Genomic DNA, 113,026 nt, shown 5'->3' on the forward strand with positions numbered 1-113,026 from the left:
GGCCACGAGGTCTCCGGTATGAAGTTCTTGCTTGGTCGCAGAACCAGATACCGGAGACCTCTTCAGTTATCGACCACCGCCACGCCGCAACTTCAGATCTCGGCGGGGCTTATGAAACACGCCTTAGTCGCGCGGCACCCCGGGCGGCTTCGGCGCGTCCAGGCCGAAGTGCAGGCCGGCCACCCGGATCGTGAAGCACACCGCGGCCGCCCACATCGCCACCGGCACCTCCAGCAGGCGGCGTACGTCGGCGGCGTCGGCCGCGACGACCAGGGCCGCCCCGGCCAGCGCGGGGATGGCGTACAGGCCGCTGCTGAGCACGCTGGGCAGCCGCCGCACGAGCACGTCGCGCAGGGTGCCGCCACCCACCCCGGTGACCGCACCCAGGATGATCGCCTGCACCGGGCCCATGCCCGACGCGAGCGCCTTGCCGGCGCCGGTGACCGCGAACAGGGCCAGCCCGGCGGCGTCCAGCACGTCGATCGACCTGCTGAACCGGTTGAGACCCCGGCCGAACAGGAAGGCGAGCAGGCCACCGGCGGCCGCCACCGTGAGGTAGCGCCAATCGGCGAACGCGGCCGGCGGTACGGCGCCCAGCAGCACGTCGCGCATGATGCCGCCGCCCACCGCCGTGACCATGCCGAGGGTGACGACGCCGACGAGGTCGACCCGGGCCACCCGCACGGCGGTCAGCGCGCCGTTCAGCGCGAAGGCGAAGGTCCCCACGAGATCGAGGAGGAGCAGCACCGGCACCGGGTCAGGTCGCCGGCGCCGTCCGGGACGACTTCACGCGGCTGGCGCCCACGATGATGTCGGCGCAGGCGTCCGGATCCAGGGTCGCGGTGTTGAGCACGAGGTCGTAGCGGGTCGGTTCGCGCGGATCCCAGCCGTACAGCCGGATCGACATGTCGGCGCGGACCGTGTCCTCGCGGCGCTGCCGCTTCGCCGCCCGCTCCGGGCTGATCCCGCCGGTACGGGCGGCCCGTGCCACGCGGTCGTCCACCGGCGCGTCGAGCCGTACGTGCAGCGCCCCCGGCCACGAGGCGAGGATCAGCGCCCCGTTGCGGCCCACGATCACCGCGCCGGCGCGGGCCGCCTCCAGGACCCAGCGGGTGTTGCTCAGCACCAGCTCGTGGTCGTCGCGCTGGGCCATCGCCACGGCCGGCCCCTCGAGGGCGGCGTACGAGCCACCCATGGCGGAGAAGACGCGGGACAGCAGGCCGTCGTCGTCCGGTTTCGGGAGGCCCTCCAGCTCCTCGGAGGAGAAGGCCTGGGCGTGGAACGTCACCCCGAGCGCCGCGGCGACCCGTGGGCCGACGTCCTGGGCGCCGGAGCCGTACGACTCGAAGATCGTTACGACGGGCGGGGACATGACACCTCCTCCGCGGGACGCATGAGTCCGGCCCCATCGTGCGCCGCGTGACCCCCGGCCGCAAGCGCGGCGCATACCAGCGGGCAACAGATGGCAATTCGTTGACCGCGATCTACCGTGACGCGCCCAATGGAGAGGACACTCGACCGCGAACTCATGGAGGCCCACCGTGCTTCGACCCCAGGACACCGCCACCCGTGAGCGCAAGCGCCTCGACGGCCTCTGGCGCTTCGCGCTCGACCCGGCCGGTGCGGGGCGCGCCGGGCGATGGTTCGCCGGCCCGCTGGCCGATGCCCGCGAGATGGCCGTGCCGGCCAGCTTCAACGACATCACCGCCGATCCCGCGGTGCGCGACTACTTCGGTGACGTGTGGTACCAGACCGAGGTACGGGTGCCACGCGGCTGGGACGGCCGGCGGATCGTGCTGCACTTCGAATCCGCCACGCACCGCGCCACGGTCTGGGTCGGCGACGCGGAGGTGGTCTCGCACGAGGGCGGCTACACGCCGTTCGCCGCGGACGTCACCGAGCACGTCGGCGCCGGAGAACTCGCCCGGATCACCGTGCTGGTCAACAACACGCTGAGCTTCCAGTCGATCCCGCCGGGGGTCATCGAGCAGACGCCGGCCGGGCCGCGGCAGCGCTATTGGCACGACTTCTTCAACTACGCCGGCATTCACCGGCCCGTCTGGCTCTACCAGACCCATCCGCTGCACCTCACCGACGTCACCGTCGTGACCGGACTGGACGGCGCCGACGGCATCGTCGAGTACGCGACCGAGGCCAGCGCCGCCGCCACGACCCGGGTGGTGTTGCGCGACGCGGCCGGCCGCACGGTGGCCGAGGGCTCCGGGGCGAGCGGGAAGCTGACCGTCCCCGGCGCGCACCGGTGGGCCCCCGGCGACGGCTACCTCTACGACCTGGAGGTGCAGCTCGCCGACGGGGACGGGTCCCTCGTGGACAGTTACCACCAGAGCGTGGGCATCCGTACGGTCAAGGTCAGCGGCAACCGGTTCCTGATCAACGGCGAGCCGTTCCACTTCACCGGGTTCGGCAAGCACGAGGACCTGCCGGTGATCGGCAAGGGGCACAACGACGCGTTCATGGTGCACGACTTCGAGCTGCTGCGCTGGATCGGCGCGAACTCGTTCCGGACGTCGCACTACCCGTACTCGGAGGAGGTCCTCGACGCCGCGGACCGGCACGGCATCGTGCTCATCGACGAGACGGCGGCCGTCGGCCTCAACATGGGCCTCGGCGGCGGGATCTTCGGCTCCCAGGGCTACACCACGTTCAGCCCCGACACGATCAACGACGCGTCCCGCGAGGTCCACGCCCAGGCGATCCGCGAGCTGGTGGCGCGGGACAAGAACCACCCGAGCGTCGTGCTCTGGTCGATCGCCAACGAGCCGGAGAGCGACACCGAGGGCGCCGAGAACTACTTCCGGCCGCTGTTCGACCTGACCCGGGAGCTGGACCCCAGCAGGCCGGTCGGCTTCGTCAACGTGATGCTCGCGCCGTACGGCAAGTGCCGGGTGTCGCAGTTCGCCGACGTCCTCATGCTCAACCGCTACTACGGCTGGTACGTCAACACCGGCGACCTACCCGCCGCCGAGCAGGCCTGGGAGGAGGAGCTGCGCGGCTGGGCGAGCGAGAACAAGCCCATCATCATCACCGAGTACGGCGCCGACACGTACCCCGGCCTGCACGCCTTCGGCAACCAGCCGTGGACCGAGGAGTACCAGGTCGAGTACCTGGACATGAACCACCGGGTCTTCGACCGGATCGACGCGGTCGTGGGCGAGCACGTCTGGAACTTCGCGGACTTCGCCACCACCTCCGGCGTGATGCGGGTGGGCGGCAACAAGAAGGGCGTGTTCACCCGGGACCGGCAACCCAAGGCCGCGGCCTTCGCCCTGCGACGCCGCTGGCGCAAGGACGTGTGAGCGCGGTGAGCGCCACGATCGCCGCGCCGGCCACGACCGCCCGCAAGCTGGGTGCCGCGCAGTTCCTCGGGTACGCCGCGGGCGACGCGGCGAACAACCTGGCGTTCTCGATGACGTCGTTCTTCCTGCTGATCTACTACACCGACGTGGTGGGGATCAGCGCCGCCGCCGCGGGCACGCTCTTCCTGGTCATCCGGATCTGGGACGGCTTCGCCGACGTTTTCGCCGGGCGGGTCGTGGACCGGACGATGACCCGGTGGGGCAAGTTCCGCCCGTTCTTCATCTTCGCCGGTCCGCCGGTGCTGCTGCTGAGCGTCGCCACGTTCACCGTGCCGGGATTGTTCGACAGTCACGGGGCCTCCCTGGTCGCGGCGTACGTCACGTACGGGCTGCTGGGGCTGGCGTACAGCCTGGTGAACATCCCGTACGGCTCGCTGGCCGCCGCCATGACGCAGCGCCCGGACGAGCGGGCCAAGCTGGCGAGCTTCCGGATGATCGGCACGGCCGTCACCACGATCATGCTGGCCTTCGTCGTCTCGCCGCAGATTCAGCAGTACCGCGGTGACCCGGACGGCTTCCAACGCTCGCTGCTGATCACCACGGCCGTCTTCACGGTCATCGGCTTCGCGCTGTACCTGTTCCTGTTCAGCACCGCCCGCGAGTCGGTGCAGCGCGACGTCGCGCAGGTCAGCGCCCGGCAGAGCTTCGGCACGCTGCGCGGCAACAAGCCGCTGATCATGCTCTGCCTGTCATCGCTGGCGTTCCTGACCGCGCTGTTCTCGCTGCAGACCGTGCAGGTGTACTACGCCCGCGACGTGCTGGGAAACGCCGAGCTGCTCACGGCACTGACCGTGCTCAGCGTGGGAGCCATCTTCATCGTGGCGCCGCTGACGCCCCGGATCGTCCGCGCGATCGGCAAGAAGCGGGCGTTCCTGTCCTTCGGCGCCGTCGGGCTGCTGGCCGGCGTGGGCATCTCGGTGTCACCGCCGGGCACGCCCTGGGTGTCGATGACGTTCTTCGGCATCATGGGCGTCTCCACGGCCGGCATCAACACGCTCATGTGGGCGCTGGAGGCCGACACCGTCGAGTACGGAGAGTGGCGCACCGGCGTGCGTACCGAGGGCATCACGTACGCCCTGTTCTCCTTCACCCGCAAACTCGGCCAGGCCGTCGGCGGGGCGGTGGCCGCCTTCGCGATCGCCCTCGGCGGCTATGTCGGCGGCTCCGCGACCCAGAGCCAGGGCGCGCTGGACGCCATCCGGTACGCGTCCGGGTTCATCCCGGTCGTGTTCATCGTGATCGGGATGCTGATCTTCTTCCGGTACCCGCTGACCGAGCGGACGTTCGCCGCGATGGTGGCCGAGACGCAGGCCCGCCGCCTGGCCGCCGCGGCCCGCCCGGCGCCCTGACCGCGGGTCACGCCTTGTCCGGAGGCTGCTGCAGGAACGGCGCGATCAGGTCCATGGGCAGCGGGAAGACGACGGTGGTCCGCTGGTCGCCGCCGATCTCGAGCAGCGTCTGCAGGTAGCGCAGCTGCAGCGCCGACGGGCTGGCGGACAGGATGTGGGAGGCGTCGTGCAGCGCCTGCGCGGCCTCGTGCTCGCCGGTGGCGTTGATGACCTTGGCCCGCCGCTCGCGTTCGGCCTCGGCCTGGCGGGCCATGGCGCGCTGCATCGCCTCGGGGATCTCGACGTCCTTGATCTCCACCGTGGTGACCTTGATGCCCCACGGCTCGGTCTGCTCGTCGACGATCTTGCGGATGCTCTCGTTGAGCTCCTCGCGCTCGGCGAGCAGCGTGTCGAGGTCGGCGTGCCCCAGGACGCTGCGCAGGGTGGTCTGCGCGATCTGCGAGGTGGCGACCGGGTAGGACTCGACCTCGACGATCGCCTTGACCGGATCGGTGACCCGGAAGTAGGCGACCGCGTTGACCCGGGCGGGCACGTTGTCGCGGGTGATCACCTCCTGCGGCGGGATGGTCAGCGTGATCGTGCGCAGCGGCACCCGTTCCATCCGGTCGATCAGCGGCAGCAGGAGCAGCGGCCCGGGACCGTGGGCGCCGCGCAGGCGGCCCAGCCGGAAGACGACCGCGCGCTCGTACTCGCGCAGCACCCGGAGACCGCACAGCAGCACCACCGCCACCGCCAGCACGGCCGCGCCGATCCAGTAGCCGGTCATGTCGGATCCTCCTCGCCGTCGTCCGTCCCCGCCTCGCGGGTGGAACGGTAGCCCCGTGCCGTCGGTTGCCGGTCGAAGCCCCACGCCGTGCCCGTACGCCGCCGCGACGGCGGCACCAGGTCCACGAGGACCGGTCCAGCGCTCCGGCCCGGGTTCTCCGCCGCCGGGTCCTCGGTGCCGCGGTGGCGCACGGTGGACACGTCCGGGAAGCCTGACGGCGTACGCCAGAAGTCGCGCGCCCAGCGCCACAGCAGCCAGCCGGTCAGCGCGCCGGCCGGGACGAGCACGGCCAGCTCCACCGGCCGGTGGAACGCCGCCAGGGCGGCCCCGACGAACGCCGCCGCGACCGCCGCCAGGGTGACGGACACCCCGCGGTGGAACCGGCCCGCCTCGGAGTGCGGCCAGCGGTCGATCGGCCGGACGATCTCGCGGCCGGTGTGCGAGCTGGTGCAGTCCGGCTTCGCCGGGCAGGCGTTGCACACCGTGGGCCGGGCCCGGTAGCGCACCACCCGGCGCTCCCGGTCCACCTCGTGCGGCCACAGCGTCTCGTCCCGCGGGCACACCCACAGGTCGTGGTCCGGCTGGTAGGTGAACCCGGCCGTGCGGTACCGGTCGGAGCGGACCGCGGCGTGCCGGGCCAGCCATTCCAGCCCGGCGGCGACCGCGACCATCAGCCCGGCGTACCCGGCGACGAGCAGGACCATCGGGTCCACGGCCGTCAGTCCCCCGCGCTGGTGGTGGACGACGCGCCGGAGGCCTCCCGCTGGCGGCCGTCCTCGCTCGGCACGGTGATGTCGGTGAACAGCATGTCCTCCGGCTCGTCCAGCGTGGTCCGGCGGCGCAGGCTGTGCCGTACCCCGAGGTAGCAGATCCACAGGAACGGCAGCGCTCCGCCCACGATGAACACCACGTCGCCCGGCAGCCGCAGCCACTCGAAGACGCTGTTGGTGGGGTTGGTGACGTACTCCAGCGTGCGGGCCGCGTGGTAGCCGGAGTCGACCGACTTGTACAGCTGCAGGATGCCCACCGGCAGCAGCGTGGCGAAGCACATCCACAGCAGACCGAGGTTGGCCGACCAGAACGAGATCTTCGCCAGCCGCTCCGGCCAGTGCTGCTCCGGGATGAGGTAGCGCAGGCAGAACAGGGCCAGGCCCATGGCGAGCATGCCGTACACGCCCATCATCGCCGCGTGTCCGTGGTTGGCGGTCAGCGCCGTACCGATCTCGTAGTACGACACCACCGGCAGGTTGATGAGGAAGCCGAAGATCCCGGCGCCGACGAAGTTCCAGAAGCCGACGGCGACGAGGAACATCACCGCCCACCGGTGCGGGAACGGCGTGGCCGACTTGCCCTCCTGGCGCGAGCCGAGCTGCAGGAAGCTCCACGCCTCCACGGTCAGGAAGGTGAGCGGGATGACCTCGGCGGCGGAGAAGAACGCGCCCAGGGCCATGTGCTCCGCCGGCTCGCCCGAGAAGTACAGGTGGTGCATGGTGCCGATGACGCCACCCGCGGAGTACAGCAGCACGTCGAGGTAGATGACGGTCAGCGCGACGCGCTCGCGGATGACGCCGAGCATCACGAAGATGTACGCCACCATGACGGTGGTGAACAGCTCCAGGAAGTCCTCGACCCACAGGTGGACCACCCAGAAGCGCCAGAAGTCCGCGTGGGTGAAGTTGTCACCGCTGTCGACGAGCAGGCCGACCGCGTAGAAGGCCGGGATCGCCAGGGCCGCGAGGAAGAACAGCCACGGCATGTTGCCCATGTGGTCGCGGGCCAGCCGGACCCGCAGACCCCGGAACAGGATCGCCGCCCAGATGAAGAGGCCGAGCGTGAGCAGCACCTGCCACGCCCGGGCCAGGTCGAGGTACTCGAAGCCCTGGCTCTGGAAGAACGAGCCGGGCGAGGAGAACACCCCGTGGATGCTCAGCCCCTCACCGATCAGGCTGCCGAACACCACCAGTGCCACCGCGCCCAGCAGCACGTAGGCCAGCACGTTCTGCCGCTTGGGCTCGCGGCCCGCGATGATCGGAGCCAGGAAGATGCCCGCGGCCAGGAACGCCGCCGACACCCAGAACAGCGCGAGCTGCAGGTGCCACGTCCGCACCAGGTTGTACGGCAGCAGCCGGGCCAGGTCGATGCCGAAGAAGCTGGTCACGTCGGCGCGGTAGTGCTCGCTCGCCGCCCCGAGCAGCGTCTGCACCAGGAAGAGCAGGCCGACGACGAGGAAGAACCAGGCGGTGGCCCGCTGCGCCGGGGTCAGCGTGACCGCGTCGGGGCTGCGGAACGACAGGGTGTCCGCCTGGCGGCCGCGCCAGCCCAGCCGGTCGCCCCAGCGGCCGAACACCGCGAACAGGGCCCCGATCCCGGCCAGCAACGCGATCAGCGACAGGACGCTCCACACCACCACGTTCGCCGTGGGCTTGTTGCCGACCAACGGCTCCGGCGGCCAGTTGTTGGTGTACGAGTAGTCCTTGCCCGGCCGTTCCGTCGACGCCGCCCACGCGGACCACGAGAAGAACGCCGTCAATTGCCGGATCTCGGCCGGATCGGTGATCGCCTTCGGCCGCAGGCCCTTGCTGGTGTCGTCGGCGCCGAAGAACTGCCCGTAGTAGGCGACGTTCTCGTCGAATGCGACGGCCTGTTCCGGGGTGACCGTCAATGTCCGCGTCGCCTCGTCGTACCGGTTCTCGCGGAAGTCCTGGATCACCCGCTGCGCGACGGTGTCCGACCCGCCGCCGCCGAGCTGGCGGGTCACGGATTCGGCCGCCCGGTGCAGGTAGTCGTCGGTGAAGTCGGGGCCCAGGTACGCGCCGTGGCCGAAGATGGAGCCGTACTCCATCAGGCCGTTGTGCAGGAAGACCTGCTGGCCGCGGCTGACCTCTGCCCCGGTGTACAGCACCCGGCCGTCGGCGCTCACGACCCGGTCCGGGATCGGCGGCTCCGCGGTGTAGGTGCGATAGGCCAGCAGGCCCATCACCGCGAATCCGAAGAGCATCACCAGGGCGACGGCCTGAATCCAGGCCTTGCTCACCAGCAAAGGACGACGACCCGTACCCCCGGGCCTTTCACGGACAGCGGTCACGACACCTCCAGAATGCGCGCGCTCGTCTCATGCAAGCACAACAAAGGACGGTGCCGCGCCGGTGAACCCGATCGAGTCCAGAATGTTTTCCAGACCTTCCCCCTGCCATCGGGACATAGTCACTGCTCGATTGGTTACCCGGAAGCGGTCCCGGGCTGCATGGTCCAGGCCGCGGTCCGGGTACGCCGGTGCTGCGCGGTGGACTCGCGCACGACGAGCCGGCACGGCAGGCTGACCGGCGCTTGCGAACGCGGCCGGGCGCCCCGCACGATCGCGAGCAGGTTGCCGACCGCCGTACGGCCCATCGCGCCCAGCGGCGCGGCGACCGTGGTCAGCGGCGGCGTCACCAGTTCCGCGGCGAAGATGTTGTCGAAGCCGATGACGCTGACGTCGCGCGGGATCCGTGCCCCCATCGCCGTCAGGGCCCGGATCGCGCCGATGGCCACGAGATCGTTGTAGGCGAGCACCGCCGAGGTACGTTGCGCCGCGAACCGCGCGGCGGCCCGGGCACCACCCGCGACCGTCGGCGGGAACGGCCCGATCCGGCGTACCTGCAGCTCGAGCTCCATCGCCGACTCGCGCAGCGACCGCCAGCGCATGCCGTCGGCCCAGGACGCCTCCGGGCCCGCCAGGTACGTGATGCGCCGGTGACCCAGCTCGGCCAGGTGCTCCACCGCCCGGCGCACCCCGCGAGGGTTGTCGGTGATCACGCACGGCACGTCGGCGACCGCCCGGTTGAGCACGATCAGCGGGCGCTGCTTCGCGGTCATCCGGATCGCCGAGTCGGACATGCGGGTGCTCGCCAGCACGATGCCCTCGACCGTCGCCGCGGCCCGGTCGAGGGCTCGTCGCTCGTGCGAGCCGGACTCCGTGGTGTCGGCGAGCAGGATGGTGTAGCCCGCCTCGGACGCGGCGACCTGGGCGCCGCGGATGATTTCGTTGTAGAACGGGTTGGTGATGTCCGAGATCGCCAGCGCGATCATCGAGGTGGGCCCGGCCGGCAGCGCCCGGGCCAGCGAGGTCGTGCGGTATCCCAGCTCGGCGGCGACCCGGCGGATGCGCTCGCCGGTCTCGAAGCTGACCCGCCCGGGCCGGGAGAAGGCACGGGACACGGTCGACGGCGCGACCCCCGCCGCCCGGGCGACGTCGTCGATCGTGGGTGGCCGGTCCACGCCGCACCTCCATCGCCGAGGCGGTCCAGCCCTGACGCTAATGAGTGACACCACGCCGGGCAACCGGATGGTGGCGGAGGGAGAGTGAGCGCGGACCGGCACGCCTGGATCGACGCGTCCGCCGGGGTCGCCGGCGACATGCTGCTCGGCGCGCTCCTCGACGCCGGCGCGGACCTCGGCGTGGTCCGGCGCGCCGTGGAGCTCGTGGTGCCGGGCGCCGTCCGGCTCGACGCGGCGCCCGTCACCCGGGCCGGGTTGCGCGCCCTCCACGTCCGGGTGGAGCCGCTGATCGACGACGTGCCGCGGCGTACGTGGGCGGACATCCGGGGCCTGCTCGCCGGTGCGGGGCTGCCGGAGCGGGTCCGCGAGCGGGCCACCGCGGTCTTCGCGCGGCTCGCCGGCGCCGAGGCGTCCGTGCATGGCATCGCGGTGGAGGACGTGCACTTCCACGAGGTGGGCGCCCTGGACTCGATCGCGGACGTGGTCGGGGTGTGCGCCGCCCTGGAGGACCTCGGCGTCGGCACCCTCAGCGCGGGTGAGGTCGCCGTCGGCTCCGGGCGGGTCCGGACCGCGCACGGCGAGCTGCCCGTACCGGTGCCCGCGGTGGTCCGGCTCGCCGTCGGCTGGCGCGTACGCTCCGGCGGTTCCGGCGAGCTCGCCACGCCGACGGGGATGGCGGTGATCCGCGCGCTCGCCGACACGTGCGAGGAGCTGCCGTCCTTGCGGGTGGAGGCGGTCGGCGCGGGTGCGGGGAGCCGGGACACGCCGGGCCGGGCCAACGTTGTCCGCGTCGTCCTGGGCGGCGCCACCGGCCACGGGACCGGCGAGCCGGCCGTGCTGCTCGAGGCCAACATCGACGACCTCGATCCCCGTCTGTGGCCGGGCGTCCTCGCCGGGCTCCTCGAGTGCGGCGCGGCCGACGCGTGGCTGGTGCCGATCGTCATGAAGAAGGGCCGCCCGGCGCACACCCTCAGCGTGCTGTGCCACCCAGATCGGGCCGGGGCGCTGCGCGACCGGATCTTCCGCGACACCAGCACGCTGGGCGTCCGCGAAGGCGTCCTGCGCAAGCACGCGCTGCCCCGCGCCTTCGTGGACGTCGCCGTGGACGGTGGCACGGTCGCCGTGAAGCTGGGCCACGACCGCGGCGTCATCACCCAGGTGATGCCCGAGTTCGACGATGTCGCGGCGCTCGCCCGCCGGCTGGGCCGGGCCGAGCGGGAGGTGCTCACGGCAGCGGTGGCGGCGGCCACGGCGGCGGGCCTCGTCACCGGCGCCGTGCTACCGGGAGACGCCCGGCCCGCGTGACCGACGGCAAGTCATGGCAAGCGATTGCCGCGCTTCGATGCCCACCCCGACGCTCGACGTCATGAAGCTCTCCGTGCGATCCATCATCGGCTACGGCGCCGGCGACGCCGCGAACAACCTCGCCTTCACCCTCGGCACCACGTTCCTGCTGCTCTACTACACCGACGTGGCCGGCCTGCCCGCCGCGGCCGTCGGCACCATGTTCCTCGTCGTCCGGCTGTGGGACGCCGTCGCCGACCTGTTCGCCGGGCGCGTCGTCGACCGCACCATGACCCGGCGGGGCAAGTTCCGCCCGTTCATCCTCTTCGGCGCGGTGCCGCTGCTGGTCATGAGCGTGCTGACGTTCGCCGTGCCGCGCGGCTGGTCCGGCGGCGCGCAGCTGCTCTACGCGTACCTGACGTATGCGGTTCTGGGGCTCGTCTACTCGCTGGTGAACGTGCCCTACGGCTCGCTGGCGAGCGCGATGACGCAGCTCTCGCGGGAAAGGGCGAAGCTGGCGACCGCCCGCGGCCTGGGCGCCGCCTCCGCCGGCCTGCTGCTGACCTTCATCATCGCGCCGCAGATCCAGGCCATCACCCGCGACAAGGCGCTGCCGCCCGCCGGCCGTGCGGACCAGCTGCAGTCGGTGTTCCTCACGACGACCGTCCTCTTCGTCGCCGTCGGGGCCGCCCTGTACCTCCTGACCTACCTGTGGTGCCGGGAGACCGTCGTCCGGGTCCAGCCGCGGGTGACCGTACGGGAGACCTTCCGGACCCTGCGCACCAACAAGCCGCTCGGCATCCTCTGCGGCTCCAGCTTCTTCTACCTGATCGGGCTGTTCGCCGTCGGCGGCGCCACCGCGTACTACGCGATCTACGTGCTGGGCGACGCCCGCTACATCATCTGGATGACGCTGGTGACGGTCGTGGTGCAGTTCGCCACCGCGCCGTTCATCCCCCGGCTGGTCGCCCGCTTCGGCAAGAAGAACCTGTACCAGTACTGCGGGCTGTTCACCGTGGCCGGCGGGGTGGCGCTGTTCCTCACGCCGGGCAGCATGCCCCTGCTGGCCCTGGCGTTCGTCGCGGTGAAGGGGTTCGGCGTCCAGCTGATCAACACGCTGATGTTCGCGCTCGAGGCCGACACCGTCGAGTACGGCGAGTGGCAGACCGGCCGGCGTACCGAGGGCGCCACGTACGCCATCTTCTCCTTCACCCGCAAGATCACCCAGTCGATCGGCGGCGCGCTGGGAGCCTTCGCGCTGGCGCTCGGCGGGTACGTCAGCACCCTGGGGCCGGGCGCCGTGCAGCCGGACAGCGCGATCATCGCCATCAAGGCCTCGCTGGGCCTCGTCCCGGCCGCCGCGGCGGTCCTGGCGATGCTGGTGTTCGTCCGCTACCCGCTGACCGAGAAGCGCTACAGCGCCATGGTGGCCGAGACCGACGCCCGCAAGAAGTCCCTGCTGGAGGCGCCGGTGGCGGCACGGATCCCGGTGCCGGCGACCGTGTGACGTCAGTCCGGGGCCTCCCCGGCCACGGGTGCGGCGATCTGGGCAGCGAGATGCCCGGCGCCGTACCCGTTGTCGATGTTGACCACCCCGATGCCGGGCGCGCACGCGTTGAGCATCGTCAGCAGGGCCGCGATGCCGTTCAGCCCGGTGCCGTAGCCGACGGAGGTGGGCAGCGCGACGACCGGCGCGGGAATGAGCCCGGCCACGACGCCGGGCAGCGCGCCGTCCATCCCGGCCGCCACCACGACGACGCGGGCGCGGCGCAGCAGCTCCAGCCGGGCGAGGATGCGGTGCAGGCCCGCGATCCCCACGTCCACCACGAGGTCGGTGGCCCGGCCCAGGTAGCGGGCGGTCAGCAGGGCCTCCCGGGCGACCGGCAGGTCGGAGGTGCCGGCGGCGACCACGACGACGAGCCCGCCGCTCGGCGCGGGCGGGCCGGGCGGCCAGGCCAGCATCCGGGCGGCCTCGTCGTGGTACGCGTCCGGCAGCTCCCGCAGCACCGCCCCGGCGTGCGCGGGCGCCGCCCGGGTGAAGAGGGTGACCACCCCGGGGCGCCGGCCGGCGTCGGCGGCGATGGCGGCCACCTGCTCCGGCGTCTTGCCCTCGCAGTAGACGGCTTCCGGATAGCCGCGCCGCTTCGCGCGCTCGTGGTCCGGCGTCGCGAACGCCGACAGATCCGGGTCAGCCATGCCGGCCGGTGACCAGCGGCAACGTGAAAGCGCCGGACTGGATCCCGGCGAGGTCCACGGCGGCGAAGCGGAACCCGGCCGCGGTCACCGCGTCGTGCACCGCCTCGCGCAGCGGGTCGGTCACCGCGCGGACCAGGTCGGCGGCGGGCAGCTCGATGCGGGCGACGTCGCCGTGGTGGCGTACCCGCAGGTCGGTGAAGCCCAGCCGGCGCAGCGACGCCTCGGCCTGTTCGATCTGCGCCATCTTCTCCGGGGTGACGGCGGAGAAGTGCGGGATCCGCGACGCCAGGCAGGGTGCGGCCGGTTTGTCGGCGCACGGCAGGGCGAAGGCGCGGGCGATGCGCCGGACGGCCGCCTTGTCGAGCCCCGCCTCGGCGAGGGGACGCAGCACCCGGTGCTCGGCCGCGGCGCGCGCACCCGGCCGGTCGGGGCGTACGGCGTCGTCGGCGTTCTCCCCGTACGCGACCGCGTCCAGCCCGTGCGCGGCGACGACCTCCGCGTCGATGCGCGTGAACAGCTCGTCGCGGCAGTGGAAGCACCGGTCCGGCCCGTTCGCCCGGTAGCCGTCGCGCTCGTCCTCGCGGGTGGCCACCTCGACCACCGGGACGCCGATGTGCCGGGCCACGTCGTGCGCGGCGGTGCGCTCGTCGGCCGCGAGGCTCGCCGAGACCCCGAGGATCGCGACCACCCGGTCCCGGCCGAGCGCCCGGGCCGCCAGCGCGAGCAGGACCGAGGAGTCGACCCCGCCGGAGAACGCCACGCCGAGGCGGCCCACGCCGGCGAGCATCTCCCCCACCACTGTCGCGACCCGATCCGCGTATTCGTCAGCCTTCAGTCCGGTCGTGGGTGGCGGCGGGGTGGTCGGATGGGCGTCGGTCATGGATGTCTCCCGAGGGTGTGCTGGCACTAGCATGACCTCATGGGACGGCGTCCCACCATCTACGACGTCGCGCGCGAGGCCGGCGTGGCGGCGTCCACCGTGTCCCGGGCCTATGCCCGCCCCGGCCGGGTCAACACCGGCACGGCCCGCCGGATCTTCGACGCGGCCGAACGGCTCGGCTACCGCTCCGACCGCCTCGACGGCCGGCACCCCGGCGGCCGCTCCCCGAGCCAGGCGATCGCGCTGGTCATCGCGGACGTCACCAACCCGTTCTACGGCGAGATCATCAAGGGCGCGTACGAGGCCGCCCGCCGGGCCGGCTACCAGCTCGTCCTCTCGCACACCAACGAGTCGCCGGAGGAGGAGCGCCGCACGATCGAGCGCGAGCTGGCCCACGTGGACGGGGTGGTGATCGCGAGCTCCCGGATGAGCGACTCGGCGCTGCGGACGATGGCCAAGCAGCGGCCGGTCGTGCTGCTCAACCGGATCCTGCCGGAGGCCAGCTGCCTGGTCAACGACAACGCGCGCGGGATCCGGCGGGCCACCGAGCACCTCGGCGCCCTCGGCCACGTGCGGATCCTCTACGTGGCGGGCCCCGAGAACAGCTGGTCCGACGGTACGCGCTGGCGGGCGCTGCGCGAGGCCGCGGCGGAGCTCGACCTGGACGTACGCCGCATCGGCCCGTACGAGCCCACCGTGCTGGCCGGGCTGGGCGCCGCCCGCCGGGTCGCGCGCGCCGACGCCACGGCGGTACTGGCGTACAACGATGCGCTGGCCATCGGCGTGATGAAGGGGCTGCGCAAGCTGGGCGTGGCCGTGCCGGAGGAGTTCAGCGTGGTGGGCTTCGACAACATCCTGCTGGACGAGCTGGTCGAGCCCGCGCTGACCACGGTCGCGGCGCCGCTGTACCGGATGGGGCTGACCGGGGTGCACACCTGCATCGCCCTGGCCCAGGGCGCACCGATGACCAGTACGCCGCTGGTGCTGCCGGTCCGGCTCGTCGTCCGCAGGTCCACCGCCCGGTGCCGGGCGGCGGCCTGACGCACCGGTCACAGCGTCGCCCGGGCCCACTCGTACGAGAGCCGGTGCGACTCCCGCTTGGTCGCCACGCTGGGCTCGTCCACCTCGATCATGAAATCGCCGTCGTAGCCGGCCGGGATCGCCGCGAGCACCGCGCCGAAGTCGATGACGCCCCGGCCGGGCTCGGCCCACAGCCGCTTGGTGCGCTGCACCTCGTGGTAGCTCAGGCCCGCGCGGCTCTCCGGCGCCAGGTAGTCGGCGTAGCAGTCCTTGAGGTGGATGCCCCCCAGGCGGCCGGCGTAGCGCCGGATGAACCCGGCCGGCTCGATCCCGGCCCAGCGCAGGTGCCCGGTGTCCGGGCCGAACCCGATGACGTCCGGGCCGAGGTCGTCGAGGAGCCGGACGATCTCCGCCTCGGTCTCGAACACCCCGCCGACGTGCGAGTGGTGCAGCGGCCGCAGGCCCTCGGCGGCCAGCACCCGGCACACCGTGCCGCAGGCATCGATCGCGCGGGTCAACCGGCCTTCGTCGTAGCCGGCTCCGACGGCCGGTTGCGCCATCCGGGCGGGCAGGGACATCGAGGAGATCATCGTACGGTCGAGCCCGAGCGCGGTCTGCTCCCCGGCGAACCGCTTCGCCCGCTCCACCTCCTGTCCCAGGTCGACGGTCTCGTCGAACGGCGAGCTGAACAGGCTCAGCGCGGGTGCGAGGCCGTACCCGGCGATCCAGGCGGCGTACTCCGCGGCGGTCATGCCCTCGGGCACGTCGGCCTTGACCGCGGTGAAGCCGATCTCCTGGAAGTCGCGGAACGCCTCCTCGAACACCTCCTTCGTCTTGCCGGCGGTGCTCCAGTACGGGATCGGATTGGCCGCTATGCGGTTCATGAGAGCCGCACCGGACGGCCGGTACGCGCGGACTCGTACGCGCCGGTGATCACCGCGATGGACCGGCGATTCGTCTCCAGGTCCACCCGGATCTCCTCGGTGCCGTCCAGGGCCGCCAGGAAGTTGAGGTACTGCAGCCGGTGCGCGTCCGACAGCGTGCCGGGATTGGCGCCCGCGGTGGGTACCGCGCCGGCGGCCTCCCGGCTGTCGCCGAGGAACACCAGCTGGTCGTCGTCGATGACCGCCGAGCCGCGGTCGCCGTGCACCTGTAGGCGGGCGCTGAGCCCCGGGTACGCCGACGTGGTCGCGTGCAGCACGCCCAGCGCCCCGCTCTCGAAGCGCACCACGCCGGCCGCGACGTCCTCCACCTCGATCCGCTCGTGCGCCAGCGTTCCCGTGTACGCGAACACCTCGACGGGCCGGCCCAGCGCGGCGATCAACAGGTCCACCGTGTGCACGCCCTGGTTCATGAGCGCGCCGCCTCCGTCCAGCTCCCAGGTGCCGCGCCAGTCGCCGGAGTCGTAGTAGTCCTGCGTACGCCACCAGTCGATGGACGCGATGCCGGAGGTGACCCGGCCCAGCTCGCCACGGGCGATGGCGGTCAGCGTGGCCTCCGTGGACGGGTCGAACCGGTGCTGCGAGACCACCGTGACGAGCGTGCCCGCCCGCTGTCGCGCCGCGATGATCTCGTCGGTGCGCGCGACCGTGATCTCGGCGGGCTTCTCCACGATGACGTGCTTGCCGGCGTCGAGGGCCTCGATCGCCACCTCACCGTGCCGGCCGGTCGGCGTGCAGACCACCACCACGTCGACGTCCTCGGCGGCCAGGGCCTCGGTCAGCGACCCGTACGGGCGCCCGCCCCGCTCGGCGGCGAGCTGCTCGGCCCGGTCCTTCTCCACATCGGCGACGGCGACCAGCTCCAGCCGGTCGGCGAGCTGGCTCATCACCAGCCCGTGGTGTCGGCCGATCACTCCGGCTCCCACCAGGGCGAATGTCGGTGTGCTCACGCGTACTCGATCCCCTCGGTGCGCAGAAGGTCGGTGAAGGCCCGCCAGGCCCGCCGGAACTGCTCCGGCCCCGAGAAACCGCCGGTGGCGTGCCCGGCGGCCAGGTGCGGTTCGAGGGAGAAGAACCCGTCGAACCCGTCGTGGTGCAGCGCGCGCATCGTCTCGGCGAGCTCGCCGTCGCCCTCGCCGGCGGGCACGACCGTGCCGTCCGCGGCCCGCGCGTCCTTGATCTGCACGTATGCGAGGTGCGGCCGCAGGATCTCGTAGCCCTCGGCGTACGGCCGGACGCCGACCTGGACGAAGTTCGCCGCGTCCCACGCCAGCCGCAGGTGCGGCGAGCCCACCGATCGCACGATGTCGAGGCAGCGGGCCGGCACGTCGCCGTAGATCTCCTTCTCGTTCTCGTGCAGCAGGACCAGATCGGCCTCCTCGGCGACCCGGGCCAGCTCCCGCATCCGGTCGATCACCTCGTCGCGGTGCGCGGCCGGGTCGGTGCCGGGCCGCAGGAAGAACGAGAAGATCCGCACGTACGGGGCGTCGAAGAAGTGCGCGACCTCGGCGGCGTGCCGCATCCGCGCCAGGTGCGGCCCGAAGTCGTCGTCGATGAAGATCTTCCCGATCGGTGAGCCGATGCTGGACACCTCGAGGTCGTGCCCGGCCAGCGTGGCCTTCATCGTGTCGAGCCGCTCGCTGTCCAGGTCGAGGATGTTGACGTCCCACGCGCTGCGCAGCTCTACGTAGCGCAGGCCGAGACCGGCGGCCACCCGGCACTGCTCGGTGAAGTCGGGCGAGATCTCGTCCACGAAGCCGGAGAGAGTCCACATGTCAGCGTCCTTCCGCCAGGTCGTACACCTGCTGGATCAGCCGCAGGGACCGGGCGCCCTCGTGCGGTGAGATCCAGAACGGGTCGGGGCCGGGCAGCGCCCGGTAGAAATCGGCGATGAGCAGCTCGTGCGAGGCACCCCAGTAACCGCGTCCCCCGGGCCCGGCCGCCGGTTCGGCGACCGTCTCGACGCGGCCGTCCGCATGGTGGACGGTCAGGTCGCCGCGGATGAGCAGCACCGCCCGGGCGGTCACGATCTCGATGGTGACCGGTGAGTCGGCGGCGTTGGCCACGGTCGCGAGCACCACGCTGCGCGCGCCGCCGGCATGGTCCAGGATCATGCTCGCGGTGTCCTCCACGTCGATGTCGTCGTGGGCGTACCGGCCGGTGTGGCCGCGGACCCGGACGACGTCGCCGAGCAGCCACTGCATCAGGTCCAGCGTGTGGATCGCCTGGTTGATGAGAACTCCCCCGCCGCTGCGGGCCCGGATGCCGCGCCACGGCCGGGCCCGGTAGTACGCCGGGTCGCGGTGCCACAGCACGGTCGCCGAGCCACCCCGGACCGCGCCGAGCTCGCCGGAGGCCAGCAGCTCGCGGACCGCCCGGCTGGTGGCGTTGTAGCGGTTCTGCAGGCAGATGCCGGCCTTGACGCCCGGGTTCCGGTGGGCCGCGGCGATGAGCCGGTCTGCCTCGGCGACCGTGTGCGCGACCGGCTTCTCCACCAGCACGGCGACGCCCGCGTCGAGGCAGTCGATCGCCACCGGCGTGTGCCGGTCGTGCGGGGTGCACACGTGCACGACGTCCGGGCGTACGGCCGCCAGCAGCTCCCGGTGGTCGTGGAACGCCGGGACGCCGTACCGCTCGGCGGCCTCGGCGGCCCGGCCCGGATCGGTGTCGCAGACGCCGACGAGCTCGGCGCCGTCGAGCTTGGCGACGGCCTGCAGGTGCACGACGGACACGTCGCCGCACCCGACGACCGCGGCCCGGGTCACTTGACGCCGCCCGCGGTGAGGCCGCCGACCAGGTAGCGCTGGAACACCAGGTAGAGCAGCACCACCGGGGCCGCGGAGATCAGTGCGGCGGCCATCACCTGCGAGTACACCGGCAGCGCCCCGCCCTCCTGGGTGGCACCGAACGCGGACAGTGCCACCGCCGCCGTGTGCGTCTCGGGCCGGGTCAGCACCGAGGCGAACAACACGTCGTTCCAGCCCAGCAGGAACGCGAAGATGCCGGAGACGACGATCGCCGGAAGGCTCAGCGGGACGATGATGCGGAACAGGATGCGCAGCGTGGAGGCGCCGTCCATCCGGCCGGCCTCCTCCAGCTCGCGCGGCAGGCCGCGCAGGTAGGTGACCATCACCCAGGTGGAGAACGGCAACGCGAAGGTCAGGTACGCGAGGAACAGCCCCCACCGCGTGCCGACCACCGTGACACCGAGGTAGTTCCCGGCCGAGGAGAACAGCACGAACACCGGCAGCAGCATCAGCGTGCCGGGGACGCTCTGCAGCCCGACCAGCCCGCGCAGGATCGTGAGCCGCCCGAGGAACGTGTAGCGGACCAGCACGTACGCGGTCATCGTCCCGAGCAGCGCCGAGGCGACCGCCACGAGCGCACACACCACGATGCTGTTGAGCAGGCCGGTCGCCAGGTCGGCGGTGGTCCAGATGCGGCTGTAGCTGTCGAGCGAGAACGCGCCGGGCCAGAACTCGCCGGAGGCCACGCCGAGGTCGGTGTTCAGCGAGGCCAGCACGATGTAGAGGGTCGGCACCAGCACCATCGCGCAGAGGCTCACGGTGACGCCGGCCAGCAGCGGGCGGGGCAGCAGCCGGTGGGCTTCGCCGGACGCGGTCATGTCCGGTCTCCGTCCTCGTGCACGTCCAGCCGGAGCGCACGCAGATAGGCGAACAGGGGGATGGCGACGAGCAGCAGCGACACGATCGCCATCGCCGCGCTGAGCCCGAAGCGCAGGCCCTGGAAGCTGGTCACGTAAACGATCATCGGCATCACGTTGACGTCGTCCGGGGCGGGCGCCCCGAACAGCACGTACGGCAGGGTGAAGTTGTTGATGTGGTTGAGCGTGGCGAGCAGGCACGCCAGCAGTACCGGCCCGCGCAGGTACGGCAGCACCACCCGGGTCAGCTTGGGCCACCAGTCGGCGCCGTCGATCGCGGAGGCCTCGTACACCTCGTGGTCGACGCTCTGCAGCCCGGCCAGCGCCATCAGGTAGATGAACGGCCAGGCCGCCCAGATCTCCACCAGCACCAGCGTCCAGTACGACTTCGGCCCGCTCAGCCACAGCCCGCCGGCCACGCCCGCCTTCGCCAGCACGGTGTTGACGATGCCGTCGGGCTGCAGCATGGTGCGCCACACTGTGGCCACGACGAACGACGGCAGCACGTACGGGATCAGGAACACCGCGCGGACCAGCGCACGGCCCCGGTAGGCGTTCTGGGTGGCGACGGCAGCGGCGATGCCGAACGGCACGGTGGCGGCGGTGGCGATCACCGCGAACGAGACGCTGATCCAGATCGAGTGCGGCAGCCCGGAGCCGAACGCCTCGGTGAAGTTGCTCAGCCCGATGAACGGCGCGTCCAGCCACCGCCGCAGCGTGTACTGGTCGAGGTCGATGAGCGAGATGTAGAGGGCGAGCAGCAGCGGGATCACGATGATCAGCGTCATCAGCACCCCGCCGGGAGCCAGCAGCCACAGCGGGCGCTGGCGTGCGCTCACGCCGCGGCGGCGCCGCCCGGTTGCCGTGCTGTCGTCGGTCATGTCCCGGCTTCCTACTTCGCCCGGTCCAGCGCCGACTGCGCGGCCTTCTGCGCGTCCGCGAGCCGGCCGTCCAGCTGCGCGTCGCCGACCGAGCCCTTCGCCAGGTCGGGGATCGACTGCACCACCACGTTGGTCATGGCGAGCTGGATGTCCGCCCACGCGCCGGTGAACGGGGTCGCCACCGACTTCTGCGCGGCCTGGGCCACCGGTACGAGCTTCTGATCGGACTGCAGGCTCGTCAGCGCCGCGGCGTTGGCGGGCAGGCTGCCGACCGCCTTGTAGTAGTCGAGCTGGGCGTCCTGCTCGGTGATCAGCTTGACGAACTGGAATGCCAGGTCCTGGTTCTTGGAGTAGTCGGCGACCAGCAGGTTGTCGCCGGAGAGGATGCTCGCGGCCTCCACGCCGTTCGCCGGCCGGGCGGTGGCGCCGGGCGGCACGGTGGGCAGCAGCGCGAACGACCACTTGCCCTTGACCTTCCCGCCGTCGAGCGCCTTGGCGGCCGTCGTGGAGGTCAGCGCCATGTAGCCCGTCTTGCCCTCGGCGAAGGCCGCGATGGCCTGCGCGTTGGTCCAGCCGATCGCCGCGGGGTCCACCACCTTGTCGGTGGTCAGCCACCCGAAGTACGTCTGGTACGCCTGCTTGACGACCGGGTCCTGAATCCGGGCCGTCCTGCCGTCCACGAGCGGGTTGCCCGCCTGCACCGACATGCCCCAGACGAATTTCCACGGGTCGAAGTTGTCCTTGTACGCGACCGCGAGGCCGTGCTGGTCGCCCTTGGTCAGCTGCTTGGCGTGCTGGCGCAACTCGTCCCAGGTGGTCGCGGGCTTGCTGATGCCGGCCGCCTTGAGCAGCTCGGTGTTGTACACCATGACGAACGGGCGGCTCACGAACGGGATGCCGACCTGGTTCTGCTCGTCGGGCCCGGAGATGCCCAGTGTCGCCGGTACGAACCGGTCCCTGCCGCCGGCCTTCTGCCACCGCTCGTCGTCGAGCTTCACGAACGCGCCGGTGGAGTACGCCGTCGGGGTGAGGGTGGTGCCGACCGCGTACACGTCGGGACCGGTGCCGGAGACGACCGAGGTCTGGATCTTCGTGAGCTCGTCGTTCGCGGTGGCGAACTCCTCGAACTTGACGCTCGCCCCGGTCTGGGCCTTGAACTTGTCGCTGATCGACGCCTGCCAGGCCCGGAACTCCTGCGGGTACTGCGTGTTGGCGCCGATCAGCACGTTGAGGGTCTTGCCGCCGCCACCGCCGCCCTCGTCGCCGTCACCGCAGGCGGCGAGCCCGGCGGTCAGCGTCAAAGCTCCGGCGAGCGCCACGACCGCGCGCATCCTTCTCCGACTCATCGTCTTCTCCCTCGGTGTGGCCCCGCAGTGCCCGGCGTTACGAGCAGGCTTCGCCTCCGCCGCCGGCCAAATCAACGAGTTGCCACTTGTTGCCTTCCGTGCGGGGCAACAAGTGGCAACCGCTTGCCGGGCACCGGCCCGTACCGGACGCTGGAGCTCATGGCCTCCCTGACGGTGCACCCCGACCGGTTGCTGCCCGCCGAACCCGGCGTGCGCGACATCGCCCGCCGGCTGTACGGCGCGGTGCGGGACCTGCCGATCATCTCGCCGCACGGGCACGTCGATCCCCGCCTGCTGCTGGACGACCGCCCGTTCGCCGACCCCGCCTCCCTGCTGATCCAGCCCGACCACTACGTGACCCGCCTGCTGCACGCCGGCGGCGTCGGCCTGGACGTGCTCGGCGTGGGCGAGGGGCCGCTGAGCGAGGACCGGTCCCGGGCGGCCTGGCGGGCCCTGTGCGCCCACTGGCACCTGCTGCGCGGCACCCCGGTGCGGTACTGGTTCGACAGCGAGCTCGCCGACATCTTCGGCGTCACCGAGCGGCCGGACGCCGACAACGCCGACCGGCTGTACGACCGGATCGCCGAGCAGCTGCAGCAGCCGAGCCACCGGCCGCGCGCCCTGCTGCGCCGCTTCGGGATCGAGTTCATGGCCACCACCGACGACCCGGCCGACGACCTGTCCGCCCACGAGGCGCTGCGCGCGGACCCGGACGTGGGAACGACCGTGGCGCCGACGTTCCGGCCCGACCGCTACCTCGAGCCCGGCCGGCCGGACTGGCCCGGGCTCGTCAAGGGCCTCGGCGGCGACACCGGCGACTACGAGGGCTATATCGCCGCGCTGGAGGAGCGCCGGCGGTACTTCATCGCCCACGGCGCGGTCTCCACCGACCACGGCCACCTCGACGCGGGCACCGAACCCCTCGAACGCCACGACGCCGAGCGCATCTACCGGGCCGCGCTGGCCGGGCAGGCCACCGCCGCGGAGGCGACCGCGTTCCGGCGGCACATGATCTTCGAGATGGCCCGGATGGCATGCGACGACGGGCTCGTGATGACCCTGCACCCGGGCGTGCACCGCAACCACCACCCGCCCACCGGGCACCGGTACGGCCCGGACACCGGCCACGACATCCCGGTGGCGGTCGAGTACACCCGGGCCCTGCAGCCGCTGCTGGAGCGCTTCGGCACCCACCCCGGCTTCCACCTCGTGCTGTTCACCGTCGACCCGGACGTGCTCAGCCGGGAGATCGCGCCGCTGGCCGGCTTCTACCCCGCCGTGTACGCCGGCGCGCCCTGGTGGTTCCTCGACAACCCCTCGGAGATCCGCCGCTTCCAGCAGGGCGTCACCGAGACCGCAGGGTTCAGCCGCCTGTCCGGGTTCATCGACGACACCCGCGCCTTCTGCTCGATCCCGGCGCGCCACGACATGTCCCGCCGCCTCGACGCCGGCTTCCTCGCCGACCTCGTGGCCGCGCACCGCCTCGACGAGGACGAGGCCCTGGACACGATCACCACCCTGGTCGTCGACCAGCCGCGGGCGGTGTTCAAGCTGTGAGGCCCGTACGGATCGTCCACCTCGGACTCGGCGGCTTCTTCCGCGCCCACCAGGCCTGGTACACCGGCGCCGCGCCGGACGCCGAGGAGTGGGGCATCGCCGCCTTCACCGGCCGCTCCCGCGAACTCGCCGACCAGCTCAACACGCAGGACGGGCGGTACACGCTCATCGTGCGGGGCCCGGAGCACGACGAGATGGCGGTGCAGCGGGCCGTCGTCGCGGCCCACCCCGGCACCGACCTCACCGCCTGGCTCGACTACCTGGCCCGTCCGCAGGTCGCCGTCGTCACGCTGACCGTCACGGAGGCGGCGTACCGGCGCAACCCCGACGGCGGGATCGACCTGGACCACCCGGACGTCCGCGCCGACCTGGCGGCTCTCCGGGAGGGCGGCGGCCTGCGCACGGTCCCCGGCCGCCTGGTCGCCGGCCTCGCCACCCGGCGGGCCGCCGGCGCCGGACCGCTCGCCGTGGTCTCGTGCGACAACCTGCCCGGCAACGGCGAGGTCACCCGGCGGGTCGTCGCCGGCCTGGCCGCGGAGGCGGACCCGGAGCTGGCCGGTTGGATCGCCGACCACGTGTCGTTCGTGACCACCATGGTGGACCGGATCACCCCGCGCACCACCGCCGACGACGTCCGGGCCGTCGCCGAACGGACCGGCTGGGCGGACGCCGCCCCGGTCGTCACCGAGCCGTTCACCGAATGGGTGCTCAGCGGCGAGTTCCCGGCCGGCCGGCCCGCTTGGGACGGCGCCGGCGCGCGCTTCGTCGACGACGTCCACCCGCACGAGACGCGCAAGCTGCTGCTGCTCAACGGCGGGCACAGCCTGCTGGCGTACGCGGGGAGCGCCCGCGGCCACGAGACCATCGCCGAGGCGGTCGCGGACCCGGTCTGCCGCGGCTGGCTGGAGCAGTGGTGGGACGAGGCGTCGCACCAGGTGCCGCTGCCGGCCGCCGAGGTGGACGCGTACCGGGAGGCCCTTCTGGACCGGTTCGCCAACCCGCGGATCCGGCACACCCTCGCGCAGATCGCGGCGGACGGCTCGCAGAAGCTGCCGATCCGGGTGCTCCCGGTGCTGCGCGCGGAACGGGCCGCCGGGCGCATGCCCGCAGGGGCCGTCCGCATCCTGGCCGCATGGATCGCCCACCTGCGCGGCGCCGGCGCCCCGGTCAAGGACGCGGGCGCGGGACCGTACACCGAACGCGCCGGGTCGGTGCGCGACGTGGTCGCGCTGCTCGCCCCGGACCTGGCCGACGACGAGGCCCTCATCGCCGCGACCGGCCGCGAGCTCTAGGGTCCAGCCAGGCACGGCCGCACGGCCCCGTCGAGCAGGCCGGGTCCCGTGCAGCGCCGCCAGACCTTCGCCGGGTCCTGGCGCAGGAGTCCTCCTTGTTGATCGTAAGTCTGGGCCGTGAGGTCGAAGACGAATGCCTGCCGGTACCGCTGCCACGGTGCGGGACTGTCGTCGACGCCGGCCGGCCCGGTCCGGTGGTGCCGCCCATCGGCCCAGCCGGAGGTACGGAAGTGCCGCCCGTCGGCACGGGTGACCACCGTCCTGGTGAGCTCGCCGTCGGCCACGACGTCGAGGACGAGGTCCCACACCACGGCGCTCTCCAGCGCCTCGGCCCGTACGTCCAGAGTCTCCGACTCGTTCGGGCCGAGATTGAGGTGATGATCGGCGAAATAACCGGCGGCGGGTTGCGCCTGATCGAGCCGGAGGTCGACCCGCACGGTGTCGTCCGCGCCCTGCGGGGGGACGTACACCACCGTCGTCGCCGGTATCGACCGGCGCTCGATGACGTGGGCCCGCAACGCGACCACCTCCACCGGGCGGTTGTGGGCCGCCAGCACCACGCGGACCTCGGTCGCCGCCACGTTGTAGCCGCCCTCCCGGGTCGCCCAGGCGTCCAGGCGCTCGGTGTCCACACTGTTCGTGCTCCGCGCCTGCTCCGGCGACCCGTACGCGTGGTACAGCGACGCCGCGGCGCCGGCGGGCAGGGCATGATCGAAGACCCACTGGTCACCGGGCGGGAACGAGACCTGCGCCGCGCCGGCGGCCGACCGTGGCGCCCGGGTCGGGAGCACGTCGGCCGATGGGGACGCCGACACCCGCGCGGACGGCGAAGGCGACCGGTGACGGGTGAACGCGGGAGACGGTTCCGGCCGAGGCACCGACACCGTGGTGACGGTGAGCGCGTCAGTGGCGCGGTCCGAGACCACGGTCCACAGCCCGGTCCCGGCCGCGGTGAGGAAAGCCACGGCAACATACGTCGTCGCGCGTTTGTACCAAGCTTCCGCCGAGGTCGCCGGTGTGCCGCCGGCGGAAAACCGGATCCGCCTGGGATGCGTCTAGCTACCCGTAGGGGACGCCTCAGGAGGATGCCATGGGAAAACCCGATAGCCGCAGTGGTGGCCCGGCGACAAAGCTGAGCACATGCTGAACGCCGCGAACGCCTTCGTCCACTGGCTGACCACCCTGAACGAGACCGCCGTTCTGCTGTTCACGTTCCTGTCCAGCGCCGTCGAGATGACGTTCCTGCTGGGTCTGCTCATCCCCGGCGAGTCGGTGGTCATGCTGGCCGGCGCGCTGCCCGGCGGCCCGGCCGGCTTCGCCCTGGTGGTCACGGTCGGCACGGCGGGCGCCCTGAGCGGTCAGATCCTCGGGTACGCGGTGGGCCGCGCGTTCGGCCCGCGGCTGCGGGGAACCCGGCTGGGCCGCCGCATCGGCGCCGAGCGGTTCGACCGGGCGGAGACGTACCTGAGCACCCACGGCGGTCCGGCGCTGGCCGCCGTACGGTTCGTCGCCGTGATCCACGCCGTGGTGCCGATCGTCGCCGGCACGGTACGGATGCCGTTCCGCCGGTTCCTGGGCTGGTCGGCCCTGGGCACGACGGTGTGGGTCGGCGCGTTCGCCGGCGTCGGCGCGGCCACCGCGGGCGCGGGCTCCTCCGGCGGGGTCGCGCTGCTGCTGACCGCGGTCGGGGCGACCTGCCTGGGCGCGGTCCCCTTCGCCGCCAAGCTGGCGCGGCGCGCGTTCACGGGCCGCCGGCCGGTCACTGTTCCCCGGGTGCACGCGCCGCGCCGCCCGGCGGTCCTCGCCCAGCACTGACCGGACCTCCCTGGGGGAAAACCCCCAGGCGAAGACTGCCGTCAGCCGGATCCCCGCCGCCCCGCCGCGTGCATAGCGTCATCTTCCGTCAGCACAACGACGGAAGGAGTACGGGTGATCGAGGCCCGGAATCTCACGAGACGGTACGGACGCACGGTCGCGGTCGACGCGCTCAGCTTCGAGGTTCGGCCCGGCAGCGTCACCGGCTTCCTCGGCCCCAACGGGTCGGGCAAGTCCACCACGATGCGGCTGATCCTCGGGCTGGACCGGCCCCACGCCGGCGAGGCGCGGATCGGCGGCCGCCGCTACCGGGAGCTGCGCTGGCCGTTGCGCGAGGTCGGCGCGCTGCTCGAGGCTAAAGCGTTCCACCCGGGCCGCAGCGCCCGCAGTCACCTGGCCGCGCTGGCCACCGCCAACGCGATCCCGCGGGCCCGGGTCGACGAGGTGCTCGAGCAGGTCGGCCTGGCCGGCGCGGCGGGGCGCCGGGCCGGCACGTTCTCCCTCGGCATGGGGCAGCGCCTCGGCGTCGCCGCCGCGCTGCTCGGCGACCCGGCCGTGCTGCTGCTCGACGAGCCGGTCAACGGGCTGGATCCCGAAGGGGTCCGCTGGATCCGCGAGCTGCTGCGGTCCCTCGCCGCGCAGGGCCGTACGGTGTTCGTGTCCAGCCACCTGATCGCCGAGATGGCACTGACCGCCGAGCGGCTGGTGGTGATCGGCCGGGGGCGGCTGCTCGCGGACACGACGGTCGCCGAGCTGTCGGCCGGGTCGGGGTCGCTGGAGGACGCGTTCTTCCGGCTCACCGGCGCGACGGCCGACTACCGGGCGAACCCGGCGGCGGAGGCGGCGTCATGACCGCGCCGAGCGGCCGGTACGGCCTCGCCCAGGCGGTCCGGATGGAGTGGATCAAGCTGCGGAGTCTGCGCTCGACCTGGTGGACGCTGCTCGTCACGGCCGCCGGGACCGTCGGCATCGGCGTCGCCGTGGGCCTGAACACGCGCGACGCGTCCGGGGACGTGACCAACAACGCGCTCGCCGGGGTCGTACCCGGCCTGCTGCTGACGGGGGTGCTCGGCGTGCTGAGCATGACCGGCGAGTACAGCTCGGGGACGATCCGGGCCACGCTGGCCGCCATCCCGCGCCGTCCGCTGGTCCTCCTCGCGAAGGCCGTGGTGTTCGGTTTCGTGACGCTGCTCGTCGGGGAGGCCGCGTCGTTCACCGCGTTCCTCGCCGTACGGGCCACGCTGCGCCACGGCGTCGCGGCGCCCGCACTGGGTGATCCCGGGGTGCTCCGGGCGGTCGCGGTGACGGGAGCGGGCTTCTGCCTGATCGGGCTGCTCGGTCTGGGCCTGGGCGCCATCGTCCGGCACAGTGCCGCCGCCGTCGGCGTGCTGGTCGCCGGGGTGTACGTGGGCGCGCAGGCCTTCGGCATCCTCGCGCACGGCGTGGCGGCGTACATGCCGATCCTGATCGTGGAGAACTCGCTGAGCACGACCCGGCCGGTGACCTGTGGCACCGGTGCGGCGTCCTGTCCGGACTTCCTGTCCGCTGGGGCCGGCCTCGGCGTCCTCGCCCTGTACGCCGCGCTCGCCCTGGTGGCCGGCGGATGGTTGCTGGCCCGGCGGGACGCGTGAGGAGCACAGCGGAGGGAGGAGGATGGCCGGATGAGCATTGCGGTGATCACGCCGGCGGTGGCGATCTCGGCGCCGTTCACCCGCCGGCAGGGACGCGAGCTGCTGTTCTGCCTGGCCGGGCTGCCCTTCGCCGTGCTCAGCCCGGTGGTGCTCGTGGTCGGTGCCGTGGACCTGAGCTGGTACGCGACCCGTGGCGGGCGCGGCAGCGTCTCCCCCGCCGACGTGGCGGTCGCCGTGGCCGGCGTGGGACTGCTCGCCGTGCTCCTGGTGTCCACCGGGGCTGCGCGGCGGCTGGGGTCGCTGCAGCGCGGGATCGCCACCCGGCTGCTCGGCGTACGGATCCCGGGCCCGCGCGACGGTGGCGGGTGGCGCGTGATGGCGTACCAACTGGTCAAGCTGCCGATCGGGCTGCTCGAGGCGTACGCCGTGTTCTTCTGGGTCGGCGGGCTGGTCAACCTCAGCTACCCGCTGGTGTGGGGCGGGTTCCGCAACCATCCGCCGGGTGCCGAGCTGAGCCCGCTGCCGGTGTACACGCCGTTCGGGTTGTTCGGCGAGGGCACGTTCCGCGTCGCGACCCTGCCCGGCACCTTCGCGGCGGCCGCGGCGGGCGCGGCGATGCTGCTGGCGGCCCCGTGGGTCACCCGGGCGGTCACGGCGGCCGACGTCCGGCTGATCCGGGGGCTGCTCGGCCCCGGCCGGCTGGCCCAGCGGGTGCACGACCTGGAGCTGAGCCGGGCGCTGGCGGTGGACGACTCCGCCGCGCGGCTGCGGCGGCTCGAACGCGACCTGCACGACGGCGCCCAGATCCACCTGGCCACCCTCGCCCTGCACCTCGGCATGGCCCGGGAGAAGCTCGGCGACCGCGGCGAGGTGCCGGACGCCGCGGCCGCCCGCGAGCTGGTCGATGCCGCATTGCGGGGCGCCAAGGACGCGCTGGCGGAGTTGCGCAACCTGGCCCGCGGCATCCACCCGCCGGTGCTCGACAACGGGCTGGCTGACGCGCTCGCCTCGCTGGCCGCCGACCGCGCGATCCCGGTCGAGCTGGACGTCAGCATCCCGGTCCGGCCCACCCCCGCGATCGAGAGCATCGCGTACTTCTGCGCCGCCGAGCTGATGGCCAACGCGGCCAAGCACAGCTCCGCCGGCAGGCTGGCCGTACGGGCCGCGGGGCGGCGGGACGTGCTGCTGCTCAGCGTCGCCGACGACGGTACGGGCGGCGCCGACCCGGCCCGCGGCACCGGCCTGTCCGGGCTCGCGCAGCGGGTGGCCGTGGTGGACGGCCGGCTCACGATCGACAGCCCGCCCGGCGGCCCGACGAGGATCGCGGTCGAGCTGCCGCTGCGCGCATGACGCTACGGGTGGTGATCGCCGAGGACGCGGCACTGTTCCGCGCGGGGCTCACCCGGCTGATCGAGGACCACGGCCACCGGGTGTGTGCCGCGGTCGGCGACGGAGACGCCCTGCTGGCCGCGGTCGCCGAGCACCGGCCCGACGTCGTGGTGGCCGACATCCGGATGCCGCCGACGCACACCGACGAGGGGCTGCGCGCGGCGCTGGAGATCCGCCGCCGCTGCCCGGGCACCGGCGTGCTGATGCTGTCGCAGTACATCGAGACCAGGTACACGGTCCGGCTGCTGGAGGGCAACGCGGCGGGCGCCGGATACCTGCTGAAGGAACGGGTCGCCGACGTGGCCGAGTTTCTCGGCGCGCTGCAGCGGGTCGCCGCGGGTGGCACGGCACTCGACCCCGAGGTCGTCGGCCACCTCCTGCGCGCCGGGCGCCGCGCCGACAGCCTGGCGGCGCTCACCGCACGCGAACGCGAGGTGCTCACGCTGATGGCGGAGGGCCGGTCGAACGCCGGCATCGCCGACGCGCTCGTGGTGACCGGCGGCACGGTGGAGAAGCACGTGGCGAGCATCTTCGACAAGTTGGGGCTGCCCCCGGACGAGGGCGACAACCGCCGCGTCCTCGCGGTCCTGCGCCACCTCGGTGGCCGGGTCACCTGAGCGGCGCCTCGCGCGCACCGTCGCACGTGGTGTGCGAACGGGGAGGTCCCGGGCCGAGCAGACTCGGCCGGATTGCAGCGCCTTCCCCGTCGTAGACGAAAGGTCACGGTCGGCATGAACGGCCCGTACCTCGTGGTGGACAGTCCCCGGATCAGCTGCGTCACCGAGCCGGCCCAGGTGGTGACGCAGGTGGTGGTGCGCGGGCGCTGGGACGACCGGCTCCGCCAGGAGACGGCGCGGGTGATGCGGGCCTGCGTGGCGGAAGCCCCAGCGCTGCTGCTGATCGATCTGGTGGGCCTGACGGACCCGGCCGGGGATTCGGCGTCCACGTGGCGGACGGTGGCACAGTACGCCGCGGAGGCCGGTCCGCCGATTAGCGTGGTGGTCTGTGCGGCGGGCCCGGCGGTGCGGCAGCGGATGTCCGGCCTGAGCGGAGAGCACGCGGTGGAGCTGGCCGACACCGTCGACGCGGCGCTGGCCGCCCGGCCGGCTCTGGACGGCGGGGTGCACCCCCAGCACATGGGTCTGCCGGCGCATCCCGGCGCGAGCGCGCTGGCACGCACGATGGTCACTGACGCCTGCCAGGCCTTCCGGGTGGCGCATCTGGTGCACCCGGCCCGCCTGATCGTGTCCGAGCTGGTCGCCAACGCGGTGCAACACACCGGCACGGACATGGACGTACGGGTCTCGTTGCGCGGCGCGCTGCTGCACCTGGCCGTCCAGGACCGCAGCCGCCACCTCCCGCAGATGCTCGACATCGATCCCCGCGACCGCGAACCGCTGCAGGCGCAGGGGTGGGGGCTCAGGATGGTGGCCGCCACGGCCGCCGCGTGGGGTGCTGTGCCGTGCCTGGACGGCAAAGTGGTGTGGGCGACCCTGGGCACCGCGGCGGCGGTGGCGTCATGACGTCGTTCACCGACGACGGGAGCCGGCTGCACGCCGCGGTGCACTGCGACGGTGACCACACGGTGGTCACCCTCACCGGTGAACTCGACCGGGTCAGCGGGCCGCCCCTCGTGCGGTTGCTCGACCTCGCCCTGGACGGCAGCTCCGGCCACCTGGACCTGCGGCTGGCGCAGCTCGGCTTCATCGACATCGGCGGGGTGCGGATCCTTCTTCAGGTTCGCATGGTCGCCGAGGACCGGGGTGTGAAGCTGACCCTCCACGACCCGCAGCCGCACGTGCGGTGGCTGATCGACACCATGGGCGGGGCCGGCCCGCTGCTGGGCGACAGCACCCCCGCCCCCGCCCCGGCGGCGGTGACCCGGCCCTGGGACCCGCCGCCCGCCCTGGCCGGCCCGGCGGAGAAGGCGGCGCCGGATCCACGCGACGAGCGGGACCGCCGAGCCGACGAACGGGACGACCGGGCCGCCGATCGGGACCGGCTCGCCGACGAACGGGACCGGCTCGCCGACGAGCGTCAGCGATGCGTGCGCGAGCACCAGCGGTGGGAGGACATCCGCGAGGACCTGGCGGACACCCGCGAGGCCGATCTCGAACGGCGCGAGCGGGAACAGTGACCGCCGCTAGGTTCCCGGGCTCACGCCGAGGTCCCGGTGCAGGAAGCCGGCGGCGGCGTCCGCGGCCTGGCTGACGTACGGCTCCCGGTCGTAGAGGTCGATGTGCTGCTTCGCGTCGAGCCACCGGATCTCCTTCGGACCGGTCGCGCCGGCGTGCACCGCGGCCGCGAGCTCGGGCGCGCAGTAGGCGTCCGTCCGGCCGTGGACGACCAGCAGCGGCGTGGCGGTGAGCAGCGGCGCCGCGCTCAGGGCGTCGAAGGTCATGAGGGCGTGCAGCGAGCCGTACGTGACCCGGTTCTCCCAGTGCTCCGCCGCCGAGCGCTCGGTGCCGTAGTAGGCGTACGGTTCGTCGCCGCCCATCGCCGCGGGCGCGCCACCCGGGGCGACCGCCGGAAGCTCCTCGTCGTAGCGCTCGAGGAACGACGCCAGGGCCGCGCGGTAGCCGCCGGGGTCGGCCGCGCTGAACCGTGCCGGGCTGTTGTACGCGCCCGCGATCCCGACGACCGCGCCGAGCCGGGGATCGGCCGCTGCCGCCCGGACCGCGTAACCGCCGCCGAGGCAGATGCCCACGATCCCGACCCGCGCGGGGTCCACGGCCGGATGGGCGGCGAGCAGGCTCACCGCCGCCCGGAGGTCGGCGAGCTTGCCCTGGCTGTCCTCGTGCGCCCGGCGCCCGCCGCTCTCGCCGAAACCGCGGTGGTCGAACGCGAGCGTGGTGATGCCCCGGTCCCGCAGGCGGGCGGCGTACACCCCGGCGACCTGCTCCTTGACGCCGGTGAACGGCCCGGTGAGGACGACCGCCGGGGCCCCGTCCGCGGCTACCGCCAGGTCGCCGGCCAGCGGGATGCCGTCGGCGGTGAAGGTGACGTGTTCGGTGGACATGCCGGCCCCGTTCGTTCGGTGACTATCGTGGGCCCGACGGTAGGTCGCGTGGCGGCCCGGTGACAGAAGGCACTTGCAGGTGCCGTACCCGGCAGGCGGCGCCGCTGAGGTGGGGGTGTTCGTGTCGCTGGTGATTCCCGACGTGCTCGAGGCGAGCTGCGCGACGCGGCAGGCGCTGGAACGGCTCGCCTCGAAGTGGCGCGTCCTGCTGATCTATGCGCTGCTCGCCGGGCCGCAACGGCACGCCGAGCTGCGCCGCCGGGTCGCGGGGATCAGCCAGAAGGTGCTGACCGAGACGCTGCGGGACATGGAACGCGACGGGCTGGTGCAGCGGCGGGTGCTCAAGGAGACGCCGCCGCAGCACGTCGAGTACGCGCTCACCGCGCTCGGCAGGACCCTGCAGGAGCCGCTGGCCGCCATCTGCGCCTGGGCGGCGCAGCACGACGGCGGGGCCTCGATCGACCCGCTCTGAGCGCCGCCCACCTGGCGGTTTATGCTCCGCGGGTTCGTTCGGGGAAAGGACCACCGTGTACGACCAGCAGCAGACGCCGTACCAGCAGCCGGGGACGACGGCCATCGCGGTCACCGCCAAGTACTGGTGGGCGACGTTCATGTTCGCCCTCTTCAAGCCGTACCTGGCGATCAACGGGCGCCCGGTCCCGGCCGGCTGGGGACGGACCGTCGTGCCGGTGCCGCCCGGGCAGTACCAGGTCCACGTGCACGTGCCGTACCTGATTCCCCCGCGGGTCGGCACCGCCGAGACGGTCGTCGCCGTGCACCCCGGCCAGGTGGTCGAGCTGGAGTACCGGGCGCCAGCGATCGGGTTCGTCGACGGGGCGATCGGGCCGGCCCCGCAGAAGCACCGGGCCATGCCCGCCGCCATCGCGCTGATGGTGGTGCCGCTGGTGCTGCTGCTCTGCGTGTGCGGCGGGTTCGGCATCGCCGCGGTGGTCGGTGGCAGCGACGGCCCCGACCGGCCGATCGCGCGGCCCACCGCCGTACGGCCGGTGCCGACGCTGCCGCGCACCTTCGATCCGGATCCCACCGTCCCGACGCCCGGTGCGGGGAAGCCGGTGCTGCGCTCGATGCCGGCGAAGACCCTGATCGGGCCGAGCTTCACCGCCTCGGACGCCACGTACACGATGGCCTTCACCGGGTGGCCGTTCGCGTTCCGTACGCCGAAGACCTGGGGTTGCCTCGCCGGCCGGGTCGACCTGCCGCAGGCGAAGGCGTGGGTCTGCATCGACGAGGGCAACCCGGGCAACGGGCAGAAGGTGCAGATCATGCTGCGGCCGTGCCCGGACCCGTGCGGCACGGTCGAGCGCAGCCGGCTGAGCACCGAGTGGTTCGACCCGGGAGCCAAGGCCCGCCCGTACGACGAGCGCACCTCCTACGTCGAGACGGCCCTCAACGCGAACGGCCGGTACACGCTCGACATGAGCCACTTCTTCCCGGGCGGCCCGAGCGGCACGCAGACGTGGCAGGTCGGCATCGGCGCGTTCACACCGCCGGAGAAGAAGGCGGACATCCACAAGATCTTCAACGACGTCCTGACCCAGGCCGGTTAGCCGGTCAGGAGAGCCGGACGTCGCGGCGGGTGGTGGCCGCCGCGCCCAGCAGCGAGAGCAGGACGCCGAGCCCCACGAGGGCGGCCAGGGCGCCGGCGGCCGGGTCGGGGCCGGCGACGTCCGGCACGTGGCGGAAGAAGCCCAGGTCCTGGATCCGCTGCGGGATCTCCAGCAGGGGTCCGAACAGCGCGAGCAGGGCGCTGGCGGCCAGCGGCAACCAGGCCAGCGCGGACAGGCGCGGGCTGAGGCCGATCAGCAGCGCGACGCAGCCCGCCGTCGCGACGGCCGCCGGCCACTGCCCGATCGCGTACGCGAAGGCCCGCGTCCCGACATCCTCCCCGTCGATGACCGCCGGGGTGACGAGGGCGCCGAGGGCCCCGGTCGCGACCAGGATCACGGCGCACCCGGCGGCCGTGACGGCGGTCTGCGCGGCCAGCGGCGCCCAGCGGCGTACGCCCGTGGTGAGCACCAGGTCGGTCAGCCCGGCCCCCTCCCACCGGCGGCTCGCCAGCACCGACAGCACCGCGTACGCGCACACCACGATGCCGACGACGGTGTCGCTGTACGCCAGGTACGCGGCCACCGGGTCGCCCGTGCCGAGCTGGGAGCCGAGGAACCCGCCCAGGTCCCCGCCGCGGCTCTGCTCCACGGTCCCCGAGCCCATCGAGGCGAACAGGGTCCCGACGGCCGCGACCGCCACGGTCCAGGCGAGCAGCGACGACCGGCCGAGACGCGCCGACAGGCCCAGCGGCGTACGCGTGTGCAGCCGGCTGTCCGCGGTGTCGCGCCGGCGGAGGAACCCGGCGCCGTACTCGCGCCGGCGGCCCAGCACCTCGGCCAGGGCGCCCAGCAGGATCACCGCCAGCGCGGGCGGCACGGCGGCGGCCCAGTGGTCGCCCGAGAAGGGTTCGATCGTCGCGCGCAGGCCCAGCGGGGTGAGCCGGTTCAGCGCCCCGGTTCCGGAGACGTCGGCGGCGGCCCGTACGGCGAACGCCGCGCCGACCACCGCCAGCCCGAGCATCCGCGCGTGCCCGGCCGTCGCCGCGATCTGGGCCAGCACGGCGGTGCCGGCGCTGAGCACGAGGAACGTGAGGGCGATCGTCGTCCCGAACGCGGCCGCGCCGGACCAGGTGACGCCGTCGACTCCCCCGGTGTGCAGACCGGCCGCCGCGCCGCAGCCGAGCCCGAGCAGGACGGCGGCGCCGGCCAGCACGGTCATCGCGCTGTGCAGCGGCCGCCGCTGCGGTAAACCGGAACCGCGGAGCAGCTCGAGCGTCCCGTCGTCCTCGGGTGCGCGGGTCAGCGAGACGGTCACCAGCACCGCCATGACGGCGACGAGGATGGTCACGATCGCCCCGGCCTCCCAGGCGTACATCTGCGCGGGCGTACCCGGGTCGGGGAGCTGTCCGTACAGGACGGTGGTGGCGCGGTCGGCGCGGGCGAGCTCCGCGGCGGCGCGGCGCTGCTGGTCGGTGGCGTACGTGTTCTGGTAGGCCGACACCGTCGCGAAGCAGATCCCCACGAGCAGCAGCAGCCACGCGCCGAGCGTCCACCGGAGCCGGCGCAGCATCAGACGGGTGAGGCTCATCGGGGCACCACCGCGTAGTGCCGCAGGAACAGGTCCTCCAGGTTGGCCGGGGCGCAGGTGATGTCGTCGGCCTCGGCGGCGGCCAGCACGCCCAGCGCGGCGGGTACGAGGGCGCGGGGCGTGCTGACGCTGAGCGTGCCGTCGTCCGCGCGCACGTCGAGTCCCAGGTCGCGCAGGCGCTCGGCGACGAGGACGGCCCGGTCGGCGGCGGGCCGCGCGGTGACGGTCGACGCGGCGAGGTGGCGCAGGTCGGCCAGGCGTCCCGCCTCGACCAGCCGGCCGTCCTTGATGATGGTGACCTCGTCGCACACCTTCTCGACCTCGGCCAGGATGTGGCTGGACAGCAGGACCGTACGCCCGTCCGCGGTGGCCTCGCGGACGCAGCGCTGGAACATCTCCTCCATCAGCGGGTCCAGCCCGGATGTCGGCTCGTCGAGGACGAGCAGGTCGGTCGGGGCGGCGAAGGCGGCGATCAGGGCGACCTTCTGCCGGTTGCCCTTCGAGTACGTCCGCACCCGCCGGCGGGTGTCGAGGGCGAACTCGGCGGTGAGGCGCCGCTCGGCCGCGGTGTCCCGGGCGCCCCGGAGCCCGGCGAGCGCGTCGAGCATCTCCTGGCCGGTCAGGTCGGGCCAGAGCGCCACCTCCCCGGGCACGTACGAGGTGCGCCTCGTGATCTCGGCGGCGTGCGTGGCCGGGTCGAGGCCGAGCACGCGGACCCGCCCGCCGCCGGCCCGGCCCAGCCCGAGCAGCACCCGGATCGTGGTCGACTTGCCGGCGCCGTTCGGGCCGAGGAAGCCGTGCACGGTGCCGGGCGCGACGTGCAGGTCGAGGCCGTCCACGGCCACGAACGTGCCGTACCGCTTCACCAGCCCGCCGACCTCGATGGCGTCCGTGGTCATTCCGTCCTGCCCTTCTCGAAGGCGGTCAGCAACGCGTCCGCGATGGCCCGGTCGAGCCGGCGGTGCCGCGGGGCGGACAGCCGCAGGTAGAGGTCGGCGGCGCGGCGGGCGACGTCGAGGTCCAGGGTTCTGGCCACCCGGGGGAAGTCCGCCCCGAGCTGGCGGGTGACGCGCTCGACGACCTCCGCGGCGGCCCGCTCGATCTCCCGGTCGCCGAGGGGTTCGTCGCCCTCGTACCGGTGGGCGATCGTGCGGAACGACTCCAGGCTCCGGGCCAGCCCGGCCTCGGTGAGGCCCTCGTAGAGCACGGTGGACTCGGCCGGGATGTCGCCGCGGTAGTACGCGAGCTCCATGAAGTCGCGTTCGCGGCGGATCACGCGCCGCGCCTTCTCGTCGCCGGCGCGCGCCTCCATGTCCTCGTAGAAGCGCGCGACGGCCGGCGGCACCAGGGAGAGCCGGCCGTCGTGCTCGACCACTGCCGCCAGCCGGGCCATCCGGTCCCGCTGCTCGCGCAGCTCCTCGAGCTTCTCGTCGAGCGCCGCGATGCCCGCCCGCAGGTCGGTGAGCACCTCGTCCGCGTCCGCGGCCTCCGCACGGCGGCCGGGCCCGGCCCGCCCCCCGATCATCGTGGCGACCGTGGCGAGCGGGATGCCGGCCTCGGCCAGCCAGCGCACCCGCGCGAGCCGGGCCAGATGCGTCAGGTCGTAGTCGCGCGCGCCGTCCCGCCGCTCGGGCACGTTCAGCAGCCCGATCTGGTGGTAGAAGCGGATGGTCCGTACGGTGCAGCCGGTCAGCTCCGCCAGCTCCTTGATGCGCACGGGTCCAGTCTCGGCTGTGACGTAACGTCACAGTCAAGGGCGAGCGGCGGCTTTGGCAGGATGGCCGCATGACTTCCGTCCAGGACCGGTTCCGCGCGCTGCACGACTCCGGCACGTTCGTCATGCCGAACCCGTGGGACGCCGGCTCGGCGCGGCTGCTCGAGCACCTCGGCTTCCCCGCGCTCGCCACCACCTCGTCGGGCCTGGCGGCGAGCCTGGGCCGGCTCGACCAGCAGGCCACCCGGGAGGAGCTCGTCGCGCACGTCGCCGCGCTCACCTCGGCGGTGGCCGTGCCGGTGAGCGTCGACGCGGAATGGTGCTTCGCCGGCACCCCGGAGGGCATCGCGGAGACCGTGGACCTGCTGGCCGTGGCCGGCGCGGCGGGCATCTCCATCGAGGACTACGACCCGGCCGCCGCCCGGGTGGTGCCCGGCGAGCTCGGTGCCGAACGGGTCGCCGCGGCGGCGCGGGCCTGCCGGCGGCACGGCATCGTGCTCACCGCCCGGGCCGAGAACCACCTGTACGGGCACGACGACCTCGACGACACGATCCGGCGGCTGGTCGCGTACCGGGAGGCGGGGGCGGACGTCGTCTATGCGCCGGGGCTGCGCTCGCCGGACGCCATCGGGCGCCTCGTCCGGTCGGTGGCCGCCCCGGTCAACGTGCTCGCCGTGGCCGGTGCGCCGAGCGTCCCCGAGCTGGCGGAGCTGGGCGTGCGGCGGGTGTCGACGGGCGGGGCGCTGGCGTGGGCGGCGTACGGCGCGCTGCGCGACGCCGCCCGGGAGCTGCTGACCGCGGGCACCACCACGTTCCGGGAGCGAGGGCTCACCGGCGACGAGGTGGCCGCCGCCTTCAGCTGAGGCCCGGGGCGGGGCCGCCGGTCAGCGCGGTCAGGGCGGCGTGGACGTGCCCGCGGGCCTCCTCGAGGGCGCACCGGGCCCGTTCCGCCCCGGCCTGCCCGAGCAGCATCACCACGGCCACCCGCGCGTCGCCCTGCGCGTCTCGCAGCGCGCCGCGGCACCGGGCCGGGTCGGCGCCCGTCGCGTCGGCCAGGATCCGCAGCTGCCGGTCGCGGAGCTTGTCGTTGCTGGGCAGCATGTCCGTCATCAGGTTCGAGTACGTGCGCCCGAGCCGCACCATCGTGGCGGTGGAGAACGCGTTGAGCACGAGCTTCTGGGCCGTGCCCGCCTTCATCCGGGTCGAGCCGGTCACCACCTCCGGGCCGGTGTCGGGGGCGACGTGCAGGTCCGCGTACCGGGCGAGCGGCGCCGCGGGGTTGGCCGACACCAGCACGGTGTGCGCGCCCCGGGACCGCGCCGAGGCCAGGGCGCCACGGACGTACGGCGTCCGCCCGCTCGCCGTCACCCCGACCACCACGTCTCCCGCGGTGACCCCGGCCATCGCCGCCGCACCCGCCTGCTCGTCGTCCTCGGCGCCCTCGGAGGCATCGGTGAGCGCGGCCGCTCCCCCGGCGAGGTGCGCGACCAGCCGTCCCGGCTCGAGCCCGAACGTGGGCCCGAGCTCCGCCGCATCGAGCACGGCCAGGCGCCCCGACGTGCCCGCGCCGACATAGTGGACCCGGCAGCCGCCCGCCAGCGCCTCGACGGCGAGGTCCACGGCGGCGGCGAGCACGGGCAGGACGCCGGTCACCGCGCCGGGCACCGTACGGTCCTCGTCGTTGATCACGCGCAGCAGTTTCAGGCTGGACATCCGGTCGATCGCCGCGGTCCGCGGATTGCGCTGCTCGGTCCGGCTCAGCGGCGCCTCCCCGCCCGTCCTCACGCGCGCCCCCGGGCGGAGTCCACCCGCCGGCACCGGACGGCCTCGTACGTCACCTCGAGCGCGCGCCGCGTCTGCGGGTACGTCCGCTGGGCCACGCCGACGAACACGCAGTCGATGACCGTCAGCTGGGCGAGCCGGCTGGCCATCGCGCCGGAGCGGAACGTCGTCTCCCGCGCCGCCGTGGTGAGCACGTGGTGGGCGATCCGGGTGATCGGTGACTTGGGGAAGTTGGTCAGCGCGACCAGCCGGGCACCGTGCCGGCCCGCCTCGGCGAACGCCTCCACGGTGTCGGCGGTCGCGCCGGTGTGCGAGATCCCGAACGCCACGTCCCGCTCGTCGAGCAGCGCCGCGCTGGTGAGCGCCACGTGCAGGTCGCTCCACGCGTACGAGATCCGGCCGATCCGGTGCAGTTTGTGCTGGAAGTCCGCGGCGACGAAGGCGCTGGCGCCGACGCCGTAGATGTCCACCCGCCGGGCGTGCGCGACGAGGTCCACGACCTGCTCGAGGACGGCGATGTCGATCTGCAGCGCGGTGTCCTCGACGGCCCGGGCGTCCGCGAAGGCGATCTTCTTGACCACCTGGGCCAGCTCGTCCGTCTCGCTGATGTCGCTGTCGATCAGCTCGCGGCCGGTGGTCGCCGCGCCGGCCGCCCGGCCCGCCTCGGCGGCGAGGGTGAGCCGCAGCTCGGAGTAGCCGGCGAAACCCATCGCGCGGCAGAACCGGATCACCGTGGTCTCCGAGGCGTGGGCGCGCCGGGCGAGGTCGGTGATGGTGAGCCCGGCGGCGGTCGCTGCCTCGTCGATGATCACGCGGGCGACCCGCTGCTCGGCCGGGGACAGCGAGGGGAGCAGGCCGCGGGCCCGCACGGTCGTGGGTGAGCCGCCGGCCGCCCGCTGCGCGGTCGGCGCCGGCGTGCGCCTGGTGCCTGTCATGGAGCGGGGTGTCCTTCGGGGGATGGGGGTACGGTCACCGGACTATGGGCCGGGGTCTGGTGGTGGGGGTGGACGCGGGGGCCACGTCGACCCGATGTGTGGTCGCGACGCCGGACGGCGTGGTGGTCGGCCGGGGTGCGGCCGGCGGCGCCAACGTCAACAGCAGCGGCGGCGACGCGGCCGGGGCGCTCGCAGCGGCGCTGCGAACGGCGCTGTCCACCGTGGATCCGGCGGAGATCCGGACCGGGGTGTTCGGCGGCGCGGGCGCGGCCGGCGCGGGACGCGAGGCGTTCCGCACGGCGGCGGCGCGGGCCTGGGCGGCGGTGGGTGCGGGCGGCGAGGTCGTGACGGTGACCGACCTGGAGGTCGCTTTCGTGGCGGGCACCCCCGAACCCGGCGGTGTACTGCTGCTCTCCGGCACCGGGGCGCTCGCGGCCGCCTTCTCCGGTGGCACGCTGAGCCGCCGCTGCGACGGCTACGGGTGGCTGCTCGGCGACGAGGGCTCGGCGGTCTGGATCGGGCTGCGGGCGATGCGGGCGGCCGTGGCGGCTGTGGACGGGCGCGGCGAACCGACCGCGCTGCTGGCGGCGGCCTGCCGGTGGGCGGACGTGGACCGGCCCGCCGGGGACGACCTCGCGCAGCACCTGGTCGCAGCGGGTTTCGCCCGGCCACCGGCGGCGCTGGGCGGCCTGGCACCGGCGGTGAGCGCCGCCGCGGACGCCGGCGACGCCGTGGCGCAGCGGATCTGCGCCGCCGCGGCCGCGAAGCTGCTGCACACCTTCGACACCGTCGGGCCGTACGCCGGGGACGTGGTGCTGGCCGGCTCGGTGCTGCTCTCCCCCGGCCCGGTCGCCCGGCTCGTGCGGGCCGGCGTCGGGGAGCGGACCGGTACGCCACCCCGCGAGGCGCTCGACGGCGCGGGCGGCGCGGCGGTGCTCGCCCTGGCCCGGCTCACCGGGGACCGGGTGCCGGCCGCCGTGCACGCCCGGCTGACCGGTCACGATCGGCGCCGGCGCCGGAGCGGCTGACGACGCTCCCCCGTCGCCGTCGGCAGTCCGCTCCGGCGGGTCCGGCTCACCGCGTCCGCCACGTCAGCCCGTGGCCGAACGGGTACAGCTCCCGCGACGGGTCACCGGCCACCGGGATCGCGACCGGCAGCCGGCCCCGCGGCGGGAGCTCACCGAGCAGCACCCGGGCCAGCGACTGCATGGCCACGCCCGTGAAGCTGTACGTGGCCAGGTACGTGCTGACCCCCGGCAGGTACGCGATGTCGTACGGGTCCCGCACGGCGACCACCACGACGGGGCGGCCGGTGGCGATCAGGGCCCGCACGAGCGCCTGCTGGCGGGCGCCCGGATCGACGGTCGCGGTCTCCCACGCCCGCGACGTGAGCACCACGGTCACCTCGTGCCGGCCCGCCGCGGCGACCGCCTCGGCGATCTGGGCGTCGGTGGGCAGGCCGGTGACGAGCGCCGACGCGCTGACCCCCCGAGCGGCCAGCGAGTCGGCGAGGACCGGCACGGTGCGCTGGGTGCTCGAGCTCCAGCCGGTGACCAGGACGGACTTGACGCCTCGCAGGGGCAGCAGACCCGCGTCGTTGCGGATCGCCGTGACCGTACGGTCGGTGACGTCGCCGGCCACCCGCAGGTGCGCGGGACTGCCGACGGCGCGCTCGGCGGCGGCCGGGTCGAGGGGCGTCCACGACAGCAGGCCACGCTTGTGCTTGAGGGTCAGGATGCGGCGTACGGACTGGTCGATGCGCTCCTCGGTGAGCTCCCCGGAGGCGACGGCGCCGAGCACCGCGTTCACCGCCACGTCCAGGTTGGGCGGCATCAGCAGCATGTCGGCGCCGGCTTTGAGGGCGAGCACGGGCACGCGGTCGTCGCCGTACTTCTCGCGGACGCCGGCCATCTCGAGGGAGTCGGTCACGACCACGCCGCGGTAGCCGAGCTCGCCGCGCAGCAGGCCGGTGATGATGGGCGCGGACAGCGTGGCGGGGTCGCCGGACGGGTCGAGCGCGGGGACCACGATGTGCGCGGTCATCACGGCGTCGACGCCCGCGGCGACGGCGGCCCGGAACGGCGGGGCGTCGATGCGCGACCACTGCTCGCGGGTGTGCGTGATGACGGGCAGCCCGGTGTGGCTGTCGGTGCTCGTGTCGCCGTGGCCGGGGAAGTGCTTGGCGGCCGCGGACGTGTTCGAGCCGCGCTGGAACCCCTCGATCTGGGCGGTGGTGAGGGCGGCGGCCAGCGCGGGGTCGCTGCCGAAGGACCGTACGCCGATGACGGGGTTGGCGGGGTTGACGTTGACGTCGGCGACCGGGGCCCAGGCCTGGCCGATGCCGACCGCGCCCAGTTCGGCGCCGGTGACCCGGCCGGCGCGGTACGCGTCGCGCGCCGAGCGCCCGGCGCCCAGCGCCATGCCGCCGGGGAACTGCGTGGCGGGCGCCGGCATCCGGGACACGACGCCGTGTTCCTGGTCGGTGGAGATCATCACCGGGATGCGGGCGCCGCTGCCGGTCGCCGCCGCCTGCAGCCCGTTGGCGAGCGTGACGAGCTGGCGCGGCGACTGCAGGCTGTTCGTCCAGGTGAAGTAGATGACGCCGCCGAGGTGGTATTTGGCGACGACCTCGGCCGGGGTGTCCACTCCGTAGAGGGAGCGGTTGGCGGCTGCGTCCGTGGTGGACGGCGCGGTGGCGTCCGAGCCGTACGCGTACGCGGTGAACAGCTGCCCGACCTTCTCCGGCAGCGTCATGCCGGCCAGCAGGCGATCCACCTCGGACGACGCGGGGCCCGCGGCGGCCGGACCGTCCGGGATCGCCGTCCCGGACGCGGTCAGGACCAACGCGACGAACGAGGCGATCGGACGCATCCGCATGACGACCGAACGTACTCGCGTGCTCCGGCGTTGGCAATTAGTTTCACGACACTTGAATGTGCCGAAGGAAACCTTCATCCTACGGGGCGACCCATGGACATAAGTTGATATTCCTCGAGGCAGGGGTACGCCATGGCACAGACGATCAGCCGGCGCCGTCTGCTGCACGGCGCGGCCGCCCTCGGTGCCCTCGCCGGCACGGGCGCCCTCACCGGCTGCGCGCTGGGCGGCGACAGCGACGACGACGACGGCGGGAACAGGGGCGCGGCGGACGCCCCGCTGGAGGTCGTCATCTTCAACGGCGGCTTCGGTGAGGAGTACGCCAAGGCCCACGAGGCGCTGTACCGGGAACGGCACCCGGGGGCGCAGATCAAGCACTCGGCCACCCAGCAGATCGCCGAGACGCTGCAGCCGCGGTTCGTGGCCGGCACCCCGCCGGACGTGCTGGACAACTCCGGCGGCAACCAGATCGACTTCAACGCGCTGGTCTCCCAGGGGGCGCTGGCCGACCTCGGCGAGCTGCTCGCGGCGCCGAGCCTCGACGACCCGAAGGTGGCCGTCCGGGACACGCTGCTGCCGGGCATCGTCGACGCCGGATCGTACGACGGCAGGTTCCTCGCGCTGAACTACGCGTACTCGGCGTTCGGGACGTGGTATTCGGAGAAGCTCTTCGCCGACCGCGGCTGGCAGTACCCGACCACCTGGGACGGCATGATCGCGCTGTGCCGGCAGATCAAGGCGGCCGGCATCGCGCCCTGGACCTACCCCGGCGTGCACGCCCGCTACATGAGCTGGCCGATCCTGGCGTCCGCGGCGAAGCTCGGCGGCGTGGAGGTGCTCAAGGCGATCGACAACCTGGAACCGGGCGCGTGGCGTCACGACGCGGTCCGCACGGCCGTGGACGCCTACCGGCAGCTGGCGGTCGACGGGTACGTGCAGGCCGGCGCCGAGGGCATGGACCACATCCAGGCCCAGACGGAGTGGTGCCGTGGCCACGCCGCCCTCATCTTCTGCGGCTCGTGGCTGGAGAACGAGCAGAAGGCCGTCACCCCGCCGGACTTCCGGATGACCGTCGCGCCCACGCCCAGCCTCACCACCGGCGACAAGCTGCCGTACGCGGCGTTCCGGGGCGCCGGCAGCGAGTCGTTCGTGGTGCCCGCCAAGGCGAAGAACCTCCGCGGCGGCCTCGAGTACCTGCGCGTCATGCTGTCCCGCGAGGGCGCCGCCGGCTTCACCCGTACGGCCGGCAGCCTCAGCTGCGTCGCCGGGGCGAGCGCCGGCCTCGACCTGGCGCCCGGCCTCACCTCGGTCACCCGGATGATGACCGCCCCCGGGGCGCAGACCTTCACCTGGCTGTACCCGTCGTACTACCGCAAGCTCGAACGCACCTTCGTCAACGCCGCCACGGCCGACCTGTTCGCCCGGCGCATCGACGCGGCCGGGTGGGTGGACCGGTGCCAGAAGGCGGCCGACGACATCGCGAAGGACCCGTCGATCAAGAAGTACAAGCGGGCCTGACGGTGCGTGGCAAGCGGCTGTTCGTCGCCACGTTCCTCGGACCGCCGCTGCTGCTGTACGGCGTCTTCGTGCTGTCGCCGTACGCGCAGGCCTTTCCCATCGCGGCCACCGACTGGCGCGGCCTCACCCCGCAGTACGACTTCGTGGGCCTGGCCAACGTCCGCCGGCTGGCCGGCGACGGCCTGTTCTGGAACGCGCTGGGGCACAACGCACTGCTGCTCCTGCTGCTGCCGCCGGCGACGATCCTGCTCGGCCTGTTCCTGGCCTCCATGCTCAGCGTCGGCGGCCGCCGGGACCGCGCCGGCGTGCACGGCGTCCGCGGCGCCGCCCTCTACCGGATCGTCTACTTCTTCCCGCAGGTGCTGTCCGTGGCCGTCATCGGCGTGCTGTGGAAGCAGATCTACGCGCCGACCAGCGGTCTGCTCAACGGTGTGCTGCGCGCCGTGGGACTGGATGCGCTGGCCCGGCCGTGGCTCGGCGACCCGCGGTTCTCGTTCTGGTGCGTCGCGCTCGTGCTGCTGTGGAGCAACGCCGGCTTCTACGTCGTGCTGTTCGGCGCGGCGATGCAAGCCATCCCCCGCGACATCTACGAGGCGGCACTGCTGGACGGCGCCACCCGCGCCACCACGCTGTTCCGGGTCACCGTCCCGCTGCTGTGGGACACCGTCCAGGTCGCGTGGGTCTACCTCGCGATCGTGGCGATCGACGCCTTCGCCGTCGTGCAGATCATCACCGACGGCGGCCCCGGCTTCTCCTCCGACGTCGCGGGGCTGCGGCTCTACAAGACCGCCTTCGCCGACGCCCAATTCGGGTACGCGTCCACGATGGGCGTCGCGATGTTCTTCCTGACGCTGTCGGTCGCGGCGCTGTTCCTGCGCGTCACCCGCCGCGACCGGCCGGAGACGTAGATGACCGTCCCGCCCCGCCCCGGGCGCGTGATCCCCGTGCTGTCCCACGGCTTCCTGGCCGGATGGGCGCTGCTCACCACGCTGCCGCTGCTGTGGGCGGTGCTGAGCTCGTTCAAGACCGACAACGAGATCCTCACCGACCCGTGGGGCCTGCCGTCCCGCCCCCGCCCCGAGAACTGGGCCCGGGCCTGGGACGACGCCCACATCGGCCGCTACTTCCTCAACAGCGCGATCGTCGTGACGGGAGCCCTGACCCTGACGATGATCCTCGGCGCGATGGCCGCGTACGTCCTGGCCCGCTACCGGTTCCCGGGCCGCCGCATCGTCCACCTCGCGTTCACCGGCGGCATGATGTTCCCCGTCTTCCTCGCGCTCGTGCCGCTGTTCTTCGTCGTACGCGACCTGGGCCTGCTGGGCACGCTCCCGGGGCTGATCCTCGTGTACGCCGCGTACTCGCTGCCCTTCACGGTCTTCTTCCTGACGGCCTTCTTCCGTACGCTGCCCGCCACGGTCGCCGAAGCCGCGATGGTGGACGGCTGCGGCGACTACCGCCTGTTCTTCCGCGTGATGCTGCCGATGGCCCGGCCCGGGCTGGTCAGCGTCGCCATCTTCACGTTCCTGTTCCAATGGAACCAGTACGTCCTGCCGATCGTGCTCATGCAGGGCGAGGGCGCGGAACGGCGCTGGGTACTGGCCCAGGGGCTCACCGCGCTCGCCGTCAATGAGGGCTACCGCGGGGACTACAGCGGCCTGTTCGCCGGCATGACGATCGCGATGCTGCCGGTGCTGCTCGGGTACGTGGCGTTCCACCGGCAGGTGCAGAGCGGCCTGGCGGCGGGGAATCTGCACTAAGCACCTCCCCGCCCCCGCGGGGTCTTGCCCGTTGCCTGCCCTGGTTCCGAAGCCCGCAGAGTGCGGGCTGGACTGCTACGGCCTGTTGAACCTGCGCCGGTTTCCGCAGATGTGTTCGGGCTCGTTGCAAACGGTGACCCTGATGTTGTTGATTCCACCCGGCCTGTCGGTATCGCCGATGGTGAATCCGAAGTGGAGGCCGGCATACGTTGTGGCCGTGCGGTGCTCCGTGGGGCCGACCTTCGTGTCGTTGGCGAATGCCTCGAAGTAGACCGTGACGTGGCCGTCAAAATCTCCCTCGTACACGTCGCCGCTGACATAGGTCGTGCGGTTGTACCAGGTGAAGCTGCCCTCGGAGAATCCATCCATGGCACCGCTCCAGCCATAGGCACTGAACGATGTGACAGCGGCGGCTTGGGCGGCAACCGGGGGCAGCACCGTTGCGAGGGTGGCAAGTGCGGCGCCGATGGCCGTACGCCGGAGGAACCGGGCATGCTGCATAGCAGTCTCCTATGTGGTCGGGACGGGCGCCGCGAACCTAGCATGATCCGTTTCATCCCGCGTGCCCGTTGAGGTGCAGGATCAGGCTGGTCCGGAGGCCGGCGCCGTCGCGGTCAAGAACGCGGCGGGCCGTGCGGGTCGGGACCAGGCCGGCGGGTCGACGATCATCTGGGCGCCCTGCCCCCTGGTCCGCCCGCCGGTCCTCCGGGCGGCGGTATACCGAAGATTGAACCCAGCGCCCCGCAAACCCCGTCCGCGGCCGGATGTGCCGCAGGCCGCGCCGTTCGCAGAATGAGCGGGTGTCCACCTCCCGCACCGACGTGTTCCCCGGCGACCCCGGCATCCGCCTGATGGTCGCCGCCGCGTTCCTGCGCGCCGACGACGACGAGGCGCTCGGCACGAACCACCTGCTGATCGCCCTGACCAACCTCGACGCCACCCGCGGCCCGCTCGCGGCGGCCGGCCTCACCCGCACGGTCGCGCTCACCGTCAACGACAGGCTGCTCGGCCGCTGGACCTCCGCGGACCTGACCGGCGTGGGCCCGGCCGGCGTGGGCCCGGCCGGCGTGGGCCCGACCGGCGCGGGCCCGACCGGCGCGGGCCCGACCGGCGCGGGCCCGACCGGCCCGCACGACATTGTGATCGCGGACGGTGGCACCCCCGTACGCTTCACCCCGGCAGCGGCGGAAGCCCTGCACCGTGCGGCCACCGTGCGGACGGTCTGCACCCCCGCCGACGTCCTGCTCGCCCTCCTCGAGGACCCGGGCAACCGCGCGACGGAACTGCTGGCGACCTGCGGCATCCCGGCCGCGGACCTGTACGCGGACCTCGCCGCGGGCCGGACCCCGGCCGTGCGCGACGACGTGGACCCGGCGCTGCGCCAGGTCCGGGACAGGCTGATCGGCCGGTCCGCCTTCCGCTCACCGGGCTGGCGGCGGCCGATGACGGCATTCGCGATCGCCGTACGGATCAATTACGGTCGCCACCCCCTGCAATGGATCAGGCTGGAGGCGGCGGAACAGGCCCACAGCACGCCGTCGGGACCGGGCGGGCCGGACAGCGCGGACCTCCTGCTCGCCGTGGCCGCCACGTACGAGGTCGCGCAGCGGCTGCCTTACCTCGTCGACCCCGACGACCCCCGCTTGCGGGGCGCGGCGTCGCTCCAGGCCGCCGGGGTGACCTACGAACGGCTCCGGGCCGCCCGGCCGGATGATCGCGGAGACGCCGCCCGGCCGGATGATCGCGGGAACGCCGCCGGGCCGGATGATCGCGGAGACCCCGTCGGGGAACGGCTGTCGCGCCGGATGCTCGCGGTGCGGTATCCGGACACGCTCGCCCTGGTCCACGATCTCCTGGCCGTCCCGCCGCCGTCGCGGGCTGCCCAGCTGCTCACCGCCGCCGGCTTCGATGTCGCCGCACTGCGGCGCGCGCTCGGCTGACCGCGGGCCGCGCGTATCGCCGCCCGACCCTCACCGCCTTGCGGCACGCGCTTGACTGACCGCGGCGCCGCGCTCAGCGCCGACGCCCGGACCCTCACCGCCATGCCGAGCGCTCAGCTGATCGTGGCGGTTTCGGCGGGGCTTCTCGGGGGTGCCATCGCTCGGGCGCTGGCTGCCACGAACACGGCCAGGACGACCGGGATCCACAGCGCCGACGGCAGCCCGGCCACGGTCGCCGCCGCACCGATCAGAATCGGTCCGAGCAGGAAGCCGACGTACCCGATGCTGACCACCGTGGACAGCGCCCGGCCGGCGCGCCTGGGGTCCAGGTTGCCCGCAGCCGAGTAGACCTGCGGGGCGATGCCGGACAGGCCCGCGCCGAGCAGCCCGAACCCGGCCATCCCGGCGACCGGGTGGTGGATCAGCAGGGCCACGCCGAGCCCGGCGGCCGCCAGGCCGCCGCTGAGCCGTACCAGCGTGACGGGGCCGAAAGCGAGCACCAGCCGGTCGCCGAAGACCCGGCCCACCGTCATCATGATCGAGAAAGCGGCGAACCCGTACGCGGCGGAGCCGGCGCTCGCCCCCAGGTCGTCCCGCAGGTACACGGCGCTCCAGTCGGCCGCGGCCCCCTCCCCCACCAGGGCGCACAGCACGAGAACGCCCAGGAAGATCAGCAGCCCCGACCGGCGCGCCGGCTCGTCCCCACCCGGCGTCGCGTCGGCCGCCTCCGGGCCGTACTCGCTGGAGAGCACCCACAGCGAGGCCCACACCGCCAGTGCCAGTACTCCGGCCCCGACAGTGAGGAACGTGACGCCGACTCCGGCCCCGCCGTGTGCGAACAGGCTCCCGGCAACGGCCCCCAGGAACCCGCCGACGCTGTAGATGGCATGGAACGACGACATGATCGGCCGTCCCCACGCCCGCTGCACCTCGATGGCGTTGGCGTTCATCGCGATGTTGAGCGTCCCGTGCGCCGCACCGAACAGGAACAACGCTGCGCAGAGCGTTCCCAGCCCGCCGCTGAACCCGGGCGGCACCAGCAGCAGCCCTTCGAGCACCGCCGCCGGAACCATGACCCGCGAACTGCCGAACCGGTCGGTGAGCCGCCCGAGCACCGCCATCCCGAGGATGCACCCGGCCGCGAACGACAGCAACGCGTAGCTGAGCCGGCCGTCGCTGAGCCCGAGGTTGTGCTTCACGGCCGGGATACGCGCCGTCCACACGCCGAGCGCCGTACCGAACAGCAGGAACGTCACCGACGTGGCGACCCGGCCGCGACGGATCCGGTCATTCATGGCGCCCCCGTTCCACGATCGACCACGGCACCGTATCGCGGCCCGGAACCCGAGGCCATGACCTGCGACGGTTCCGGAACCGGCCTCATCCCCGCGGCCGCCGAGCTCGCGATGACGCCGACCTCACGCACGCGGCGAAACGAGGCAAACCACACGCAGGCCCGCGCCGACCGGCCACGCAAGGCAACGCCGCGTCCGAGCACCCGACCGGCCACGGCCGGAAACGCCGTGCCCAGTGCACCGGCCACGCCCCGCGACCGCCGCGGCTGTCGGTCACGTTCGGTCGGCGGCGTGGAGCCATTCGCGGACGGTGAGGATCGCGTCGGCGAAGGCGGCGGGGGCCTCCTGCGGCAGGTTGTGGCCCACCTCGACCGCCCGGTGCTCGTGGCGGGCCGTGAACATCTCCGCGTGGTCGGCTGTGCCGCCCGGCTTCAGCGGGTCTTGGGTGCCGTCCAGCGTCACCGCCGGGACCGTGATGGGTGGCCGGCCCGCCAGTCGTTTCTCCAAGTCCTCGTAGGCCGGGTCGCCGGACGCCAGCCCGAAGGAATGCCGGTACGCATGCACGACCACGTCCACGAAGTCAGGATTGTCGAACGACGCAGCCGAGCGCGCGAACGTCGCCTCGTCCGGGCGCCAGCTCGGGGACCATTGCCGCCAGAGCATGCGGCACAGGTCGCGACGGCTCGCGGCGAGGCATTCACGGCCGCGTTCGGTTTGGAAGAGGTGCTGGTACCAGATGACGTGTTCGAGCGCCGGATCGTGGGCGTGCCGGAGGCGGTCGATGTCGAGGATGTCGTAGCTCGCCATCGAGACCAGGCCGGCGATGCGTTCGGGCCACAGCGCCGTCGCGACGCACGAGGCGAGCCCGCCCCAGTCGTAGCCGGCGACGATCGCGGTCTCCCACCGCAGGGCGTCGAGCAGCGCCACGAGGTCGGAGCCGAGCGCGGCCTGCTGACCGCTGCGCGCGGTGCCGGCGGACCGGAAGCGCGTCGGGCCGAACCCGCGCAGGTACGGCCGGACGACCCGGGCCCCGCGCGCCGTCAGCCGTGGCACCACCTCGTCGTAGGCGTGCACGTCATACGGGAAGCCGTGGGAGAGCAGCACGGGCCAGCCGTCGCCCGGACCGTCGTCCAGGTAGCCGACGGTGAGCACTCCGGCGTCGATCGTCTTCACCAAGGGATCACCTCACGGACGTCGGCGGACATCGGAATGGGCGAGACGCAGTGCGTCGACGCCGGGGTCGGAGCCGGGCGGCCGGACCCGGTCGAGCTCGCGCCACGCCTCCTCGAGGGCGGTCTCCAGCGCCCGGTGCTGGCGCTGCAGGTCCGCCCGGAGCGTCTCGATCCGCCGCAACCACCCGGCCGCGGACCCGCCGGCCGCCGAACCGGAACCGCTCGGCCCACCGGACCCACCCGGCGAAGAAGAAGCGGAGCCTGCCGGCAAAGCAGAAACCGGGCCACTCAGGAGAGGAGAGGCGGACGCGGCCGGCCCATCCGAAGCGGGCGCGGCAGATGAGGAAGAAGAAGGGGATGCGGCAGGCAAGGAAGGAGCGGGCGCGGCCGGCGAAGCGGAAGCGCCTCCGGCCGAGCCGGATGAGGCGGTAGCACCCAGCGCGGCGTCGACCGGCACGATGGCCGCCACCGGCCGCCCGCCCTCGGTCACGATCGTGCTCTGCCGGGTCAGGTTCGCCAGCCGCGCCAGCTGTACGAACCGCGTGCGGGCCTCCAGCAGCGACAACTCCAGTCGCGGCCGGGGAATCGGGGCAGCGGGCTCAGCCATGCCGTCATGATGCCCCCGGGGTACGACACTTTCCGGGAGCCCGGTCAGTGCACCAGCTTCAGCCCCACGACCCCGCCCACGATCATGGCCAGGAACAGCAGTTTCAGGGCCGAGACCGGCTCCTGCCCGGTGCTCATCGCGTACCCGATGGTCAGGACCGCGCCGATGCCCACCCAGACCGCGTAGGCCGTGCCGACCGGCAGGTCGCGCATCGCGTACGCCAGGCCGGCCATGCTCGCGACCAGCGCGACGGCGAACACGACGGACGGGACGAGCCGGCTGAATCCCTGGGACCGGTCGAGCGCGGCCGCCCAGACCGCCTCGAGCATGCCGGAGAGGACCAGGACGAGCCAGGACATGACGACCTCCGCGGGCCGTCTTGTCGCTCGCCGGGTACGGCACCCCTCGTCCGGGAGCCCGTGAGCACGGACTCGGGATCCAGCATGCCACGGTTCAGCGGCCGGCCAGGGAACGCAGGGAGGCGTCGAGCGTGGCGAAGACCACGTCCGAGCCGCCCTTCCACTGGGGCACCGGGTCGGGCTGGCCGGGCGCCGGGGACCACAGCCACCAGATGGTCTGCCAGGGGTCGAGCATTCTGCCGAGCGTGCACTCGCCGTAGAACGGGGTCGGTTCGGTGATCGTCGTGGCGCCGCTGCCGGCCGCGCGGTGCAGGACCTCGGCGACGTCGCGGACCCAGACCTGGAGCAGGGCCGGGCGGGCCGGCCAGCCGTCGAGGCGGTCGGCGACCATCAGGTCCACCGAGCCGAGCCGTAGCTGGGCATGGATGAGCTTGCCGTCCGGCATGGGGGTACGGGCCTCGGCCGTTTCGGGTACGCCGAAGACGTCACTGACGAAGGTCACGAAGCCGGCGGCGTCGTCCACGATGACGAACGGGTTCAGCGCCGCACCGCCACCGGGCACGGACTGCTCTGGAAGCAGGGTCATGCCCCCGAGCGTGGCAGCCGTTGCGGTCAGTTCCCGGCCGTATTCGGGGCGACGGAGGCGAAGGAGACGAAGCGGCCGCCGGCGCTGATCCGGTGGCCTGACCGAGGACGGCCGCGGCAGGCCGTGTCATCGAAGGCGTGGCCCGACGATGCCGCGCGCGGGCGAACGGGAGGCGAACGTACGGCGATGCCCACGCCGATCTCCGGTCCCAGGGCGGGCGTGCCGGCGGGGGAAGCCGGCACGCCCTGCAATGCTGGGGGTCCCTTATCGGGTACGGCTGCCCGCCTTCGCGAGGCCACGGCTGAGCAGGTAGCCGATCGTGAGCAGGGTGATGTACCACCACGCCTTGTCCGCGGCGAAGTAGTCGGCGCCGTTGTTCGCCGCGCCGTCGCCGACCGTCTGCGAGGCGATCAGCACACCGGCCACCGCGGCGAGGTAGACGAACAGCTCGGTGGTTTTCCAGGACGGCTTGGTCTCGTCCCCGTGGTGGTGCAGGTCGCGGTGGTCGCGTGCGGTGTCACGGAACCCGGTGTCGTACGCGGAGGCGGAGGTCGAGTGCGTGGCGGTCATGATGATCTCCTTGGCTGTCGTCCCAGTTCGGCCGGCCGGACCGTCTTGTCGCGTTCAGTGCCCGCCGGTGATCACGGATATCCCGGATCGGCACCGGTTCCACACGATGAGGTGAACCGGCGTCCCCGGCCGTGACGGCGAGCCTGATCGCGGCACGCCGTACCCGTCGGCGAAGATCATGGGATGCTTCTGAGCGAGGATTTCGACACGTCCGTGCTGACCGACCGGCAGCGAGAGATCCTCGGGGTCATCCGGGACTGGGCGGTGCGGTACGGCTACTCACCGTCCACCCGCGACATCGCCGACGCGATCGGCCTGGCCTCCACCTCGTCGGTGAGCCGGCACCTGCGCGCCCTGGAGGAGTACGGCTTCCTGCGCCGCGGGCGCAGCGTGACCAGGCCGGTCGACGTGCGCATGTTCCTCGAGACCGAGGCCCGCGAGGTGCGGGACCCGGCGACCGTGGGCGTGCCGCTGCTGGGCGCCATCGCCGCGGGCAGCCCCATCCTGGCGGAGGAGACGGCCGAGGAGACGCTGACGCTGCCGCGCGACCTGGTCGGGCGGGGAACCCTGTTCTGCCTCCGGGTGCAGGGCGATTCCATGATCGACGCGGCGATCTGCGACGGGGACATCGTCGTCGTCCGGCAGCAGCCGGAGGCGTACAACGGTGACATCGTGGCGGCGATGATCGACGACGAGGCGACGGTCAAGGTGTTCCGGCGCCGCGGCGGGCACGTGCTGCTCGAGCCGCGCAACCCGGCGTACGAACCGATCGACGGTGACCGGGCCACGATCCTTGGCCGCGTCGTGTCGGTGCTGCGCCGCACCTGACCGGGTCCGCGGCTCAGTCGGCCAGCGCGAGGGCCAGCCGCCCGGTACGGGACTTCTTCGCCTCGTACATCGCCGCGTCGGCCCGGGCGATCAGCGTGTCCGCGCAGGTCTCGCCGCCCGCCCAGGCGACACCGATGCTGGCCTGCGGCAGGAGCCGCTCCCCGGCGACCTCCAGGCCGCCGGTGACCAGCGCCGCGACCAGGCCCTGGCCGATGTGCCGGGCCTCGGCCGCGCCCGGCACGTCCGGGCAGATCACCACGAACTCGTCGCCGCCGAAGCGCCCCACCACGTCGCCGTCGCGGACCGCGCCGCGCAGCCGGGACGCCACGTGGGTGAGGAGGCGGTCCCCGGTCGCGTGCCCGTACGCGTCGTTGACCTGCTTGAACTTGTTGAGGTCGATGAAGATCACGGCGGTGCCACGGGTACGGCCGGGGTCGTCGAGCGCCTCCTGCAGCGCGGTGAGGGTGGAGGCGCGGTTGCGGCAGCTTGTGAGCGCGTCGTACGTGGCACGCTGCTTGAGCTCGTCGCGCAGCCGGACGTCGTCCGTGACGTCGGTGATGCAGATGATCGCGCCGGTGACCTCGCCGTCCGGGCCGTTCAGGGCGCGCAGGCCGGCGCGGACCCGGCGCAGGCCCCGCTGCTCGCTGCGGTAGCCGTACTCGGCGTCGACGTCGCGGCCCTCGCGCAGCACGGCGTCGATCGCGGCGTCGATGGCCGGCCGGTCGCCGGGCAGGATGCGGTCCAGCAGCGGGCCGTCGAGCAGCTCGCCGGCGCCCGCGCCGATGGCCCGGGCGGCCCGCTCGTTCTGGTACGCGATCCGCCGGTCGGTGCCGATCTGCACGATGCCCATCGGGATGGTCTCGGTGAGCCGCCGCATCAGCTGCTCGCCCGCGCGCAGGGCCTCCTGGGCGGCCATCTCGTCGGAGATGTCGAGCATCTCGGCCATCACCTCGCCGACGCCGGGGGCGGTGAACTGGTTGTGGTTGGTGACCTCGAACCAGACCACGGACCCGTCGCGGTGCAGGTGGCGCAGGCGCACCCGGCGGGCCTCGCCGCTCGGGGAGGCGAGCATGTCCATCCAGCTGGCGATGGCGCGTACCCGATCGTCGGGGTGCACGAGGTCGACCGCGCGCGTGCCGATCAGCTCGTCGGCGCTCCAGCCGAGCACGCGGACGATCTCCGGGTCGGCGCCGAGGATCACGGCGTTCGAGTTCTTCCGTACGGTGACCAGCCGCGGCTTGATCGCCTGGTGTTCCAGCGGCAGGTGCGCGGGGTGCCCGTCCAGGCCGGTGAGCAGCACCATCGGTACGCCGTACCGGTGGCTCAGGTCGATCATCTGCAGCTCCACCAGCTGATCCGGGGCGGAGAGCGCGTGCACCCGGCACTGCGCGAGGCCACGGCCGAGGAAGGTGTGCCAGGCGTCGATGACCACGGGGTGGTCGTCGGGGACGACCAGGTCGAGCGCGGAGCGCGGGCCGGTGACCGGGCGCAGGCGTCCGGGGTCGAAGGAGGCGGGCAGGTCCGCGAAGAGACCGGCCGGGCTCACCGCCAGGACGAAGGCGTCGGGGTGGCGCGCCACCGTGGCCGCGAACGCCGCGTCGCGCTCCGCCTCGTCGATCTTCGCGTCCGTCATGTCGACCCGATCGGCCACCGGCTCGCGAAGTGAAGAAAAGTTCCGTAGTTGACACTGTCATTGTGACAGTGTCAGTATTGCGGCGTGTGGACGATGGACGAGCTTCTCGAGCGGGTACGCGGCGCGCTGGCCGCCGAATACCCCGGCGCGCCCAACGGCCGGGTCCGCGACGTTCCCGACCGCCGGGCCGTGCGGTGGTACACGACCACCGGACTGGTCGACCGGCCGGCGGCGATGCGCGGGCGCACCGCGCTCTACGGCAGGCGGCATCTCCTGCAGCTCGTCGCGCTCAAGCGCCGGCAGGCCCAGGGCCATTCGCTGGCCGCCATCCAGGCCGAGCTCGCCGGCGCCCCCGACGAGGAGTTGGCCACGGTCGCGCGGGTCCCGCAGGAGCTGCTGGCCACCGAGCCGCCCGGGCCACAGCCGCCCGCACGGCCCCGGTTCTGGACCACCGCGCCCGCACCGGCGGCTGCCCCGCCCGGCGATCGGCCCACCGCCTCGCCGGCCCCGGAGGTCGGGGCGGTCGCGCTGGGCGGCGGGGCGATCCTGATCCTTCCCGTACGCCCGTCAGCCGACGACCGCGCCGCCGTCGCCGCCGCGGCACAACCGCTGCTGAGCCTGCTCGCCGCCCGGGGTCTGCTGGACGCCGGCCCCGGACCGCACACCGATGATGGGAGCCCCTCATGACCCTGTCCGTCACCCCGATGGAGCCGGCGGAGCTCGGCCGCATCCGGATCCTGCCCGACGCCGGCATGGGCGCCCTGCACACCGACCGCGGCAACCTGCCCCTGGACCGGCTCGACGTCCGTACCCGGATCAGCGGGCTCGTCGCCCGGACCACCGTGACGACCGAGTTCGTCAACGCGCACGACACGGCGCTGGAGGCCACGTACGTCTTCCCGCTGCCCGACCGGGCCGCCGTCACCGCGATGACCATGACCGCGGCCGGGCGTACGGTCGAGGCCGAGCTGCAGGAACGCGCGGCGGCCCGGGAGGCGTACGACCGCGCGATCGAGGCCGGTCAGCGGGCGTCCATCGCCGAGGAGGAACGTCCCGACGTCTTCACCATGCGGGTGGGCAACATCCCGCCCGGTGAGCGCGTGGTCGTCGAGCTCACCCTCGCGGGGCCGCTGCCGTGGGAGGACGGCGCGGCGACGTTCCGGTTCCCGCTGGTGGTCGCGCCCCGCTACATCCCGGGTACGCCGCTGCCCGACGCGCCCGCCGGCGACGGGCAGGCCCGCGACACCGACGCCGTACCCGACGCCTCCCGGATCACTCCCCCGGTGCTGCTGCCCGGGTTCCCGAACCCGCTGCGGCTGTCCATCGGCGTCGACATCGACCCCGCCGGGCTCCCCCTGGACGGCGTCCGCTCCAGCCTGCACACGGTCACCAGCCGTGAGGGGCACGTGGAGATCGCCCCGGGCGAGCGGGCCGACCGTGACTTCGTGCTGCGCCTGCCGTACGCGGGCGACGGCTCGGGCGCGGTGGTCGTGCCGGACCCGGGCACCGACGGCGCCGAGGGGACGTACCAGCTGGTCGTGGTGCCGCCGGAACCGCGTGAGGGCCCGGCCCGCCCCAAGGACGTCGTGCTGCTGCTGGACCGCTCGGGCAGCATGGGCGGCTGGAAGATGGTCGCCGCCCGGCGCGCGGCCGCCCGGGTCGTGGACACGCTCACCACGGCCGACCGGTTCGCCGTGCTGACCTTCGACCACCAGATCGACCACCCGGCCGAGCTGGGCGAGGGGCTGTCCGAGGCGACGGACCGGCACCGCTTCCGTGCGGTCGAGCACCTGGCCCGCGCCGACGCCCGCGGCGGCACCGAGCTGCTCGCGCCGCTGCGGCAGGGGCTGTCACTGCTCGCCGGCTCCTCCGCGGGCGGCGACGACGACCGCGACCGGGTGCTCGTGCTCGTCACCGACGGCCAGGTGGGCAACGAGGACCAGATCCTCGCCGAGGTCACCTCGCTGATCGGTCCCACCCGCCTGCACACGGTCGGCATCGACCGGGCGGTCAACGCCGGCTTCCTGGGCCGGCTGGCCGCGCTCGGCGCCGGGCGGTGCGAGCTGGTGGAGAGCGAGGACCGCCTGGACGAGGCGATGGAGCAGATCCACCGCCGCATCGGCGCGCCGCTGGTCACCGACGTGACCGTGGGCGGCGTCGAGCCCGGCCGGCCACAGTCGATCTTCCCCGGCGTGCCGCTCGTGGTGTTCGGCCGCTGGACCGGCACGGCGCCTGCCTCGCTCACCGTGCGGGGGCGTACCCGCGACGACGCCGAGTTCACCCTCGACGTGCCGGTCGAGCGGCAGGACGAGCCGGCGGTCACCGCGCAGTGGGCGCGGGCCCGGCTGCGCGAGCTCGAGGACCGGTACGCGGCCGGCGACCACACTCTCGAACAGGAGATCGTCGCCACGTCCCTCAAGTACGGGGTGCTGTGCCGGTTCACCGCGTTCGTGGCGGTGGACAGCCGCGTGGTCAACGAGGGCGGGCAGCGCCGGCGCGTGACCCAGCCCGTCGAGTCGCCGTCCGGGTGGGACATGTTCGGTTCGGCCCAGCCTCCGCAGTTCCTCGCCGCCGGGGCTGCCCCGATGGCACCGCCGGCCGCTGGTGCCCCGTCGTTCGCGCCGTCCTTCGCCCCGGCACGGGCCCAGGCGCGTACCGGTCCGCAGCCGTTCGCGGCCGTACCGTCCGGGATGATGCCGCGCGGCAGCAACCGCAAGATGGCCGCGCCGACCAGCTCCGGACTGACCATGAAGGACCTGGCCGCGCTGGTGGCGGTCGAGGCGCGCCGGCTGCGCGACGCCGAGGGCCGGCCGGCCGCCGAGCGCCGCGACCTGCTCGCCGACCTGGCCACCCGGCTCGCCGCCGTGCTGGAGGGCCTGCCGGCACAGGAGGTGAAGCCGCTGCTCGAGCTCGTGGCGCGGCTGCGCGAGCCCGGCGACCTCGCGGCGCAGTGGTCGGACGCCCGGCAGGTCCTCGAGGCGTTCGGTCCGGCGGCTCCGGAACGCAAGCCCTTCTGGAAGCGCTGACCCTTTCCGGAAGTGCTGATCCTTTCGTGGGCCGCGGGTTCAGAAGGGCCCGTGGCCCACGGGCGGCCGCTGCTTCGGGGCGCCCTCAGCGGGCAGGCCGTGCGCGACGATCTCCGCCTTCGTGGCGGTGGCCAGGTCGAGCCCGGCCGCCGCGTCCGTGACGTCGTCGAGCGGCGCGGTGAACGGCTGCTCGGCGCGGCACACCGTACCGGCGGCGGGCAGGGTCTTCGCCAGCAGATAGCGGTCCATCGCCGCGGTCACGCACGGCGAGGTCCCGTACGCGGTGTGCCCGAAGTTGTCGCTGCTGAGCAGGCGGGCGTCGGCGAGCAGCCGGGACGAGCTCACCGCCTGCGAGTAGTTCGTGGCCGGGTCCCAGTAGCTGCCGACCACCAGGACGGTGTTGCGCGTCGGCCGGTTGAACGGGCCGGACCAGGCGTCCTCGTCGCGTACCGTCCAGATGTCCCCGGCGCAGGGCGCGCTCGCCCAGGCCCACGCGCGGCCGAAGTACGGCGCGCGCCTGTCCGCCTTCGCGACCTTCGCCGGCCAGGACGCCGTGTGCGCGGGGTGCCGGCCGTCGGTGCACATGACCGAGGCGTACGCGTCGATCGAGTTGTCGTACGGGAATCCCCGCCCGGCCCGCCCGAGAAGCGACGACGGTGTCGACGTCAGGGTCCACAGTTCGCTCGCCATGGCGGTCACCCGTTCCGCGGCGTCGTCGCCGTACAGGGCGCCGAGCACCTCGCCGATGAAGGTCGCGTACGTGATCCGCGTGCCCTCGACGGTGACCGGCTTCGCCTTCAGGCGGCGTACCAGAATCCCGAAACGCTGCACCGGATCGCCCGCGGCGAACGCGCACCGGGTCTCGCCGGCCCGATCGCACAGGGTGAGGATCCGCTGCAGGGCCCGCTCCGCGCCCTCGGCCGAGTGCAGCCGCTCGTCCTGGATGACGTGCCGGGTCCGCGCCGAACCGGCCCACGACCGCGGGTTGATCACGCCGTCGACCGCGACGACCCGGAACCGGTCCGGGAACATGGCCGCGTAGTACTGCCCCAGCGCGGTGCCGTAGCTGAACCCGAGGTAGCTGAGCCTCCGGTCCCCCACGGCCCGGCGCATCACATCCATGTCACGAGCGACCTCGGCCGTCGACATCGCCCCGGCCAGGGAACGTCCGGTGGTCGAGCACCCGGCCGCCAGCTTCCGCGCGCTCCGCAGGTACGCGGCGGTCTCCCGGGCACCGACCGGGAACGCGACGTTCATGCCCCTCAGCGCGGCGGCCTGCCGGCCCGGGTCGGCGAAGCAGGCGACCGCGTCGCTGGCGCCGATCCCCCGCGGGTCCATGCCGACGATGTCGAAGCGGCGCAGCAGCTCGTCGCTGAGCACCATCGGCGACATGAGCGCGAACGAGGTGGCGGACGCGCCGGGCCCGCCCGGGTTCACGAACAGGCTGCCGATCCGGTTCTGCCGGTCCGTGGCCCGCACCCGCAGCAGGGCGACGGTGGTCTGGGCGCCGTACGGGTCGTCGTAGTCGAGCGGGAGGCGGGCCGTGGCGCACTGGGCCCAGCCGTAGCAGGCGTACCAGCGGAGCTTCGGCGTCGCCACGCGACCGACCCGGCGGGCCTCGACGGCGCTGGTCGTGGCGGACCGGCGCGCGGCAGCGGTCGCCGTCGCCCTGCCGGTCGCGGTCCCGGTGCCGGTCGCGGTCCCACTGCCGGTCGCGGCCCCGCCGCCGGTCGCGGCCCCGCCGCCGGTCGCGGCCCCGCCGCCGGTCGCGGCCCCGCCGCCGGTCGCGGCCCCGCCGCCGGTCGCGGTGTCGGTCGACGCGGGGATCGCGGCGGTTGCGGTGCCGGCCGAGGCGGGGATCGCGGCGGTTGCGGCGAGCACCAGGCCGGTGATGCCGGCAGCGAGCAGACGCAGGGGAAGCGGCATGAGAGAGCCTTCCGAGGGCAGGTGCCCCACAAGTCGGCAATTCGGACGCCCGCCCAAGGACCGCCCGCCACCGCTCCCCGTTTGCTACCCCTGATCACGACGCCGCCGGCCCGGCCCGCGGGGACCGCGCCGCACGCCGCCACGCCGCGCGACCGGCCGAGCGGGACCCGCCGCGCGACCGGCCGAGCGGGACCCGCCGCGCGACCGGCCGAGCGGGACCGCGCCGCCAACCCGCCGCGCGAGACCGCGCCGCCCGACCGGCCGAGCGGGAGCGGCGCCGGGACGGAACTCGATCTTGACCGTTCGGGCGTTGAATGCGGAGGCCGACGGCGGGGTACCGTGCCGGGGGATCATCGTCGGGCACGGGGCAGTTGGGCGGGAATGGCGGACACGGACGACAGCGCGCGGCAGGCTCCCGGGGAGGGCGAGCCGCTGCTGGTCCGTCCGTACATCCTCGGCGGGACCGCGGCGCCGGCCCCGCGCACTTCGGCGGAGACCTGGCCGGAGACGGCCGCCGAGCCACCCCCGTCCACGGATCTGCCCGCCGACCCCGGTTCACCCGCGCCGGCCGAGCCCGCCGTTCCCCCGAGGCGCCGCCGACTCGCGATGGTCGTGGCGGCTGTCGCTCTGCTGCTGGTCGCCGTGGCGGCGTTCGGCGTGTACTCGGCGCTGCGGCCGGGCTCCGGCGCCACCCCGCAGGCGATCGTCGACGTGAGCCTGCCGCCGTACGGGACGTCGGCTGCCACTGCGCCCGCGGCGAGCAGCCCGCCGGCCCGTGGGGAGGCGCCCGCTCCGCCGGCCCTGCGTACGTCGGCCCCCACCACCAGCAGCAGCGCGGCGCCGCCTCCCAGCAGCGCCGCGACCACCCCGTCATCGCGGTCGGCGACCTCCGCGCCGGCCGGTTTCGCGCCGGCCCCGCGCGCGTCGAGCCCGGCGGCGACCCTCTCCCCCGCGCCCGCCAGCGCCCGCACCGGCACGGTCACCGGCGCCGGCGGGCTCTGCCTCGACCTCAACGGCGCCATCCCGGTCGACGACAACCACATCCAGGTGTACGAGTGCAACCGTACGGCCGCCCAGCTGTGGACCCTCGCCGCCGACGGCACGCTGCGTGTCATGGGCATGTGCGCGCAGGTCGTACCGGATGCCGGCGTGCACATCACCGGGTGCGACGGCCGCCGGGCGGCGCAGTGGCGGGCCGGACCGAACCAGTCCCTGGTCAACCTGGCGACCGGCGGCTGCCTCACCGACCCCGCGGACGGCTCCCGCCCGGGCGCCTGGTCCCGGGTCACCGGCTGTACGGGCGCGACCGGTCAGCGCTGGCGTCTCCCCTGACCGCCCGCGAGCGGTCCCGGACAGGGCATGGCCGCGGAGCGCGGTCGCAGCGTCCCGGACCACTCGGTTGATCTACCGCGGCGGGTCGGGCGCGTGCCTCGAAGGGTGGGACTGCGACCGGGCTGCTTCCGGGTCGTCCGGCGGCAACGCCAGATACGCCGGCCGCAGGAGCTCGGTGAGCGACACCCCGCCGTACCGCAGCGGCGGCGTGTCGAGCTGGTCGAGCAGCAGGTCGGGCCGGGCCACCGGTGGGGGCGGCGGCGGTGCTGCGGGCGTACCCGTGCCCCAGAAGTCGTCGATGTCGCCGAGGGCCGCCGAACGGTGCTCGGGCGGCACCTCGGCCGCGGGGGGTTCGTGCGCCGCGGCCCCGCGGAGCTGGCTGAGGCGGGTGAGCAGCTCGTCCCGGCCGCGGCCGCGCCAGGCGAACACGCCGAACGGGTCCGTCTCGAACGAGTCGGCGAGCGCGTAGCAGGTCGCCGCGAGGTGGGCGCAGGGCATCGGCCAGCGTTCGCAGGTGCAGTCCATCGCGACCTCGTCGAGGCCGAGCGGCAGCAGCGTGAGGCCGGCGCGGCGGAAGACCTCCTCGATGTCGCCGGGCATGCGGCCGGCGAGCAGGTCCGCGACGTAGCGGGCCTGGGCGGCGAGGTCGTCCTCGACCCGGGACCATTCGGCCGCGCCGAACGCCCGGACCGCGATGCGGGACCGGAACGCGTGGGTGTCGTCGGGGCCGCGGACGTGCGCGGTGACCAGGCTGCTGGAGATCGACAGGCTGCGGACGTGCCCGGCCCGGGCGTCGCGGCGGCCCCGGGCGAAGGTGGGTGCCATGCGCAGCGCCTCGAACATCGCCACGAACGGGGTGGAGAACCGGTCAGTCACCGACGGCCTCCGGGTCCAGCCGGGTCAGGTCGCGCAGCTCGTCGGTGCTCAGCGTGGTGAGCCAGCCCTCGCCGTTGCCGACGACCCGTTCGGCGAGCACGCCCTTGTCCGCGATGAGCCGGTCGATGCGTTCCTCGAGGGTGCCAAGGCAGACCAGCGTGTGCACGCTGACGTCGCGGTGCTGGCCGATGCGGAACGCCCGGTCGGTGGCCTGCGCCTCGGTCGCCGGGTTCCACCACCGGTCGACGTGCACGACGTGACTGGCGGCGGTGAGGTTGAGCCCGGTGCCCCCGGCCTTGAGCGACAGGACGAAGATGCCGGGCCGCTTGTCGCCCTGGAACGCGGCCACCATCTCGTCGCGGGCGCCGCGCGGCGTGCCGCCGTGCAGATACCGCACCGGTACGCCGAACCGCGCGGCCAGGTGCGGCACCAGCACCGACCCGAACCGCGTGAACTGGGTGAAGCACAACGCGCTCTCCCCGCCGGCCAGCGCGGCGTCGAGGATCTCCTCCAGCCGTTCCAGCTTCCCGGAGCGCCCGGGCAGCGGTGACCCGTCGCCGAGCAGCTGGGCGGGATGGTTGCAGACCTGTTTGAGCTTGGTCATGCCGGCCAGCACGATGCCCTTGCGGCGGGTCTCGGTGGTCTCCTTCAGCCGGTCCATCATGTCGTCGAGCACGGCCCGGTACAGCGTGGCCTGCTCGGCGGTGAGCCCGCACAGGTGCCGCACGTGACGCTTGTCGGGCAGGTCGCTGATCACGGCCGGGTCGGCCTTCACCCGTCGCAGCAGGAACGGCCGGGTGGCGTGGCGCAGCCGGGCGGCGGCGTCCTCGTCGGCGTACCGCTCGATCGGCACCGCGTACCGGTTGCGGAAGGTGTGGGCGCTGCCCAGCAGCCCCGGGTTGAGGAAGTCCAGGATGGACCACAGCTCGGCCAGCCGGTTCTCCACCGGTGTGCCGGTGAGCGCGAACCGGTTCCGCGCGGGGAACCGCCGCACCGCCCGCGCCGCCCCGCTAGCGCTGTTCTTGATGTGCTGCGCCTCGTCCAGCACCACCCGGTCCCACTGCACGGCGGCGAGCGCGTCGGCATCCCGCGTCGCCGTCGCATACGTGGTCAGCACGACATCCGCGCCGTCGGCGAGCCCGGCCGGGTCGGGCCGGTCGGCGCCGTGCAGCACCCGCACCCGCAGCGCCGGCGCGAACCGGGCGGCCTCCCGCTGCCAGTTCCCCAGCACCGACAGCGGGCAGACCAGCAGCGTCGGACCGGCCCGCCGGTGCAGCAGCAACGCGAGCAGCTGCACGGTCTTGCCCAGACCCATGTCGTCGGCCAGGCAGGCGCCCAGGCCCAGGCCGTCGAGGAAGGCCAGCCAGGAGAAACCCCTTTTCTGGTACGGCCGCAGCACGCCGAGCAGGTCCACGGGTGGCTCCCGCAGTTCCAGCCGCTCCCCCAGCCGCCCGGACAGCAGGTCGGCGACCCACCCACGGCCCCGGACCTCGGCGATCGGCAGGGGCATCTCCTCGGGCGGAAGCAGCCGTACCAGCCGCAACGCGTCCCCCGCGGTCATCGTGCCGCCGCCCCGCCGGAGAAACTCCAGACCCGCCCGCAGCCGCTCGGGGTCGAGATGCACCCAGCGCCCCCGCATCCGTACCAGCGGCACCTTCACCCGCGCCAGCACGGCCAGCTCGTCCTCGGTGAGCACCCGCCCACCCAGCGACAACCCCCAGTTGTACGCCACGATGGTGTTCAGATCGGCGGCCTCGTCCCGCAGCACCGGCGCGGCAGCCTCGGCACTGCGCACCTCGAGGGCGAGCCCGAGCCGCTGCGGCTCGCGCCACCAGGCGGGCAGCAGGACGCCGTACCCGGCCTGCTCCAGCAGCGCGGCGTGGCTGAGGAACCGGTGCGCCCCCTCGGTGTCCAGCACGATCTCGGCGGGCCGGGCCACCCGGAGCGCGGCCTCGAGCTCCCCGAACAACCGGGCGGCCCGCCCCAGCCCGGCAATGAGCCGCTCCTGCGGCCGATGCGTCCACCGCCGCAGCGGAGCGGCCGCGTCCCGCCAGACGTCGGCGGCGGAGACGAGCAGGCTGGGCTCGTCCAAGGGCTGCAGGAAGAACTCGAGCAACCAGGCATCCTGCGGCTCGCCGGCGGTGTCGAGGGCGGAGCCGCCGGCCGGCCCCGGCGCGGTGGTGGCGTCGGGCTCGTCGGGCTCGAGCTCGTGCAGGTGGCTGAGCCGGAACACGACCCGCACGGCGGTGCCGCTCGTGGCGTCGGCATGCCAGGCGTCGAGGGCCTCGGCCAGCACGTCGAGCTCACCGGGCCGCCCGTCGAACTCCCCCGGCCGACCGTCGACGTCGGCGCCGCGGGCGGGGGCCGGGGCCGGGCCGTCGGCGGTGAGGGCGGTCAGCCAGGGCGCCCCGCCGAGGGCGACGCCGGACTCGGCCAGCCGCGTGCGGACCAGGCCGTCGACCAGGTGGTGCAGCGCCGCGTGGAGGGTGTCCGCGGCCGGCAGGCCGTCGACCTCGCCGGGCCGCGCGCGCTCCGCCCGGCAGGCCGGGGGCATCCGGGCCAGCAGATCCGCGTGCCGGGTGCCGTCAGGACCGCTGAGGACCGGCCGCCAGACGGCACGCGGGCGCCGCCCGTCGGTGAGGACCGCGGGCAGCACCCGCCCCCGCGCGACCAGGTCGGCCGCGAACGCGCAGAGCTCGGCCAGGTAGAGCAGTGAGGGCGCCGCGCGGGCCCCCCATTCGTCGGCGAGGTCGGCGGTCACCCACGGCACCACGACGGCCGGAACCACCCACGGCCGGAGCTTGGGAGTGCCCCGGCGCGGCGGCAGTCCCAGGGCCGGCGACGGGAGCGGTCCGGCCGAGGTCGAGGGCAGCAGCAGCGTGGAGGGCCGCGGCTCCCCACCCGGCGCGAAGGCGAACGGATGCGCCCCCCGACCGGCCGGGGAAGGCTGGTCCGTCTCGCCCCACAACGCGAGCCCTCCATCGCGGGCGATGAAGCCGTGCAGGACCGTCATCCGAGCTGCCAGGTGATGTCGGGCGGCCGGACCCGGGCGCACCGCGGGCCGCCGTCGGCGCCGGTCAGGCCGAGGCGTGCGACGAGCGGGCCGGCGCCCTCGTACGCGGAGCGGAGCAGCTCCGTCGGGACGTCACCGAAGAGCAGCTTGGCGCGCCGGAACATGGCGAACGTGTCGCCGTCGACGGCCCCCCAGCTCAGGTAGAGGAAGCGGGCTCCGGGGCGGCCGTGCACGTACGGGCCGCCGACGTCGAGCAGGCCGTCGACCTCGCGGGCGGCCACCTCGAACTCCCACGTCGCGTGGGGCGCGTCGGCGGGATGGCGGTCGACGACCTCGGCCCGGCGCTGGACGCCGACGTGCACGTTGCCGCGCCGCAGGTCGTCGGCCTCGGCCCCGCCCCGCCGCCCGGGCAGGTCGCTGCCCTCGATCCGGATGTGCACGCCTGAACTCTAGGCCGACCCCCCCGACAATTCCGCCGCTCCCCGAGGCCCGCCACCCGAACCGGCCGGCCCCGGGGACAAGACGGAAACACCGCCCGGGCGCGACGGGAACCGGACCGCGGCCGGGCGGTTCAGGCGTTGTCGCGCAGCCACGCGTCGATGAGCCCGCCGAAATGCCCCAGGAACCGCTCGTGCTCGTGCGGCGGGTACATCGCCCGGACCGTCTCGGTGAGCAGCGACCGGAACTCCGGCGACCCGATCCACCCGTGGACCATCTCGTCGATGTGGGACATGTGCTTCTCGCAGAACTCGTCGTACTTCTCCGTCTCGAAGTAGTCGTCGGCGAGCGCACGGTAGAGCCGCAGCTTCTCCTCGTACGGCAGGGACGCGTCGTCGCCGATGGCGAAGTACGCGGCCGTGTCCATGTCGAGGCGGGGTTTGCGGTCCGTCACCACGCAGAAGACCGTCCAGCGCAGCAGCGCCGCCATCGCCCAGGGGAAGTAGTAGTGCAGGGAGGTCACCGCCACGTCCGGGCAGGCGTTGGCGTAGTCGATGGGGTACACGTCGTCGCCCTTGACCAGCGACTCGCAGGAGTTGAACTCCCAGCGGAAGAACGCGTTGACCAGGCGGGAGATGGTGACCACCTCGTCGCCGACGCGTTCGCCGAGGAAGTCGTGGTCGACGGCGTAGCGCTCGTGCATGGGCAGGTCGGGGCGGAACTTCATGACCATCGTCTCCGGGCCGATGGTCAGCGAGCGGGCGAAGACGTCGTAGTCCTCGACCGACGCCTGCAGGTGCATGAGCCGCTCGCCGGAGGCGTCGTACGCCGCGTGCAGCTCCGCCGGGTTGCGGATCTTGGAGACGCCGACCCAGGCCCCGCCGTCGTACGGCTTCATGAACATCGGGTACCCGACGCTCTCGGCCAGTGCCTCCAGGTCGAACGGCTGGTTGTAGCGCGCGGAGGTGTACGCGTACCGCGAGTTGTCCAGGGGGTTCTTGAACGGCACCAGCACCGTCTCGGGCACCTTGAGGCCGAGCCGGATCATCGCGCAGTACGCGGCGTGCTTCTCCATCGACTGGAACGTGAACGGGCTGTTCAGCAGGTACACGTCGTCCATCAGCGCGGCCTTCTTCAGCCATTCGCGCGGGTGGTAGTACCAGTACGCGAGCCGGTCGATGACCAGGTCGTGCTGGGGCCTGGCGCGCAGGTTGAAGGGTTCGATGGTGACCCGGACGCTGCGGGTGCGGTGGCTGCGGCCGGCGTCGTCGGTGATCACGCCGACGCGGCGCAGCAGGGCCTCGTACGCCCGCGGCCAGTCGTCCTCGGTTCCGAGCAGAAGTCCGATGGTGTGCTCGACGTCGGCCATGGGCGCCTCCTCTTAGTTGAACACCTTCTGCAGCAGCGCGGTCAGATGCGGGTCGAGCGCGTCCCGCCAGGCGGTCCAGTTGTGGGCGTCGGGCACCTCGGCGAAGTCGACCGCATACCCCTGATCCGTCAGTGCACGCGCCATCTCCCGGTTGTTGGCGAGGTTCTCCTCCACGGTGCCGCATGTCATGGCGATCGGCACGGCGGGGCCTTCGCGGTCGCGGACGACGCGGCCGGTGAAGCGGACGATGCGCAGGTAGCGGCGGAATCCGGATTCCTGGCGGTCGTGCCGGGGCCGGAAGAAGCTGCCGGAGTGCAGGAGCAGCCCGGCGAAGGCCTCCGGGTGGCGCCGCTGGGCGTGCAGCATCGCCAGCGCGCCGAGGCTGGCGCCGGCGCCGACGACCGGCCGGTCGGTGCCCAGCTCCGCGGCGAGCGCCGGGAGCACGTCGTGGGCGAGCGCCCGGGCGTACGCGGGATTGGCCGAATACCACTCGAGTCGGTCCCCGGCGGGCAGCAGCACCAGGTGGTACGGCGGCACGCGCCCCGCCTCGATCATCGCGGCGGTGTAGTGGCCGAGTTCGCCGTACCGATGGAAGTCGGGCCCGTCGTGCGCGACCAGGACCCGGTCGGTGGGCGTGGCCGGCGACCAGATCCGGGCGGCCAGCTCGCCGTGCACGGCGGGCAGCGGCAGGTAGAGGTCGCGCCACTGGCCGCCGGCGGCGGGCAGGTGCACCCATTCCGGCTCGGCGTAGCCGGGGCAGCACAGCACCGAGTGGTCGCCGGTCTCGCTGCTGCCGTCGGGGTGCCCCAGGGCGAGCCGGTATTCGATGCGGTGCGCGGGCGGCCGGGGCAGGAGCAGCTCCCAGCTGCGGGTGTCCTCGCGGTAGCTCAGGTCACCGTGGACGACGCCGGACTCCAGCCGTACGGAGGTCAGCCGGTGGTCGGGATCGCGCAGCCGGAAGCAGACCTCGGTGGCCCCGCACCACGACCCGGCCGACGGTTCCATGACGGAACCCTAACCGCTCAGGGGGTGTACGTCTGCGGGCCCGGGGAGGCGGCCGGGAGGCCGAACATGTCGGCGAGGCCGGTGACGCGCAACTGGCGGTGCACGAACTCGCTGGGGTTGCGCAGCACGAAGCGGGTGCCGGTCTCGCGGGCCGCGTTGTAGCCGGCGACCAGCGCGCCGACGCCCATGGAGTCCATGAACGTGACGAAGGTGAGGTCGACGATCATCGTCAGGGGCCGGTCGCTGTGCAGCGTGCTGACCAGCGCCTGGCGCAGCGCGTCGACGGTGGCCGCGTCGAGCGTGCCGCGCACGTCGACCACGATGGCGCCGTCCGCCTGGCGCCGGGTGGTCATCACGGCCTCGCCCATGCCTACCGCCTGTAGAAGATCGCTGCCCGTCGGCCTCACGGTACAACGCCGCGGGCCCACCTCGCAGGCTGGTGCACCAAAGCCGGCCCGGGGCGGACAGGCGGTACGCCGGCGATCACCCATCGCGACGCCGGTTCGGCAACCGCAGCGACCAAGTTCGCCAGATAACGCAGATCATCTTGCGGGCCGGCGCGGGTGAAAGCGACTGTGACGGTGGTCGACATGAGGGGGGCGGGTCATGGCAACCAGTTCCAGCCGGAGACCGGGGGTCTTCGCCATCAGGGACGTGCGGTCGCTCATCACCGAGACCGCCGAGGAGGGCCACGGCCTGAAGAAGGCGGTCGGCCCGCTGCAACTGACCGCCATGGGCGTCGGCGCGATCATCGGCACCGGTATCTTCGTCGTCATCGGCGAGGGCGCCGGGGTGGCCGGCCCGGCGGTGATCCTGTCGTTCGTGCTGGCCGCCGTGGCGTGCGCGTTCTCCGCGCTGTCCTACGCCGAACTGGCGTCGTCGATCCCGGTCTCGGGCAGCGCCTACACCTACACGTACGCCACCCTCGGCGAGATCGTCGCGTGGATCATCGGGTGGGACCTGATCCTCGAGTACGGCGTCTCGGTGGCCGCGATCGCGGTCGGCTGGGGCGGCAACCTCAACGCGTTCCTCGACGCGGCGTTCGGCTACACGCTGCCGGACGCGATCGCGAAGTCGCCCGAGGACGGCGGGGTCTTCAACCTGCCCGCGGTCTTCATCGTCCTGGCGATCACGCTGCTGCTGTGCCGCGGCGTCACCGAAAGCGCCCGGGTCAACCTCGTCATGGTGGCCGTGAAGCTCACCGTCCTGCTGTTCTTCATCGTGGTGGCGTTCATCAACTTCGGCACCGGCAACTTCCAGCCGTTCGCCCCGGACGGCATTGACGGGGTGACCGCCGCGGCGGCGATCATCTTCTTCGCGTACATCGGGTTCGACGCGGTCTCCACCGGCAGCGAGGAGGCGCGGAACCCGGCGAAGGACCTGCCGAAGGCCATCATCGGGTCGCTGCTGATCTGCACGCTCTTCTACGTGCTCACGGCGGTCGGCGCGATCGGCGTCGCCAGCCCGCAGCAGCTGGAGAGCAGCGACGCCCCGCTCGCCGCCGCCCTGGACCAGGGCGCCGGCATCGGCTGGGCCGCGGCGATTCTCGCGCTGGGGGCGGTCGTCGCCATCACCAGCGTCGTCCTGGTCATCATGTACGGCCAGACGCGCATCTTCTTCGCCATGTGCCGCGACGGCCTGCTCCCCCAGCGCCTCGCCGCGGTCAACCAGCGGTACGGCACCCCGGCCCGGCTCACCATCATCCTGGGCGTGCTCATCGCGATCCTGGCGGCGCTCGTGCCGCTCTCCGAGATCGTCAAGCTGGTCAACATCGGCACCCTGTTCGCGTTCGTGCTGGTGAACATCGGTGTGATCATCCTGCGCCGGACCCGGCCGGAGATGCCGCGGCCGTACCGGGTGCCGTGGTCGCCGGTGCTGCCGATCCTCGGCGTGGCCTTCGCGATCTACCTGATGGCGGACCTGCCGCTGGCGACGTGGATCCGGTTCGTGGTCTGGCTGGCCGTCGGCATGGCCATCTACTTCCTGTACGGCTACCGCAACTCCCGCGTGCGGCGGGAGAACGCGACCGGGACGCCGAGCTGGGCGCGCGAGGACGGTGAGCAGCCGTGACGCCGCCGGTGGTCGTGGGCGTGGACGGCAGCGAGTCGGGTCACGACGCCCTGGTGCTGGGCCAATGGGCGGCGTCGGTGCTCGGCGCGCCGCTGGTCGTCGCGGTGGTGCACCCCGCGCCCTCCGCGCTGGGTTCGGGGCGGGTGGACGCGGAATGGGTGGCCGACCGGCACCGGGCTGCCGAGGCGGTGCTCGACGACGCCCGGTCGGTGCTGACCGGGGACGGCGAGGTGGAGTACCGCCTGGTGGCGTCCACGTCGGCGGCGCACGGCCTGCACGACCTCGCCGAGGAGCTGGGCGCGGAGACCATCGTGGTCGGTTCCGGCCGCTCCGGGCCACGGCACCGGCTGTTCGCGGGCAGCACCGCCGACCGGCTGCTGGCGGGCAGCATGTGCCCGGTCGCGGTGGCCCCGTCGGGCATGGACGTCGCGCCGGGCACCCTGGGCCGCATCGGCGTCGCGTACGTCGACACCCCGGACGGCCGGGCGGCGCTGGAGACGGCGGCCCGGCTCGCCGCCCGGACGGGCACCGCGCTGCGGCTGTACACGGTGGTGGCGGACGCCGACGCGACGCTGCCGTTCCTCGTCGGCCAGGACGCCGAGCACGCCTTCCTCGACACCGCGCGGGAGACGTACGAGCAGGCGCTGTCGCGGGCGGCCGGCGCGGTCAAGGACGCCGACGCGGACTGGGAGATCCTCACCGGCGACGTCGTCGACCAGCTGAGCGAGCTGACCGACGTGGACGTGCTGTTCTGCGGCTCCCGCGGCTACGGCCCGGCGCGCCGGGTGCTGCTGGGCGGCGTCTCGGCCCGGCTGGTGCGCCGGGCCCGCCGCCCGGTGATCGTGGTGCCCCGCAGCGGCTGAGCTCCCGGCCGTGATCAGCTCGGTTCGCGACTGAGCGCTCCCACCTCGCGGACCGCCTCCGCGACGGCCCGGAAGTCCTTCTTGAGGATCGCGCCGTGGTTGCTGGGGACCTTCGCCGCGACCTGCACGCGGGGATTCCGGGCGGTCACCACGTCGAGGCCGGCCCGGATCCGTTCCTGCTCGTCGCCGCGGCTGCCGAACGACGTCCCGGACGCGACGACGTACCGCGTCGGGACGGTGAGGCCCTCCAGCACCGGGCCGAGTTCCCGTTCGCGGGAGAGCCGGCCGAGTTCGATGTTGCTGTCCGCCTGCTGCTCGGCGCTCATCCTGGGCGCCAGGCCGGTGGGGCGCAGCAGCGGCAGGAACCAGCGCATCCGCCGGAACAGCTTGCGGATCCGCTGCTCCATGGCCTCGTCGAGCCAGTCGGACGGGTACGCGCCGTCGACCAGCACCGCGCCCAGCGTCCGCTCCGGGTTCCGGCTCGCCCAGTGCGCCGCGACGACGGCCCCGTACGACCAGCCGACCAGCACCGCCCGCTCCACGTGCCGGGCGGTGAGGACGGCGTCGACGTCCCGGACGGCCGCCGCGAAGGAGTAGTCGGCCGAGCGCTGCGACCGGCCGCGGGCCCGCTCGTCGTACGTGAGGTGCCGCCACCCCGGCCCGAGGTCGGCGATGACCCGCCGCCAGTAGCCCTGGGTGGCGAACTGTCCGTTGAGGTAGACGACCGGGACGCCCGGACCGCCGGTGTCGGTGACGGCCAGTGCCGTGTCCTCGACCGGCAGCATGCCCCGCCACGGTGTTCCGCTGTTCTCGCTCATCTGCCCGCCTCTTCCCGGTACGTTTCCGATATGGGAAACGCTACGTTGCGTTCGATGACCGGACAACAACGAGAATGCTCTTGTCCCGCATTTCAGCAGCTAGCATGGTCTATTTTGTTGCACCGCCCTGCGGCCTAATGCAACGACCGTGGTGGACTGCGTTGCAATGGTATGGGGCTGAACGCTATGGTGGGCCATCAGCCGGCTCCACCGAGGGGGACCGCCGTGCCGGGAGGCAGACTCACCCAGCAGGAACGCCACCAGATCGCGCTCGGCCTGGCTGACGACCTGCCGTACGCCGAGATCGCCCGGCGCCTGCACCGTCCGACCTCGACGGTCACCCGGGAGGTGATGCGCAACGGCGGCCCCCTGACCTACCGGGCCGACCTGGCGCACCGGGCGACCGAGCGGCGTGCCCACCGGCGTGGGCCCGCGGCGTCCGGCGGCACGCGCCCGGGCCCCGAGCCGCACGGACGCGACGCCGCCGCCGTGACCGGCTACGAGGAGGTGTTCACCACCGCGCTCGTCGCCTCGGGCCTGGCGCGGATGCCGGCCCGCGTGCTCACCAGCCTGTTCCTCACCGACGCCGGCAGCCTCACCGCCGCACAGCTGGCTCGGCGACTTCAGGTCAGCCCGGCGTCCATCTCCAAGGCGATCGCGTTCCTGGAGAGCCAGAGCCTCGTCCGCCGCGAACGCGACGAGCGCCGCCGGGACCGGTACGTCGTCGACAACGAGCTGTTCTACCAGGCGACGATCGCCAGCGCCCGGTCCAACGACCAGCTCGCGGCGATCGCCCGCCGGGGCGTGACGGTCCTCGGCCCGAACACGCCCGCCGCCACCCGTATGGAGAACATCGCCCGCTTCCTGGACTTCATGAGCGAGAGCATCACGCGCGCCGCCGATCAGGCCCGGGAGCTGCTGCACCCGGGGACGGCCCGGTAGTGCCGGCCGGCGGTCAGGCGCGGTGCCGGCCGCCGGGCAGGTCGTGGTACGTCTCGTCCTCGAACGGCATCATCGCCACGTCGGTCGGGGCCTCGGCGGCGCGCTCGTCCCACGGTGACACCGCGTTCGGCCGTGGGGTGCGGGGGCCGAGGTCCATCAGCGGGACGTAGACGCGGGCGTCCACGGCCTCGGCCAGCAGCAGCGCCGCGACCAGCGCCGTCGGGCGTTCGGCGGGGTCGCGGTCGAGGCAGCGGGAGCAAAGGTCGAGGACCTCCGGGGCGAGGCCGGGGATCTCGGGCAGCGGGTCGGGGTGGTCGTAGCGCTGGGCGTGCACGAGGGCCGTACCCGACTCGGCGCGCCAGGGCAGGCGTCCGGACAGGCAGTGGTAAAGCAGCACGCCGAGCGAGTACATGTCGGACGCCGGGGTCGCGGGGAGCCCTTCGAACCGTTCCGGTGCGACGTAGGCGGGCGTACCCATGACCGGCCCGTCGGGGTCGGGGTCGTGGCTGCCGGCGGCGGCCGCGATGCCGAAGTCCAGCACCTTCGCCCCGGAGGGCGTCAGCATGATGTTGGCCGGCTTGATGTCGCGGTGCACGACCTGCTCGGCGTGCGCGGCGGCCAGGGCGGCCGCGACCTCGGCGCAGACGCGTACGGCGATGCGCCAGTCGAGCCGGCCGGCGGTGAGGTGCTCGCTGAGCGTCTGCCCGTTCACCAGCTCCATGACGATGTAGGGGACCTCGCGCCCAGGCGAGGGTGAGGTGCCGAAGTCGTGCACGCCGGCGACGTTGGGGTGCGCGAGCCGTGCCGCGGACCGGGCCTCGGTGCGCACGAGCTCGACGCTGCTGTCACCGAGCGTCCCCTCGAGCGCGGGAGCCATGATCTTCACAGCGACCGGGCGGTCCAGCACACGGTCGTGGCCGCGCCACACCTCCGACATGCCGCCGATCCCGATGCGCTGCACGAGCTGGTACCGCCCGCCCAGTGTCCGCATCGGTCCATCCCCCAGTCGTTGCTCGCCGATCGCCCGCCCGCTCCCGGTTCCACGGTCGGTACCCCGGCCTCCGGCAGCCAAAACGCGTCGATCGGGTAACGCGGCGGCTCAGCGCCGTACGGTCAGCAGGATGCGGTCGTCGATCCCCTCGCCCGTGGCGACCATGTGCGAGGCCAGCGCGCCGGCGCGGGCCTGCGGGGTGTCGACACCGCCCAGCGCGGTGGCCTGCGCGGCCACGGACGCGACGATGCCGGGGAAGTGCATGTACACCGCGTAGTTCTCCGGTGACCCCAAGTACGGGAATGGGCCCGAGCCGGCCAGCGCCCGCATCGGCACGCCGAGCAGCTGGAAATTGCGGTACGCCGAGCGGTCCAGCATGGACGTCGAGTGTTCGACGCCCGCCTGCGCCCCGCCGAGCAGGTACGTGCGGTAGAGCAGGCTGCTCACCTCGAGCGCCGATCCACGCCCGCGGTACTCGGGCAGCACGGCGGCGACCGCACAGTCCCAGATGCGGCCGGAGCCGAGCCCGTGCGCCGCGACGATGCCGGCCGTGTCGACGCCGATGTGGCGGGGCGCGTCGTCGACCGTCTTGCTGCGGCCGTCGATGATCCGGGCGGCGCCGGCCGGGACCGCCCGTTCCCGGTCGATCACGAGGACGAAGAGGCTGTCGCGCTCGTACGGGCCGTACTCGGCGGTCATCACGGCCTCGTCGTTGCCGAACGCCGCCTCGAACACGGTCCGTTCGACGTGCCGGGCGACGTCGGCGAGCGGGTCACCGTCCGCGACGAACACGGCGAGGAAGCGGCCCTCCCGGGGCAGCCGGTCCGCGGGGAGGTCGCCGAGGAAACCGGCGACGGCCCGGGCGGCGGCGTCGGGGGCGAGGTCGTAGCGGGCCACGCTCAGAACTCCTTGGCCACGAGCTCGGTGGTACGGAAGTACTCGCGGGTGAAATCGAGGACGGCCTGCGGGTCGAACGGCTTGCAGGTGTAGATGTCCACGCTGAAGAAGGACAGCGGGCGCTCCCACGAGTAGAAGTGGGCGCCCGAGGTCTCCCAGTGGATCCAGCCGGCCCAGCCGTACAGCTCGCTCACGTGCGTGACCGGCTCGATGAGCGTGATCATGTCCGTCACGACGGAGAGCCGGCTCAGGTAGTCCTTGATGTGCTCGTCGGTGATGACGAACGTCGGGTACCCCTCGACGACCATGCGCTGGCGGGTGATGGCCGGGGCCAGGTCCTTGAAGTCCAGCATCGGGAGCCTTTCGACACGGTGAGTCAGTAGCGGTCTGCCCCAAATGTAGCTATTGCTAACTGAGCGTCAAGGCGACCGTTTCGCGAGTATCCCTGCCGGCGCCCCAATCACCGCACTGGACGCAGGAGTTCGGATGAGAGGCCTGAAAGGGTGCTGAAATCACTGCGTGTGGCCTGAGTCACCCTACGGAGCGTGCTGATCTGATTCATCACAGAGAGTCAGGAAGCGGCTCCGGAGAACAAACATGGCGGAGCTCGTCCTTGTGGGACGGGCCCCGCCATGGGCGGTCACTCGCTCTGCATCGCCGATTGTGCGGGCGGCACGGAGGACCGGGCGTTCTGCGGTCGACGCTAGGGGAAGTCGATCACCGTACGGTGGCCGGGGGCCGGTCAGGTGACCGTTCTCACCCGCCGGCCGCCACGCGCCAGGGTCAATACGCGAGCTCCGTACGCAGGTTATGGGCGCCGTCCTCCCGGGTGGCCTCGTAGTAGAGCCGGCGCCGGCCGTCCGGCAGGTCGACAAGGCTCAGGTAGCGCAGGCCGTACGGCGCGTGCGGGCTGCCCAGCGGCTCACCCTCCTCCGCGATGAGCTCACCGAAGCTGCCGTCCGGCAGGCGCACGCCCCGGGCCACGCCGGTGCGCTCTTCCCAGTTCTCCCCCGCGGTGGCACGCCCGTCGTACGCCGCCAGGATGGTGTCGCCCTCGACGGAGACCGAGGAGACGCGCACGCCCCGGGCGTCCCAGGAACCGGGGCGGCCGGCGAGCGCGGTGCCGCGCCAGGTCCAGTGGACGCCGTCGGGACTGGTCGCGTACTCGGTCGTCATCCGGTCGGCGTCGTCCCAGGACTCCAGCGGGTGCACCGAGGCCCACAGGTGCCAGCCGTACTCGTCGTGGTGCAGGACCGGGTCCTTCACGCCGGCGGTCTCGTCGCCGGCGAGCACCGTACGGGCAGGCGCGGTGGCGAGCCCTTCGGGGGTGTCGGCCTCGAGCAGGTCGACGCGCCAGTGCTTGGTGCCGGGGGTGGCCGCGCTGACGTAGAGGCGCCAGCGGCCCTCGGGCGTGCGGACCAGCGCGGGCCGCTCCAGCGACTCGGCGCCGAACCGGTCCTTGTCCACGGTGGCCACGACGGTGAAGGTGACGCCGTCCTGCGAGCGGGCCACGACGTTGGAGATGCCGCGGCCCTCACCGATCGGGAGCCGCAGGCGGTAGGCGAGGTAGATGTCACCGTCGGCGACGATTGAGGAGGGCGCGCCGGCCCATGCTCCCGGTTCGTCACCGGGCGGCTCGACCACCACCGCCGATTCCTCCCAGCGTGGCAGCGGCAGCGTCTGAGTTCCGATGGACAAGGCGGCTCCGTTTCGTGGCGACGGCGGCACAGCGAAGAGTATCCGCCTAAGTTTGCTACATCTATGGGTGGGATAGGGATTAGGACGCCTTGGCGTGTCGGTCGACCGACAGCCAGTCGTCGTAGCGCTCCCCTGTCACGTCCTGCAGCAGGGCGATGTCGTCGGCGAAGAGCGGCAGCAGCTCGGCCCGCTCGGCGGGGGTCGTGACCGGCCGGGCGCCCCGCTTGCGGTGCAGCAGGGTCAGCAGCGGGCCCCGAGCGGCGAGGCGCAACGGTACGGGGAACCGGTGCCCGAACGTGCCACCCGTACGCAGCAGCCCGCGGAGCACCGCGTTGACCGGGGTGTCCTCCACGACGTGGCGGTTCACGTTCTCCCGGGGGATGCTGCCGACCACGCCGGTCCGGACCCCGAGGAAGTCGCAGACCCGGTCGAGGGTGGCCGCGGGCGCGTCCTTCAGCTCCCGGTAGCGCAGCAGCAGCACCTGCTCGCGGGGGAACACCTTGTAGAGGTGCTGCACCTGGCGCCCGTACAGGCCGAGGCTCGTGTAGTGCCAGAAGTCGGCCCAGCCGGCCGCCTTGCGCTGCTCCTCGGCGCGGCAGGCGGTGAGGAAGTCGCCCTCCGGCTCGAGCCCCGCGTTCCACAGGTGCGTCCAGTTGGAGTGGGCCCGGTCCACGGGGTCGCGCAACAGCAGGATGATGCGGACGTCCGGGACGAGCTCGTGGATGCGCTCGTGGGTGCCGGGGTCGTACAGGTAGAACGGGGTGGCCTCGCCCCGCAGCGTGCCCGGCGGCGCGGGATCGAAGAGCGCCTCGTAGTCGGCGCGGCGCCACACGTGTTCCTGGTAGGTCTGGACGTCGCCCGGCCCGCCCGTGGCGGGCGGGCGGCCGTCGGTGAGGAAGAACTTGGGCTCCTTGACCGTGGGCAGGAACAGCCCGGGATGCCGGACCAGCGCGGCGTGCAGCGCGGTGGTCCCGGCCTTGGGCACGCCGGCGATCAGGAAGTCGGGGAGCGGCATGGGGTCCTCCTCGTGCGGTGCCGGGACGCCCGCGCACCGGCGCGGCGCCTCGCGAAGTGGAACTTAGCCTACAGATTTAGTAGGTCTTCGCGACCCGTGGTCCACCCTGCGGACACCCCTGTACCCGTCGGCGGGCGCCTGCACACCGCGACCGGCCCGAGGAAAACGCCTGCTCAGCGCCGGCGGCGCCACCAGGCACGCCGCCGGAAGCGTGCGCAGACCTCCGGGCCGCACAGCGCGCACTCCGTGCCGCCGCGGTAGTGCTCATGAGCCTGGCGGTCATGGCCGCAGACACACACCGCTTCCCCCGTCGCCACCGGATCACCCACCGTGCCGGTGACCTGCGGGGCGGCGGGAAGGCCGGCGGTTCGTCATGCCGCTCAGCGTAGGCATCGACCCGCCGGCACGCCGCCGCCACGCCGAAACAACCATCCTGCAACCCGTCCATCACGCTGCGTAAAACTACGCTGAGTGAGCTGGATCACTGCGATAAGTCGGACATCTCGAATTTCACCGAATTCGTGTCGCCGACCATTCCGAACCGCCGCAATGCGTCTCCTCGACCATTCTCCACCCGCGCATGCCTTACTGTCCGTTACTAGCTGTGACGGGTGGGGCGGATGGTCGATCTTGTTGCCCGAGTGCATAGTCCCTGTTCATACGTCTGGCCGTGGTTCACCGCACGGATATCGGCACCCTGGCCCTTCGGTTAGTTGACGCTACGTAGCGTGTTGCTAGATTTGTCGGCAGTAGCGAGCGACCCGCGTTTCTGCCCCCGGAAATCGACGATGCCAGTCGCCTCCGCCACCCTGAAGGGACCGACATGCAGCATTCCGCGACCCCCGGCCACACGCCGCGTAACGGCGGTTCGTCACCGAAAGTAAGCGTCGTGATCCCGACCCTCAACGAGGAGCGGAACCTGCCGCACGTGTTCGCCAAGCTCCCGGACGGGATCGACGAGGTGATCGTGGTGGACGGCGGCTCGGTGGACCGCACCGTCGAGGTGGCCCGGTCGCTGCGCCCGGACGTGGTGATCGTGCAGCAGACGCGTACGGGCAAGGGCAACGCGCTGGCCTGCGGCTTCGCGGCCTGCACGGGCGACATCATCGTGATGATCGACGCCGACGGCTCGACCGACCCGGCCGAGATCCCGCTCTTCGTCTCCCAGCTCGCGGGCGGCGCCGACTTCGTCAAGGGCTCGCGGTTCTCCCACGGCGGCCACAGCCACGACATCACCAAGCTGCGCAAGCTCGGCAACGACGGGCTCAACCTGGTGGTCAACGTGCTGTTCGGCACGCAGTTCACCGACCTCTGCTACGGCTACAACGCCTTCTGGCGCCGGGTCGTGCCGGTCCTCGACCTGCCGGACACCACGCTGCCGCGCCCGACCGACGGCTCCAAGCTGTGGGGCGACGGGTTCGAGATCGAGACGATGATCAACATCCGGGCCGCCGCGGACGGCATGCGCGTCGGCGAGGTCGGCAGCATCGAGCACGCCCGCATCCACGGGCAGAGCAACCTCAACACGTTCCGCGACGGGTTCCGCGTACTGCGCACCATCTTCAGCGAGTACGGCCGGATGCGCCGCCGGCGCCGCAACCCCGCCGGGCCGGCCGGCGTGATCGTCCACCAGCACCCGGCCGCCGGCGCCGCGCCGGTGCACGCGCTGAACAAGATCGTGAACCGCGCGCCGGCCGCCGCCGTGGCCCCCGGCACGGACCCCCGCCAGCACGTCGCCCACCTCAACCGCGGCCTGCGCCGCGAGGAGCCCGGCGCCCGGCGCACCGACGACATCAAGGCGCTGCGGGCCCGCACCGTCGGCGAGGACTGACACCGCCCGGCCGGCCCCTCCCGAGTGCCGGCCCCGCCCGTACGGCCCCCCTCGCCGTCCACCCCCGCCCCAGGAGCACCCCCGTGGAACCCACCCCCCGTCCCGCCGTCAGCATCGTCATCCCGACCCACACCGAGCAGCGCTGGGCGTCGCTCGTGCGGACCGTCGCCGCGGCCCGGTCGCAGGCCTACACGCCGGCCGAGATCGTCGTCGTGGTCGACCACAACCCCGCGCTGTACCGGCGGGCCCGCCGTGACCTCGGCGGCGTGACCGTCCTGGAGAACCTGTACGACCAGGGCGTCTCCGGCAACCGCAACACCGGCGCCTTCCACACCTCCACGTCATTGATCGCGTTCCTCGACGACGACGTGGTGATGGGACCGGACTGGCTGGGCAGCGTGGTCGCACCGTTCGCCGACCCGCGCGTGGTCGGCGCCGGCGGCGGCATCGCGCCGGCGTGGGAGGGCCCCGAGCCGCGGTGGATGCCCGAGGAGTTCCTGTGGGCCGTCGGCGGTTCGTACGCCGGCCTGCCCACCACCACCAGCCGGGTCCGCAACGTGTGGTCGGCCGGGATGGTCGTGCGTCGCGACACGTTCCTCGCGGTCGGCGGGTTCCGCACCGGCTTCGGCAAGCTCGGCAGCCAGAACCGCCCCGAGGACACCGAGCTGTGCCTGCGGATGAGCGCCCTGGGCGGCGGCCACTGGATGTACGTCCCCGAGGCCGTCATCCGCCACGAGGTGCCCCGGATCCGCTCCACCTTCGGCTGGTTCCTGCGGCGCTGCTACGCCGAGGGCCGCGGCAAGGTCGCGATGGCCGGCCTGCTCGACGGCTCCGAGAGCCTGGGCTCCGAGCGCGACTACCTGCGCTCGCTGCCGCGGGCGGTGGTCCGCAACCTCGCCGCCGCCGGCCGTGGCCGGGGCCTGCAGCACGCCCTCAAGGCCGGCGGGGTGCTCGCCGGCGTCGCCGCCGCCGGATGGGGCGGCGTCGTGGAGACCCTGGCGGCCCGGCGCTCGGAGCGCCGCCTCGAGACGGCGGGAGCGACCCGATGACGAACGGAGTGCACGTGAACGGCAAGGTGTGGGAACCGGCCGCACGGGCCGACGAGCTGATCACCGCCCCGGCCTTCGAGCCCAGCGGTGACGTGCTGCCCGCCACCGTGCTCGACGTCGACCTCGGCGACCCGCTGCCGGCGGTGGCCGCCGTCGCCCCGGACGGCCGGCGCGTGCAGCAGGCCTGGGTGCTCGTCCGCCTGTTCACCGAGCCGCTGGGCACCGTGCTGACCGGCGTACCGGAGCAGGGTCTGCGCCCCGCGGACCTGGCGGCGGCCATCGAGGCCGAGCTGGGCGACGCGCTGGCGCCGCGCCTGATCGACCTGGGGCTGGCCGGACTGCCGATCGACGGGATCACGCCCGCGGCCGAGCCGGCGTTCCTGGCCCGCCGCCGCGAGGTGCTCGCCGACGCCCCGCCGATCACCGTGGTGATCTGCACCCGGGAGCGGCCCGGCGCGCTGGCCCGCTGCCTCGACAGCCTGCTCGCGCAGGACTACCCGGACTTCCGCGTGCTCGTGGTGGACAACGCCCCCGCGACCGACGCGACCGCCGAGGTGGTTCGCTCGGCGGGCCGCCGCGGCCCGGTCACCTACCTGATGGAACCCAAGGGCGGCCTGTCCTTCGCCCGCAACGCGGCGGTCGCCGCCGCGCCCGGCGAGATCCTCGCCTGGATCGACGACGACGAGTACGCCGACCCGAACTGGCTCGCCGAGATCGCCCGCGCGCTGGCCGACCACCCGGAGGCCGACGTGGTCTCCGGCGTGATCGTCCCGGCCGAGCTGGAGACGCAGGCGCAGCTGTGGTTCGAGCAGTTCGGCGGGCACAGCAAGGGCCGCGGCTTCCGGCCGGACGTGTTCAGCCCGGCCACCGCGCACCGGCAGAGCCCGCTGTACCCGCTGCCACCGTTCGGCACCGGCGCCAACATGACGTTCCGTCCCGGTGTCATCGAGCGGATCGGCGGCTGGGACACCGCGCTGGGCGCCGGCACCCCGGCCATGGGCTCCGAGGACACCCTCGCGTTCACCCAGGTGCTGGTCGGCGGCGGCACGATCGTCTACCAGCCCACCGCGGTGACGCACCACTACCACCGGCGCGACTTCGAGGGCCTGCACAAGCAGATGGTCGGGTACGGCGCCGGGCTGACCGCCGCGTACACGAGCCTGCTGATGAAGCGCCCCGGGCTGCTCTGGCCGCTGCTGCGGCTGGCGCCGGGCGCGCTCCGCGACCTCACCAGCAAGGACAGCCTGCGGGTGTCGACCCTGCGCGAGGACTTCCCCCGGGAGCTGCTGACCGCCAACCGGCGCGGCATGCTGGCGGGACCGCGCGCGTACCTGAAAGGCCGTCGCGCCGCCCGCGCGAAGGTCCGGAGCGGCCGCTGATCGTGCTGACTCCGCCGTTCACCGGACAGCCGCCCGCGCACGGGGCATTCTCGGTGCATATGTGGCTGAAGGTGAGCATCCGGCGCGCCGCCCGTCCAGGGGCGGCCGCCGGATGCTGACCGTGCCCGACCCCCGGCCCGACGAGCCGGCCGGGCGACCCGCCGTACCCATGACCTCGATCCAGCAGTACGAGGCCCCGAGCGAGGCCGCCGAGCCCGCCGGTGCCCCCGACGACGCCGCGGAGGCCGAACCGATGGCTGAGCAGCGCGCGGCCGAGCCGGCGCAGGCCCCCGACGACGCCGGCGCGCGGCCCACGGCCGGCCCGGACCCCCGGCCGGCCACCGGCCCTGACGCCCGGCCGACCGGCGGCTCGGCCGCCCAGCCGGCCACCGGCCCGGACGGCCGGCCGACTACCGGCGCGGACACGCGCACAGCGGCCGGCCCGGACAAGCGCACGGCGGCCGGCCCGGACGCGCGGCCGGCGCGGGCTGTCGCGCGGGTTCGCCCCGCCACGCCCGCCGGCGCGGATGCCAAGGCCGCAGCCGACGTCCAGACGACGTCCGGCGTCCCGCCGAAGCCGATCCCCGGCCCCGCGCCGACGGCCGAGGCCGTGGATAAAACGGACGCCGAGGAACAAAAAGACGTGAAGTCTCGACCTCAGGTAGAGGGTGAGGACGACGAGTCTCAGCCTGAGGTCGAGGGTGAGACCACCGATCCTGAGCTGACCGCGGTCATCAACCTGCCCGAGGACAGCCCTGCCGACAGCGAAGCCGACGACGGCGGCGATGAGGGCGGGGACGTCGAGGGCGGGGATCCCGAGAAGACGGCCGTCATCCGCGTCCCCTCCCCCGAGGAGACGATGGTCATCCAGCTGCCCGAGGCCCCCGCGGGCCACCCGGGCGACGAAACGGTCGTCATCACACCGGCCACCCGCCAGGCAGCCGCCGACGAGACCGTCGTCATCAAGGCGCCGACCCGCGACCGGCCCGCCGACGAGACCGTCGTGATCAAGGCGCCCGGCCGTCAGGACTCGCCCGCCGACGAGACCGTGGTGATCCTGAGCCGGCCCGCGGACGAGACCGTCGCGTTGCCCGCCGGCACCGTCGCGCCGCCCAGCGAGGTGGTCACCGCGCTCATCCCGGTGGTGCCCGGCCGCAAGGACGGCAAGCGCACCGCGGCCGCCGCCCCACGCGACCCGGGCCGCAAGCCGAAGCCGGCCCGGCCGCGCCGGGAACCCCTCGACCTGGGTCACGCTCCGGCGGTCCTGACCATCTCGGCGCTGGGCGTGCTCATGGTGGCGCTCGCGTACGCCGGCGGCCGCGTCGACACTGGCAACGCGCCCTTCGCGTACTGGGGCGGTCAGGTCGTCGTCTTCACGCCAGTGGTCGTCCGCCTGCTCAGCCGCCGGATGGCCGGTGCGGCGGAGTCGTTCGTGCTGGTCATGGGGCTGGCGCTGAACCAGTACCTGCTGAAGTGGATGTACAGCCCGGACCAGTTCCGGTTCCCCGACGAGCTGCAGCACTGGCTCGCGACGACGATCATCGTGCAGTCGGGGGAGCTGTTCCAGCCGAACCCGGCGCTGCCCCCGGCCGTGCACTTCCCCGGCCTGGCCGAGATGGGTGCGGCGGTCACCTCGATGACCGGGCTGCCCGTGACGGCCGCCGGGGTCATCGTCGCGGGCGTGGCGCACCTCGTGTTCGTGGCGGTGCTGTTCTCCGCGGTGCTGCGCGCCAGCAACTCACCCGCGGTGGCGGGCGTGTGCTGTGCGACGTACGCGACAGCCCTGCACTATCTGTTCTTCAACTCGATGTTCCTCTACCAGACCGCGGCGCTGCCGTTCTTCATGCTGGCGATCTGGGCGACCCGGCGGTGGCGGACCGAGGGCGGATGGCCGTTCCTCACGCTGGCGATCTGCTGTGCCGGGCTCACCACGGTCAGCCACCACGTCACGGCCTTCGCGCTGGTGCTGACGCTCACGTTGCTGGCCGTCGCCGAGCTGGTCGTGCAGAAGCCGCGGCGGTGGAGCGCGCTGATCATGCCCGCCGTCGCCGCCGCCGTGGTCGCGTTGTGGCTGCTCACCGTGGCCCGCGACGTCGTCGGCTACCTCGAAGCGCCGGTCGAGCAGGTCGGGCGCACGATCTCCGACCTGGTCAACGGCCGCGAGCAGGCCGCGTCGACGACCGCGGCGGTCAGCGTCGGTCAGCTGGTCGTGCAGGGCACCGGCCTGCTCGGGCTCTTCGTGCTCTACGTCGCCCTGGTCCGCGACATGATCCAGCGGCACGACCGGGACACCTGGCGCTGGGCGGCGGTGGCCGGCGGCGCGATCTTCTTCGCCGGCAACGGGGTGCGCTTCCTGGGCCAGAACGGCCCGGAGATCGCCGGGCGGCTGTCCACGTTCACGTACGTGCCGATCTCGATCCTGGCCGCGATCGCGCTGGTGCGGGGCGTGCAGATCATCCCGGCCAAGGACGCCGAGGGGCACCGCTGGCGGGCCGCGCCGCCCGCGATCGACGTGATCGCGCCGGGCGGCTGGAACCTCTACAGCCGCGTCGCCGCCGGCTCCGCGATGATCACCCTGCTGATGATCGGCGCCCGGGCCGGCGGGTGGCCGCCGCTCGGGTCGATCCTGCCGGGACCGTACCTGGCCGGGGGTTTCGAGCGGTCGGTCGACGCGTACGGCGTGGACGCGGCCGACTGGGAGCACCGCGCGCTGGGCCCGGGGAACCGGATCGGCGGGGACGTCACGTCGGTGTCGCTGGCCTCCACGTACGGCCGCCAGGACCCGGTCCGCGAGGTCGGCTCGCTGTACTACGCCGACCAGTGGGGCCTGGAGCAGGACCGTCTGGTCGGCGACCTCGCGATCGAGTACCTGGTGGTGGACCGGCGCCTGTCCGAGCAGCTGCCCGAGGGCGAGGCGTACTTCGAGAACGACCCGAACGCCGGCTCGATCACCCGGCCGCTGACCGCGACGCAGATCTCGAAGTTCGACTCGCTGACCGAGGTGGACCGCCTGTACGACAACGGCACCGTCCGCATCTACCGCATGGGGGTCCAGTGACCGGCACCGCGCTGCTCCCCCGGATCCTCGCGGCGGTGACCGTGGCGGCCGGCGCGGCCGTGCTGGCGGGGCCGCTGCCGCTGACCGTCGCGGGCGGGCTGCTGCTCGGGTTCGTGCTGCCCGGCATGGCGCTGACCGGGGCGCTGTTCCGCGGCCGCGAGCTCACCGCCGTCGAACGCATCACGCTCGCGCCGGCGCTGAGCGCGGCGGTGCTGGTGGTCTCCGGCCTGGTCATCCACGTGTGCCGGCTCCGGCTGGACCGGGTGTCGTGGACGGTCGCCACGGCCGCGGTGACGCTGCTCGCGCTGCTCGTCCCGGCGCTGCTGCCTCGCGGGGTGCCCGCCGAGGCGCCGGCCGCGGAGGACGAACCCGGTCCGGCGGCGGCACCGCCCCCGCGCCTCCAGCTCGCCCAGCGCGACGTGGCCGTCATCGCCGAGGCGCGCACCGTGGTCATGTCCGTGGTGCCGCCGGAGGACGAGGAGCACGTCGCCGCCGAGGAGAAGGCCCGCCGCGGCCGCCTCGTACGCCAGCTCCTGCCGCTGGTGCTCGTGCTCGCGGTGCTCGGCGGGGCGAGCTGGCTGTCGTTCGGTACGTCGCGGGAGACCTTCGAGACGACGGTGACCGCGTTGTCGGCGGCGCCCTCGGGCCCGGTGGACTCGGCGGGCAACCGTACGGTGCCGGTTTCGGTGTCGGGGCTGGTCCGCGCGGACGGCCCGTACACGCTGGCCGTCACCGGGCCGACGGGCGCCTCCGTGGCGCGCCGGCTGATCTCGGTGACCGGCGAAGGCACGTGGACCGAGAGCCTTACTCTGCCGGGCGCGCAGCGGCTGACGGTGACCCTGTTCCGCGCGGGCGAGACGTCGCCCTACCGCACCCTGTACATCAGCGCCGTCGATTGACATCCTCTCCGCCCTGAAGGACGGAGATTCCCTCCACGCTGCGCGTGGAACACGCGGCGTCCGGGTGGGTTACCGCTTCGCCGCGCGGTGCCGGAACACGTTCCGGTCTTACCTGCGCTCCACGGTCGTTTGAGTTGTCCGCCTGCCCGGCGGCCAACACGTTCAGCGCAGCGTTGACGTCCCGGTCGTGGGCTGCTCCGCAGGGGCAGTCCCACGCCCGGACGTTGAGCGCCATCTTGTCGTTGATCCGGCCACACGCCGAGCACATCCGGGTGGACGGGAAGAACCGGTCCACCCGTCCGAAGGTGCGCCCGTACCTCGCGGCCTTGTACTCCAGCATGCCGGTGAAGCCGGCCCACCCGGCGTCATGCACCGACTTGGCGAGCCGGGTCCGGCCGAGACCGACGACGCACAGGTCCTCGATGTACACCGCTTGGTTCTCGCGGATGATCCGTGTCGAGAGTTTGTGCTGCCAGTCCCGCCGGGTGTCGGCCACCCGCGCGTGAGCGCGGGCAACCTGCACGACGGCCTTCTTGCGGTTCTGACTCCCGCGCTGCCTGCGCGAGACAGCCTGCTGCAGCCGCTTGAGCTTGCGGGCCGCACGGCGCAGAAACTTCGGGGCGCTCACCTTCGTCCCGTCGGACATCACCGCGAAGTGCGTCAAGCCCAGGTCGATACCAACCTCGGAGTCGACCGTCGGCAACGCCTCGTCGCCGGTCTGCACGACGAACGAGGCGAAGTACCGCCCGGCCGCGTCCCGGATGATCGCCACGGACGACGGGTCCGAGGGCAGCGTCCGTGACCACCGGACGTGCAGGTCGCCGATCTTCGGCAACCTGAGACGGCCGTTGTCCAGCACCTTGAACCGGGAGTTCTTCGTGAACCGGATGGCCTGCCGGTTGTCCTTGCGGGACCGGAACCGGGGCGGGGCCACCTTGCGGCCCTCACGCTTGCCGGTGACCGAAGCGAAGAAGTTGCGGTACGCCGTGTTCAGGTCCGCCAGGGCCTGCTGCAACACCACGGCCGAGACTTCACCCAGCCACGCCCGAGCAGGCGTCAGCTTCGCCTCGGTGATCAGACGGCGCGACAACTCCCCGTCGGAGATGTACTTCTCATCGTTCTCGCGGGCCTGCTGACGCAGGCGCAGCCCGTCGTTGAACACCACCCGCGCACACCCGAACGCCCGCGCCAGCTCGATCTGCTGGCCGGGCGTCGGGTAGACGCGGAAGTTGTAACGAAGCTGCACGGGACACACTGTGCCATGTTGGTTCATGGCTGAACTTGCAGGCATCCGCACTGGTAGGCCCGGTGTTTCCGCGATGCATGTTCACGTGGTTATCGTGACGAAGTTCCGGCACAAGGGGTTCGCGGACCGGCACCCGACCCGGTGCGCCACTACTACCGGGCCAACAAACTCTGGTCAGGCTCGTACTTCGCCGGGTCTGTCAGCGGCGCACCGCTGAGCGTCGTCAAGCAGTACATCGAGCAGCAGAACCGTCCCGGTCAAGACACTGCTCGGGCCTGGCGGCCCTCCCAGCGCGGGCCTACACCCCCGGCCTGAAGGCCGGAGCACCGGCCCGCATTCCGGTAGCGGCATGATGGGCGCGTGACCGGTGGATATCTGAAGGGGCGGATCCGCCGGGAGGACATCATCGCGGCGGCCGTGGCGGTGTACGCGGAGGCCGGCTATCACGGCTCGTCGCTGCGGGAGATCGCCAAGCGCGCCGGCATCACCCATGCCGGGCTGCTGTACTACTTCCCCACCAAGGAGGCGCTGCTCGCCGCGGTGCTGGAGCGCCGGGACGCCGAGAACGTGGAGCGGGAGCGGCTGGCGATCCCGCCGGGGCTGGATTTCCTGCGGCACATGCTGGCGCTGGCCGCGCACAACGTCCGGCACCGCGGGATGGTCGACCTGTATTCGCGGCTGGCCGCCGAGGCTGTCGCGCCGAGCCACCCGGCCCACGACTACTTCGCCCGGCACTATGCGGTCGCGCGCGAGCACGCCGAGTTGTCGTTCCGGGCGGTGGCCGAGGCAGGCGGGCTGCGCGCGGGGGTCGATCCCGCCCAGGCGGGGCTGTGTTTCGTGGCGCTGATGGACGGCCTGCAGGTGCAGTGGCTGACCGGCCCGAAGCGCGTCGACCTCGTCGCCGCGATGCGCTTCTACCTGGAGGGCGTGCTCACGGTCCCGCTGGAGTGACCGAGCGCCGCCCGCACCTGCTCGCGCAGCCAGGCGTGTGCGGGGTCGGTGTCGTAGCGCTGGTGCCACGTGCACACGATCGGGATCGGCGCCGACGGGACCGGGAGTGGTTCGGTGTGCAGGCCGAACGCGTCGATCAGCGGGCGGCACATGCGGCCCGGGGCGGTCAGCAGGGTGTCGCTGCGGCTCACGATGTGCAGGGCGGTCGCGCTCGTGCCGACGGTGGCCGGCACTCGCCGGTGCAGGCCCCGGGCGGCCAGGAGGTCGTCGACCGGGTCCGTCAGCCGCCCGCGGCGGGAAATGAGCACGTGCGGGTGGGCGGCGTACGTCGCGGCGTCGAGCCGGCCCGCGCCGGGGTGGCCGCGCCGCATGATGACGACCAGCCGATCCTCACCGGCGGTCTCGGAGCGGAACTCCGGCAGCTCCGGCGGGTCCGCTCCGAGCTGCAGGTCCACCCGGCCGTGCCGCAGGTCGTCGGTGTCGGCGACGGGCTCGGCCAGCAGCCGCAGGCGCACCCCGGGCGCCTGGTCCGCGACCGCGTTCAGCAGCTCCGGGCCCAGCGACAGGGCGAGCGCGTCGTGGCACTGCAGCGTGAAGGTGCGGTCGAGGGCGGCGAGGTCGAGGGCGCGGCTCGGGGTCAGCACGGCGTGGGCCTGCCGGACCAGCTCGCCGACCTGCTCCCGGATCGCCAGCGCGTACGGCGTGGGCGTCATCGTGCGGCCGGTGCGGACCAGGATGTCGTCGCCGGTCAGCCGCCGGATGCGGCCCAGCGTGCGGCTCACGGCGGGGGCGGAGAGCCGCAGCCGCTCGGCCGCGCCCGTCACGCTGCCCTCCTCGAGCAGGGCGTCGAGCGCGCTGAGCAGGTTCAGATCCAGTTGCACGACGGTAAACCCTAGCCTAACGAGAGTGCACTGGACTCACGCATCCCACGGCTCGATAGTGGCTGCATGCCTACCGACACCGACGTTCTGACTTCGGCGACCGCGGCCGTACGCGTGGCCGGCGCCCGGCTGCTGCGGCGCTTCTCGACCGAGTCGCGCACCAGCGGCATGACCGACCTGCTCGCGGCCCTGCGCGGCAACGACACCGCCGTCGCCGACGTGCTGCGGCCGGCGCTGGCCGAGGCGCTGCCGGGCTCCCGGTGGACCGACGACGAGCACGGCTCCGGGCCGCTGCCGGACGGCGACTGGTGGGTCGTCGACCCGGTCGGCGGGAACCTCAACGCCGTGCACGGCATGACCGACTGGAACATCGGCGTGAGCCTGGTCCGCGACGGCCGTCCGGTGCTGGCCGTGTTGTACGCGCCGCTGCAGGGCGAGATGTTCACTGCGATCGCGGGCGGCGGGGCCTTTCTGAACGGCGTACGCCTCTCGGTGTCCGCCAAGACCGGCCTGGACGCCGCGCTGGTCGGTACCGGCCAGGCCCAGCCGGGCCGGGAGGCCGGCCACGCGCGGCGGGTCGGCGCGTTCGTCACGACGATGATGCAGCGGGCCCTCTACGTCCGGGTCTCCGTGCCGGTCGGCCACCAGCTCGCCCAGGTCGCCGCCGGCCGCATGGACGTGCACTGGCAGGACGAGAACGTACGCTCGCACATCGGACCCGTGCTGCTCGTGCGGGAGGCCGGCGGGCTCGTCACCGACCTCGAGGGCAAGCCCTGGGACATCACCAGCGACGGGTACGTGGCAGCCGCGCCGGGCGTGCACGACGCCGCCCTCACGGTGCTGCGGGACCTGCGGTGACGGCGGCCCCACGCATCGCCGTGCTGGGCGCGTCCGGCGCCGTCGGGCGGCTGCTGGTGACGCAGGCGCTCGACCGGGGACTCGAGGTCACCGCGATCGCCCGGGATGCGGCGCGCATTCCCGTCCCCGATCAGGCGCGGCTCGTGAAGGTCGCGGCGGATGTCCACGACGCCGGTTCGGTCATCCGCGCGGCCGGTGACGCCGACGCGCTCGTGTCCGGCCTCGGCGTCCGCGGTGGACCACCCGGCACGCTGACCGCCGGCGCGCGGGCCGCCGTCGCGTCCGGTGTGGACCGGGTCGTGTGGCTGGGCGCGTACGGCACCGGCGAATCGGCCCGGCCCGCCGGCGTGCTCACGCGTGCCGTGCTCTGGATGCTCATGCGGAACGAGCTGGCCGACAAGGTGGCCGCCGACCGAACGGTCCTGACTGCCGGAGGCACGGTCGTGCACGCCGGACCGATGAGCGACGGCCCCCTCGCCTCCGGGCGCCGTACCGTCCCGCTCAGCGAGGCGCCGCGGCGCATCTTTCCCGCGGGGGTCAGCCGGGCCACCGTGGCCGCGGCGATGCTCGACGAGGCGCTGACCCCGCACCACCAGGGCCGGATCGCCGTCCCTTTGAGCCGGCCCTAGTCAGCGGTACGCGGGCTGCGGCTCGGCAGGCCGGGCCGGGACGACGTCGAGGCCGGGAGCCGCGATCAGCGCGTCGACGGCCGCCTGCGACGCGCCGATCCCGGCCCAGTGCGGGTCGACGTCGCTCGCGAACACCCAGCTGCGGTCGGCCGGCCACACGAACGCGGGCGGCGCGACGGGCTGCCCGCCACCGAGGTCGTCCTCCCACGCGTCGATGTCGCCCACCGCGCCCCGCAGCAGCGCATAGCGCCGATGCGGCACGGTGACCAGGGCGAGCCCGGGCGGCAGGGGAATGTCCGAATAGCCCTCCCACACGCAGAAAAGGCAGTCCCCGGGCGTCGAGGTGAAGTCCGCGAGCACGTGCAGGGCCCGGCGGGCCTGGTCGATCTCCAGCGGGTGGTCGTCGGGCAGCTCGACGTCGGTCTCGGCCTGACCGGGCCGGTCCGGGTCCGGCATGAAGCGGAGCCGGGCGTACGCCGGGAAGCCGGCCGGGCCGAAGGTGACCAGCTGCCCGAAGGGCGTTGCGGAGCCGGCGAGCCAGTCCGCAGCGGCGGTGTCCGGGCAGAAGCGGAGCCGCATCACAGCGTCCGCGCGTACGGGTCCCAGCCGGCCGGCAACGCGGGCGGCACCTCAACCGTGCTGGTCACGGACACCGTCTCCCTCCGGGCGACCGACTCCTCGATCGCGAGCATGACGTCGAGCACGTGGTACGCCAGCTCGCCCGGCGCCCGCTCGGCCCGGCCCGCCCGGACCGCCCGGGCCAGCTCCAGCACGCCGGTGCCGCGGGTCGCCGGGTGGCCCTCGGCGTCGAGGTCCTCCGGTTTCTCCGCACCTTTCTCACCACCGAGCAGGTGCAGGGTCGTCGTACCGTCGAACCTGTTGGGGTCCGGCAGGACGGCCGTGCCCAGCGTACCGGTGACCTCCAGCCCGGTACGCGCCAGCGCGGAATCGAACGTGGTCAGCAGCTGCGCGGACCCGCCGCCGGCGAACTCGATGAGGGCGGCGACCGTGGTGGCCACCTCGACCGCGAAGTCGGTGCCCGCCCGGGGGCCGGAGCCGATGGTCCGCGTGCCGCGCAGCCGGCCGCCGGTGGCGGTGACCCGCTCGACCGGCCCGAGCAGGTGGACCAGCGCGGTCAGGTAGTACGGGCCCATGTCGAGCAGCGGGCCCGCGCCGGGGCGGAACAGGAACTCCGGCGACGGATGCCAGCTCTCCGGCCCGGGCGACTGGAACAGCGCGAGGGCGGTGCGGGCGGGTCCGATCCGGCCGGCGTCCAGCGCCCGGCGTGCGGTCTGCAACCCCGCGCCGAGCACGGTGTCGGGCGCGCTCGCGACGCGCAGTCCCTGCTCGGCGGCGCGGTCGAGCAGCATACGGGCGGAGCTGCGGTCCAGCGCGAGCGGCTTCTCCGTCCACACGTGCTTGCCGGCGTCGAGCGCGGCGAGGCCCACCTCGACGTGCGCCGCCGGGACGGTCAGGTTCACCACGATCTCGACGCCCGGATCGGCGAGCAGTTCGCCGGCCGTACCCGAGCGGGCGACGCCGAAGCGGGCGGCCTGCTCCGCCGCCCGCGCGGTGTCCAGGTCGGCGACCATCAGCACCCGCAGGTCGGGGAACGCGGTGAGGTTGCGCAGGTACGCGCCGCTGATCGTGCCCGCGCCCACGATCCCCACGCCGACCGGTCCGCCCGTCATCGCCCCTCCCCCAGCACGTACGCCCGTCCGGCGGCGAGCCCGGCGAAGATGTCGCCCGCGTACCTGTCGAACTCGATGACGCGCAGCGCGTGCGGGGCGGCGGCCAGCACCTCGGCGACGGGTACCCGGCCCTGCCCGGCGGGCACCTGGCCGCTGCCGTCGGTGGCCAGGTCGCCGTCCTTGACGTGGATGGCGCGGACCCGCTCGCCCAGCCGGCGCAGCAGCGTGGGCGCGTGCTCCCCGGCGGCCGTCGCCCAGTAGGTGTCGATCTCCAGCACCAGCGCCGGGTCGAGCTGCTCGGCGAAGACCTCGAGGGCGTTGCGCCCGCCGGCCCGCGCGGCCGGCTCCCACCAGTGGTTGTGGTAGCCGACGGCGATGCCGTGGTCGGCGGCGATCGTGGCCGCCTCGTTGAGGCCCCGGGCGGTCGCGGCGATGCCCTCCGGGTCCTGCCAGCGGGCCGCCTCGACCATGGGTTCGATGACGACCTGGATGCCGCACCGCGCGGCCGCGGTGAAGACGGCCTGCTGGTCGGCGCCGAGCAGCCGGGCGTGGGCGGTGGGCGCGGTCATGCCGTTGGCGGGCAGCCCGGCCCGCAGCACGTCGGCGTTCTCGACCACGCCGTACGGCTCGACCTGGGTGAATCCGATCTCGGCGAGACGGCGCAGAGTGAGCGCGGGGTCGGCGGCGAACGCGTCGCGGACCGAGTAGAGCTGGACGGAGACGGTGCTCATCGTGTCCTCCTGACGTCGACAGAAGTCGATGGGAGCGCTGCCAAATTTCTACCACGTGGTTAAAATTCAGTCCAAAGAGCGCTCTCTGCCGCTGCCGGGTGACACCGTCACGGCTGCGCCGCGGGGCACGGCATACTTGTCGGCGACACGCGACTGGCGGCATCGAGGATGGGGACCACCATCGGGGAGCACGTCGTGGGGGCCGTCCGCCTGGGTGCCCACACCAAGGGAGACGCGCATGTCCGACAGCCCGCAGACCCCGGCCCACGAGGCCCGGCTCCTGCCCGGCAAGCCGGTCGCCGACGCGGTCCTCGCCGACGTGGCGCGGCGCGTGGCGAAGCTCAAGGAGGCCGGCGTCCAGCCGTCGCTGGCCACGATCCTCGTCGGTGACGACGACGCCAGCGCCGGCTACATCCGCATCAAGCAGCGCCAGGCCGGCGAGCTGGGCTTCGTCTCCCCGCACGAGCACCTGAGCGCCACCGCCACCCAGGACGACCTGCACCGGGTCATCGACCGGCTGAACGCCGACCCGGCCGTGCACGCGCTGCTGATCCAGTACCCGCCGCCCGCGCACATCGACTACGACGCCGCGCTGATGACCGTCGACCCGGACAAGGACGTCGACGGCATGCACCCGCTCAACCTCGGCCGGCTCTCCGTCGGGCTGCCCGGCCCGCGCCCGTGCACCCCGGCGGGCATCGAGGCGCTGCTCGCGCATCACGAGATCCCGGTCGCCGGCCGCGAGGTCGTCATCCTGGGACGCGGCGCCACCATCGGCCGGCCGCTGGCCATGATGCTGTCGCAGAAGCGCCCGACCGCCAACGCGGCCGTCACCGTGGTGCACACCGGCGTGCCCGACTGGCAGCGGTACACGCGGCGCGCGGAGATCCTCGTGGCCGCGGCGGGCGTACCGGGCATCATCCAGCCCGAGCACGTCAAGCCGGGCGCGACCGTGATCGGCGCCGGCGTGCGCTACGAGGGCCGGCGGCTGCTGCCCGACGTGGCCGAGGAGGTCGCGACCGTGGCCGGCGCGCTCACCCCGCGGGTGGGCGGGGTCGGCCCGACGACCGTGGCCATGCTGTTCCGCAACGCCGTCGAGGCCGCGGAGAAGGCTAGCCGCTGAAGCGGGGGTTCCTGGCCATCGCCACGTACGCCGCGAGCGACTCGGGGCTCGTGTCGATGCGCCACTTCTCGGTGAACCCGGGGTGGGTGTCGGTGTCGAACCACACGACGCCGCCCACCGCCGGGTGCGCCTGCACCCACTGTGCGAACAGCGTGATCCAGTCCGCCTTGGTCCGGCCGCCGCGGTCCACCGCGCCGACCTCGCTGATGAGGATGGGTTTGCGGGCGGCGTACGAGCGGTAGATCGGCCCGAACAGCGTCTCGGGCGTCTCGTGGTGCAGGTTGTAGCCCGAGACGCCCACCCAGTCGACGTACTTGTCGCCCGGGTACAGCGCCGCGAACGTGTTCCAGTCGGCGACCGGGGACGAGTTCCAGTTCGGCCCCCACACCCAGGAGACGTTGGTCGCGCCCTCGTCGGCGAAGATGCGCCGCAGCCGCTTCCACGACTCGATGAACCCGGCCGGGTTCTTGCCGTTGCGGGCGGCGCCCCAGCCGTACCAGTCGCCGTTCATCTCCCAGGCCCAGCGCAGCAGCACCGGCCGGCCCTGCGCCTTGAGCCGCCGGGCCGCCCGCGCGATGAGGTCGTCGGCGGAGCCGGAGGTGATGTCGGTGTAGCGGGTGCCGCGCCAGGAAACCATCGGGAACGCGTGCGCGGGCAGCCCGTCGATCGTGCGGGGAAGCAGATCGCCCCAGTCGTAGAAGACGTGCACGATGCGCTCGTCGCGGCCGGCCTGCTGCCGGCGCAGCGCCTGCGCCTGCGCCGCGGTGCGGCCGGACAGATCGAGGTACGCCCCCAGCATCGCCTTGCCGCTGCGGAACGGCACCGTCCCGCCGCCCCTCGTCACGACCGCGGGCGGCGCGGCGGCCGACGGTTTGGCGCCCGGGTGCCCCGGTGAGGTCGTCGCCTCGGCGGGGCTGTCCGGCGTGCGTACCTGCTGCACCGCGACCGTGGCAGCGGGCACCGCGGCGACGGCGGCGGCCAGGCCGAGCACGTGCCGACGGGTGATCTTGCGGCGCGGGGCGCGGTGGGCCGGGCTCATGCCGAGCCCGGTCCGGCGATGGCCCGGCTCATGTGAGGTTCCGTCCGGTGGCCCGCGCCACCCGGCGCACCACGCGCCAGCCCGGCTGAGCGATCTGCTTGAGACGGGGAACGAGCGACGAGCCGCCGCCGGCGACGAGGCCGACGAGCTGCTCACCGGTCAGGTCCGGGGTCGGCTGCAGCCGCGGTACGGCGAAGCGCCGCTCACCGGGCGTGTGCAGCCGCCGGCCGACCTCGGTCGCGTTGTCGTGCCCGGCGGCGAGCACGGCCGCCCGCACCCGGGCCCCGTTGTACCCGTGCGGGTACGCGAACCCGCGCACCCGCCGTCCGAGCCGCTGCTCCAGCTCGTCCTTGCTGCGGACGGTCTCCTCGCGCAGCTGGGCGGCGGGCAGCACGTCGAGCGGGTGGTGCACGAGGCTGTGGTTGCCGATCTCGATGCCGGCGTCCGCCACCTCGGCCAGCTCGTCCCAGGTGAGCAGCCGGCCGAAGTCGGGCGCCCAGCGACCCAGCCAGTCCGCGTGCCGGCCGAGGTGGCCGACGGAGGCGTACAGGGTGGCGCCGGCCCCGGCGTCCGCGAGCACCGGGACCGCCGCGGTGAGGAAGTCGCGGTAGCCGTCGTCGAAGGTGACCGCAACCAGCCGATCGGTGCAGCCCTGCTCGAGCAGGTCGAGCGCCTCGGTCAGGCCGACGAGCCGGTACCCGGCCGCGGTCAGCGCGTGCAGCTGCTCGGCGAGGCGCTCCGGTGGCACCGCGAGGTCGCGCATCGGGCCGGCGACGGCGGACACGGAGTGGTACATCAGCGCGGGCAGGCTCTGCCACGCCGGGTGCGCCGTGACGGTCACTCCGATCCTCCCACTCGCCGCTGGATATGACCCTTATCGGTCAGAGACCCGGCAAGCTTTGTGGTTCGCAGAACTCGTCCGGCCGGTGCGCGACGCCACGTCTGCGCCGCTCAGGCCACGTTACGGCGCGCTTTCCGCACTGTCCAGCACGACTGCGGCGACGATGGCGGACATATCGGCGACGGTCATTCTCACCACTCCGCCGCGGGTGGCGAGACCGCGGTCCGCCTCGTACGCGACGACGTCGGCGTGCTCGAGCTCGTCGGCCAGCACCGCCAGCCGCCGTTCGATGCGGGCGGCGAGGTTCTCGGCGAGATCGTCGTACCGGGCTGCGGGGATCTGCACGGTCATGGGGTCACCTTTCGCCGTCGGCGGGGCGTCGCCACCGGAAGAGGGGCACACGTCCACGCTAGGCGGCGGGCGTACCCGATGGGCGTTTTCTCCGGTTTTTGACCCGGGAGGTGGCCGCACCCGCCTCCACCGAAAGTCATAGCCGCCGATCCGGCTGCGGAGGGAAGCGCGGGCACCCTGCGTGACGGCAAGGTGATGACCATGAATTCAGACCGTGCGCGCCGCGTTGCCGAGGCCGCCGGTGAGGCCGCGCTCGTGCTCGGTCTGACCGCGCTGCCGACCGCGTGGCGCGCCCTCGACGGGCGCATCATCGTGGTCCTGGCGGTCATGCTCGGCGCCCTCACCGCAGCGATCTACGCGTTGCACGCTGTGACATTCGACTGCTTCCGGCTGACGGCACAGCGGCAAAAGGGCAGCTTTTCTTACACCCAGCGTAAGGAATGAACCGCCGGGCCCGCCGGCCCGTACCCGGGGATGCACCGCACTTCGAGACCCCCGGGAGTGACCAGGATGTTCCGGCTCATCCAGCTCCAAGCGCAGCACGGCGTACCCCGCATCGGCGTGGATCCCGACGGCTACGGCAGCGAACGGGCCGCGCTTGCCCGTTACCGAGAGACACCGGCCATGTTCTTCGGTGTCGGCCGCTTCGACGAGTCCGGCCGGCTCGCGGAGATCATCATGGACACCGTGTGCGGGCCGGCGGCCAGCTGCCCGCGGCCGGCCGTGGTCGTGCACGCCGAGACGTTCCAGCGGCTCTGCGACACCTGCTCGTTCGGGCTGGAGGTGCTGACCCTGCCGGCGCTCGCGGTGCGGCTGGGGGTGGCGGTACGGCTCGCGCCGGTGCTCGCCCCCTCGGGCCGCCACGCCGCCCCCGAGTCGAGCCTGTCGACCGGTAACCGCATCGCCCGGGAGTTCGCCACGCACATCGACGACCCGGTGTGGCGCATGGAGCTGTGCGCGGAGCTGGCCCGCAACCCCGGGGCGGTCAACGGGCTGCTGATCGGCGTCGGCGCGCTGAGCCACCGCGACGTGCTCGACCACTACCCGGCGCTGTGCGCGCTCGGCACCCAGCTCCCGGCGGGCATCCACGCCGACCTGGTCCGCGCGACGTCCCGTCCGCTCTCCCCCGCCGGCGTCGCCGCCCTCCGGCTGAGCCTCTGAGGCGTTTCGCCGCCACCCCGCGATCGGGTACACCGGAGCAGTGACGAACAGATCGTTTTCCGCGGCCGGACCCCCGCTCACCTTCGAGACGCTGGTCGAGCGGGCCCGGGGGCTCGTGACCGGCGGGCGCCGGGCGGTGCTCGGCATCGTCGGCGCGCCCGCCGCCGGCAAGACCACGCTCGCCGAGGAGCTGGTCGCCGCCATCGCCGCGGACGCACCGGCGGACTGGGTGGTGCACGTGCCGATGGATGGCTTCCACCTGGCCGACGCCGAGCTCGAACGGCTCGGCAACCGCGACCGCAAGGGCGCGCCGGACACCTTCGACGCCCTCGGGTACGCGGCCCTGCTGCGCCGCCTGCACGAGGACACCGACGAGATCGTGTACGCGCCCGGCTTCGAACGCGTCATCGAGCAGCCCATCGCCGGCGCCATCCCGGTGCCGCGCGCCGCCCGGCTCATCGTCTCCGAGGGCAACTACCTGCTCGTCGACGACGACCGCTGGTCACGGGTACGGCCACTGCTCGACGAGGTCTGGTACGCCGACCTCGACCGCGAGACCCGCCTCAACCGGCTGATCGACCGGCACCGCCGCTTCGGCAAGGACGAGACGGCGGCGGTCGAATGGGCCACCGGCACGGACGAACGCAACGCCGCGGTGATCGCCGCGACCCGCGACCGCGCCGACCTGATCGTGCCCGCCGAGCTGATCCACGCCATCGGGACGCCGCCACCACCGGTCGGCTGAGCGGGCGTGGCAGACTTTGCGGCGTGTCAGTCGGTGAGTCCGTCGAGACCGAGCCGCGGCGGCGGCCCGGCCGGGCCGTACGCTTCGGCCTGATCGTCACCGCCGTCCTGCTGCTGCTCTTCGGCGTACCGTGGTGGACCCTCGCCTGGGCCGGCAACCGCTGGCCCGGCGCGCTCTTCGCGGCCCTGACGGCCGTCTTCGTGGTGGCCGCCGCCGCCTTCCCGCTGCTGATGTTCAGCGGCCACGGCGCCCGCCACCGCGACGGCCCGGCCCGGATCGCCGACACCCTGCTCGGCGTGGTCTGGGTGCTCTTCGTCTGGTCGATCCTCGGCAACGTCCTGCGCGCGGTGCTGGCCGTTGCGGGCGTCGCCGACCCCGGCCGGTCCCGCATCGTCACCGCGGTGGTCGCGCTCATCGCGCTGGTCCTGCTCCTCTGGGGGTACGCGGAAGCCATGCGCGTCCCGCGCGTGCGCCGCATCGACGTGGTGCTCCCCCGCCTCGGCGCCGGCCTCGACGAGCTGCGCCTCGTGCTGCTGACCGACACCCACTACGGCCCGATCGACCGCGCCCGCTGGTCCCGCCGCGTCACCGAGGTCGTCAACTCGCTGAACCCCGACATCGTCGCGCACACCGGCGACATCGCGGACGGCGAAGTAGCCCAGCGCCGCGAACAGGCGGCCCCGCTCGGCGACATCCGCGCCCGCCTCGCCCGCGTCTACGTGACCGGCAACCACGAATACTTCAGCGGCGCGCAACGCTGGGTGGAGCACATGGCCTCGCTGGGCTGGGAGGCCCTGCACAACCGCCACGTCGTCGTGACCCGCGACGGCAGCAGCCTCGTCGTGGCCGGCGTCGACGACCGCACGGCGGCCGGCTCGGGCGTACCGGGACATCACATGGACCACGAGGCGGCCCTGCGCGGCACCGACCCGGACCTCCCGGTCCTGCTCCTCGCCCACCAGCCGCACCAGATCGACGGCGCGGTGGCACACGGCGTCGACCTGCAGATCTCGGGTCACACCCACGGCGGCCAGATCTGGCCCTTCCACTACCTGGTCCGCCTCGACCAGCCGGTCCTCCAGGGCCTCAGCCACCACGGCGACCGTACGCAGCTCTACACGTCCCGGGGCACGGGCTTCTGGGGACCGCCGTTCCGGGTGTTCGCCCCGAGCGAGATCACCCTCCTGACCCTGCACTCCCACTGACGGGCCGCTCGCCATCTCGAGCCGGACTGTTCGCCGGCCCGGGGGACGCGCCCGGACCGGCACCGTCCACCGGCGTCCGCGGCGCGGCGCGTTCGCGCTGCGTCTGGATCTCCACGGCCAGGTCGTAGGTGTGCGGCCGGTCCTGTTCCATGCGGCAACGCTACGCGCCGCACCCGGCAAGCCGGGCTCGGTGCTGTCATCGCGCCAGGTCGGGGAATGCGGTGCGCAGGTCGGCGAAGAGCTGGCGGTATCCGTCCTCGCCGTGCGCGCCCGCCGCGGCCCACAGCGCGTTCAGTGCGGCGGCCAGGGGTGGGCGGTCCGTGAGGGCCAGCAGCGCCGGCAGGGCGACGTACCGTTGGGCGGCCTCGAGGGTGCGGCCGTTCGCCATGGCCTCCGGGAGCAGGACCGTCCGCTGGGGAACCGCGGGGTCCTCGAGCAGGAGCCCCAATCCCTCGGTCGGAGGCTTCTTTCCGCGGTCGGCCGCGGCGAGCGCCGCCGCGACCTGCGGCAGCCGGTCGAGTCCGGCGACGGTGACCGCCCGGCCGGCCGCCCAGCGCGCCACGGCCGCGCAGGTGTCGTCGTCGGTCTCGGCGAGCGCGAAGGCGAGGTCCGCGTCGACGTGGTCGAGCGGGTTCGCCCGGCGGTCGGCGTCACGCAGTCGCTTGCCCGGCACCCGGTCACCCCACCGCAGCCGGTCCTCGGCGCGCTGCGCCTCCTCCTTCGCGCGCGCCCTCTTCTCCGCCTTGCGCCGCTTCGCCTCCGCCCGCTCGGCGTCGCCGACCGCGGGCTTCGGGTTGGCTTTGTGCCAGTACGCCGCGACCTCCGAGGTCTGCCGCACGATGCGGTCCGGCTCCGCCTCCCCCGGCCAGAACTGCAACAGGTACGCGTCGACGATCTCGTCCTCGCCCGCGGTGTCCTGCCGCTGTCCTTCCTGCATGCCTCGCGCGCAGTAGCGCACCCGGTAGTCCCCGGGCGGCAGCTTCGCCGGGTACGCCTCGCTCAGCAGCCCGCGCACCCACAGTTTCTTGGCTCGGTGCCGGAACGAGACCTCGACAGCCTCCTCCCAGTCGTCGCCGAGCGGCGGCCGTCCGGGGTGCAGCTCGACCCGGAATTGCACGTACCCGGTGTGCAGGCCGGTCATCAGCGCGAGGAAGCCGCGGACTGCGGCGCCGCAGAGGCCGTTGACCTGCCCGTGCCAGAACGTGTCCGGGTCGACGCCGGGGTCGGCGCCCGTGCCGGCCTCGGCGGACCCGTACGACACGTGGATCGCCCGGTCCAGCAGGACGGTCGCCGGCATCCCCACCCCCATCTCTCGGCGTGAGCGCCCAGTATGCCGCTCAGTGGATCATCGCAGGGGGCGCGGCTCAGCGCGGGCAGCGCCGGAGAGGGCGTCGAAGGCCTCGGTCGCCTCGTTGTCGAGCCGGATGGCGGCGACCGCGACGTTGTCCGCGAGGTGGCCGAGGTCGCGGGTGCCGGGGATCAGCAGCGTGGCCGGGCTGTGCCCGAGCAGCCAGGCGAGGCCGGCCTCGGCCGGGGTGATGCCGAGCCGGGCCGCGTGCCCGGCCACGACCGGGTGGTCGGTGACCTTGGGGAAGCCGTCGAAGGCCGACCCGAGCGGGAAGTACGGCACCCACGCGACGCCGTGTGCCTCGCAGGCGGCGAGCACGTCCTCGTGGCCTCGGGTGAGGACGTTGTAGAGGTTCTGTACGCAGACGATGCCGGCCGGGAGCGCTTGGCGCAGCTGGGCGAGGCTGACGTGGCTGAGGCCGATGCCGTCGATCTTGCCTTCGTCGCGCAGGGCGGTGAGCTCGGCGAGCTGGCTGTCGAGGTCGACCGCCTGGTCGCCGGTGGCGGTGATGCCCGGTGGCACGTCGGCGCGGCGGAGGTTGACCACGGCGAGCCGCTCGGCGCCGAGGGCGCGCAGGTTGTCCTCGACGGACGCGCGCAGCTCCGCGGGCTTCTGCGCGGCGGTCAGGCGGCGGGTCGGGTGGGTCACCGCGCCGACCTTCGTGACGATGCGCAGCTGCTCCGCGTACGGATGCAGGGCGGTTCTGATCAGGTCGTTGACCTTGCCGTCGCCGTAGAACTGGGCCGTGTCGATGTGGTCGACGCCGAGCTCGGCCGCGCGGCGCAGCACCGTGACGGCGTCGGCCGGGTCGCCGTGCTCGAGTTGCATGGCGCCGAAGCCGACCCGCAGGACGTCGTGGCCGCCGAGCTTGCCGTACGCGGACGCGGGGGTGGTGTCCATGGTGGCGGACCTCCGGATACGATGAGAGCAAGCGGAACCGATTCCGCTTAACGGACCGACCCTAGCAGAAGCGGAATCGATTCCGCTTGTGAGGAGGCTTCGATTTCCGAGCGGGAGAGGCAGCCCGGCGCGCGCAGGGACGCCCGGCGCAACCGGGAGCGGATCATCGAGGCCGCCACGCGCGCGTTCAGCGGGCCGGGACCGGTGAAGATCGAGACCATCGCGCAGGAGGCGGGGGTCGGCGTCGGCACGCTCTACCGCAACTTCCCGTCCCGCGAGGCCCTGGTCGAGGAGGTCTACCGCAGCGAGCTGAACCGCCTCGGCGCCATGGCCCCCGGCCTGCTCGCCGAGCACCCGCCGGCCGACGCGATGCGCGAGTGGATGCGCCGCTATCAGGACTTCGTGGCCACCAAGCACGGGATGGCCGAGGCGCTGCGCGCGGTGATCGCCACCGGCGCGATCACCTCCGGCCAGACCCGCGCCCACCTCGAGGGCGCCATCGCCGCGATCCTCGACGCCGGCCGGGCCGACGGGAGCCTGCGCGACGACGTGGCACCGGCCGACATCTCCGCCGGCATGGCCGGCACCATGCTGGTCGCCGCCGACACCGAGCAGGCGACGCGGATGCTGGACCTGCTGGTGGACGCCCTGCTGACCCGCTGAGCCCGGACCGGCCGGTCAGGCCCCGGCCGTGACCGCGCGCAGCTCGGCGGCCACCTCCGCGACCAGCTCGGCGAGCGACGAGCCACCACCGGACCCGAGCCAGCGGGCGAACGCCACCCGGAAGACCGTGGCACCGGACTCGGTGGCCAGGGTGGCCGTGACCTCGTCGACGCCCCTGGCGCGCAGGGCGACGGCGACCGCCGCCGCCAGCGAGCCCATCTTGCGCAGCTCGCGCTCCTTGAGCTCGGGGCTGCTGTCGATGATGGACTGCCGCAGCCGGACCGTCTCCAGCCGGTCGGTGAAGATCTCCTCCGCCACCCGCCGGTAGGCGGCGACGACCGTGTCGAACGGGGCGGCCTCACTCGCGGCGACCGCCGCCACGAGGGTCTGCTCGAGGAGTTCGCTGCCACTGAAGAGCGCCTCGCGCTTGTCGCCGAAGAGCCGGTAGAACGTGCGCTTGTCGAGGCCGGCCCGGGCGGCGATGTCGGTGACCGTGGTCTGGTCGAAGCCGCGCTCCGCGAACAGCTCGAGGGCGGCCGCCGCCAGGCGGCCGCGCGCGTCGGGTTGCCAGCGGGCCATGCCGCCCAGGGTATCCGATGTCACACCGCGACATCGGCGCCGGGCATGTCACTTTGCGACATCTCAGCGTACGGTCATGTCGCATAGTGACATCACTGCTCGGGAAGGAATCCACGATGCGCGTATTCGTCACCGGCGCCTCCGGCCACGTGGGGTCGGCCGTCCTGCCGGAGCTCCGCGCCGCCGGCCATCACGTCGTCGGCCTGGCCCGCTCCGACGCCTCCGCCGCCGCCGTCGAGAAGCTCGGCGCCGAGGTGCGCCGCGGCGACCTGGCCGAGCTCGACCTGCTGCGGCGGGAGGCGGCCGCCGCCGACGGCGTGATCCACCTGGCGTTCCGCCACGACCTGATGACCTCCGGCGACCTGGCCGGCGCCGCCGAGGCGGATCTGGCCGCCCTCCGGGCTCTCGCCGGCGGCCTGGACGGCTCGGGCAAGCCCCTGATCGGTACGAGCGGCACGGCCATGCTCGTGACCGGCGGCGTCACCGGCCGGTCCGGCACCGAGGAGGACGTCTTCCCCGACGGCGGCTACCGCATCGACGCGGAGAACTTCGTGGCCGGCCTCGCCGCACGCGGCGTGCGCTCGTCGGTCGTCCGGCTCGCGCCCACCGTGCACAGCTCGCTCGACCACCAGGGCTTCATCCCGATCATCATCGCCGCCGCCCGCAGGAACGGGTACGCGGCGTACGTCGGCGACGGCGCCAACCGATGGCCGGCTGTGCACACCCTCGACGCGGCCGTCCTCTACCGGCTCGCGCTGGAGAAGGCTCCCGCCGGTTCACGCCTGCACGGTGCCGCCGAGGAGGGGATCCCGTTCCGGGACATCGCCGCCGCCGTGGGCCGCGCCTTCGACCTGCCTGTCCGCAGCATCAGCCCCGCCGAGGCGGACGACCACTTCGGCTTCCTCGGGAGGTTCGCGCAGCTGGACAACCCGGTCTCGGCCGCGATCACCCGCGAACTCGTGGGCTGGGACCCGGTGCGGCCCGGCCTTCTCGCCGACCTCACAGAGGGCCGCTACGGCGCGGTCACGCGGTAGACGGCACCGGCGAGGTCGTCGCTGACGTACAGGGCTCCGTCCGGGCCCTGCACGGCCATGACGGGCCGGCCCCAGCGCGAGCCGTCCTCGGCCTGGAAGCCGGTCAGCAGGGTCTGCTGCGGGCCGAGCGTGCCGTCACGCCAGGCGAAGAACGACACCTCCGGCGCCCGGGGCGGCTTGCGGTTCCACGAGCCGTGCACGCCGGCCAGGGCGCCGGGGCCGTACGCGCCGGGCAGCCCCGGAGCCGTCGCGAAGCTGAGACCCAGCGGCGCGGAGTGCGCACCCATCCCCTGCTCGACCGGGGGCAGCGCCGCGCAGTCCAGCTTCGAACCGTCGGCGTTCGTCTCGATGTCGCGGACGAACGGCCGGCGCGTGTAGCTCAGCGGGGAGTCCTTCTCACCGGGCTGCAGGTCGGGATCCGGGTTGCAGTACGGCCACCCGAGGTCGCGTCCCTGCGTGAGCCGGGCCAGCGGCTCGAGCGGATGGTCGTTGACGTACCAGGTGAGGACCTTGCCGTGGTCGTCGCCGTCGTACGGGTAGGCGATGTTGTCCCGGTTGTTGACCGCCGTCCAGACGCCGCCGTCGGGGTCGACAGCCAGCCCGGTGCCGTTGCGGACGCCCCGCGCGAACACCGCGGCCGGCCCGCCGCCCGGCGGCACCCGCAGGATCGACGCGCGTTCCGGGCTGGCGTCGCGGTCCTCGGCCGAGATGTTGCCGGTGGAACCGATCGAGACGTAGAGCGCGCCGTCACGCCCGACCGCGACGCTCTTCAGCGCGTGGGCGTACGCGCCTCCCAGCTCGGGGCTCTTGGCGTCGGGCAGCCCGCCCACGACGACACGCTTGCCGGACACCGCGCCGGCGGCGTACGCGAACCCGTCCACCTGGTCGCTCTCGGCCAGGTACAGCGTGCTGCCGGTGAACGCGAGCCCGTGCGGCTGGTTGAGGCCGCTGACCAGGGTGCTCGCGGCCGGCGCGGCGTCTGCGGCGCCCGGGGCCAGCGACACGACGTCACCGAACTTCGGCCGCGACACGAGCAGCCGCCGGTCCGGGGTCCACGCCAGCAGCCGCGCACCCGGCACCCGCGCCCACACCTCGACCGTCCAGCCGGGCGGGGCCTGCAGCCGGCGCGGCTCGTCGAACGGCGCGGCGTCGGTGCCGGCGAGCGGGCGTACGGTCGTGGCGGCCAGCGCGGGCACCTCGGCCTGGCCGGAGGCGGACACGGTGGCCCGCGGCGCCGAGCCGGAGGCGGCGTCCCCGTCCGCCGAGCAGGCCGCCAGGGCCAGCGCCATGCCACCGGCCACGAGCCCGCGCGCGAGGGTCTTCACCGCTGCATCTCTACCCCTGTCGGCCGTTGCGGTGCAACCCGGCCTGAGATCGGGCTGAGGACGACTTCGCCCGTCCGTGCCCATGAAACTACGGTGCGGTCATGGAGGACGCCGACCGCGAGATGGTCCCGGCCGCCAGGCTCCTGGCGGTCGTCGCGCTTGTTCTGGGCCCGCTGTTCTGGTGCGTGGGACTGCTGCTGCGCACGCTTGCTCTCTCCTCCGCCGGCTTCACGACCGATGAGCTCGCACGTCATGCGGCTGAGCCGTTCGCCGTGCGGGAGCAGCTGGCGGCGTACGCCGCGAATCCCGCGCTCACGACCGCCGGTTTCGCGAGCTTCCTCATCGGCTCGATCCTGCTGATACCGGCGACGTGGGCACTGGCCCGCCTGGCAGCCCGGCGGTCGCCACGGCTCGCCGTCGCGGGCGGGGCGCTCGTGATCCTCGGCCTCGTGGCGCGGGTCTACTTCGCCGGCGTGGAGCAGACGGCGTTCCAGCTGGCCTGCACCGACGGCGTCGACACGGCCACGGCCACGATCCTCGGCGCCTACGTCGACGTCTCGTACGGCCCTTGGCGGATCGCGGTGACGTCGGCGTTCGGCCAGTATCTCGGCATGCCCCTGCTGGTCGCCGCGCTGTACCGATCCGGGGTGGTCGGCGGGGCCCGCGTGGTCATCCTGCTGTGGTCGGCCACCATGTGGGCCGGCGTTCTCAAGACGGCCGGCTGGGGAGACGTCATCGCGGCCGCCGCGCTGGCCGTCGCGCTCGGCGCTGTCGCCGTTCAGCTGAGCCGCGGCAAACTGCCGTCGGTCCGCGATCGCCGGCTGGTGAGCTGGTGATCGCGGTCAGCGGCCGAAGCGCAGGCGGAAGTCGTCGAGCACCAGCGACAGCACCGGCTTGCGGCCCGCCAGGTACGCCAGCCGTCCGCTCCGCTCGGGCGCCCACGCGACCCGGGCGCTCCGCAGCGCCGTACGCCCCCGCACCGGCGTCTCGACCAGCGCGCTGCCGCGGGCCTGGCGCAGGCGCATCGGCGCGGGCCAGCGTCCCGGCCAGCGCCGGCCCGGGCGGATCACCGCCGTCGCGATACCGGCCGCGGACGCCGCCGGTGGGTCGATCTCCAGCGTGGCCAGGTCCTTCGGGATGGCCCACAGGGAGCGGCCGCCGTCGCGCGAGGCCTCGCTGTCGACCCAGATGTCGACGATCGACACCCGCAGGTCGCGCAGCAGCACCGCCGTGAGCAGCTCGCGGTAGTGCAGGGTGCCGCCGGGCTCGTACCGGACCCATGCCGCGCCGAGCAGCACCCGGCCCGCGACGGTGAGCGGGCGGAGGCCGCCGGGCAGCGCCGGCAGCGCGGCGGCCGGCAGCGCGAACACCGACAGGTACAGGCGGCCGCGCAGGTTCCAGGGCGACGGGGGATGCATCAACTGCAGGCTAGCCGTGCCGCCGCCCAGTCCGCGTGGTCGTGGGCGTTGCCGTCGCCCGCATCCGTGACCCGCAGCTCGAGGGTCTGCGCGCCGGAGAGGTCGATCGAGACCGGCGTGGCCCCCGCCGCGCCGGTCAGGACCCCCGACTCGTAGCGGCGTTCGCCGTCGAGCCACACGGAGAACACCACGGAACCGTCGCTGCCGGTCTCGTCGTCGACGCCGAGGTCGGCGCGCAGCCGGGAGCAGTCGCCGCCGAGCGGGACGGTCACGGCCGAGGCGGCGTGCACCCCCAGGCCCTTCGGGTACGCCGTACCCGCGATCGTCAGGGGTCCGCCGTCGCCCGCCGCCTGTTCGCCGTTGCTGCGGTCCTTCTCCACCGGTCCCCACCCGTTGGCCGTGGCGGTGTACGGCCGGTCGCTGAGCCACGACCACCCGGGCGGCAGCGGCGCGGTCGTGGTGGCCGTGGCGGTCGTCGTGGACGTGAAGCCCGTCGGGGTGGTCGTCACGGCGGTCGCCGTCAGGTCGTAGTTGCCGACGTCGGTGCCGGCGGGCGCGGTGACACGGAACGTCGCCCGCGCGGGGGTGCCGTACGCGACGTCGCCCAGCTCGGCGGTCTGCGGCTCGACGGTCCAGCCCTGCGGCGCTGCCAGCCGTACGGTGGCATCGGTGAGCCCGGCCGCGCACCGGGCGGTGACCGTCACGGTGACCGGTTCCGCGACGCTGGGCTCGACCTCGCCGTCGGTGGCCACGGTCAGCGACGGCGGGCAGGGCGCGGGCACGTCCGAGTCCGGCACGCCGCCGGCCGCCGCTTCCGGGTGGGTCAGCGGTCGCAGCACCAGGTCCTGGGCGTACGGCCGGTTCGGCGCGAGCCGGTACGGCGCCAGCACGGAGTTCGGCGTCTCGCCCATGCCGGTCTCGCTCGCCTCAGCGTGCAGTGTCACCCAGTCCGGGTTGCGGACGAGCGGCAGCTGGTGGTCGTACTCGGCGCGGTCGAGCTGGTCGTACGCGGTGACGCTGACGTCCTTCATGCCGCCGACGATGAGCCCGGCGCGCCCGTCGGTGAGCGAGGCCCAGCGCGCGTCGGTGTGGTTGCCGTACGCCTGCGGCCGGGAGTAGCGCACGTACTCGCGGCCGACGGTGCTGCGGTACACCCCCATCGGCGCGCCGCTGCGACGGTCGTTGTACGACTCCTGCGGCCCCCGCCCGTAGTACGCGAACCGCTGCATCTCGTCGGGCACCTGCATCGACAGGCCGACGCGCGGCAGGTACGGCAGCTCGCCGAGGCGCGGGCCGGACGGCACGACCTCCTGGCGCAGGCTGATCGTCCCGCGCCGGTCGATGCGGTAGCGCAGCGTCTGGTCGAAGACGATGCCGTTGCCGGTGGAGCGGCTGTGCACCTCCACGATCACCGCGTCGTCCTCGGTGGACGTCCGCACCCCGGTGACGCTCGTGGTCAGCGCGTCGAGGCCGGTCTCGTGCCACACCCGGCGGTCGTCGGTGCCCCAGTCGTACGTTTCGTTGCTGGTCGGCGGCCGGTACACGTCCAGCCGCGGGCCGCCGTGCAGCAGCTCGCGCCCGCCGGACCGCATCGACGCCAGCTCGCCGCCCTCGAACCGGTACGCGAACCCGCGCCCCGACACGGTGACCGTGCCGTCGTGGCTCGTCAGCGTCGGCGCGCCGGTCACGGGAACCGGCAGGACGCCGGGCACCGCGCTGCCGCCGACGGCGAACTGGTCGTGCCCGAGCGCCCAGCCGCGCCGCGCCCAGGCCCGGTCCTGCGTGCTGAGGGCCGCCACGGTGAGGAACCGTTCGCGGTCCTCCGGGTTGGCCGGCGCCGCGCCGAGCTCCAGGTCCACCGACTCCGACGGGCCGAGGCGGACCGTCCGCGTACCCGAGCGCAGCGTGCGTTCCTGCTCGGTCAGCGCCCACCGCAGCCGGAACTCGAGCGTGCCCGCCTGCTGCTCGTTGTGGACACGGACCTTCCCGGCGGCCGCGTCGACCGCGCTGATCCGGATCGGCGCCTGCGCCCACGCCATCTCGGCGGTCTCCGGCTGCACGTACCGGTCGGAGCCGACCAGCCCGTCGGTGCCGGACAGGCTGATGCCCAGGCTGAGGAAGTCGCCGCGGCGCTGGGCGGTGTCGAAGTCCAGCGCGAGCACCGGTTCCCGGTCCGCCGGCCGGTCGGGGGTCACCGCCGCCGGGTAGATGCGCACGTCGTCGACGAGGCCGCGGGCCAGCCGCGCGTTGCGCAGGTCGTTGTCGCGCTGGGTCTCGGCGTTGTGGCCGATGTTGACCTCGAACAGGCCGGGGTCGACGGCTCCCGTACGCGCCGCCGCCGCCACCTGCGCGCCGTCGATGAACAGGCGCAGCGCCGAGCCGTCGTACACGCCGGTGACGCGGTGCCAGGCGCCGTACCAGTCCGCCGGCACGTCCGCCGCGGTGGTCGCCCAGCCGCCCGCGTCCACGCCGAACTCCAGCGTGTCGCGGTCACGCATCTGCAGGGCGTACCCGCGGCCCTTGGTGATGATCGGGAAGCTGCCTGCCCACTCCCCCGGCCTGACCCACGCGTCGAGGGTGAGCGGCCCGGTCAGGTCGAGGCTGCGGTCGCGGAAGACGTCGACGAAGTCGTCCAGGCTGGACAGGCTGACGGCCTGGCCGCGGTGGCCCGGCACGAGCGCGGGCTTGCCGACGAAGAACGTCTGCAGGCGCCCCGGCGAGGAGTCCGGCGTGAGGACCAGCGGCTGGCGCAGGTTCTGCTCGGCCCAGTCCCAGATGAAGCCGCCCTGCATGGACGGGTACTTGCGGGCCAGGGCCCAGAACTGGTCGAAGTTGCCCAGGCCGTTACCCATCGCGTGGGCGTACTCCCCCATCACGATCGGCTTGGCGCTGCTCAGCGTGCGGGCCTCGAGCCGCGCCGGCGTCGGGTAGCGGGGGCCGTCGACGTCGGCGTACGGCGCGTCGCCGTCCGGGCTGTTGGACTGGTGGTAGAGCAGCCGGGTGGGCTCGTTGGCGTCGGCCCACGCCGCCATCGCGTAGTGCGCGGCGCCCAGCCCGGCCTCGTTCCCGGTGTCCCAGAAGATGACGCTGGGGTGGTTCTTGTCCCGCTCGACCATGGCGCGGAACCGGTCGGCGAACGCCTTCTGCCACTCCGGGCGGTCGGCGAGGCAGACCGACGGGCAGCTCTCGTGGTTGTGCGTCTCGATGTCGACCTCGTCGTCGACCCACAGCCCGTGCCGGTCGGCAAGGTCGTACAGGTACGGATCCGACGGATAGTGCGAGGTGCGTACGGCGTTGAGGTGCAGGCTCTTCATCAGGAACACGTCGGCGCGCTGCTTCTCCCGGGTCACGTGCCGGCCGGTGTCCGGGTCGGTCTCGGCCCGGTTGGTGCCCTTGACGAGGATGCGCTTGCCGTTGACGAGGATCTGCTTGTCGCGCACCTCGATCTCGCGGAAGCCGACGGCCTGCGCGGTGGTGTGCAGCGCTCGGCCACGCGCGTCGAGCAGCTGCAGTACGAGCGTGTAGAGGTTGGGGTCTTCGGCGCTCCATTTGGCCGGGTCGGCGACCGGCGCGGTGAGCGTGACCCGTCCCACGCCCGCCGCGGCGCTGACGGTGGTCACTGTCCGGCCGCGGGTGTCCAGCAGAGTGCCGCGCACGGTGAAGGCGCCGGCCGCGCCGGCCACGTCCACCCGGGCGGTGAGCTGCGCGTCCCGGTAGGAGGCGTCCAGGTCGGTCGTCACGTACGCGTCGCGCAGCCGGGTCTGCTCGGTGCGGTACAGCCACACGTCGCGGAAGATCCCGCTGTAGCGCCACTGGTCGTAGTCCTCGAGGTACGCGCCGGAGCCCCAGCGGTGCACCTGCACGGCGATCGTGTTGCGGCCCGGATGCAGCCGCTCGGTGACGTCGTACTCGGCGGGCGTGTAGCCGCCCTGGTCGTAGCCGACGTACGCGCCGTTCACCCAGACCAGGTAGTTGCTGGTCACGCCCTCGAAGCGGAGGAACACCCGGCCACCGCGCCAGGACGCGGGAAGATCGACGGTACGCACGTACGCGCCGGTCGGGTTGACGTCACGCGGCACCCGCGGCGGGTCGTCCGGCACGATCTCGCTCGGGATGTTGCGGAACATCGGGTGGTCGATGAAGTCCGACTGCCAGGTGTGCGGGACGCGTACGGACGGCCAGCCGGACGCGTCGAAACCGGCCTGATGGAACGAGGCGGGGACGTCGTCGGGCCGGTCGAACAGCTTCAGCCGCCAGCTTCCGTCGAGGCTCCGCACGTACGGGCTCGGCCCGTCGTGGCCGGTGACGTCCGCGACCGCCTGCGCGACCGAGCCGTACGGCCGCAGATCGGCGTGCGGCTCCTCCTGACCCTCGGCGGTCAGCTCCGGATCCTCGAGGTAGCGGTACACGTCCTCGACGGTCTGCGGCCCGTCCCCCGGCGCCGCGTGCGCCGGCGTCGCGACGAGGAATGCGCTTATCAGGAGGGCGGCCACGACGGCGGGACGGCGCATCCGCGAAACTCCTCGCGATCGGCGAAATACATCGATAACCGCTGATACTTGTCGTGCTCCGCGATCCTGTCAACCGGCTTCTGTCCGAAATGGGCAGTGGGGCAGCGCGCGCCACCGACCGGGACTACCGTGCGGAAATGGTGCGCAGAGCCGTCCTCGCCTGCTCGATCATCCTGTCGCTGGTCATCGCCGGTGCCGCCCCCGCCGGGGCCGCCGGGCCACCCGCCACGCCCGGCGCGCCGGGCATCGGGGACCCGTACTTCCCGCTCGCCGGCAACGGCGGGTACGACGTGCGGCACTACGGGCTCGACATCACGTACACGCCGGAGACCGACGTGCTCGCGGGCGTCGCCACGATCACGGCGACGGCCACGCAGCACCTGTCGTCGTTCAACCTCGACTTCGACGGGCTGACGCTGCGCTCGCTGACCGTCGACGGGCGCCCGGCCGCCACCGCACGGGCCGACGGCGAGCTGACCGTGACGCCGCGCCGGCCGCTGCGCAAGGGTCACCGGTTCACGGTGGTCGCGCGCTACGACGGCGTACCGCAGGTCATCGACGACCCCAACCTGGGCGCCTCGGGCGTCTTCGCCACGGACGACGGCATGACGATCGTCGGGCAGCCCGAGGTGGCGTCCACCTGGTTCCCGGTCAACGACCACCCGCGCGACAAGGCGTCGTACACGATCCGCATCACCGCACCCCGGGGCCTCGAGGCGGTCTCCAACGGCGTCCTGCTGGGCCACACCACCCGGCACGGCTGGACCACGTGGACCTGGGACGCGAAGGAGCCGATGGCCTCGTACCTGGCCACCGCGACCGTCGGCGAGTACGAGGTGTCCGCGTACCGGAAGAACGGCGTGCGCTACTGGGACGCCATCGACCCGAAGCTGTCCGAGCCGGCCGCGCGGCCGCGTACCGGCACCCGGATGGCCGTGTCCCAGCGGGGCGAGCCGTCGTACAAGCGGCTCACGCGGACGATCGCCGTGCCGGCCGCCGGTGGGGACCTGAGCTTCTGGGTCACCCGGGACACCGAGCCGGACTGGGACTTCTTCCTCGTCGAGGCGCGTACGGCCGGCGGCGGCGACTGGACCACGCTCGCCGACCGCAACGGGCACACCAGCAGCGACCCCGGCGCCGTGTGCGGGTACGCCGAGGTGCTGCACCCGTTCCTGCTGCACTACGTCACGCCGGACGGCACGGACTGCACGCCGAGCGGCACGACCGGCACGTGGGCGGCCGCCACCGGGAAGAGCGACGGGTACGAGCAGTGGTCGGTGGACCTGTCGGCGTACGCCGGCCGCACCGCCGAGGTGTCGCTCACCGTGGTCAACGACGAGATCATCACCAACCCCGGCGTGTTCGTCGACGACGTCGTGGTCTCCACCGGCGAGGGCAGCACCTCGTTCGAGGACGGGCTCGGCGGCTGGACGCCCGGCCCGGCGCCGGAGGGCAGCCCGCCGAACCCGGCCACCACGTGGATCTCGGGCACGGTCGAGGACACCCCGCAACCGCCGGGCGTGATCGCGGCCCGGGCCTTCGCCCGCGAGCCCGAGATCATCGGCTTCCTCTCGGGGCTCTTCGGCCGGTACCCGTTCTCCGCATCCGGCGGGATCGTGGACAGCACCACGGCGTTCGGCTTCGCCCTGGAGAACCAGACCCGGCCTGTCTACGCGCAGGGCTTCTTCACCTCCGCGGAGGACGGCGCCGGCGTGGTCGTCCACGAGCTGGCCCACCAGTGGTGCGGCGACAGCCTCGCGGTGCGCCGCTGGCAGGACATCTGGCTCAACGAGGGGTTCGCGTCCTACGCCGAATGGCTGTGGAGCGAGCGCGAGGGCGAGGGCACCGCCCAGGAGGCCTTCGACCTGTACTCCGAGCTGTTCCGCGGCGACACGCAGTTCTGGT

The 113,026-nt window shown here is 73.3% G+C and carries 105 protein-coding genes and 2 riboswitches (1 of these 107 cut by a window edge); of the genes, 47 read left to right on the forward strand and 58 right to left on the reverse strand.

Features of this window, described 5'->3' with window-relative positions; translation table 11 throughout:
• Nucleotides 1-123: 123 nt before the first annotated feature.
• Both IT780_RS18035 and IT780_RS18040 read right to left on the reverse strand, forming a co-directional pair.
• Complete coding sequence (locus tag IT780_RS18035; protein ID WP_199512761.1) at nt 124-753, reverse strand: trimeric intracellular cation channel family protein; 630 nt, start codon at nt 751-753, stop codon at nt 124-126.
• Between the two features lie 4 nt (nt 754-757).
• Nucleotides 758-1,372, reverse strand: coding sequence for a cytidylate kinase-like family protein (locus tag IT780_RS18040; protein WP_199512762.1), 615 nt, complete (start codon nt 1,370-1,372; stop codon nt 758-760).
• Between the two features lie 169 nt (nt 1,373-1,541).
• On the opposite strand from IT780_RS18040, the gene uidA reads away from it, so the two are divergent.
• Together uidA and IT780_RS18050 are read left to right on the forward strand one after the other, a co-directional pair.
• On the forward strand, nt 1,542-3,317 hold the full coding sequence (uidA, locus tag IT780_RS18045; protein WP_199512763.1) for a beta-glucuronidase: 1,776 nt from the start codon (nt 1,542-1,544) through the stop codon (nt 3,315-3,317).
• Nucleotides 3,318-3,322: 5 nt separating this feature from the next.
• Complete coding sequence (locus tag IT780_RS18050; protein ID WP_199512764.1) at nt 3,323-4,726, forward strand: glycoside-pentoside-hexuronide (GPH):cation symporter; 1,404 nt, start codon at nt 3,323-3,325, stop codon at nt 4,724-4,726.
• Nucleotides 4,727-4,733: 7 nt separating this feature from the next.
• Here IT780_RS18050 and IT780_RS18055 read toward each other — a convergent pair whose 3' ends face one another.
• The 4 genes from IT780_RS18055 to IT780_RS18070 all read right to left on the reverse strand — a co-directional run bounded on the left by IT780_RS18055 (nt 4,734) and on the right by IT780_RS18070 (nt 9,749).
• Nucleotides 4,734-5,492: a slipin family protein gene (locus IT780_RS18055; protein WP_199512765.1), complete on the reverse strand. Its 759-nt coding sequence runs from the start codon at nt 5,490-5,492 to the stop codon at nt 4,734-4,736.
• Entirely contained in the window at nt 5,489-6,205 is a 717-nt protein-coding gene (locus IT780_RS18060; protein WP_199512766.1) for a hypothetical protein, read from the reverse strand. The genes IT780_RS18055 and IT780_RS18060 overlap by 4 nt, the downstream gene beginning before the upstream one ends.
• Nucleotides 6,206-6,210: 5 nt before the next feature.
• Nucleotides 6,211-8,526: a nitric-oxide reductase large subunit gene (locus IT780_RS18065; protein ID WP_199512767.1), complete on the reverse strand. Its 2,316-nt coding sequence runs from the start codon at nt 8,524-8,526 to the stop codon at nt 6,211-6,213.
• Between the two features lie 185 nt (nt 8,527-8,711).
• Nucleotides 8,712-9,749: a LacI family DNA-binding transcriptional regulator gene (locus tag IT780_RS18070; RefSeq protein WP_199512768.1), complete on the reverse strand. Its 1,038-nt coding sequence runs from the start codon at nt 9,747-9,749 to the stop codon at nt 8,712-8,714.
• Between the two features lie 84 nt (nt 9,750-9,833).
• Between IT780_RS18070 and larC the strand changes: the two genes are divergently transcribed.
• Together larC and IT780_RS18080 are read left to right on the forward strand one after the other, a co-directional pair.
• Nucleotides 9,834-11,054, forward strand: coding sequence for a nickel pincer cofactor biosynthesis protein LarC (gene larC, locus IT780_RS18075; RefSeq protein WP_199512769.1), 1,221 nt, complete (start codon nt 9,834-9,836; stop codon nt 11,052-11,054).
• Between the two features lie 61 nt (nt 11,055-11,115).
• Nucleotides 11,116-12,540 (forward strand): glycoside-pentoside-hexuronide (GPH):cation symporter, encoded by a 1,425-nt coding sequence (locus IT780_RS18080; protein ID WP_199512770.1) that lies wholly within the window; start codon nt 11,116-11,118, stop codon nt 12,538-12,540.
• 2 nt (nt 12,541-12,542) lie between these two features.
• Here IT780_RS18080 and larB read toward each other — a convergent pair whose 3' ends face one another.
• Both larB and larE read right to left on the reverse strand, forming a co-directional pair.
• On the reverse strand, nt 12,543-13,229 hold the full coding sequence (gene larB, locus IT780_RS18085) for a nickel pincer cofactor biosynthesis protein LarB (RefSeq protein ID WP_199512771.1): 687 nt from the start codon (nt 13,227-13,229) through the stop codon (nt 12,543-12,545).
• A complete protein-coding gene (gene larE / locus IT780_RS18090) occupies nt 13,222-14,109 on the reverse strand; it encodes an ATP-dependent sacrificial sulfur transferase LarE (RefSeq protein WP_199512772.1) in 888 nt (295 codons plus the stop codon). The genes larB and larE overlap by 8 nt, the downstream gene beginning before the upstream one ends.
• A gap of 39 nt (nt 14,110-14,148) precedes the next feature.
• On the opposite strand from larE, the gene IT780_RS18095 reads away from it, so the two are divergent.
• The gene (locus IT780_RS18095; protein WP_199512773.1) at nt 14,149-15,150 is read left to right on the forward strand and encodes a LacI family DNA-binding transcriptional regulator; all 1,002 of its coding nucleotides are present in this window, start codon (nt 14,149-14,151) and stop codon (nt 15,148-15,150) included.
• 8 nt (nt 15,151-15,158) lie between these two features.
• Here IT780_RS18095 and IT780_RS18100 read toward each other — a convergent pair whose 3' ends face one another.
• The 7 genes from IT780_RS18100 to IT780_RS18130 are packed head-to-tail and all read right to left on the reverse strand — an operon-like array spanning nt 15,159 to nt 21,961.
• A complete protein-coding gene (locus IT780_RS18100; protein WP_199512774.1) occupies nt 15,159-16,013 on the reverse strand; it encodes a sugar phosphate isomerase/epimerase family protein in 855 nt (284 codons plus the stop codon).
• Nucleotides 16,010-17,020, reverse strand: a complete 1,011-nt coding sequence (locus IT780_RS18105; RefSeq protein ID WP_307831244.1) for a Gfo/Idh/MocA family protein — start codon at nt 17,018-17,020, stop codon at nt 16,010-16,012. The genes IT780_RS18100 and IT780_RS18105 overlap by 4 nt, the downstream gene beginning before the upstream one ends.
• Entirely contained in the window at nt 17,017-17,844 is an 828-nt protein-coding gene (locus IT780_RS18110) for a sugar phosphate isomerase/epimerase family protein (protein WP_199512775.1), read from the reverse strand. Before IT780_RS18110 ends, IT780_RS18105 begins: the two co-directional genes overlap by 4 nt.
• Before the next feature lies 1 nt (nt 17,845).
• The gene (locus IT780_RS43165; RefSeq protein ID WP_199512776.1) at nt 17,846-18,835 is read right to left on the reverse strand and encodes a Gfo/Idh/MocA family protein; all 990 of its coding nucleotides are present in this window, start codon (nt 18,833-18,835) and stop codon (nt 17,846-17,848) included.
• Complete coding sequence (locus tag IT780_RS18120; protein ID WP_199512777.1) at nt 18,832-19,695, reverse strand: carbohydrate ABC transporter permease; 864 nt, start codon at nt 19,693-19,695, stop codon at nt 18,832-18,834. The genes IT780_RS43165 and IT780_RS18120 overlap by 4 nt, the downstream gene beginning before the upstream one ends.
• Nucleotides 19,692-20,615: a carbohydrate ABC transporter permease gene (locus IT780_RS18125; RefSeq protein WP_233413061.1), complete on the reverse strand. Its 924-nt coding sequence runs from the start codon at nt 20,613-20,615 to the stop codon at nt 19,692-19,694. Before IT780_RS18125 ends, IT780_RS18120 begins: the two co-directional genes overlap by 4 nt.
• Nucleotides 20,616-20,626: 11 nt before the next feature.
• On the reverse strand, nt 20,627-21,961 hold the full coding sequence (locus IT780_RS18130) for an ABC transporter substrate-binding protein (RefSeq protein ID WP_199512778.1): 1,335 nt from the start codon (nt 21,959-21,961) through the stop codon (nt 20,627-20,629).
• Nucleotides 21,962-22,120: 159 nt separating this feature from the next.
• Between IT780_RS18130 and uxaC the strand changes: the two genes are divergently transcribed.
• Together uxaC and IT780_RS43170 are read left to right on the forward strand one after the other, a co-directional pair.
• Nucleotides 22,121-23,518, forward strand: coding sequence for a glucuronate isomerase (gene uxaC, locus IT780_RS18135; RefSeq protein ID WP_199512779.1), 1,398 nt, complete (start codon nt 22,121-22,123; stop codon nt 23,516-23,518).
• Nucleotides 23,515-24,810, forward strand: coding sequence for a mannitol dehydrogenase family protein (locus IT780_RS43170; protein ID WP_199512780.1), 1,296 nt, complete (start codon nt 23,515-23,517; stop codon nt 24,808-24,810). The genes uxaC and IT780_RS43170 overlap by 4 nt, the downstream gene beginning before the upstream one ends.
• Here IT780_RS43170 and IT780_RS18145 read toward each other — a convergent pair.
• Nucleotides 24,807-25,775 carry a hypothetical protein gene (locus tag IT780_RS18145; RefSeq protein ID WP_199512781.1) on the reverse strand — a complete coding sequence of 323 codons (969 nt, stop codon included), beginning with the start codon at nt 25,773-25,775 and terminating at the stop codon, nt 24,807-24,809. The two genes, IT780_RS43170 and IT780_RS18145, sit on opposite strands and share 4 nt — an antisense overlap.
• Before the next feature lie 175 nt (nt 25,776-25,950).
• On the opposite strand from IT780_RS18145, the gene IT780_RS18150 reads away from it, so the two are divergent.
• The 7 genes from IT780_RS18150 to IT780_RS18180 all read left to right on the forward strand — a co-directional run bounded on the left by IT780_RS18150 (nt 25,951) and on the right by IT780_RS18180 (nt 31,782).
• A complete protein-coding gene (locus IT780_RS18150) occupies nt 25,951-26,625 on the forward strand; it encodes a DedA family protein (RefSeq protein ID WP_199512782.1) in 675 nt (224 codons plus the stop codon).
• Nucleotides 26,626-26,739: 114 nt separating this feature from the next.
• The gene (locus tag IT780_RS18155) at nt 26,740-27,477 is read left to right on the forward strand and encodes an ABC transporter ATP-binding protein (protein ID WP_199512783.1); all 738 of its coding nucleotides are present in this window, start codon (nt 26,740-26,742) and stop codon (nt 27,475-27,477) included.
• On the forward strand, nt 27,474-28,256 hold the full coding sequence (locus tag IT780_RS18160) for an ABC transporter permease subunit (protein WP_199512784.1): 783 nt from the start codon (nt 27,474-27,476) through the stop codon (nt 28,254-28,256). Before IT780_RS18155 ends, IT780_RS18160 begins: the two co-directional genes overlap by 4 nt.
• Nucleotides 28,257-28,286: 30 nt before the next feature.
• On the forward strand, nt 28,287-29,606 hold the full coding sequence (locus tag IT780_RS18165) for a sensor histidine kinase (RefSeq protein ID WP_199512785.1): 1,320 nt from the start codon (nt 28,287-28,289) through the stop codon (nt 29,604-29,606).
• Nucleotides 29,603-30,262, forward strand: a complete 660-nt coding sequence (locus IT780_RS18170) for a response regulator (RefSeq protein ID WP_199512786.1) — start codon at nt 29,603-29,605, stop codon at nt 30,260-30,262. The genes IT780_RS18165 and IT780_RS18170 overlap by 4 nt, the downstream gene beginning before the upstream one ends.
• Before the next feature lie 114 nt (nt 30,263-30,376).
• On the forward strand, nt 30,377-31,168 hold the full coding sequence (locus IT780_RS18175; RefSeq protein WP_199512787.1) for an ATP-binding protein: 792 nt from the start codon (nt 30,377-30,379) through the stop codon (nt 31,166-31,168).
• Nucleotides 31,165-31,782 (forward strand): STAS domain-containing protein, encoded by a 618-nt coding sequence (locus tag IT780_RS18180; RefSeq protein ID WP_199512788.1) that lies wholly within the window; start codon nt 31,165-31,167, stop codon nt 31,780-31,782. The genes IT780_RS18175 and IT780_RS18180 overlap by 4 nt, the downstream gene beginning before the upstream one ends.
• Nucleotides 31,783-31,788: 6 nt before the next feature.
• Here the strand turns inward: IT780_RS18180 and IT780_RS18185 are convergent, their stop codons facing one another.
• Nucleotides 31,789-32,664 (reverse strand): alpha/beta hydrolase, encoded by an 876-nt coding sequence (locus IT780_RS18185; RefSeq protein ID WP_199512789.1) that lies wholly within the window; start codon nt 32,662-32,664, stop codon nt 31,789-31,791.
• A gap of 79 nt (nt 32,665-32,743) precedes the next feature.
• On the opposite strand from IT780_RS18185, the gene IT780_RS18190 reads away from it, so the two are divergent.
• Both IT780_RS18190 and IT780_RS18195 read left to right on the forward strand, forming a co-directional pair.
• Nucleotides 32,744-33,136 (forward strand): winged helix-turn-helix transcriptional regulator, encoded by a 393-nt coding sequence (locus IT780_RS18190; protein WP_307831245.1) that lies wholly within the window; start codon nt 32,744-32,746, stop codon nt 33,134-33,136.
• Between the two features lie 55 nt (nt 33,137-33,191).
• The gene (locus tag IT780_RS18195) at nt 33,192-34,232 is read left to right on the forward strand and encodes a hypothetical protein (RefSeq protein WP_199512790.1); all 1,041 of its coding nucleotides are present in this window, start codon (nt 33,192-33,194) and stop codon (nt 34,230-34,232) included.
• Nucleotides 34,233-34,236: 4 nt separating this feature from the next.
• On the opposite strand, the gene IT780_RS18200 is transcribed toward IT780_RS18195, so the two are convergent.
• The 3 genes from IT780_RS18200 to IT780_RS18210 are packed head-to-tail and all read right to left on the reverse strand — an operon-like array spanning nt 34,237 to nt 37,537.
• Complete coding sequence (locus tag IT780_RS18200) at nt 34,237-35,820, reverse strand: efflux permease Rv1217c-related protein (RefSeq protein WP_199512791.1); 1,584 nt, start codon at nt 35,818-35,820, stop codon at nt 34,237-34,239.
• Entirely contained in the window at nt 35,817-36,719 is a 903-nt protein-coding gene (locus IT780_RS18205) for an ABC transporter ATP-binding protein (protein ID WP_199512792.1), read from the reverse strand. Before IT780_RS18205 ends, IT780_RS18200 begins: the two co-directional genes overlap by 4 nt.
• Nucleotides 36,716-37,537 (reverse strand): MerR family transcriptional regulator, encoded by an 822-nt coding sequence (locus tag IT780_RS18210; RefSeq protein WP_199512793.1) that lies wholly within the window; start codon nt 37,535-37,537, stop codon nt 36,716-36,718. Before IT780_RS18210 ends, IT780_RS18205 begins: the two co-directional genes overlap by 4 nt.
• Before the next feature lie 68 nt (nt 37,538-37,605).
• Between IT780_RS18210 and IT780_RS18215 the strand changes: the two genes are divergently transcribed.
• Complete coding sequence (locus tag IT780_RS18215; protein ID WP_199512794.1) at nt 37,606-38,397, forward strand: isocitrate lyase/PEP mutase family protein; 792 nt, start codon at nt 37,606-37,608, stop codon at nt 38,395-38,397.
• Here the strand turns inward: IT780_RS18215 and murQ are convergent.
• Together murQ and IT780_RS18225 are read right to left on the reverse strand one after the other, a co-directional pair.
• Nucleotides 38,390-39,319, reverse strand: a complete 930-nt coding sequence (gene murQ / locus IT780_RS18220) for an N-acetylmuramic acid 6-phosphate etherase (RefSeq protein WP_199512795.1) — start codon at nt 39,317-39,319, stop codon at nt 38,390-38,392. The genes IT780_RS18215 and murQ overlap by 8 nt on opposite strands.
• A complete protein-coding gene (locus IT780_RS18225; RefSeq protein WP_199512796.1) occupies nt 39,316-40,251 on the reverse strand; it encodes a MurR/RpiR family transcriptional regulator in 936 nt (311 codons plus the stop codon). Before IT780_RS18225 ends, murQ begins: the two co-directional genes overlap by 4 nt.
• A 44-nt stretch (nt 40,252-40,295) precedes the next feature.
• Between IT780_RS18225 and IT780_RS18230 the strand changes: the two genes are divergently transcribed.
• A complete protein-coding gene (locus tag IT780_RS18230; RefSeq protein WP_199512797.1) occupies nt 40,296-41,279 on the forward strand; it encodes a BadF/BadG/BcrA/BcrD ATPase family protein in 984 nt (327 codons plus the stop codon).
• 46 nt (nt 41,280-41,325) lie between these two features.
• On the opposite strand, the gene IT780_RS18235 is transcribed toward IT780_RS18230, so the two are convergent.
• The gene (locus IT780_RS18235; protein ID WP_199512798.1) at nt 41,326-43,128 is read right to left on the reverse strand and encodes a glycoside hydrolase family 3 protein; all 1,803 of its coding nucleotides are present in this window, start codon (nt 43,126-43,128) and stop codon (nt 41,326-41,328) included.
• 132 nt (nt 43,129-43,260) lie between these two features.
• Between IT780_RS18235 and ngcE the strand changes: the two genes are divergently transcribed.
• From ngcE to IT780_RS18250, 3 genes are read left to right on the forward strand one after another with little or no spacing between them, the layout of a single operon-like run.
• Nucleotides 43,261-44,646, forward strand: coding sequence for an N-acetylglucosamine/diacetylchitobiose ABC transporter substrate-binding protein (gene ngcE, locus IT780_RS18240; protein WP_199512799.1), 1,386 nt, complete (start codon nt 43,261-43,263; stop codon nt 44,644-44,646).
• Nucleotides 44,647-44,648: 2 nt separating this feature from the next.
• Nucleotides 44,649-45,554: a carbohydrate ABC transporter permease gene (locus IT780_RS18245; protein ID WP_199512800.1), complete on the forward strand. Its 906-nt coding sequence runs from the start codon at nt 44,649-44,651 to the stop codon at nt 45,552-45,554.
• Nucleotides 45,555-46,406: a carbohydrate ABC transporter permease gene (locus IT780_RS18250; RefSeq protein WP_199512801.1), complete on the forward strand. Its 852-nt coding sequence runs from the start codon at nt 45,555-45,557 to the stop codon at nt 46,404-46,406.
• A gap of 75 nt (nt 46,407-46,481) precedes the next feature.
• Here the strand turns inward: IT780_RS18250 and IT780_RS18255 are convergent, their stop codons facing one another.
• Nucleotides 46,482-46,907 carry a hypothetical protein gene (locus tag IT780_RS18255; protein WP_199512802.1) on the reverse strand — a complete coding sequence of 142 codons (426 nt, stop codon included), beginning with the start codon at nt 46,905-46,907 and terminating at the stop codon, nt 46,482-46,484.
• A 299-nt stretch (nt 46,908-47,206) separates the two neighbouring features.
• Here IT780_RS18255 and IT780_RS18260 point away from each other — a divergent pair, with 299 nt between their 5' ends.
• Nucleotides 47,207-48,346 carry a Clp protease N-terminal domain-containing protein gene (locus IT780_RS18260; RefSeq protein WP_199512803.1) on the forward strand — a complete coding sequence of 380 codons (1,140 nt, stop codon included), beginning with the start codon at nt 47,207-47,209 and terminating at the stop codon, nt 48,344-48,346.
• 113 nt (nt 48,347-48,459) lie between these two features.
• On the opposite strand, the gene IT780_RS18265 is transcribed toward IT780_RS18260, so the two are convergent.
• The 6 genes from IT780_RS18265 to IT780_RS18290 all read right to left on the reverse strand — a co-directional run bounded on the left by IT780_RS18265 (nt 48,460) and on the right by IT780_RS18290 (nt 52,935).
• Nucleotides 48,460-49,641 (reverse strand): MFS transporter, encoded by a 1,182-nt coding sequence (locus IT780_RS18265; RefSeq protein WP_199512804.1) that lies wholly within the window; start codon nt 49,639-49,641, stop codon nt 48,460-48,462.
• A 273-nt stretch (nt 49,642-49,914) separates the two neighbouring features.
• Nucleotides 49,915-50,814, reverse strand: a complete 900-nt coding sequence (locus IT780_RS18270; protein WP_199512805.1) for an alpha/beta fold hydrolase — start codon at nt 50,812-50,814, stop codon at nt 49,915-49,917.
• A 12-nt stretch (nt 50,815-50,826) separates the two neighbouring features.
• Nucleotides 50,827-51,378 carry a hypothetical protein gene (locus IT780_RS18275; protein WP_233413062.1) on the reverse strand — a complete coding sequence of 184 codons (552 nt, stop codon included), beginning with the start codon at nt 51,376-51,378 and terminating at the stop codon, nt 50,827-50,829.
• Nucleotides 51,379-51,464: 86 nt separating this feature from the next.
• Nucleotides 51,465-51,779 (reverse strand): DMT family transporter, encoded by a 315-nt coding sequence (locus IT780_RS18280; protein ID WP_199512807.1) that lies wholly within the window; start codon nt 51,777-51,779, stop codon nt 51,465-51,467.
• A gap of 9 nt (nt 51,780-51,788) precedes the next feature.
• Nucleotides 51,789-51,856, reverse strand: a riboswitch (guanidine-III (ykkC-III) riboswitch).
• A gap of 17 nt (nt 51,857-51,873) precedes the next feature.
• Nucleotides 51,874-52,365: a VOC family protein gene (locus IT780_RS18285; RefSeq protein WP_199512808.1), complete on the reverse strand. Its 492-nt coding sequence runs from the start codon at nt 52,363-52,365 to the stop codon at nt 51,874-51,876.
• Between the two features lie 264 nt (nt 52,366-52,629).
• Nucleotides 52,630-52,935, reverse strand: a complete 306-nt coding sequence (locus tag IT780_RS18290) for a hypothetical protein (RefSeq protein WP_233413063.1) — start codon at nt 52,933-52,935, stop codon at nt 52,630-52,632.
• Nucleotides 52,936-53,118: 183 nt separating this feature from the next.
• Between IT780_RS18290 and lexA the strand changes: the two genes are divergently transcribed.
• Nucleotides 53,119-53,763, forward strand: a complete 645-nt coding sequence (lexA, locus tag IT780_RS18295) for a transcriptional repressor LexA (RefSeq protein WP_199512809.1) — start codon at nt 53,119-53,121, stop codon at nt 53,761-53,763.
• A 13-nt stretch (nt 53,764-53,776) separates the two neighbouring features.
• Here the strand turns inward: lexA and IT780_RS18300 are convergent, their stop codons facing one another.
• Nucleotides 53,777-55,396 (reverse strand): sensor domain-containing diguanylate cyclase, encoded by a 1,620-nt coding sequence (locus tag IT780_RS18300; protein ID WP_199512810.1) that lies wholly within the window; start codon nt 55,394-55,396, stop codon nt 53,777-53,779.
• Nucleotides 55,397-55,489: 93 nt separating this feature from the next.
• On the opposite strand from IT780_RS18300, the gene IT780_RS18305 reads away from it, so the two are divergent.
• Nucleotides 55,490-56,083: a MerR family transcriptional regulator gene (locus IT780_RS18305; RefSeq protein ID WP_233413064.1), complete on the forward strand. Its 594-nt coding sequence runs from the start codon at nt 55,490-55,492 to the stop codon at nt 56,081-56,083.
• Complete coding sequence (locus IT780_RS18310; RefSeq protein WP_199512812.1) at nt 56,080-58,422, forward strand: VIT domain-containing protein; 2,343 nt, start codon at nt 56,080-56,082, stop codon at nt 58,420-58,422. Before IT780_RS18305 ends, IT780_RS18310 begins: the two co-directional genes overlap by 4 nt.
• A gap of 39 nt (nt 58,423-58,461) precedes the next feature.
• On the opposite strand, the gene IT780_RS18315 is transcribed toward IT780_RS18310, so the two are convergent.
• Nucleotides 58,462-60,348, reverse strand: a complete 1,887-nt coding sequence (locus tag IT780_RS18315) for an alpha/beta fold hydrolase (RefSeq protein ID WP_199512813.1) — start codon at nt 60,346-60,348, stop codon at nt 58,462-58,464.
• Nucleotides 60,349-60,729: 381 nt separating this feature from the next.
• Here IT780_RS18315 and IT780_RS18320 point away from each other — a divergent pair, with 381 nt between their 5' ends.
• Nucleotides 60,730-61,680 (forward strand): ricin-type beta-trefoil lectin domain protein, encoded by a 951-nt coding sequence (locus tag IT780_RS18320; RefSeq protein WP_199512814.1) that lies wholly within the window; start codon nt 60,730-60,732, stop codon nt 61,678-61,680.
• Nucleotides 61,681-61,752: 72 nt separating this feature from the next.
• On the opposite strand, the gene IT780_RS18325 is transcribed toward IT780_RS18320, so the two are convergent.
• The 6 genes from IT780_RS18325 to IT780_RS18350 form a co-directional block, all read right to left on the reverse strand.
• Nucleotides 61,753-62,556, reverse strand: a complete 804-nt coding sequence (locus tag IT780_RS18325) for an SWIM zinc finger family protein (RefSeq protein WP_307831246.1) — start codon at nt 62,554-62,556, stop codon at nt 61,753-61,755.
• Nucleotides 62,549-65,569, reverse strand: a complete 3,021-nt coding sequence (locus tag IT780_RS18330) for a DEAD/DEAH box helicase (protein WP_199512815.1) — start codon at nt 65,567-65,569, stop codon at nt 62,549-62,551. The genes IT780_RS18325 and IT780_RS18330 overlap by 8 nt, the downstream gene beginning before the upstream one ends.
• On the reverse strand, nt 65,566-66,009 hold the full coding sequence (locus IT780_RS18335; protein ID WP_199512816.1) for a DUF5990 family protein: 444 nt from the start codon (nt 66,007-66,009) through the stop codon (nt 65,566-65,568). The genes IT780_RS18330 and IT780_RS18335 overlap by 4 nt, the downstream gene beginning before the upstream one ends.
• A gap of 131 nt (nt 66,010-66,140) precedes the next feature.
• Nucleotides 66,141-67,376: an ATP-grasp domain-containing protein gene (locus IT780_RS18340; RefSeq protein WP_199512817.1), complete on the reverse strand. Its 1,236-nt coding sequence runs from the start codon at nt 67,374-67,376 to the stop codon at nt 66,141-66,143.
• Nucleotides 67,377-67,388: 12 nt separating this feature from the next.
• The gene (locus tag IT780_RS18345) at nt 67,389-68,381 is read right to left on the reverse strand and encodes an alpha/beta hydrolase (RefSeq protein ID WP_199512818.1); all 993 of its coding nucleotides are present in this window, start codon (nt 68,379-68,381) and stop codon (nt 67,389-67,391) included.
• A gap of 17 nt (nt 68,382-68,398) precedes the next feature.
• Nucleotides 68,399-68,749, reverse strand: coding sequence for an STAS domain-containing protein (locus IT780_RS18350; protein ID WP_199512819.1), 351 nt, complete (start codon nt 68,747-68,749; stop codon nt 68,399-68,401).
• Nucleotides 68,750-68,987: 238 nt separating this feature from the next.
• On the opposite strand from IT780_RS18350, the gene IT780_RS18355 reads away from it, so the two are divergent.
• Nucleotides 68,988-70,451 (forward strand): amino acid permease, encoded by a 1,464-nt coding sequence (locus IT780_RS18355; protein WP_199512820.1) that lies wholly within the window; start codon nt 68,988-68,990, stop codon nt 70,449-70,451.
• Nucleotides 70,448-71,314 (forward strand): universal stress protein, encoded by an 867-nt coding sequence (locus IT780_RS43175; protein ID WP_199512821.1) that lies wholly within the window; start codon nt 70,448-70,450, stop codon nt 71,312-71,314. Before IT780_RS18355 ends, IT780_RS43175 begins: the two co-directional genes overlap by 4 nt.
• Before the next feature lie 14 nt (nt 71,315-71,328).
• Here IT780_RS43175 and IT780_RS18365 read toward each other — a convergent pair whose 3' ends face one another.
• Nucleotides 71,329-72,132, reverse strand: a complete 804-nt coding sequence (locus tag IT780_RS18365; RefSeq protein WP_199512822.1) for an alpha/beta fold hydrolase — start codon at nt 72,130-72,132, stop codon at nt 71,329-71,331.
• Between the two features lie 225 nt (nt 72,133-72,357).
• Here IT780_RS18365 and IT780_RS18370 point away from each other — a divergent pair, with 225 nt between their 5' ends.
• Nucleotides 72,358-73,074 (forward strand): helix-turn-helix domain-containing protein, encoded by a 717-nt coding sequence (locus IT780_RS18370; protein WP_199512823.1) that lies wholly within the window; start codon nt 72,358-72,360, stop codon nt 73,072-73,074.
• Between the two features lie 13 nt (nt 73,075-73,087).
• On the opposite strand, the gene IT780_RS18375 is transcribed toward IT780_RS18370, so the two are convergent.
• From IT780_RS18375 to IT780_RS18395, 5 genes are all read right to left on the reverse strand, one after another.
• On the reverse strand, nt 73,088-74,065 hold the full coding sequence (locus IT780_RS18375) for a serine/threonine-protein kinase (protein ID WP_199512824.1): 978 nt from the start codon (nt 74,063-74,065) through the stop codon (nt 73,088-73,090).
• A gap of 108 nt (nt 74,066-74,173) precedes the next feature.
• Nucleotides 74,174-74,962 carry a hypothetical protein gene (locus tag IT780_RS18380; protein ID WP_199512825.1) on the reverse strand — a complete coding sequence of 263 codons (789 nt, stop codon included), beginning with the start codon at nt 74,960-74,962 and terminating at the stop codon, nt 74,174-74,176.
• A 2-nt stretch (nt 74,963-74,964) separates the two neighbouring features.
• Nucleotides 74,965-75,315 (reverse strand): S-adenosylmethionine decarboxylase, encoded by a 351-nt coding sequence (locus IT780_RS18385; protein WP_199512826.1) that lies wholly within the window; start codon nt 75,313-75,315, stop codon nt 74,965-74,967.
• Between the two features lie 430 nt (nt 75,316-75,745).
• Nucleotides 75,746-76,660, reverse strand: a complete 915-nt coding sequence (locus IT780_RS18390; RefSeq protein WP_199512827.1) for a hypothetical protein — start codon at nt 76,658-76,660, stop codon at nt 75,746-75,748.
• A gap of 79 nt (nt 76,661-76,739) precedes the next feature.
• Nucleotides 76,740-77,675 carry a sulfotransferase domain-containing protein gene (locus IT780_RS18395; RefSeq protein WP_199512828.1) on the reverse strand — a complete coding sequence of 312 codons (936 nt, stop codon included), beginning with the start codon at nt 77,673-77,675 and terminating at the stop codon, nt 76,740-76,742.
• Nucleotides 77,676-78,498: 823 nt separating this feature from the next.
• Here IT780_RS18395 and IT780_RS18400 point away from each other — a divergent pair.
• The 5 genes from IT780_RS18400 to IT780_RS18420 all read left to right on the forward strand — a co-directional run bounded on the left by IT780_RS18400 (nt 78,499) and on the right by IT780_RS18420 (nt 85,891).
• A complete protein-coding gene (locus tag IT780_RS18400; protein WP_199512829.1) occupies nt 78,499-79,506 on the forward strand; it encodes a glycosyltransferase family 2 protein in 1,008 nt (335 codons plus the stop codon).
• An 83-nt stretch (nt 79,507-79,589) separates the two neighbouring features.
• The gene (locus IT780_RS18405; RefSeq protein ID WP_199512830.1) at nt 79,590-80,555 is read left to right on the forward strand and encodes a glycosyltransferase family 2 protein; all 966 of its coding nucleotides are present in this window, start codon (nt 79,590-79,592) and stop codon (nt 80,553-80,555) included.
• Entirely contained in the window at nt 80,552-81,934 is a 1,383-nt protein-coding gene (locus IT780_RS18410) for a glycosyltransferase family 2 protein (RefSeq protein ID WP_199512831.1), read from the forward strand. The genes IT780_RS18405 and IT780_RS18410 overlap by 4 nt, the downstream gene beginning before the upstream one ends.
• A gap of 61 nt (nt 81,935-81,995) precedes the next feature.
• Entirely contained in the window at nt 81,996-84,992 is a 2,997-nt protein-coding gene (locus IT780_RS18415) for a hypothetical protein (protein WP_199512832.1), read from the forward strand.
• Nucleotides 84,989-85,891 carry a DUF1616 domain-containing protein gene (locus IT780_RS18420; protein WP_199512833.1) on the forward strand — a complete coding sequence of 301 codons (903 nt, stop codon included), beginning with the start codon at nt 84,989-84,991 and terminating at the stop codon, nt 85,889-85,891. Before IT780_RS18415 ends, IT780_RS18420 begins: the two co-directional genes overlap by 4 nt.
• On the opposite strand, the gene IT780_RS18425 is transcribed toward IT780_RS18420, so the two are convergent.
• Nucleotides 85,875-87,137 (reverse strand): RNA-guided endonuclease InsQ/TnpB family protein, encoded by a 1,263-nt coding sequence (locus tag IT780_RS18425; protein WP_199512834.1) that lies wholly within the window; start codon nt 87,135-87,137, stop codon nt 85,875-85,877. The two genes, IT780_RS18420 and IT780_RS18425, sit on opposite strands and share 17 nt — an antisense overlap.
• 141 nt (nt 87,138-87,278) lie before the next feature.
• Between IT780_RS18425 and IT780_RS43475 the strand changes: the two genes are divergently transcribed.
• Both IT780_RS43475 and IT780_RS18435 read left to right on the forward strand, forming a co-directional pair.
• Nucleotides 87,279-87,452 carry a transposase gene (locus IT780_RS43475; RefSeq protein WP_372443720.1) on the forward strand — a complete coding sequence of 58 codons (174 nt, stop codon included), beginning with the start codon at nt 87,279-87,281 and terminating at the stop codon, nt 87,450-87,452.
• A 45-nt stretch (nt 87,453-87,497) separates the two neighbouring features.
• Nucleotides 87,498-88,088: a TetR/AcrR family transcriptional regulator gene (locus IT780_RS18435; RefSeq protein ID WP_199512835.1), complete on the forward strand. Its 591-nt coding sequence runs from the start codon at nt 87,498-87,500 to the stop codon at nt 88,086-88,088.
• On the opposite strand, the gene IT780_RS18440 is transcribed toward IT780_RS18435, so the two are convergent.
• Nucleotides 88,052-88,969 (reverse strand): LysR family transcriptional regulator, encoded by a 918-nt coding sequence (locus IT780_RS18440; RefSeq protein ID WP_199512836.1) that lies wholly within the window; start codon nt 88,967-88,969, stop codon nt 88,052-88,054. The genes IT780_RS18435 and IT780_RS18440 overlap by 37 nt on opposite strands.
• Before the next feature lie 66 nt (nt 88,970-89,035).
• Here IT780_RS18440 and IT780_RS18445 point away from each other — a divergent pair, with 66 nt between their 5' ends.
• Nucleotides 89,036-89,827, forward strand: a complete 792-nt coding sequence (locus IT780_RS18445) for an inositol monophosphatase family protein (RefSeq protein ID WP_199512837.1) — start codon at nt 89,036-89,038, stop codon at nt 89,825-89,827.
• Complete coding sequence (locus tag IT780_RS18450) at nt 89,824-90,456, forward strand: NAD(P)-dependent oxidoreductase (protein ID WP_199512838.1); 633 nt, start codon at nt 89,824-89,826, stop codon at nt 90,454-90,456. Before IT780_RS18445 ends, IT780_RS18450 begins: the two co-directional genes overlap by 4 nt.
• On the opposite strand, the gene IT780_RS18455 is transcribed toward IT780_RS18450, so the two are convergent.
• Genes IT780_RS18455 through IT780_RS18465 form a run of 3 tightly spaced genes read right to left on the reverse strand, consistent with a single transcriptional unit; the run spans nt 90,457 to nt 92,878 of the window.
• Nucleotides 90,457-91,035: a hypothetical protein gene (locus IT780_RS18455; RefSeq protein WP_199512839.1), complete on the reverse strand. Its 579-nt coding sequence runs from the start codon at nt 91,033-91,035 to the stop codon at nt 90,457-90,459.
• Entirely contained in the window at nt 91,035-92,147 is a 1,113-nt protein-coding gene (locus IT780_RS18460; RefSeq protein WP_199512840.1) for a Gfo/Idh/MocA family protein, read from the reverse strand. Before IT780_RS18460 ends, IT780_RS18455 begins: the two co-directional genes overlap by 1 nt.
• Nucleotides 92,144-92,878 (reverse strand): sugar phosphate isomerase/epimerase family protein, encoded by a 735-nt coding sequence (locus IT780_RS18465; RefSeq protein ID WP_199512841.1) that lies wholly within the window; start codon nt 92,876-92,878, stop codon nt 92,144-92,146. The genes IT780_RS18460 and IT780_RS18465 overlap by 4 nt, the downstream gene beginning before the upstream one ends.
• Nucleotides 92,879-93,017: 139 nt before the next feature.
• Nucleotides 93,018-93,101: riboswitch (ZMP/ZTP riboswitch) on the forward strand.
• A gap of 15 nt (nt 93,102-93,116) precedes the next feature.
• Between IT780_RS18465 and IT780_RS18470 the strand changes: the two genes are divergently transcribed.
• Nucleotides 93,117-94,001 (forward strand): bifunctional 5,10-methylenetetrahydrofolate dehydrogenase/5,10-methenyltetrahydrofolate cyclohydrolase, encoded by an 885-nt coding sequence (locus tag IT780_RS18470; RefSeq protein ID WP_199512842.1) that lies wholly within the window; start codon nt 93,117-93,119, stop codon nt 93,999-94,001.
• Here the strand turns inward: IT780_RS18470 and IT780_RS18475 are convergent.
• The 3 genes from IT780_RS18475 to IT780_RS18485 form a co-directional block, all read right to left on the reverse strand.
• Nucleotides 93,991-95,040: a glycoside hydrolase family 26 protein gene (locus IT780_RS18475; RefSeq protein WP_199512843.1), complete on the reverse strand. Its 1,050-nt coding sequence runs from the start codon at nt 95,038-95,040 to the stop codon at nt 93,991-93,993. The genes IT780_RS18470 and IT780_RS18475 overlap by 11 nt on opposite strands.
• Nucleotides 95,041-95,068: 28 nt before the next feature.
• The gene (locus tag IT780_RS18480; protein ID WP_199512844.1) at nt 95,069-95,881 is read right to left on the reverse strand and encodes a polysaccharide deacetylase family protein; all 813 of its coding nucleotides are present in this window, start codon (nt 95,879-95,881) and stop codon (nt 95,069-95,071) included.
• A gap of 120 nt (nt 95,882-96,001) precedes the next feature.
• A complete protein-coding gene (locus tag IT780_RS18485; protein WP_199512845.1) occupies nt 96,002-96,232 on the reverse strand; it encodes a hypothetical protein in 231 nt (76 codons plus the stop codon).
• Nucleotides 96,233-96,433: 201 nt separating this feature from the next.
• On the opposite strand from IT780_RS18485, the gene IT780_RS18490 reads away from it, so the two are divergent.
• The 4 genes from IT780_RS18490 (at nt 96,434) to IT780_RS18505 (ending at nt 99,343) form a co-directional block, all read left to right on the forward strand.
• On the forward strand, nt 96,434-96,676 hold the full coding sequence (locus IT780_RS18490) for a hypothetical protein (RefSeq protein ID WP_199512846.1): 243 nt from the start codon (nt 96,434-96,436) through the stop codon (nt 96,674-96,676).
• A 66-nt stretch (nt 96,677-96,742) separates the two neighbouring features.
• A complete protein-coding gene (locus IT780_RS18495) occupies nt 96,743-97,393 on the forward strand; it encodes a hypothetical protein (protein WP_199513084.1) in 651 nt (216 codons plus the stop codon).
• A 40-nt stretch (nt 97,394-97,433) separates the two neighbouring features.
• Nucleotides 97,434-98,138 (forward strand): nucleoside/nucleotide kinase family protein, encoded by a 705-nt coding sequence (locus tag IT780_RS18500; RefSeq protein ID WP_199512847.1) that lies wholly within the window; start codon nt 97,434-97,436, stop codon nt 98,136-98,138.
• A gap of 23 nt (nt 98,139-98,161) precedes the next feature.
• Nucleotides 98,162-99,343 carry a metallophosphoesterase gene (locus IT780_RS18505; RefSeq protein ID WP_199512848.1) on the forward strand — a complete coding sequence of 394 codons (1,182 nt, stop codon included), beginning with the start codon at nt 98,162-98,164 and terminating at the stop codon, nt 99,341-99,343.
• A gap of 196 nt (nt 99,344-99,539) precedes the next feature.
• Here IT780_RS18505 and IT780_RS18510 read toward each other — a convergent pair whose 3' ends face one another.
• Together IT780_RS18510 and IT780_RS18515 are read right to left on the reverse strand one after the other, a co-directional pair.
• Nucleotides 99,540-100,640: a hypothetical protein gene (locus IT780_RS18510; RefSeq protein WP_199512849.1), complete on the reverse strand. Its 1,101-nt coding sequence runs from the start codon at nt 100,638-100,640 to the stop codon at nt 99,540-99,542.
• Between the two features lie 48 nt (nt 100,641-100,688).
• Nucleotides 100,689-101,591: an aldo/keto reductase gene (locus tag IT780_RS18515; protein ID WP_199512850.1), complete on the reverse strand. Its 903-nt coding sequence runs from the start codon at nt 101,589-101,591 to the stop codon at nt 100,689-100,691.
• Between the two features lie 165 nt (nt 101,592-101,756).
• Between IT780_RS18515 and IT780_RS18520 the strand changes: the two genes are divergently transcribed.
• Nucleotides 101,757-102,254: a TetR/AcrR family transcriptional regulator gene (locus tag IT780_RS18520; RefSeq protein WP_307831269.1), complete on the forward strand. Its 498-nt coding sequence runs from the start codon at nt 101,757-101,759 to the stop codon at nt 102,252-102,254.
• Nucleotides 102,255-102,269: 15 nt separating this feature from the next.
• Here the strand turns inward: IT780_RS18520 and IT780_RS18525 are convergent, their stop codons facing one another.
• Nucleotides 102,270-102,833 carry a TetR/AcrR family transcriptional regulator gene (locus IT780_RS18525; protein WP_199512851.1) on the reverse strand — a complete coding sequence of 188 codons (564 nt, stop codon included), beginning with the start codon at nt 102,831-102,833 and terminating at the stop codon, nt 102,270-102,272.
• A gap of 116 nt (nt 102,834-102,949) precedes the next feature.
• Between IT780_RS18525 and IT780_RS18530 the strand changes: the two genes are divergently transcribed.
• Nucleotides 102,950-103,867: an SDR family oxidoreductase gene (locus IT780_RS18530; protein WP_199512852.1), complete on the forward strand. Its 918-nt coding sequence runs from the start codon at nt 102,950-102,952 to the stop codon at nt 103,865-103,867.
• Here IT780_RS18530 and IT780_RS18535 read toward each other — a convergent pair.
• Entirely contained in the window at nt 103,846-105,192 is a 1,347-nt protein-coding gene (locus tag IT780_RS18535) for a PQQ-dependent sugar dehydrogenase (RefSeq protein WP_199512853.1), read from the reverse strand. The genes IT780_RS18530 and IT780_RS18535 overlap by 22 nt on opposite strands.
• A gap of 101 nt (nt 105,193-105,293) precedes the next feature.
• On the opposite strand from IT780_RS18535, the gene IT780_RS18540 reads away from it, so the two are divergent.
• Nucleotides 105,294-106,028 (forward strand): hypothetical protein, encoded by a 735-nt coding sequence (locus tag IT780_RS18540; RefSeq protein WP_199512854.1) that lies wholly within the window; start codon nt 105,294-105,296, stop codon nt 106,026-106,028.
• 6 nt (nt 106,029-106,034) lie between these two features.
• On the opposite strand, the gene IT780_RS18545 is transcribed toward IT780_RS18540, so the two are convergent.
• Together IT780_RS18545 and IT780_RS18550 are read right to left on the reverse strand one after the other, a co-directional pair.
• Nucleotides 106,035-106,610 (reverse strand): acetoacetate decarboxylase family protein, encoded by a 576-nt coding sequence (locus IT780_RS18545; protein WP_199512855.1) that lies wholly within the window; start codon nt 106,608-106,610, stop codon nt 106,035-106,037.
• Nucleotides 106,610-111,121, reverse strand: a complete 4,512-nt coding sequence (locus tag IT780_RS18550; protein WP_199512856.1) for a glycoside hydrolase family 2 TIM barrel-domain containing protein — start codon at nt 111,119-111,121, stop codon at nt 106,610-106,612. The genes IT780_RS18545 and IT780_RS18550 overlap by 1 nt, the downstream gene beginning before the upstream one ends.
• Nucleotides 111,122-111,258: 137 nt before the next feature.
• Here IT780_RS18550 and IT780_RS41965 point away from each other — a divergent pair, with 137 nt between their 5' ends.
• Nucleotides 111,259-113,026, forward strand: the 5' portion of a protein-coding gene (locus tag IT780_RS41965; protein WP_233413067.1) for a M1 family metallopeptidase. It continues 344 nt past the right edge of the window; 1,768 of the gene's 2,112 nt are visible here — the first part of the coding sequence; the start codon lies at nt 111,259-111,261; the stop codon falls past the right edge of the window.

This window comes from Nucisporomicrobium flavum, assembly GCF_016464385.1.
Lineage (GTDB): Bacteria > Actinomycetota > Actinomycetes > Mycobacteriales > Micromonosporaceae > Actinoplanes > Actinoplanes flavus_A.

Excerpts from the sequence above, each read along its gene's own strand:
- IT780_RS18040 (WP_199512762.1), bottom strand. The coding sequence starts at position 1,372 with ATGTCCCCGCCCGTCGTAACGATCTTCGAGTCGTACGGCTCCGGCGCC.
- IT780_RS18055 (WP_199512765.1), bottom strand. The coding sequence starts at position 5,492 with ATGACCGGCTACTGGATCGGCGCGGCCGTGCTGGCGGTGGCGGTGGTG.
- IT780_RS18080 (WP_199512770.1), top strand. The coding sequence starts at position 11,116 with ATGAAGCTCTCCGTGCGATCCATCATCGGCTACGGCGCCGGCGACGCC.
- larB (WP_199512771.1), bottom strand. The coding sequence starts at position 13,229 with ATGGCTGACCCGGATCTGTCGGCGTTCGCGACGCCGGACCACGAGCGC.
- larE (WP_199512772.1), bottom strand. The coding sequence starts at position 14,109 with ATGACCGACGCCCATCCGACCACCCCGCCGCCACCCACGACCGGACTG.
- IT780_RS18095 (WP_199512773.1), top strand. The coding sequence starts at position 14,149 with ATGGGACGGCGTCCCACCATCTACGACGTCGCGCGCGAGGCCGGCGTG.
- IT780_RS18100 (WP_199512774.1), bottom strand. The coding sequence starts at position 16,013 with ATGAACCGCATAGCGGCCAATCCGATCCCGTACTGGAGCACCGCCGGC.
- IT780_RS18110 (WP_199512775.1), bottom strand. The coding sequence starts at position 17,844 with ATGTGGACTCTCTCCGGCTTCGTGGACGAGATCTCGCCCGACTTCACC.
- IT780_RS18120 (WP_199512777.1), bottom strand. The coding sequence starts at position 19,695 with ATGACCGCGTCCGGCGAAGCCCACCGGCTGCTGCCCCGCCCGCTGCTG.
- IT780_RS18125 (WP_233413061.1), bottom strand. The coding sequence starts at position 20,615 with ATGACCGACGACAGCACGGCAACCGGGCGGCGCCGCCGCGGCGTGAGC.
- IT780_RS18130 (WP_199512778.1), bottom strand. The coding sequence starts at position 21,961 with ATGAGTCGGAGAAGGATGCGCGCGGTCGTGGCGCTCGCCGGAGCTTTG.
- uxaC (WP_199512779.1), top strand. The coding sequence starts at position 22,121 with ATGGCCTCCCTGACGGTGCACCCCGACCGGTTGCTGCCCGCCGAACCC.
- IT780_RS18150 (WP_199512782.1), top strand. The coding sequence starts at position 25,951 with ATGCTGAACGCCGCGAACGCCTTCGTCCACTGGCTGACCACCCTGAAC.
- IT780_RS18160 (WP_199512784.1), top strand. The coding sequence starts at position 27,474 with ATGACCGCGCCGAGCGGCCGGTACGGCCTCGCCCAGGCGGTCCGGATG.
- IT780_RS18165 (WP_199512785.1), top strand. The coding sequence starts at position 28,287 with ATGAGCATTGCGGTGATCACGCCGGCGGTGGCGATCTCGGCGCCGTTC.
- IT780_RS18170 (WP_199512786.1), top strand. The coding sequence starts at position 29,603 with ATGACGCTACGGGTGGTGATCGCCGAGGACGCGGCACTGTTCCGCGCG.
- IT780_RS18175 (WP_199512787.1), top strand. The coding sequence starts at position 30,377 with ATGAACGGCCCGTACCTCGTGGTGGACAGTCCCCGGATCAGCTGCGTC.
- IT780_RS18180 (WP_199512788.1), top strand. The coding sequence starts at position 31,165 with ATGACGTCGTTCACCGACGACGGGAGCCGGCTGCACGCCGCGGTGCAC.
- IT780_RS18185 (WP_199512789.1), bottom strand. The coding sequence starts at position 32,664 with ATGTCCACCGAACACGTCACCTTCACCGCCGACGGCATCCCGCTGGCC.
- IT780_RS18200 (WP_199512791.1), bottom strand. The coding sequence starts at position 35,820 with ATGAGCCTCACCCGTCTGATGCTGCGCCGGCTCCGGTGGACGCTCGGC.
- IT780_RS18205 (WP_199512792.1), bottom strand. The coding sequence starts at position 36,719 with ATGACCACGGACGCCATCGAGGTCGGCGGGCTGGTGAAGCGGTACGGC.
- IT780_RS18215 (WP_199512794.1), top strand. The coding sequence starts at position 37,606 with ATGACTTCCGTCCAGGACCGGTTCCGCGCGCTGCACGACTCCGGCACG.
- IT780_RS18225 (WP_199512796.1), bottom strand. The coding sequence starts at position 40,251 with ATGACAGGCACCAGGCGCACGCCGGCGCCGACCGCGCAGCGGGCGGCC.
- IT780_RS18230 (WP_199512797.1), top strand. The coding sequence starts at position 40,296 with ATGGGCCGGGGTCTGGTGGTGGGGGTGGACGCGGGGGCCACGTCGACC.
- IT780_RS18235 (WP_199512798.1), bottom strand. The coding sequence starts at position 43,128 with ATGCGGATGCGTCCGATCGCCTCGTTCGTCGCGTTGGTCCTGACCGCG.
- ngcE (WP_199512799.1), top strand. The coding sequence starts at position 43,261 with ATGGCACAGACGATCAGCCGGCGCCGTCTGCTGCACGGCGCGGCCGCC.
- IT780_RS18250 (WP_199512801.1), top strand. The coding sequence starts at position 45,555 with ATGACCGTCCCGCCCCGCCCCGGGCGCGTGATCCCCGTGCTGTCCCAC.
- IT780_RS18255 (WP_199512802.1), bottom strand. The coding sequence starts at position 46,907 with ATGCAGCATGCCCGGTTCCTCCGGCGTACGGCCATCGGCGCCGCACTT.
- IT780_RS18265 (WP_199512804.1), bottom strand. The coding sequence starts at position 49,641 with ATGAATGACCGGATCCGTCGCGGCCGGGTCGCCACGTCGGTGACGTTC.
- IT780_RS18280 (WP_199512807.1), bottom strand. The coding sequence starts at position 51,779 with ATGTCCTGGCTCGTCCTGGTCCTCTCCGGCATGCTCGAGGCGGTCTGG.
- IT780_RS18285 (WP_199512808.1), bottom strand. The coding sequence starts at position 52,365 with ATGACCCTGCTTCCAGAGCAGTCCGTGCCCGGTGGCGGTGCGGCGCTG.
- IT780_RS18290 (WP_233413063.1), bottom strand. The coding sequence starts at position 52,935 with ATGACCGCCACGCACTCGACCTCCGCCTCCGCGTACGACACCGGGTTC.
- lexA (WP_199512809.1), top strand. The coding sequence starts at position 53,119 with ATGCTTCTGAGCGAGGATTTCGACACGTCCGTGCTGACCGACCGGCAG.
- IT780_RS18300 (WP_199512810.1), bottom strand. The coding sequence starts at position 55,396 with ATGACGGACGCGAAGATCGACGAGGCGGAGCGCGACGCGGCGTTCGCG.
- IT780_RS18305 (WP_233413064.1), top strand. The coding sequence starts at position 55,490 with ATGGACGAGCTTCTCGAGCGGGTACGCGGCGCGCTGGCCGCCGAATAC.
- IT780_RS18310 (WP_199512812.1), top strand. The coding sequence starts at position 56,080 with ATGACCCTGTCCGTCACCCCGATGGAGCCGGCGGAGCTCGGCCGCATC.
- IT780_RS18315 (WP_199512813.1), bottom strand. The coding sequence starts at position 60,348 with ATGCCGCTTCCCCTGCGTCTGCTCGCTGCCGGCATCACCGGCCTGGTG.
- IT780_RS18320 (WP_199512814.1), top strand. The coding sequence starts at position 60,730 with ATGGCGGACACGGACGACAGCGCGCGGCAGGCTCCCGGGGAGGGCGAG.
- IT780_RS18330 (WP_199512815.1), bottom strand. The coding sequence starts at position 65,569 with ATGACGGTCCTGCACGGCTTCATCGCCCGCGATGGAGGGCTCGCGTTG.
- IT780_RS18340 (WP_199512817.1), bottom strand. The coding sequence starts at position 67,376 with ATGGCCGACGTCGAGCACACCATCGGACTTCTGCTCGGAACCGAGGAC.
- IT780_RS18345 (WP_199512818.1), bottom strand. The coding sequence starts at position 68,381 with ATGGAACCGTCGGCCGGGTCGTGGTGCGGGGCCACCGAGGTCTGCTTC.
- IT780_RS18350 (WP_199512819.1), bottom strand. The coding sequence starts at position 68,749 with ATGGGCGAGGCCGTGATGACCACCCGGCGCCAGGCGGACGGCGCCATC.
- IT780_RS18355 (WP_199512820.1), top strand. The coding sequence starts at position 68,988 with ATGGCAACCAGTTCCAGCCGGAGACCGGGGGTCTTCGCCATCAGGGAC.
- IT780_RS18365 (WP_199512822.1), bottom strand. The coding sequence starts at position 72,132 with ATGAGCGAGAACAGCGGAACACCGTGGCGGGGCATGCTGCCGGTCGAG.
- IT780_RS18375 (WP_199512824.1), bottom strand. The coding sequence starts at position 74,065 with ATGCGGACACTGGGCGGGCGGTACCAGCTCGTGCAGCGCATCGGGATC.
- IT780_RS18385 (WP_199512826.1), bottom strand. The coding sequence starts at position 75,315 with ATGCTGGACTTCAAGGACCTGGCCCCGGCCATCACCCGCCAGCGCATG.
- IT780_RS18395 (WP_199512828.1), bottom strand. The coding sequence starts at position 77,675 with ATGCCGCTCCCCGACTTCCTGATCGCCGGCGTGCCCAAGGCCGGGACC.
- IT780_RS18400 (WP_199512829.1), top strand. The coding sequence starts at position 78,499 with ATGCAGCATTCCGCGACCCCCGGCCACACGCCGCGTAACGGCGGTTCG.
- IT780_RS18410 (WP_199512831.1), top strand. The coding sequence starts at position 80,552 with ATGACGAACGGAGTGCACGTGAACGGCAAGGTGTGGGAACCGGCCGCA.
- IT780_RS18445 (WP_199512837.1), top strand. The coding sequence starts at position 89,036 with ATGCCTACCGACACCGACGTTCTGACTTCGGCGACCGCGGCCGTACGC.
- IT780_RS18455 (WP_199512839.1), bottom strand. The coding sequence starts at position 91,035 with ATGCGGCTCCGCTTCTGCCCGGACACCGCCGCTGCGGACTGGCTCGCC.
- IT780_RS18460 (WP_199512840.1), bottom strand. The coding sequence starts at position 92,147 with ATGACGGGCGGACCGGTCGGCGTGGGGATCGTGGGCGCGGGCACGATC.
- IT780_RS18465 (WP_199512841.1), bottom strand. The coding sequence starts at position 92,878 with ATGAGCACCGTCTCCGTCCAGCTCTACTCGGTCCGCGACGCGTTCGCC.
- IT780_RS18470 (WP_199512842.1), top strand. The coding sequence starts at position 93,117 with ATGTCCGACAGCCCGCAGACCCCGGCCCACGAGGCCCGGCTCCTGCCC.
- IT780_RS18475 (WP_199512843.1), bottom strand. The coding sequence starts at position 95,040 with ATGAGCCCGGCCCACCGCGCCCCGCGCCGCAAGATCACCCGTCGGCAC.
- IT780_RS18485 (WP_199512845.1), bottom strand. The coding sequence starts at position 96,232 with ATGACCGTGCAGATCCCCGCAGCCCGGTACGACGATCTCGCCGAGAAC.
- IT780_RS18490 (WP_199512846.1), top strand. The coding sequence starts at position 96,434 with ATGAATTCAGACCGTGCGCGCCGCGTTGCCGAGGCCGCCGGTGAGGCC.
- IT780_RS18495 (WP_199513084.1), top strand. The coding sequence starts at position 96,743 with ATGTTCCGGCTCATCCAGCTCCAAGCGCAGCACGGCGTACCCCGCATC.
- IT780_RS18510 (WP_199512849.1), bottom strand. The coding sequence starts at position 100,640 with ATGCCGGCGACCGTCCTGCTGGACCGGGCGATCCACGTGTCGTACGGG.
- IT780_RS18515 (WP_199512850.1), bottom strand. The coding sequence starts at position 101,591 with ATGGACACCACCCCCGCGTCCGCGTACGGCAAGCTCGGCGGCCACGAC.
- IT780_RS18525 (WP_199512851.1), bottom strand. The coding sequence starts at position 102,833 with ATGGCCCGCTGGCAACCCGACGCGCGCGGCCGCCTGGCGGCGGCCGCC.
- IT780_RS18530 (WP_199512852.1), top strand. The coding sequence starts at position 102,950 with ATGCGCGTATTCGTCACCGGCGCCTCCGGCCACGTGGGGTCGGCCGTC.
- IT780_RS18540 (WP_199512854.1), top strand. The coding sequence starts at position 105,294 with ATGGAGGACGCCGACCGCGAGATGGTCCCGGCCGCCAGGCTCCTGGCG.
- IT780_RS18545 (WP_199512855.1), bottom strand. The coding sequence starts at position 106,610 with ATGCATCCCCCGTCGCCCTGGAACCTGCGCGGCCGCCTGTACCTGTCG.
- IT780_RS18550 (WP_199512856.1), bottom strand. The coding sequence starts at position 111,121 with ATGCGCCGTCCCGCCGTCGTGGCCGCCCTCCTGATAAGCGCATTCCTC.